The organism is Yokenella regensburgei ATCC 49455, from assembly GCF_000735455.1.
Taxonomy (GTDB): Bacteria; Pseudomonadota; Gammaproteobacteria; order Enterobacterales; family Enterobacteriaceae; genus Yokenella; species Yokenella regensburgei.
Map to the genome: position 1 here is coordinate 1 of NZ_JMPS01000038.1, position 107,634 is coordinate 107,634.

Consider the following 107,634-nt stretch of genomic DNA (forward strand, 5'->3'; position numbering starts at 1 on the left):
ATAAAGGATGGTTAGTAGTTAATGATGACAAAGAACTCATGCAGTTTGCCAAAAGGAATCTCGATATATTGAATAAAGTATTCCTTGAAAATAAATACTCTGATATTGAAGGATCTATTTCTGAAATAATAAAAGAAATGATAAAGGAACAAGAGGCTAAAATTATTACACCTATCAATGATAAGATGTATTTTAATCTTTTGATTTTTTACAGCCTGCAATTATTCAGAACAAAAAAAATGATATCAGCGGCTCAACAAAAAATTGAGAAACTGACTTTAGTACGAGGGGATGTAGAAATAGAATTAGATAATTGTCAAAAGGAAACCTTCCTTAAATGTATGCTGTATATAATGTCTTTCCAGTTTGCTCTTAAAATTGAGAAAGAATGCTTCAGTATCAAAATACACAAAAACCATACCAAAATAAACTATATAACGTCAGATTCACCTGCAATATATCACAATGATGGTGCTATTGCTGCGATGCCACTTTCACCTCGTTTATTTGTAAACTTCAGTTTGAATAAAAACACAAATGCAATCCCACCGACAAGAATACAATTTGAGATTGTCGATATCTACGATCCTGAAAAAATAAAAATAACAAATAGACTCGTCCATGAATTTTCTAATAATTTTTTGTTTGCTAAGAAGAATGTAGACTTGAAGCTTAATCTTTAGGTCTAAGTCTCATCTGTTTTGTGATGCGATATTTTTCGCACATAGGCTTAAAAATAATGTTCGCTCTTATGCCTGAATGTATTTAAATATGCTCAGGTTTTTTATCGTGGTCATCAATGCTTTTAAAAAAATCATTTGAAATATAGACTACAGAAAACAAAAGTGTAAGCACGGATAATACCCCCTTAAAACCAGTGATATATAAGGGGGCTTCACCAAACAAATCAAGTACAGCAGTAATATTTATTATGGTGAAAATTAATAGCCTTTTTTATTTTACATCCACTCATTAACAATCAATAAATAACTTACAATCGCAGCCAACCATTTAAAAAATAATTATTTTTTGAAAATACATTTCAATTCTAGAGTTTCTTGTGCTGAATTAGAAAGCTGGATTAGATTATTCAGCAACTCTACGAAAGAATCATTGAATACTTGTCGTTCATTTAAATCTATCCAATCCCAGGATAAAGCTTCTTCTATTGAGACCCAAACAATGTGTACTCGTTCTTCTTTTAAATAAAGTTCAAATCGTTCTTCTGGTGTTCTAAGCGCATGAGATAGGATTTTATTTCGATTATGTAACTCATCATAATTATCAATATGCCAGAATGGTTGTTCTATTGTGAAGTCAATCAGTGAGTTAAATGCAAGCCCTCGAACCTGAGCACCATGCATAGTGCTTTTTACTTTATGACTATCTCGCCAAATCCTTAAATCACCCAACAAATAATTTACTCGTTGATTTCGAGCCTTACTATCTTCGGCTTGGTATTGAATGTATTCAGGTCCACCACCATTTTGTCGGTAACGAGCTAATGTTTTAACACTAATACCAAGGTAAAGAGCAGCCAAATCAACATTCAGTGTCGTATCGTCAGGCATATCACCGAATAGCTTCCAGACTTCCGATAATTCTCTCAGTGTCTCAATGATCTTCATATTTCATTTCTCCCGATAAAGATAGAGTATATTTACAACTAATCATCCACTCTTCTTATATAAATCATCGTTCACCGATAGAAAGAATTCGCCTAAAATTCTCTTCTAATTTATATTCAACAGTTTCTGAATCACACCCCCATATTTCGGATATACCTCTAATGGCTTTATCAACATCCCAAGGGAATAGATTTTTCCCACTGAATTTTGCGAAAGGTGCATCTGTCTCTGTTAATAATCTATCTTTTGGTATTAATCCTATTATCTCTTTTCCTTTTTTTGAGTTTAACATTGCAGGACCAACTGAGAACCAGGCCCCAATATCTATGGCTTTATCCAGCTCAGTTTTTGTGCCAGTAAACCAATGAAATATTGGAACCCCATCAATCCCCTTCAATTCATCCACAACTTTATCTGCACTACCTCGTGAATGTATTGACATAATCTTCCCGCCCCGATGATGAATCTCTCTTAAAATATGTCTAAAAACTTTCAGTTGGATCTCAGCATGTTTTTTATAATCTTGTCCACCATCAAGTCCTATCTCGCCAACATACTTTACTTGGGGTAGCAAAATATCAAAGATAGCTAACTCTTCGTGCCGCAAGTGTGCCAACTCAGGATGTAGTCCTAAAGCAGTTTTTATTCTTTTACAGCCAGAAACAAGCCTATTGCTACCAATATACGCATTCGGTGTAGTCGTGACAGAAAGGACATATAGTCCTTTCTTATCACATTGATAAATAATATCCTTTGGATCTTTGTATAGATCCAAATGACAATGCATATCAAACTTCAAACTAATTTTTCCTTCTTCAAGAAAGCTTCTACTTCTTGTAATCCTTCAATGAATACATTTTCATACTTGCCAATATCCTGCTCTTTAAGCTTTCCAGATTTCAATACCCACGCCTTCAAATTTCTTTTTTTAGCATTTTCAATAGCCATTATCACTGAAAAGATATCATCTCTTCCATCTTGTTTATTTTTAACAAAATTCAGTAAATTAGCATATGAAGCTTGATGATATGTTATTGATTCTTTTACTCCCCCTCTTAATAGGGAGGCTCGTCTAATCATACAAGGCACACAGGTAGCCACATTGCTGATGCTTTCTTTTCCAATGACTGCACGAAACTGTAGAATCAACGATATCAGCGAGTATATTCTTATCTTTGCATTCACTAACCATTTGTCCTTTTGTTTTGAATTGGTACGGGTTAGTAAACTTCATCTTAAAACCAACGTTATCAAAAATACTTTGTATCATTTCGATAAAATATGGATGAGTAGTTCTTGTGCTAAGAGAGCCAATTCTTCGATTTGTCAATGGGGCATTCAATGAGATAAAACCATTCTCAGGTACATATATCGATATGTTATTTTTATTATTAGCTTTCATCACAGCATCTGCACCAACAGCAGCAAATGCTAAGAAATTCAAGCTGCGTGTTCTCATCGTAATATCTCTTTGCATTCCCCTTCCTATAGGATTTGCACTGGTGCAAAGCCTTGAGAAATTCCCCTTACCTTTGATTCCTTTTGATATTTGTTCCTGTTTTGCTTTATCTCCTTTGTATGAATGACTTATTAACAACGGTTTCTCACCTGCTGTTAAAATATCAATAACACCGATTGCACTGTCTAACCCACCAGAAAACAGAGAAATACAATCCAATCCATCTAAATTTATTAATCTACGCCCATTGACTGGTTTAAATGGAACAGGAGGTTTCATTCCATCTTTTTTAAAATCAAATTTCCAGACATCTCCACTTAAAAACTGTAATGCTTTTTCAATATATGTTTTATTCTTTATCCAGATAGTTGGATTTATGACCCTAACAGATACGTTTATATCCCGTGTCCAACCATCAAAGCAATCATCACGAACTATAAAGGTGTCAGCGGCTGTCACAGCCATTGATATTGTCAGGAAATCCATTACCTCGTCTGATATTTGAACTCCTAATCTTTTAATTGCGTCATATACAGGCTTTCCTATTGTTGCAATATCATTTCGAGGCTTTATTCCATTTTTGGCAACGACTCCATCTCTCGAATAAATTTGAACTGAAATAGTAGAATCATTCGATGCTGGCAACCGACTATAATCATGGTCTATATAAATATTCATTCGCTATAACCCTTCCATTCATCCCAAATTTCAGTAATAACATCTTTTTGAATTTTAATTATATCTGATTTTGAAAACGATCTAATGTTTTTACTTATTTTCGGTTCCATATGGTTATCAACTATTGCACTAATATACTCATGCAATTCATTTTCTGCTCTCTGCAATTCTTTCGCTGACTGTGCATTATTCCAAGATTTTCCTGCGTCCATTGTAACTTGAATAAAAATACTATCAGTCAAATAGCAAATCATCGTTTCAATAAGAACATCGTCTGTAATATCTTGTGGGTTAAACGTGGTCTTTCCATCTAAAGCTTCAACTAAAGCATCATTCATTGCAGTTTGAATTTTATCAGCATCCTCACTGCCATCAGAAAGGGCTTGGGATATTCTTGCAATTGCGTCTTCACATGAGAGTCCATTAAGGCTACTTAGGTCAATAATAGGATTACTATTCTGATCGTTTACAACCCCATCATTCAGTAATTCAAATAAGCCACCACCAGCACTAACAATATTACCAAGTCGTTCGTTAGCTGAATCTCCTCCACCTGTTACTTGTCGGGAATAGCGTCCAAGAGCACCTCTTAGTGAAGATATATCTCGGCTTCGAGCAAATCTACCAAAAAGAGTTCTAAAACCGCTTAGATTTTGATTTCCTCCATTTTTTGCTTGATCTGCCCAAGGTGGAACAAGTGGATTCCCATTTTTAGGTCCTTTACTTGACTGTGACGTTCCCATATCTTCTCCTTATTTAAACCAATTTTTTTCTTTTATAAGAGCATTCATCCAATGCGGATTATCGTTTATGCCACTTATAAATCTTTTAAAGACTTTCCCTGCTTCGATATGCTTATCTGCAACTAATACAGCCCCAGCAAAACCAGCAGGTTGTTTGCTCCATTCAGTTATAGTTCGAAGGTGTTCAATCAAACTTTCCATAACTGGAACAAATTCATCTTGAGATATATCCCGTAATGCAGTTACAGCAGCTTGTGAACTTTTCCTTGTCGTAGTAATCAATACACTTAACGCATCTCTTGCTTTTGGAGACAAACCTATTACATAATGGGCTGCTGGCATTGTTTCGCGTGATAAATAGATTGACGCTCGTAAATCCTTATCACTCAATTTTGGTTCGAGATCAAACCACTTTAAAATAAAATCACTGGTTGCATCATCTTTCGTCCAAGATTCTGGTACAGAATCAGGTAAATTCTTTGGTTTCGTGCTTTCTATTTCACTAAATAATTCCTTGTAGCCTTTATTAGTATCAATCATTGAATATAAATCATTGGAAGCAGTCTCTCCTGCACATCTTTCAAAGATTACTAACTTCGTAATGACATTCTCATCTAATGAAATACTTCTTCTTCTAGCAATGTTTGATCTCATTTTTACAATATTTAGTAATCTCTTAACTATTCTTGGATTGCCATGTATTATTGGTGAGGTAGCAAATATAGGTGCCAACCGGTCTACTTGATCATATGCCCTTGCTAATTCTAAATTATTCTCTCCTTCTAATATTTTTATTGCTTCTTCTTTCTTCATAGGATCTTTATGCCATGATTCCTGTAATGATTTCTCCAATGCTATCCTTAGCTTTTCTACCAAATTACTATCTACCCCTGCATTTACTGCATGAAGCATGAAAAGATACGATCTTATTTCTAAAAGGCCTGTTCTTGGGACTCGGATAGGGACTTGTATTAGTTTATCCAAATAATCAATATGATGCCTTGCTGATGTTCCTTTGAAATACTCTGATACGGATGTTCTTATCATGTCTTCATCAGCAGCAATCACAAATGCCGTATTTGGCAGGAATAAAAATAATCGTATTGCTTCTAATGTTTGTATAGCATTTTGTGGTAAACAACGATCTAGGTTATCTATAAAAACAATTAAATTTTTCCCTAACTCTTTTAAAATCCCACTATATTCATCTCTAAATAAATTTATTTGCTGTGGTGGGGTCAATGCTTCTTTATCTTTAATTAACCCACTATTTGCAACCTCCTTACCTGTACTAATGGCTTCTTGGTATGTATTTTCATTAACACCGTTATTAAAAATATTTTTAATTGCCCCAACCCCCTTAGAAACCATTCCCCCGGTAGGAATCCCCATAGCTAATGCAATTCCTTCAAGGGTGTAACCTAATGCCCTCACTTTATCTACTCGGTTAAATAAACTGAATGTCTTCTCTACAAGGTTTGGGTTTCCTTGGGCTGCTTCGTTAAGTTTTGTTGCAATAACTTCCAGTAATGCAGCCCTTGCGTCATCATAGCCCTGATACAGCCAAGCATCAAAATTTACAACTAGGATATCCTTACCATCTTCTTGATTTATCTGTTTTTCTATAATTTTAAGTAATGATGATTTCCCTGCCCCCCAGTTACCAAATATTCCAATAGACACTGGCAACATATTTTCAGACTTCAATATATCTACTGCGAGACTTGAAACTTCGCCAAAATTTAAGTAATCAATGTTGGATTCTACGTCAGCCCACATACACACTCCCTATTGTTAAATGGCTAACAAACACTTTCATTAGTTTTAGCTTGAAATTATTTCGTGGTAATATATTTACAATGCAACAGTATTAACTAACAAGTTTCGTTTAAGGGTGGATACTTAGCCGAAGCAAGTAACACATTGTATAATTTAGGAGCAGTCATAAGCATATGCAACTCAATCCTTTGTAATGCTTCAAAAATCCGTTCTTGATCAGGTTCTGCATACCTTTCTGTTGGATCTGTTGTATTTCTGTGATTGAGCAGTCTCTTAACGACGGCATATGAAACAAGTTCTTCAGCAACCCTACCAAATGTCCTTCGTAGATCATGCATACCAAGCTTCAGGATTCCCGCCTCTTGGCAGATATATTCCCTTAGACTTTTGCTATCGGAATAGTGACCAACTCTACTTCGAGAAGAACGAGCCGGGAAAACCCACTTCTGTTTGTCCTTACGGGTTACCGTATCGTTTACTATGTCTCTTCTATCTTCCAAAATTCTTTTGACGGCATCACAAATCGGAAGCTCGTGATCGTTTCGATTCTTAGTGTCGTAAAAACGGATGGTTCGGTTACTCAGGTCAACAAAGCTTGTCGTTTTTGCTTCTTCATTGGTGAGAGCTTCCCTCCAACATAAAGATGCTGTTTCTTCCTTTCTGGCACCTAACAGGACAGTCAGTAGCAGATAATCGCACCCAAGCCGGTTGAAGCTCCTCTTGTTGTACAATGCTGTTAAAAATCGTCCAAGAGTATCTTTTGGCGAAAGCGGATTTCTGACACCTTTCGCTTTGTAGCTGTCTTCAAGCTCAGAACGAGTCCTGAACTTCTTCTGCACTTTCAGAATTGAAAATGGATTGTATGACAGCGATGGTTGCCGTTGTTGTGTCTGGGCATTACTCGATTCGATATCGATTGCATGTCTGACAGCTACATTTGCCCACCGGAATGTCTGTTCCGCTGCTGTCCTGGCTCTGCTTGCAATTTCATCAAACTTACGAAGGATCTCATTACCAGAAAGATCTTTAACTCTCAGGCCAGACCACTCGGAAAGCCTCTTCTCTGCTTTGTTCAGCACATTAAGTGTGTTCTGTTTAGCTGGTTTTGATCTTCCTAACAGATGTTGACGATATTGAGCAAACACTTCACTCATAGTGAGTTCAGAAACATCTGCTTCTCGTTTAATTTTGTTGGGGTTTCTCTTTGTTGTGATCATTGTCTGAACGAACTGCCGGGCTGCTTCACGAGCTTGATCAATACTCGGAAAATCAGAAACATTGCCAACTTTAACTTTCAGCACAGAACTTGGTTTCTTACCCTCAGTCACAGTACGATGACCGGAAGACACTCTTCGCTGGATTACATAGGTTTTTTTCGTCAAACTCACCTTAACACCGAATCCCACAGGAGACTCCCTGTGGTCATCAAAGACTATGTAAGGTTTTTGGTCAGGGTTAGCTTCGAAAACGACTTTTCCTGCATCGTTAAGAGTAGGCTTCACACCAATGCTTAACTTGTTGAGAATAAAAGACTGGCTGAGAGTTGTTTTCAAAATATCACCACTGTTTGTAGCCCAAGAATGATTAGAAAGTAACCTATCACGCTCCAGGCTACAAGTGAGCTACAAACTAATTGGTTTATGTGCGTTTAAACGATATTTATCCAGGGCCACATGAGCACTTGAAAGAATTAAAACATGAGTAAAATCAACATGAATGATGCCATTGATAAGGACTTCTCTAGCCATACGCCCATGATGCAGCAGTATCTGAAGCTGAAAGCTCAGCATCCGGAGATCCTGCTCTTCTATCGTATGGGCGACTTTTACGAGCTGTTTTACGACGATGCGAAACGCGCATCGCAGCTGCTCGACATTTCCCTGACTAAACGCGGCGCTTCAGCCGGTGAACCGATCCCGATGGCCGGGATCCCTCATCACGCGGTGGAAAACTATCTGGCGAAGCTGGTCAACCAGGGCGAATCGGTCGCGATTTGCGAACAGATTGGCGACCCGGCCACCACCAAAGGACCGGTCGAACGTAAAGTCGTTCGCATCGTCACCCCGGGCACTATCAGCGATGAAGCACTGCTGCAGGAACGTCAGGACAACCTGTTGGCCGCCATCTGGCAGGATAGCAAAGGCTTCGGCTATGCCACCCTCGATATCAGCTCCGGACGTTTTCGCCTGTGCGAACCGGCAGACCGCGATACCATGGCCGCTGAACTCCAGCGCACTAATCCCGCAGAACTGCTGTATGCGGAAGACTTTGCCGAGCAGGCGCTGATTGAAGGCCGTCGCGGTCTGCGTCGCCGCCCGTTGTGGGAGTTTGAAATTGACACCGCTCGCCAGCAGCTGAACCTGCAGTTCGGTACCCGCGATCTTATCGGTTTTGGCGTAGAGAACGCCCCGCGCGGCCTGTGCGCAGCGGGTTGTTTGCTGCAGTATGTAAAAGACACCCAGCGCACCGCCCTGCCGCACATTCGTTCCATCACCATGGAGCGCCAGCAGGACAGCATCATCATAGATGCCGCCACCCGTCGTAATCTCGAAATCACCCAGAACTTATCCGGCGGATTTGAGAACACGCTGGCGGCGGTACTGGATAAAACCGTCACTCCGATGGGCAGTCGTATGCTCAAGCGCTGGCTGCACATGCCGGTGCGCAGTACCCAGGTGCTTGTCGAGCGCCAGCAGACGATTGCCGCGCTGCAACCGAGCTACAGCGAACTGCAGCCGGTGCTGCGTCAGGTGGGCGATCTGGAGCGTATTCTGGCTCGTCTGGCGCTGCGCACCGCACGTCCGCGCGATCTGGCGCGCATGCGTTATGCCTTCCAGCAGTTGCCGGAACTTCGCGCCCAGCTTGCTGACGTGAACAGCGCACCGGTACAGCGTCTGCGTGAACAGATGGGCGAATTCAGCGAGCTGCGTGAGCTGCTCGAGCGCGCCATCATTGAATCACCACCGGTGCTGGTACGTGACGGCGGCGTTATTGCGCCGGGTTACCATGAAGAACTCGACGAATGGCGAGCGCTCGCCGACGGTGCCACCGACTACCTCGACAGGCTGGAGATCCGCGAACGTGAACGTCTGGGGCTCGATACCTTAAAAGTCGGTTACAACGCGGTGCACGGCTATTACATCCAGATTAGCCGTGGGCAAAGCCACCTGGCACCGATTCACTACGTCCGCCGTCAGACGCTGAAAAACGCCGAGCGCTACATTATTCCAGAGCTGAAAGAGTACGAAGACAAAGTCCTGACCTCCAAAGGGAAAGCGCTGGCGCTGGAAAAACAGCTCTACGAGCAGCTCTTCGATACGCTGATGCCGCACCTGGCAGACCTGCAGTTAAGCGCCGCAGCGCTGGCTGAGCTGGATGTGCTGGTGAACCTGGCTGAACGTGCGGAAACCCTCAACTACTGCTGCCCAACCTTTACCGATAAGCCGGGGATCCAGATTGTTGAAGGTCGCCACCCGGTGGTGGAACAGGTGCTGAACGAGCCGTTTATTGCCAACCCGTTGAATCTCGCTTCACAGCGGCGGATGCTCATCATCACCGGTCCAAACATGGGTGGTAAAAGTACCTATATGCGCCAGACGGCGCTGATTGCGCTGCTGGCCTATATTGGTAGCTACGTTCCAGCGCAGAAAGTTGAGATTGGCCCAATCGACAGAATTTTCACCCGCGTAGGCGCTGCTGACGATCTGGCGAGCGGCCGTTCCACCTTCATGGTAGAGATGACCGAAACCGCCAATATTCTGCACAACGCCACGGAAAACAGCCTGGTGCTGATGGACGAAATTGGCCGTGGCACCTCTACCTATGATGGTCTGTCACTCGCCTGGGCCTGTGCGGAAAGCCTTGCCAACCGCATCAAAGCGCTGACGCTGTTTGCCACCCACTACTTCGAGCTGACCCAGCTGCCGGAGAAAATGGAAGGCGTTGCCAACGTCCACCTCGACGCGCTGGAGCACGGTGATACCATTGCGTTCATGCACAGCGTTCAGGACGGTGCCGCCAGTAAGAGCTACGGCCTGGCCGTCGCTGCTCTTGCCGGTGTACCAAAGGACGTTATCAAGCGTGCCCGCCAGAAGCTGCGCGAGCTGGAGAGCCTTTCGCCAAACGCGGCGGCGACCCAGATAGACGGTACGCAGATGTCACTGCTTGCTCCTGCCGAAGAAGCGTCCCCCGCCGTTGAAGCGCTGGAAAACCTCGACCCGGATTCCCTGACGCCGCGCCAGGCGCTGGAGTGGATCTACCGTCTGAAAAGCCTGGTGTAACCCCTCTGACCGGGTCAGACTTCACGTGGCCCGGTCGTTTCTCTCTCCCGCAGGAAATCAATAAACGCACGCACCTTTGCCGGAACATGTCTGGCATCGGGGTAAACCGCATAAATACCCTGTTGAGGAAAACGATACTCCGGCAGCAGCGCTGCCAGCGCTTTCTCTGCCAGTGCTTTACCGACCAGCCATTCCGGCAACAACGCAACGCCGCTGCCCGCCTTAGCAAATGCCAGCAACGCAGCAGCGCTGTCCGCATAGAGACGCGGTGATTGAGTAATTTCAAACGCCACCTCCTGCTGGAGCGCATCCGTCAATGTCCAGCGCAGCGGCGACGACAGGCGGTTATGAATAATCCATCCCGCTTCGCTCAAATCCTGAAGCGAATTCATTGGGTGCTGTGCCAGCCAGCCAGGAGAGGCCACCGGGATAATCGCAAACCGGGCGATAAGCGATGCCCGATAGCGGGAATCCGCCAGCGTACCAAGGCGAATGGCCACATCAAAGCGCTCTGAAATCAGGTCTGCATGTTGAGAAGAAGAGACGTGGCGGATGCGCAGATCCGGGTGCTGTTCGCTGAACGCCGCGAGCGCCGGAATAACCGTCCGGCAACCGTATTCCGGCGTGGTGGTGATACGCAGTTCGCCACGCAGGCCATGGTGGCTTGCCCGCACCTCATCCTGCAGGTTTTCCGCTTCCTGCAGCAGTGAAACGCCGCGGCGATAGAAGGTCTCGCCGGCTTCCGTCAGCGTCAGGCGGCGGGTAGAACGCAGCAACAGCGTCACCCCAAGCTCGCTTTCCAGCTGGCGAAGATTAAAGCTCACCACCGCTTTGGTTTGCCCAAGTACGTCCGCCGCCGCGGTAAAACTCCCCGCCTCTACTACCGCGACGAACATGGTCATGCGTTGCAAATTCAGCATAGTCACTCGTCATACTGTCAAAAATATTTTGACAGTATATCTGTTCCGTCACCGTTTATCCGCCGCCCTTCGCTCATTACAGTACGCCAGTGTATTTATGGAGGCGCTATGACGTATCGCAGCAAGGTGGCGGTAATTTTTCTACTGGGGTTCTTCCTCGATCTTATCAATATGTTTATCGCGAGCGTCGCCTGGCCTGCGATGTCGCACAGCCTGCAGGCCACGGTCGCCGGGCTGGCGTGGGTGAATAATGGCTATATTATCGGGCTGACGCTGGCTATCCCTCTCAGCGCCTGGCTCACCAGGCACCTGGGCGCAAAGCGCGTGTTTCTGCTTTCCCTGCTGGTCTTCAGCCTGGGGGCGGTGGCGTCAGGGTTTGCCGGATCACTGGCTACACTCGTGACCTGGCGTATTGTCCAGGGTGCTGGCGGCGGTTTGTTGATCCCGGTGGGACAAGCGCTGGCCTGGCAGCTCTATAAACCTCATGAACGGGCCAGACTTTCAGCGGCGGTTATGCTGGTGGGCCTGCTGGCGCCCGCGCTGTCGCCGGCGGCGGGCGGTTTTCTGGTGGAGACCCTCAGCTGGCGATGGGTATTTTTCGCAAGCGTACCGCTGTCGCTGATAACGCTACTGCTCGCCGGATGCTGGCTGAAGCCGGGGAAAAATGCCAGCGGGCCGCGCCCTCTGCTGCGCCTTTCCTTGCTTCGCGATCCGCTGCTGCGCTTTGCGATGCTGATTTACCTTTGCGTGCCGGGGATTTTTATCGGCGTCAGCGTGGTCAGCATGTTCTGGCTACAGACCATCATCGGCCTGTCCCCTGCCGCCGCGGGTGCGCTGATGCTGCCGTGGTCGCTGGCATCGTTTTTGGCCATCACTACAACCGGAAGATATTTTAATCGCCTGGGGCCACGACCGCTGATTATTGCCGGTTGTCTGCTGCAGGCGCTGGGAATGCTGGCGCTGTTGGTTAGCGATAATCATGCCCTGCTGGTCGTCGCCTTCACGTTGATGGGAGCAGGAGGAAGCCTGTGCAGCAGCACCGCGCAGACCAGCGCGTTTATGTACATCAACCACCACGATATGACCGACGCCAGCGCACTGTGGAACCTGAACCGCCAGCTCAGCTTCTGTCTCGGCGTCAGCCTGCTAACCCTGACCTTCGACAGACTGGCCGCATTTTTACCAATGGCGGTCGCCTGTTCGTGGACCTTCGCGCTCGCCGCAACGCTGACGCTGATTCCGATTTTGTTTTGCCTTCGCCTGGATAACCGGGCGGTTATCCAACATATTACGACTGAACGGGAACGTGTATGAACCGCTATATCACTGAAGTTATTGATGCTCACATCGCTATTGAGAACTGGCTAGGTCAGGGAGAAGGTCACCCACAAACGCTGCTGTCACGCTTTGCAGCTGACTTTACGATGATCGCGCTGAACGGTTCAACGCTCGACCGTAGTACGCTGGAAAGTTTTTTTCTGACACAGAAACAGGCGCGTCCCGGGCTTAAGATTGTTATTGATAGTATGGACATCGTCGCCGAGTGGCCTGACGGCGCGGTAGTGAAATACCGTGAACTTCAGACACTTCCGGAGCAAGGCCAGAACGTTCGCTGGTCAACGGCGGTCTTTCGTTTGCAGGAGGGGCGAGTGTTCTGGCGCTTACTGCAGGAAACACGCGCGGGGGAATAACAAAGAAAAAGGCCAGTCGATGACTGGCCTTTTTTTTGAAAGAACTTTGCTTATTCGCGGAACAGCGCTTCGATATTCAGACCTTGCCCCTGCAGGATTTCACGCAGGCGACGCAGACCTTCAACCTGAATCTGGCGAACGCGTTCACGAGTCAGGCCGATTTCACGACCAACATCTTCAAGCGTTGCCGCTTCATACCCCAGCAGACCGAAACGACGTGCCAGCACTTCACGCTGTTTGGCGTTCAGTTCGAACAGCCATTTGACGATGCTCTGTTTCATGTCATCGTCCTGCGTGGTGTCTTCCGGGCCGTTGTCTTTTTCATCGGCCAGGATGTCCAGCAGCGCTTTTTCGGAATCGCCACCCAGCGGGGTGTCGACCGAGGTGATGCGCTCGTTGAGACGCAGCATACGGCTAACGTCATCAACCGGTTTGTCCAGTTGCTCGGCAATCTCTTCCGCACTCGGTTCGTGGTCCAGTTTGTGGGACAACTCACGCGCGGTACGCAGATAGACGTTCAACTCTTTGACGATGTGGATCGGCAAACGGATCGTACGGGTTTGGTTCATAATCGCCCGTTCGATGGTCTGGCGGATCCACCAGGTCGCATACGTCGAGAAACGGAACCCGCGCTCCGGGTCAAACTTCTCAACGGCACGGATAAGTCCCAGATTGCCCTCTTCAATCAGATCCAGCAAAGCCAGACCACGATTGCTGTAACGACGGGCAATCTTCACCACCAGACGCAGGTTACTCTCTATCATCCGGCGGCGGGAAGCGACATCTCCGCGCAGCGCACGGCGTGCAAAATAGACTTCTTCTTCGGCCGTTAGCAGTGGAGAGTATCCAATCTCTCCAAGATAAAGCTGAGTCGCGTCCAACACACGCTGTGTGGCACCCTGAGATAACAGCTCTTCCTCGGCCAGGTCGTTATCACTGGGTTCCTCTTCAATCAAGGCCTTCTCGTCGAAAGCCTCTGTTCCGTTCTCATCAAATTCCGCGTCTTCATTTAAATCATGAACTTTCAGCGTATTCTGACTCATAAGGTGGCTCCTACCCGTGATCCCTGCGCGGAACAGGCAGTTAGGCCATGCTCCGCCGAATTATCGCTGCGGCAAATACTGCAGCGGGTTTACGGATTTCCCCTTGTAACGAATTTCAAAATGCAAGCGTGTAGAACTGGTTCCGGTGCTACCCATAGTAGCGATTTTTTGCCCCGCCTTAACTTCTTGTTGTTCCCGGACCAGCATCGTATCGTTATGGGCGTAGGCGCTCAGGTAATCATCGTTGTGTTTGATGATAATAAGATTACCGTAACCACGCAGTGCGTTACCGGCATAGACGACGCGTCCATCAGCGGTCGCGGCGATTGCCTGTCCTTTACTGCCTGCGATATCGACACCTTTATTCCCGTTTTGCGAGAACTGTTCGATAATTTTGCCGTCAGTCGGCCAGCGCCACGATGAAATTGGCGAACTGGTAGACGTACTGCTCGCAGTTGGTTGGGCTGTGTTCACAACAGGTGCCGTTACAGGCGCTGTGACCGTAGTCGCAGGCTTGTTATTAGGCAACATTTTGTTAGCACTTTGTTCACCTGAATCCTCAGAATACGTAATTGTTGGTTCAGAAGCAACCACTGCGCTGGAATTTTGTGCAGGTTTCGTGACCATACCCTGAGAGCCGCTGCTGGCCTGAACACTTGCCGCTGCCACCGCGTTATTGCCGGTAATTGGCTGCCCTGAAGCGTTGCCAACCTGCAGGGTTTGCCCCACATTCAGGCCGTATGGGGCAGGAATATTGTTGCGCTCGGCAAGGTCACGGAAGTCGTTGCCGGTCACCCAGGCAATATAGAACAGCGTGTCACCGCGCTTCACCGTATAGGTGCTGCCGCCGGTATAGCTGCCCTTCGGAATATCACCGTATTTACGGTTATAGACGATACGCCCGTCTGCATTAGTTTGCACGGGCTGCTGTGCAACCTGCGGTGCCGGAGCCTGAGTCGCAGGCATAGTCTGCGTTTGCATCGGCTGGATTTGTGGCTGTGCTACCGGTGCCGATGTGGCGGTGTTGCCCATTTTCGGCGGCGGCGTGATGAGCATTCCGGAGCTGGTGCTGGAGGAGGCGTTGCCACCTACAGAGGACACAGGCGCCGGGGCATTATTTGTCGTTGTACAACCCGCCAGCCAGAATGACACCAGCGATAACGCCGCAATACGGCTTAAGGTAAAATTTGGGCTTCCCGCGCTCATTTATCCCCCAGGAATAAGTTAGATCTTCTTTACCGTGCGACGCGCCGGTAAGGCACTGAAAAATGTGCTTACCCTACGCCCGAACACACGTTCATTAAACCAGGAAAACTCCTGATATCACGCCAGTTCGCCTTTGACTAATGGCACAAAGCGAACGGCCTCCACGGTATCAATAATAAATTCGCTCCCCCGCCGACGAATCCGCTTTAACCACTGCAGTTCGTCGCCAACCGGCAGCACGAGAATACCGCCTTCAGCCAGCTGTGACATTAGCGCCGTCGGGATCTCCGGTGGCGCTGCGGTCACAATGATAGCGTCAAACGGCGCACGCGCCTGCCAGCCCTGCCAGCCATCGCCGTGGCGGGTAGAGACGTTATGTAAATCAAGCTGTTTTAAACGACGGCGTGCCTGCCATTGCAGGCTCTTTATACGTTCCACCGAGCAAACATGATGAACTAAATGTGCCAGGATCGCCGTCTGGTAGCCAGAGCCGGTGCCGATTTCCAGCACCCGCGACTCCTCGGTCAGCTCCAGCAGGTCGGTCATTCTCGCGACCATATAAGGTTGAGAGATGGTTTGCCCCTGGCCAATGGGTAACGCAACGTTCTCCCACGCTTTGTGTTCAAACGCCTCATCGATAAACTTTTCCCGCGGCACCTGCGCAATAGCCTCAAGCACGAGCTCATTGTGAATTCCCTGAGCGCGTAATTGATTCAGCAGGATTTGTACGCGTTGACTTACCATTGCGCATCAACTCCCACGCGGTCCAGCCAACCCGCCACGACCTCCTGCGCATGGTGGGCCGTTAAATCAACGTGCAGCGGCGTCACCGACACATAGCCTTCATCCACCGCGGCAAAGTCCGTATCCGGACCTGCATCGCATTTACCGCCCGGTGGCCCTATCCAGTAGAGCGTGTTACCGCGCGGATCCTGCTGCGGAATAACCTGATCGGCCGGGTGTCGACTGCCACAGCGGGTGACGCGGATCCCTTTGATCTTCTCCAGCGGCAGATCCGGCACATTGATGTTGAGGATGCGCCCGGTACGCAGCGGTTCACGCGCCAGCGCCCGCAGAATTGAGCAGGTCACTGCCGCTGCGGTGTCATAATGCTGGTGGCCATTAAGCGAAACGGCAAGGGCCGGGAAACCGAGATGACGCCCTTCCATTGCGGCGGCAACGGTCCCGGAATAGATAACGTCATCGCCGAGATTGGGGCCCGCATTGATGCCGGACACCACGATATCAGGACGAGGACGCATCAGCGCATTGACGCCAAGGTAGACGCAGTCGGTCGGCGTCCCCATCTGGACGGCAATATCGCCATTTTCGAACGTGAAGGTACGAAGCGAAGATTCCAGCGTCAACGAATTCGACGCCCCGCTGCGGTTACGATCGGGTGCTACAACCTGTACCTCGGCAAACTCGCGCAGCGCTTTCGCCAGCGTCTGAATGCCTGGTGCATGGATCCCGTCATCGTTACTCAGCAATATTCGCATAATCACCTGTTGTATTGATAAGTTCCCTTACCACACCGGTGGCAAAACTTCCCGCTGGCAGCCAGAAGCGCAGCTCAACGGTGACGTCATCCCACCAGTTCCAGTTCAGTTGTTGCGGGTAAAGCAGCATGGCACGACGGGAGGCTTCCACCTTTTCGCGCACCAGCAGCGATTGCAGGAGCGTTTCTTGCGCCAACGCGCTTTGCTCAAAGGCCAGCGCCGTGCGCTGCGTGCCCCACTCGCCGCTACCCGGCATTGCCGCCGTAATCATCAGCTCACGATTGTCCACCCGAGCCTGCAGTTCGTCGCGCTCTTCGACCGTCGCTACAAACCAGCTGCCGCGCCCCGCTAATTGTAGCGCATCGCCGTCAACAACTTGATTAAAGTCTGTTTTTTTTAATTTATCGCTGACTATCTGATTAAACAAGGCGCTGCGTGCGGCAGAAAGCCAAAAACTGCGTTTGTTGCGATCGCGAACCGGGCCGCCGCTCTCCGCCCAACGCAGCGCGCCGTGCAGGTTACTGCCGCCGATACCAAAGCGCTGAGCGCCAAAGTAGTTAGGCACACCGCGTTCAACGATAGCCTGCAGACGGGCTTCCACATCGTTACGATCGGTGACTTCCCGTAGGATCAGCGTGAAGGCGTTCCCCTTCAGTGCCCCCAGTCGCAGCTTACGCTTATGCCGCGCGTACTCAAGCACCTGGCAGCCTTCAAGCTCAAACTTGCTGAGATCCGGCATCGCGTTGCCCGGCACCCGGGCGCACAGCCACTGTTCGGTAACGGCATGCTTATCTTTCTGCCCCGCGAAGCTCACTTCCCGGGCATGAATTTTGAGGAACTTCGCCAGCGCGTCAGCGACAAAACGCGTATTGCAGCCGTTTTTACGAATGCGCACCAGAATGTGTTCGCCTTCGCCATCTGGCGCAAAGCCCAGATCCTCCACCACCAGAAAATCTTCCGGATTGGCTTTAAGCATTCCCTGCCCCTGCGGTTTACCGTGCAGGTACGTCAGGTCGTCAAACGCAATCATGGCTTCGCCTTATGCAGTAGCGCCACGGCTTCGCAGGCAATGCCTTCGCCGCGACCGGTAAAGCCGAGCTTTTCGGTGGTGGTGGCTTTCACGTTGACGTCGTCCATATGGCAGCCAAGATCTTCGGCGATAAACACGCGCATCTGCGGAATGTGCGGCAGCATTTTCGGTGCCTGCGCGATAATAGTGATATCGACGTTACCCAGGCTGTAGCCTTTGGCCTGAATACGACGCCAGGCCTCACGCAGCAGCTCACGGCTGTCTGCACCTTTAAATGCCGGATCGGTATCAGGGAAAAGTTTGCCGATATCGCCCAGCGCCGCCGCGCCAAGCAGCGCGTCGGTCAGCGCGTGCAGCGCGACGTCGCCGTCAGAGTGGGCGAGCAGCCCTTTCTCGTAAGGAATACGCACGCCACCAATAATAATCGGGCCTTCACCGCCGAAAGCGTGTACGTCAAAACCGTGTCCAATTCGCATTATGCCGTCTCCTGGTGTTCAGATCGGGTAAGGTAAAATTCTGCCAACGCCAGGTCTTCCGGACGCGTGACTTTAATATTATCAGCACGGCCCGCCACCAGCTCTGGATGGAAACCACAATATTCGAGCGCCGAGGCTTCGTCGGTGATTGTCGCCCCTTCATCGAGGGCGCGCGTCAGGCAGTCTATCAGCAGTTCGCGGGGGAAAAATTGCGGCGTCAGGGCGTGCCAGAGGTCATTACGGTCAACGGTATGGGCAATGGCCGCTTTTCCCGGTTCGCCGCGCTTCATGGTATCGCGCACGGGGGCTGCCAGAATACCGCCAACCCGGCTGGTCTCACTGAGTTTGAGCAGTCGTTCGAGGTCATCCTGATGCAGGCAGGGGCGCGCAGCGTCGTGCACCAGCACCCACTCGGCATCACCGGCCGCTTTCAGGCCCGCCAGCACCGAGTCGGCGCGTTCGTTCCCGCCTTCTACAACGGTGACCTGCGGATGCAAAGAAAGGGGTAGCGCCTGAAAGCGCGCATCACCGGCGCTAACGGCTATCACCACCCGCTGAACACGCGGATGCGCCAGCAGTGCTGCGACCGCATGTTCAAGAATCGTTTTGTTACCGATTGAGAGATATTGTTTAGGGCATTCCGTTTGCATGCGGCGGCCAAATCCGGCTGCCGGGACCACGGCGCAAACGCCCGGAGTAGTTGCTGCCATGTTTTAATCCTGGAACACGTGTCTATCGATTCGTCTGCGAGGAACCCTGATTGCGTTTAGAGGCGTCCGGCACCAGACGATAGAACGTCTCGCCCGGGCGAGTCATGCTGAGTTCGTTGCGTGCGCGCTCTTCAATCGCTTCCTGACCGCCGTTGAGGTCGTCAATTTCGGCGAAAAGCTGATCGTTACGTGCTTTGAGTTTGGCGTTAGTTGCCTGCTGTGCGGCGACATCATCGTTGACCCGGCTGTAGTCATGCAGACCATTTTTGCCAAACCACAGCGAATACTGCAGCCAGACCAGCAAAGCCAATAATAGCAGCGTTAGTTTACCCATCCTGCCCCCTGAAAAACGGCATCATCATCCCATATCTTGTCCGGGTACTCTACCCCGGGCGCGGACGATGCCGCGTACTCGCGGGAAATGTACCACATTTTATCCGCTAGCACGTATGCCTCGTTGCAGCCCAGCCATTCATCTGCCGCCGTTTAGCCCATCAGCCAGTAAAAAAGCAGGCCGAAAAGCACGACTACCGTCAGTATGGTTGCCGGAAGACTATAGAGCAGTCGACTATTTAACAAAGAGTGTAGCGCAACGCCCACCACCACGGCGACAGGCATCAACGCTAAGAAGAAGGGCCAGGTGTAAAGCAGAAAGAAGACCGTGTTGCCGCCGTAAATCAGAAACGGGATCCCAAGCGCCAGCAGCCAGGACAGGAAGCCAACGACCGCACCTGGCAGTGACCACGTCGTTTCCTCACTCTGGGTGAGCGATTGTCCTGGGGTAATACTGATGTTCTGGCTGCTATCGCGCATATCAAATCCTGTAACCTGACTGGCCGGATAAGTAATATTGTTATCCGGCGCTGTCTCAGGATCTGATGATATCGTCTCGTCGGAGGAGATCTAATAATTGGTTAACCAAATTTGTTACCAATTGTTCACCCTGAAGGTGAATTTCTGGGGCATCTGGATATTCATACGCTGAATCTATACCGGTAAAATTCCGTAGTTCTCCGGCGCGCGCCTTTTTATACAATCCCTTAGGATCGCGGGCTTCACACACCGCCAAAGGTGTATCAACAAAGACCTCGAAGAAACGGTCTTCACCGATAAGTTCGCGAACCATCTGCCGTTCAGCCCGATGCGGAGAGATAAATGCCGTCAATACCACCAGCCCGGCGTCAACCATCAGCTTCGCCGTCTCCCCTACCCGCCGGATATTCTCTTTACGCGCGTCATCGCTGAACCCCAAATCGCGGCACAGGCCATGACGCACATTGTCACCATCCAGCAGATACGTACTGACGCCGAGGCGATACAGCGCCTCTTCCAGCGCACCGGCGACGGTCGATTTCCCCGAACCAGAGAGCCCGGTAAACCACAGCACAACACCACGGTGGCCGTGGAGCTGTTCACGCTGTTCACGTGTGACCGGATGCGGATGCCAGACGACGTTTTCGTCATGCTGCGCCATCAGCGTCCTCCCAGCAGGTCGCGTGCGCCCCAGTGCGGGAAATGCTTACGTACCAGCGCATTCAGCTCCAGCTCAAAGGCGCTGAATCCGGATGCCGTTGTCGACGCTTCGCTTTGCGGCTCGCGCACCATACCGGCGCCCACCGTCACGTTCGTCAGACGGTCGATAAAGATAAGCCCACCGGTGACCGGGTTCTCCTGATATTTATCGAGCACCAACGGTTCGTCGAAGGTTAAATCAACCAGCCCAATGCCGTTCAGCGGCAGGTTATCCACCTCACGCTGGCTCAGGTTGTTGATATCAACCTGATATTGCAACGCATCCACGCGGGCGCGGGTTTTCTTCCCGGCGATTTTAATATCGTAGGATTGCCCTGGCTGCAGGGCTTGTTCGGCCATCCACACCACGTCCACGCTGGCGCTCTGCACCGCCGGTAACGATGCACCGGCATCGACCAGCAGGTCACCACGGCTGATGTCGATTTCATCTTTCAGTACCAGCGTAATCGCTTCTCCTGCACCGGCTTCCTGAAGGTCGCCGTCGAAGGTGACGATGCGCGCCACGCTCGATTCCACTCCTGAAGGCAGCACTTTCACTCGCTGACCAACCTGCACGGTGCCTGAGGCCAGAGTGCCGGCGTAGCCGCGGAAATCAAGGTTCGGGCGGTTCACGTACTGCACCGGGAAGCGCATCGGCTGCTGCTCCACCGCGCGCTGGATTTCTACGGTCTCGAGCACTTCGAGAAGCGTTGGACCGCTGTACCACGGCATGCTCGCACTCTGCCCTGCCACGTTGTCGCCTTCCAGCGCGGACAGCGGCACAAAGCGAATATCGAGGTTACCAGGCAGCTCTGCGGCAAACGTCAGGTACTCTTCACGAATGCTGTTGAACTTCTCTTCGCTGAAGTCCACGAGATCCATTTTGTTCACCGCCACCACCAGGTGCTTAATGCCCAGCAGCGTGGAGATAAAGCTGTGGCGACGGGTCTGATCGAGCACGCCTTTACGCGCATCGATAAGCAGGATCGCCAGGTCACAGGTCGAAGCACCGGTCGCCATATTACGGGTGTACTGCTCATGCCCCGGGGTGTCGGCGATAATAAATTTGCGTTTTTCGGTCGAGAAATAGCGGTACGCCACGTCGATAGTGATGCCCTGCTCGCGCTCGGCCTGCAGGCCATCCACCAGCAGCGCTAAATCAAGCTTCTCGCCCTGCGTACCGTGGCGCTTGCTGTCGTTGTGTAATGAAGAGAGCTGATCTTCGTAAATCTGCCGCGTATCGTGCAGCAGTCGGCCAATCAGTGTGCTTTTCCCGTCATCGACGCTGCCGCAGGTTAAAAAGCGCAGCAGGCTTTTGTGCTGCTGAGCGTGCAGGTACGCCTCAACGCCGCCTTCATCGGCAATTTGTTGAGCAATAGTGGTATTCATGACGGCTCCTTAGAAATAACCCTGGCGTTTTTTCAGCTCCATGGAGCCTGCCTGGTCGCGGTCGATAACGCGGCCCTGACGTTCACTGGTTGTTGAAACCAGCATCTCTTCGATGATTTCCGGCAGCGTCTGCGCGTCGGATTCCACCGCTCCCGTCAGCGGCCAGCAGCCCAGGGTACGGAAGCGAACCATCCGTTTTTTGATCATTTCGCCCGGCTGTAAATCGATACGATCGTCATCGATCATCATCAGCATCCCGTCGCGCTCCAGCACCGGACGCTCGGCGGCGAGATACAGCGGAACGATCTCAATATTTTCCAGATAGATATATTGCCAGATATCCAGCTCGGTCCAGTTGGAGAGCGGGAAGACGCGAATACTCTCACCTTTGTTGATCTGACCGTTGTAGTTGTGCCACAGCTCCGGGCGCTGGTTTTTCGGATCCCAACGGTGGAAACGATCGCGGAAGGAATAAATACGCTCTTTGGCTCGGGATTTCTCTTCATCGCGGCGCGCGCCGCCAAACGCGGCATCAAAACCGTATTTGTTCAGCGCCTGCTTCAGCCCTTCGGTTTTCATGATATCGGTATGCTTGGCGCTACCGTGAACGAACGGATTAATCCCCATCGCCACGCCTTCCGGGTTTTTATGCACCAGCAGCTCGCATCCGTAGGCTTTGGCGGTGCGGTCACGGAACTCATACATCTCACGGAATTTCCAGCCGGTATCCACGTGCAGCAGCGGGAACGGCAGCGTGCCCGGATAAAAGGCTTTGCGTGCCAGATGCAGCATCACGCTTGAGTCTTTCCCGATGGAGTACATCATCACCGGGTTGGAAAATTCGGCGGCCACTTCACGGATAATGTGGATGCTTTCCGCCTCCAGCTGCCGCAAGTGGGTGAGTCGTTTTTGGTCCATTACCGTTCCTTAAGCCTTTCTGTACGTATTAGAAGCGACTATAGGGCGCGGTTTAGAGCAAATGAAATTACGAAATGGAATGAGTAGTTCCTCAAAGGAATAACCCGCCAGGAATAGAAATATCAAAAAGTGCTTAACGCGAGAATTTACGGGGATTTAAGAGCAAATGAAATTGTGTAGCGCGGGTCACAGTTTCATACTAGTGCAGTCATAATATTTTGAACGGTAAGGACACGTTATGTTTTCCGCATTGTGCCAACGCCTGCTTCCTCTGGCGCTCGGCGCATGTTTCGCCCTCCCGGTACAGGCAGCGACCAAACCTGTCGGAGAGATGGCGAACACCCAGGCTCGCTATATTGCCACCTATTTCCCCGGCCGCATGACTGGCTCTCCGGCTGAAATGCTGTCAGCAGACTATCTACGCCAGCAGTTTGCCGCGATGGGCTACCAGAGCGATATCCGCACCTTTAACAGCCGCTACATCTATACCACGAAAGATAAACGCCAGACCTGGCACAACGTCACCGGCAGTACGGTGATTGCGGCCCATGAGGGGAAATCGCGGGAACAGATAATCGTGATGGCACACCTCGACACCTATGCACCGCTCAATGATGCGGACAGCGAGAACAATTTGGGTGGCCTGACGTTGCAGGGCATCGACGATAACGCGCTGGGCCTTGGCGTGATGCTCGAACTGGCAAATAACCTGAAAAATACGCCAACGCAGTACGGTATTCGCTTCGTCGCCACCAGCGGCGAAGAAGAAGGCAAGCTGGGTGCGGCGAACCTGCTGAAACGCATGAGCGCAGAAGAGCGCAAGAACACGCTGCTGGTGATTAATCTCGACAACCTGGTGGTGGGTGACAAGCTTTATTTCAACAGCGGGAAGAAAACCCCGGCTTCGGTTCGCAAGCTGACTCGTGACCGGGCGCTGGCCATTGCCCGCAGCCATGGCGTGCTGGCCGCTATCAACCCTGGCCTGAATCCCAACTATCCGAAAGGCACCGGCTGCTGTAACGACGGTGATGTGTTTGATGAGGCAGGGATCCCGGTGCTTTACGTCGAAGCCACCAACTGGTCGCTGGGCAAAAAAGATGGTTACCAGCAACGGGCGAAATCCCGCGCGTACCCGGACGGCACCAGCTGGCACGATATCCGCCTCGATAATCAGCAATACATCGACAAAACCCTGCCAGGCCGCATCGCCCACCGCAGCCGTGACGTGGTGAAAGTGATGCAACCGCTGCTAAAAGAGCTGGCGAAAGCCAGGTAATCCAGATGAGGTCAGATGCCCTTCCCTCCCTTACGGGGAAGGGAGGGAAAGTATCACCCTTCGTGCAGCCCGCACTCGCGCTTCAGGCCGAAGAAGCGAGTTTCTTCCTCCGCCATCCCCGGTTCCCATTTACGGGTCGTATGGGTGTCGCCAACGGAGAGATAACCCTGGTCCCACAGCGGATGGTATTTCAGGCCATGTTTTTGCAGGTACTGATAAACCGTGCGGTTATCCCAGTCGATAATCGGCAGGATTTTAAATACCCCACGTTGAATGGCCAGCACCGGCAGATGTGCCCGACTACCAGACTGCTCCCGGCGCAGACCGGCAAACCACGTTTGAGCCTTCAACGCCTTTAGCGCACGGTTCATCGGCTCAACTTTGTTGATGTCGTTATACTTCTCAATCCCTTCGACACCCTGTTCCCACAGCTTACCGTAGCGTGCTTCCTGCCACGCCGGACTGGTGGACGCGCGATAAACCTGTAGATTTAACTTCAGCCTGTCGGTTAGCTCATCGATAAACTGATAGGTTTCGGGGAACAGGTAGCCGGTATCCGTCAGGATAACCGGAATGTCGGGGCGAATCTGATTCACCAGATGCAGGCTCACCGCCGCCTGAATACCGAAGCTTGAAGAGAGCACATACTCGCCGGGCAGATTCTCCAGCGCCCAGCCGACGCGGCCTTCCGCGTCCAGCTTTTCCAGCGCAGCGTTGGTTTCCGCCAGCGCCATGACACGCTCAACTTTCGGCAGTTGGTTTAAGGCGTTCAGATCGAGTGCAGACATAGATTCCTCACTTTGCCTGATGCGCTGCGCTTATCAGGCCTACGGGGTAACATCATCGGGTAGGCCGGGTAAGGCGCAGCCGCACCCGGCAGAATGACAGTTATTCCCAGAAGTCACGGGCGGGGTCGAGCACCGGGCGAATGATGCCCGCACGCACCGTAAAGTCACCGAAGCCTTCCTCTGCTTCGCGCTCTTTCGCCCAGCGCCCTACCAGTTCGTCAATATTGTCGAGAATTTCTGACTCAGTAATATTTTCACGATACATGCGCGGAATGCGCGTACCCGCACGGTTGCCGCCCAGGTGCAGGTTGTAGCGCCCCGGCGCTTTACCCACCAGCCCGACTTCCGCCAGCATCGCGCGGCCGCAGCCGTTCGGGCAGCCGGTCACACGCAGTACAATATGCTCCTCGCCCACGCCGTGACGGCCCATAATCGCCTCCACTTTATCGACGAAAGTTGGCAAAAAGCGTTCGGCTTCGGCCATCGCCAGCGGACAGGTCGGGAAAGAGACGCAGGCCATGGAGTTTTCACGCTGCGGTTTTACCGCCGCCATCAGGCCGTGCTCACGCGCCAGTTTTTCGATCTTCGCTTTTTCGCTTGCCGGCACACCGGCCACGATCAGATTCTGGTTGGCGGTCAGGCGGAACTCACCTTTGTGGATCTTTGAGATCTCAAGCAAGCCAGTTTTCAGCGGACGCCCCGGATAATCCAGAATACGACCGTTCTCAATAAACAGCGTCAGATGCCATTTATCATCAATCCCTTTCACCCAGCCGATACGATCGCCGCGACCGGTGAATTCATACGGGCGAATGGGCGCGAACGTGATACCAGCGCGTCGCTCCACTTCCGCTTTGAACGTCTCGACACCCACGCGCTCAAGCGTGTATTTGGTCTTGGCATTTTTACGATCGGTACGGTTACCCCAGTCGCGCTGGGTCGTGACCACCGCCTCTGCCACCGCCAGCGTGTGTTCAAGCGGAATATACCCAAACTCACTCGCGGTACGGGCGTAGGTTTTCTTGTTACCGTGTTCGATGGACAGACCGCCACCCACCAGCAGGTTAAAGCCCACCAGCTTGCCATTTTCGGCGATCGCCACAAAGTTCATGTCGTTCGCGTGCAGATCGATATCGTTCTGCGGCGGGATCACCACCGTTGTTTTGAACTTACGCGGCAGATAGGTCTGGCCGAGGATCGGTTCTTCATCGGTCGTGGCAACCTTTTTCTGATCGAGCCAGATCTCGGCGTAGGCGCGAGTCCGCGGCAGCAAATGCTCAGAGATCTTTTTCGCCCATTCGTAAGCCTCAGCATGCAGCTGCGACTCGTAGGGGTTGGAAGTACACAACACGTTACGGTTCATGTCGTTGGCGGTTGCCAGCGCATCCAGCCCTACCGAGTTCAGCATCTGATGCACCGGTTTAACGTGCTTTTTCAGAATGCCGTGAAACTGAAACGTCTGGCGGTTGGTGATTCGAATGCTGCCGTAAATGGTGTTATCAGCAGCAAACTTATCAATCGCCTGCCACTGGGTGGTGGTGATAATACCGCCCGGCAGACGGCAGCGCAGCAGCATGGCATGACGCGGCTCCAGCTTCTGCGCTGCGCGCTCGGCACGGATATCGCGGTCGTCTTGTTGATACATACCGTGAAAACGGATCAGCAGGAAATTGTCGCCGCTGAATCCGCCGGTCAGACCGTTGTTCAGGTCTTCTGCAATGGTTCCGCGCAGATAGTTGCTTTCAACCTTCATGCGCTCAGCATCGCTCAGCTTGCCTTCGACCACTAAAGGTCCGGGGTGTTTTTCACTCATTAGTAGACATCTCGCTGATAACGGCGCTCAACGCGCAGCTCACTTAAATAGTCGTCCGCCGCTTCGGCGTCCATCGCGCCAAATTCGGCAATCACTTCCAGCAAAGCCTGCTCAACGTCTTTCGCCATACGATTGGCGTCGCCGCAGACATAAATGTGGGCACCGTCATTGATCCAGCGCCACAGCTCTGCGCCTTCTGCGCGCAGTTTATCTTGTACGTAGACTTTTTCTTTTTGGTCACGCGACCAGGCAAGACTGATGCGGCTCAGCACGCCGTCTTTGACGTAGCGCTGCCACTCCACCTGGTAGAGGAAATCTTCGGTGAAATGCGGATTGCCGAAGAACAGCCAGTTTTTACCTTCTGCACCATCCGCCGCACGCTGCTGCATAAAGGCGCGGAACGGCGCAATACCGGTGCCCGGGCCAATCATAATCACCGGGGTCTGCGGATTTGCAGGCAGACGGAAGTTATCGTTGTGCTCGATAAAGACGCGCACTTCACCGTCCTCTTCCAGCCGGTCAGCGAGGAAGCAGGAAGCACCGCCGCTGCGGGCGCGGCCTTCGATGTCATAACGCACGACGCCTACCGTTACATGCACTTCATTTTCGACTTCTGCCTGTGCGGATGCGATTGAGTACAGACGCGGCGTCAGCGGGCGCAGCAGGCCGATAAGCGCTCCGGCATCAAGCTGTGCCGGGGCAAAGCGCACCATATCAACGATTGGCGTTGTCGCGGCGTAGTGCTGGAGCTTCGCTTTATCACCCACCAGCGGCAGCAACGCGTCGCTACGGGTCAACTGGGCGTAGTTCTCAACGATATTGGCGGTGTTCACCGTCAGCTCGAAATGCCATTGCAGAGCCTCAGCAAGCGCCAGCGTATTGCCATCCACCATCACCGGTTCGTCACCTTTAAGCCACAGCAGCTCGACCAGCTCCTTCACCAGCGCCGGGTCATTCTGATACCAGACTCCCAGCGCATCGCCCGGCTGGTAGCGCAGGCCGGAGTCACCCAGCGCAATCTCGAGGTGACGCACATCTTTTTCTGAATCACGACCCGTGATCTTCTGGTTCGTGGAGAGCGTCGCCGTCAGCGGCGCTTCTTTGGTATAGGGACTGGTATGAATTTCGTTGACCGCACCGCTGGCGGCAAGGGCCGGGGAAGCGGATTTTGGCGCTCGGGCTTTCAGAACGTCCACCACCCGCGCACGCCATTCGGCGGCGGCGGTCTGGTATTCAACATCCGCATCTACCCGGTCGAGCAGCCGTTCACCGCCCAGTTCAGCCAGCTTGCTGTCGAAATCGCTGCCCGCTTTGCTGAAGAACTCATAGGAGGTATCGCCAAGACCGAAAACGGCAAACGCGGTGTCGCTGAGTTTTGGTGCTTTCTTTGAGAACAGGAACTTATGCAGCGCAACGGCCTCTTCCGGCGGTTCACCTTCACCCTGCGTTGAGGTCACGACGACCAGCAGTTTTTCTGACGCGATTTGCTTAAATTTATAATCCCCGGCATTCACCAGGTTCACGTTCAGTTCAGCGGCCAGCAGGTCATCGCGCAGCTGTTCGGCCACGCGGCGGGCATTCCCGGTCTGGGATGCCGAAAGCAGAGTGATGGAAGGCGTTTCAGCCACAGGCGCCGGAGCTGCGGCAACCGCGCCGGGCTGCTGATTCAGCATGCCCCAGAAATAGCCAGACACCCAGGCAAGCTGGGTCGGTGATAAATCGGTGGTGGCTGCCTGCAGGCGAGCCAGCTGCTCCGGATTCAACGGCAGCAGTTGCGAAGGTGGGGCCTGTGTCGTCATTCGTTGTTATGTTCCAGTATTAAAGCTAAAGCAGAAAAACCCAAACTGAAGGTAAGGGTAACTTTCTGGATAATAACAATTAAAGAAGGGATGGAAATAATTAATAACCAAACGGACTAACCTGTTTTAGTCATACTTGTTAACAGGAAAATCGATTGAATAACTCTATGAATTATCTGGAAAACCAGTAATTTCTCGCCCCATCATCCCCCCCTGTGCGATCATGACGGTTTTAGTTAATGAGAAAAAAGATGCTTTCCGGTATGATCCGCCGGTTTTTTCCGCACTACAGAGAGTTTCATGATGTCCACCACACTGTTTAAAGATTTCACCTTCGAAGCCGCACACCATTTGCCACACGTCCCGAAGGGCCATAAATGCGGTCGCCTGCATGGTCACTCCTTCATGGTGCGTCTTGAGATAACGGGTGATGTCGATCCGCACACGGGCTGGATCATGGACTTCGCCGATCTGAAAGCGGCGTTTAAACCGACCTACGATCGTCTCGATCACTACTACCTGAACGATATTCCGGGTCTCGAAAACCCGACCAGCGAAGTGCTGGCAAAATGGATTTGGGATCAGGTAAAACCGGTGGTTCCACTGCTTAGCGCGGTGATGATTAAAGAGACCTGTACCGCAGGTTGCGTCTATCGCGGCGAGTGATCGAATGCTTTGTGTCGCGGGTCAATTTTAGAGAAATAACACCATGTTATACCCTAAATAATTCGAGTTGCAGCCAACGGAGTTGCAACTTGAAGTATAACGGGTAGGGTTTCCAGTTCCATCCTTCTGGAGCATAACATGGCTGACGATTTCGATATTATTGTCATCGGCGCAGGGATTGCCGGTTCTGCCTGTGCGCTGCGCTGCGCCCGGGCGGGGCTAAACGTTCTCCTGATTGAGCGCGGCGAGCAGGCCGGCAGTAAAAATCTCTCCGGCGGTCGCCTCTATACTTACGCCCTTAACGACCTGCTGCCTCAGGCAACAGACAGCGCCCCCCTTGAACGCCGCATCACCCGGGAAAGCCTCTCTCTACTAACCCCTGACGCCGCCAGTACCTTTACCAGCCTCCAGCCGGAAGGCGACTCCTGGAGCATTCTACGCGCACGTTTTGATCCATGGCTGATGAGCCAGGCCGAAGCCAGTGGAGTGCAGTGTCTGACTGGGGTGACGGTTGACTCCCTGTTTGAAGAGAATGGGCGCATCAGCGGGGTTAACTGCGAAGGCGAAACCCTGTACGCACGTTATGTGGTGTTGGCCGAGGGCGCAAACAGCGTGCTTGCAGAACGGCACGGCCTACTGGAGAAGCCTTCGCGTACCACCATGGCGCTTGGTATCAAAGAGGTGCTGGCGCTGGACAAAGCGACCCTCGAATCCCGCTTCCTGCTGGAAGAGAATACCGGCGCGGCGCACCTGTTCAGCGGAGAGATTTGCGGTACCTTACCCGCCGGGGCGTTTCTTTATACTAACCAACACACGCTGTCGCTCGGCGTGGTCTGCCCGCTCTCCTCCATCGCCCAGGGCAGCTACCCGGCCACAGAGTTACTGGCTCGTCTGAAATCACACCCGGCACTCCGCCCATTATTACGTGGTAGTGAAACCCTGGAGTACGGCGCCCACCTGGTCCCTGAAGGGGGAAAACACAGCATGCCGCGCCAGTTTGGTGGAGAAGGCTGGCTGCTGGTGGGTGATGTGCTGCGCACCTGCATCAACACCGGGTTTACGGTGCGAGGTATGGATACCGCCCTGCTCAGCGCCGAAGCCGCGGCCAACGCCCTCATTTATGCCTGCCAGCAAGATGCCCCGCAGAATCTCTTCACGCTCTACCATCGCGCTATTGAACGCAGCACACTATGGCCGCTGCTGAGCCGCTATGCCAGCGTTCCAGAACTGTTGCAACGCCCCGGCTGGTATCGTCAGTGGCCAGCGCTGATGAACGACGTTGCCCGCGATCTTTTCAAGGCGAGTCCGGATCCGACCCCTCTTTTACCACAGCTGCTGTGGCGTCATGCTCGTCGTCACGGACTACGCGGGCTGGCCGTCGATATGCTAAGGAGCCTGAAATGCCTGTAACCCCGGCTTTAAGTCGCAATCAGTGGCGCTCCTCTGAACAACCACACATCCTCGTTGCAGACAATCCCCCGCGCGCGATGGCTCAAACGCTGATTAACGCCTGCCCCGCCGGATTATTCACTCTGACACCGCTGGGAGCGCTGCAGGTTGATTACCGGGGTTGTCTTGAGTGCGGAACCTGCCGGTTATTGTGCGATGAAAAAACGCTGGTGCGCTGGGGGTATCCTGAAGGCGGTTTCGGTATTACATTGCGTTTTGGCTGATTGATATACAGGAAGGAAAACCATGCCCCTCTTACACCTGCTTCGCCAGAGCCCGATAATCGCGGCGGTAAAAGACAATGCCAGCCTGCAGCTTGCTATCGATTCTGATTGTCAGTTTATCTCGGTGCTTTACGGCAACATCTGCACCATCAGCGGTATTGTGCAAAAAATTAAAAGCGCCGGAAAATATGCGTTTATCCACGTCGACCTGCTGGAAGGCGCATCGAATAAAGAGATAGTCATCCAGTTTCTCAAGCTGGTGACCAAAGCGGACGGCATCATCAGCACCAAAGCCGCCATGTTGAAAGCCGCACGCGCAGAGGGGTACTTCTGTATTCATCGCCTGTTTATTGTCGACTCTATCTCATTTCATAACATCGATAAGCAGGTGGCGCAGTCGAATGCCGACTGTATTGAGATCTTACCCGGCTGTATGCCGAAAGTACTGGGCTGGGTCACGGAGAAAATTCGCCAGCCGCTGATTGCAGGCGGCCTTGTGTGTGATGAAGAGGATGCCCGCAACGCGATAAGCGCAGGGGCGGCGGCGCTTTCTACCACCAATATTGACGTCTGGAAACTGGCAAAACAGCTGAGCTAATCCACTTTTGCGCATTCCACCAGGGCCGTCAGCACCGACGGCCAGTCATCAACAATCCCGACATCCGCAATAGTGAAAATAGCGGCCTGCGGATCCTGGTTGATTGCAACAATAAACTGGCTATGACGCACCCCGGCACTAAAGGCCGCCGCACCGGACGCGCCGACAACAATACACACCTCAGGCGCCAATAAATGCCCGGAAATCCCAAGCGTGCGATCGACATCAACGCCGCCATTCATCACCCGCGCGCGGCTGTAGCCAACCTCGGCATCCAGGGCGTTTGCGTATTGCTGAATACGGTACTCATCCACCTCCTCTGCACCCTGTCCTACCGCCAGCACAAAGGGAGATTCAGTGAGCGGATGGGCAGCTGCGACTGCTGACGGACTAAGTTCACAAAGCCACGCCGGTAAGGGTGTCGGTGTTATTGAGCATTCGCTGGAATATTGCAGAGGGATGTCTACCTTGCCGCCAGGCTGGCGCGCCAGTGACAGGCAATACGGCGAGGCACTCAGCGTCAGAGTTGCCACCAGCCCGTTGCCGTACGTCGCTTTACCAACCTGTCCCGTATTAGCATCGAACGACAACGCCTGGCAAACGCTGCTACCGCCCAACCGCCAGGCGAGCCGCGTTGCCAGTTCATCCCCCAGGGGGCCGGGAGGGAAAAGCAATGCCTGAACCGGCGTTTGTCGCCACTGTTCCACCAGCACATCCAGCAACTGCGCTGCTACCGTTACCGGCGATGTCACCCGCCAGCGCCCCAGGCTTTCGGTAGCAAGGCTCCCTCCCGTCAGCGTTCGGGCGATCTCTTGCTCGCTATTTTCATCCAACAGCACCAGCGCAATATTCATTTCACCATCCTGGGTTGCAAATACTTCCGCCACAGCGTCTGCGCTTTCTCTTGCGCCGTAGCCCCATCGATCATCGTCACTGCGCCTCGCGGCGGCGGTGTCTGCGTACTGACTACCGTTGTGCGCGGATTCTCTTCAAAAGCCAGTGGCTCACGGATAATGTCTGATTTTGCGGCAGCAAGCCGCTGACGCATTCCCGGTACCGGCATCGCCGGTGCACCGGTCTGACAGACCGCAATAATGGCCGGGAGTCGCACCCGGCAGCGACGGGTCTTTTGCTGCACCACGACAAACGGGGGTTCTACACTGAAGTCGGTCACCTGACTCAGGCACGGCCAGCCGAGCATTTCCGCAACCAGATACGGCGTTTGCCCGTTCTGCCCTTCACTGCTGAGGCTGCCGGTGACGATAAGCTCAGCATGGTTTATTCCCTGCTGCCGGGCTATCTGGCGGGCCACCGTTTCAGGAGCGAAGCGGTGAATACTGTCCGCTTCGATCAGGATCCTTTTCTCAAAACCCAGCGCGGCAAAATAACGCAGCCAGTGCAGCGCCCGCTGGTCACCGAGGGTCAGCGCTGTCAGCTTCAGCGCGTTGTTCGTCTTCACCTGCGCCAGTAAAATCGCGGCCGCCGTTTGTTCATCGGCGCCAGGACTCACCGGCAGCGCCGAAGTATCAGGCCCGCCCTGCCGTGCTGCTGCCTGCCACTCCAGCGTGGATAGCATGCCGAGATCGGGCTCGGCTTTAAACGTGAACAGAATGTTCATTGATTGCTCCCTGTTTTTTATCGCCATTTCCGGCCGCGACCAGAGACAGATCCTTCGTTTCGGGAGCCCACAGCCAGGTCACCAGTAAGCCCACCAGCAATACGCCTGCTAGCAGCAGTAGCGTTACCTGCATTCCCAACGCCGAAAGTGCCCAGGGCAATAAACCGGTGCTGATAGCAGCACCCAGGCGGCTCATTGCGGTGGCGAATCCCACCCCCAACGAGCGAATATCGGTTGGGAAGCTTTCAGCAGGCAGTATCCCCACCAGATTGCTTGCAGCTGAAATTGTGGTGCTGAACAGAATAAACAGCAGCAACAGTGCGAAGGTGCTTCCTGCCGGAAGAAACGCCATCATAGTCAGCGTGGTGGCAAGCGTAGCGAAGCTTGCCAGCAGAAAGCGCCGCCGCGTTAACAGGTGGGTGAGCCATAACCCCAGAACCGCACCGGCAATCAGCAACACGTTCAGCATCAGGCTGGCAGTGAGTGCATCTTCCAGCCCCAGCGTGGTAGCAATGGTCGGAAGCCAGGTATAAATGACAAACCACGGGATAACCAGACAGACAAAGAACAGACTGTTGAACAGGGTCCGTCGCCAGTAACGTGCGGAAAACAGTGCACTGATATGCCGGGTACTGGCGACAGCCACTTCATCCCCCAACAGTACATTTGGCCCAAGATGACGATGTACCACCGCATATGCCTCGGCGATCCGCCCCTGACGCATAAGCCAGCGAGGAGATTCCGGTGTGCCCCAGCGTAAAAGCGTAATGATGAGCGATGGCAGCGCCGCCGAGGCCAGCAGCCAGCGCCAGGCATCGGGTTCCCCCTGAATAAGCCAGTGCCCCATCAAGCTTGCCAGCACGTATCCCACCGTCCAGACCACGCTGAATGCCCCCAGCAACATGCCGCGATGACGGCGTGGTGAGAACTCGGCCAGCAGCGTATGCCCAACGGAGTAATCTCCGCCAAGGCCAAACCCTATCAATACCCGCAGCCAGAAAAGCTGCTCCGGCGTACTGACAAAAAATTGCAAAAAGGATGCGAGGGTAATCAGCAAAAAGCTGAAGGTGAAAATCTTCTGTCGTCCGATGTAGTCAGAGAGCCAGCCTAACGTCAGGCTGCCGATAAACAGGCCAATCAGCGCGGAGCCGCCAATGAGCCCCTCCTGCAGCGGCGAAAGCTGCATAGCAGGAACCAACTGGATCATCGCATAGCCAATCACCCCCAATACGTAGCCGTCCGTCAGATGCGCGCCAAAGGTCAGCCCGGCTATCCGGCAGTGGAAACCGTTAAGGGGTAAATCATCCATTCGCACCGGTGAAGTGTTCATTGCTACCCCTTCATTTTCCGGTAAAAGGAACGGCTCCCCGGACGGGAAGCCGTTTTGTCTTCATTTCTCAACAGGATAAATTGTCCCGCTATTCATAATGCCGTTAGGATCGAACTGGCGCTTCAGTCCTTCCATCAGCGCCCAGGCACTACCGTGTTCCTGCTTGCTCCAGTGAACGCGGTGCTTACCAATACCGTGGTGATGAACCATAGATCCACCAAAGCGCAGCGTCTCTTCGACAATTATCTGGTTCAGCGGGTTGTGGTATTTGTCGATCTCCTCTTCTGGCTTACAGTCCACCACGTTGTAGTCATACACAAAATACATGTTGGTGCCGTTGATATAGCTGTGTGACGAGTGGCCGCCCAGCATGGTGATGTCGTCCGCATGTGGGAATTCACGACGAATGCGTTCAATCACGCTTTCGTAGATGTTGTTGATATTGGCCCAGTCACCGGAGACTTCTGTCGTAAAGCCCATATTGCCGGTCTTGAGTATTTGTACGCGCTCGGCGGCCACTTTGTCCGGTCCCCAGTTCAGATGATTAAACCAGGTTTCAATCAGCTTGCTGTCAACGCGCTGGCATCCCTTGAAGCGGGAAACAATATCGGCAATCCCTTCTCCGGTTGCTTTCGCCATCCGTGGATTCCCTTCCGCCATAAATATCAGCACGCATTTGCCATCGGCAAAATGGGTAAAGTGCTGGGTGCCATCTTCCGCATCGTACAGACGGGCAATAGACGGGCGATACCCTTCCACCATCACTTCCCGCAGGATGCTGAAGCCGGTTTTCATATCGTCCAGCACATAGCCGTAAAACAGGTTGTTTTCTGGCATGTATTTGAAGATTTTCACCGTCACTTCAGTGATGTAGCACAGTGCCCCTTCATTACCGATAATGATGTGGCGAATATCCGGGCCAGCAGCGCGGCGCGGCACATTTTTGATGCGGGTGATAGTGCCATCAGGCAGTACGGCCTCCAGGCCGACGACCATATCTTCAATGGCGCCGTACAGGGTAGAAAACTGCCCAATACTACGGGTTGCCACCAGCCCTCCCATCTGCGCCAGCGGTTTTGACTGCGGTGAGTGTCCGGTGGTGTAGCCTTTGGCCCGCAGCGCCTCTTCAAGCACTTCCAGCGGCACGCCGCACTGCGCGGTCGCCTGCATGTTTTCAATATCGATACTCAGAATGCTGTTCATGCCGGAACCATCGAGCACGAGGGAGTTTTTAACCGTAGTCTCAAGCCCCCCTTCCGTAGCAGAAGCGCCGGTGCGCGGCACCCCGTTGATATGATGCTGGTTCATGAATGTCAGCACCCGTGAGACCTGCTCGGTTGAGCCCAGCTTTACCACCGCTGCAGGGATCGGTAGCGTATATACGCCATGAATATCGGCGTATTTGCGAAAACGGTCGATACTGCTTTTCTTCAGCACCGTTTCATCAGTAATAACGCGCTCGGGACCAACAATTTCTTTTAACTGGTCGACAATCTCTTCGCGGGATAAAGACATAACCATTCCTTCCTGATAATTAACACGGAATAAAAATTCATTCACCTACAGAAACCACAAAAATAAAGATTCAGGATTTACCTTACTAAATATCCGCCATCAACAACCAATAAATGACCGTTAACATAATTCGATGCCCGACTGGCCAGATAAACCATTGCCCCCATTAAATCCTGAGTATCTCCCCAACGATTAGCCGGAATATGATCCAATACACGCTGGTTCGTTTCCGGATTACTACGCGTAGCCAATGTAATATCCGTAGCGTAATATCCCGGCGCAATACCATTCACCTGAATATTGTATTGTCCTAATTCATCACAATAGGCTTTAGTGAATCCAGCCAGCGCATGTTTGGTGGCAGAATAGGCCGGGGACCACTGGCCACCCAGGTAAGAGAACAGCGAACAGATATTAATAATCTTACCGCTATTTTGTGGAATCATGACTTTTGCCGCTTCGTGGCTCAGTTCAAAAGCCGCCGTCAGGTTAACGTCGATCATTGGGTCCCAGTCTGCACGACCAAAATCCAGCACCTTGTTGAGCTTACAGATCCCTGCATTGTTAACCAGAACATCAACGGTGCCAAAACGCTCGCAGCAGGCCGCGATGATCTGACGTGGCGCGCCTGCGGCGGTGATATCTACCTGCATCAGCTCAACTTCGACACCCTGCTGTTCAATCAGCTCTTTCGTTTCACCGTTGTCTATCACGAAACTTGGGATAAACAGGTTAGCTCCAGCCTTGGCCAGCGCCATCGCGAACGCCTGACCCAGGCCGCTGTTGCCGCCGGTGACGATCGCGGTTTTACCTTTCAGGGAGAAAAAATCCATTGAAAATGCATTAAGTGATTCGATTGACATAATGGTTACGCTCCGGGTTCCTTTAGGCAAAAAAAAGAAAGGCAACTTCCCCTGCGAGAGGGAAGTCACCTTTCTCATTATCTCTGGTAACTGGTTTGAATTTTTAACACAGCCATCTGCGCGCTAATGTGAGCTGACTCACAGACATGGTTATTAATATCATTTTGCGAAAATTTTCCATGAAGCGTGATAATTCTCACACTCAGAACACAGCTTCCATGTTATTTCTGAACGCCATTACTAGAGACCATGAGAAAAGTAATCCACCTGAAAAGGCGGCTTACTTTTCTCTTTTTTTTGCCTGTAAAACCATGAGGCCACGATATGCAACATTCATCATATCGCCGTTGGATTACCCTCGCCATTATTAGCTTCAGCGGTGGCGTCAGCTTTGATTTGGCCTATTTACGTTATATCTACCAAATCCCAATGGCAAAGTTTATGGGATTTAGTAATACCGAAATAGGATTAATCATGAGTACCTTCGGTATTACCGCCATTATTTTGTACGCACCAAGTGGCGTCATTGCCGATAAATTCTCACACCGTAAAATGATCACCGCTGCGATGATTATTACCGGGCTGTTGGGGTTGGTGATGTACACCTATCCCCCTCTGTGGGTGATGCTGTTAATTCAGGTAGCCTTCGCCGTGACCACCATTCTGATGCTGTGGTCGGTATCGATAAAAGCAGCCTCACTGCTCGGTGACCACAGCGAGCAGGGGAAAATCATGGGCTGGATGGAGGGACTGCGCGGTGTGGGGGTCATGTCGCTGGCGGTCTTCACCATGTGGGCGTTTTCCCGCTTCGCGCCAGACGACCCGCAGAGTCTGAAGACGGTGATCCTTATCTACAGCGTAGTGTATCTGCTACTCGGCGTGCTGTGCTGGTTCTTTGTCAGCGATAGCCACAAAGAGGTTTCGCAGGAGAACCGGGCCTTCAGGCTCAGCGATATCCTGTCGGTACTGCGCATCAGCACCACCTGGTATTGCAGCATGGTTATTTTTGGCGTGTATACCATCTACGCCATTCTGAGCTATTCCACCAACTACCTGACCGAAATGTACGGTATGGGTCTGGTGGCGGCGAGCTATATGGGGATCGTCATCAACAAAATTTTCCGCGCCATCTGCGGCCCACTCGGTGGACTGATAACCACCTATAGCCGGGTGAAATCGCCAACGCGGGTGATTCAAATTCTTTCCGTCGTCAGTGCCCTCGCGCTGGTTGCTCTCCTGTTGACCAACCGCAACCCGCAGTCCGTGGTACTGGGCATCGGGCTTATTCTACTGCTGGCCTTTACCTGCTATGCCTCGCGCGGACTTTACTTCGCCTGCCCGGGAGAAGCCAGAACGCCCACCTTTATCATGGGCACCACGGTCGGGATTTGTTCGGTGATTGGCTTTCTGCCTGACGTGTTCGTTTACCCGGTTGTCGGCTACTGGCAGGACACACTGCCGCCCGCCGAGGCGTATCGCAATATGTGGCTGATGGGGCTGGCGGCGGTCGTGATGGTTATCGTGTTTACCGTATTACTGTTTCGAAAGATCCGTGCTGAAAATGCCGCGCCAGTGATGGCTGAAAATTAAGGAGAATGAGCATGTCTGGAAAATATATCATCGGAATTGATGGCGGGAGCCAGAGCACCAAAGTCGTAATGTATGATCTGCAGGGGAACATCGTTTGTGAAGGCAAAGGTGCGCTACAGCCGATGCACACGCCGGATGCAGAGACCGCCGAGCATCCTGACGACGATCTGTGGACTTCGCTGTGTGCCGCGGGCCAGGATCTAATGCGCCATTTTACTGGCCGTGCTGAAGACATTGTTGGCATCGGCCTCGGCTCTATTCGCTGCTGTCGCGCTCTGCTTAAAGCCGACGGTACGCCCGCCGCACCGCTTATCAGCTGGCAGGATGCGCGGGTCACCCGCCCCTACGAGCATACCCAGGCTGACGTGGCCTGGGTCACTTCGTTCTCCGGTTATCTGACCCACCGCCTCACCGGCGAGTTCAAAGACAATATCGCCAACTATTTTGGCCAGTGGCCCGTCGATTATAAAACCTGGACATGGAGCGACAATCCTCACGTCATTGAGAAGTTTAACCTCCCACGGCGTATGCTATTTGATGTCCAGATGCCGGGAACGATATTAGGGCATATCACGGCTGAGGCGTCGCAAGCGAGCGGCTTTCCACAGGGGCTGCCCGTCGTCTGCACCACCAGCGACAAACCGGTAGAGGCCCTCGGCGCCGGCCTGCTGGATGATGAAACGGCGGTGATTTCCCTCGGGACTTATATCGCCCTGATGATGAGCGGAAAAGCCCTGCCGGATAACCCTACCGCTTACTGGCCTATCATGTCATCCATCCCTGAAACGCTGCTGTATGAGGGCTACGGTATCCGCAAGGGGATGTGGACCGTCAGCTGGCTGCGCGACATGCTTGGAGATTCGCTGATTCAGGACGCCGCCGCCCGGGGAATATCTGCCGAAGACTTGCTGAACCAAAAAGCCGCCCTGGTGCCACCGGGCTGTGATGGACTGATGACCGTTCTCGACTGGCTTACCAACCCCTGGGAGCCGTTCAAACGTGGGATCATGCTCGGTTTTACCGCGAACATGGATTACGCATGGATCTACCGTTCGATCCTCGAAAGCATCGCGCTGACGTTAAAAAATAACCACGACAATATGTGCCGCGAAATGCAGCGCCACGCCCGTGAGCTCATCATCACCGGCGGAGGCTCGAACAGCGACCTGTTTATGCAGATCTTCGCTGACGTCTTTAACCTGCCGACCCGGCGCAATAGTGTAAACAGCTGTGCAAGCCTGGGGGCGGCTATCAATACGGCAGTCGGTCTCGGCTTGTATCCCTCTTACGCTCAAGCTGTCGCCAGCATGGTAAGGGTGAAGGATGTGTTTGAGCCGATCGCCGATAACGCCCGCCGCTATGAGACGATGAACAGAGGGATCTTCCGCGAGCTAACGCAGTATACCGATCCGATTTTGAAAAAAGCGTATGCGGTATTTCACGGTGATTTAAACGAAGTGGATGCCATCCAGAGCTGGTCAAACGCGTAACACATTGCCACTGCCCGGTGCGCTTGCCGGGCCTACAGGATCGCGTAGGCCCGATAAGCGCAGCACATCAGGCAATATTCAAATACTTGTGCGTCTGCATCGACAGGCGCCAGTTGCGCGCAATGCAGGTTTCAATGCACAGTCGGGTGGCGTCTTCTTTCTGACTTATCGGCTGCAGGGCAATAATCCGCGCTTTGTCATCGCGAAGCGTCGCCAGCAGTTCATCCAGCGCTTCGATATCACGCACGCGACCGACCGGATGTTTGATTTCGTCGGCGCGCAGCAGCGCCTGCTCGAGCACGTCGTAGCCACCACGCATATTAACTTTTGGCGATACGGTGACCCAGGTCTCTGGCGAGCAGCGAACCTCATGGGTGCCGCTGGTTTCAATCTGGCAGCTGTAGCCGTTTTGCTCGAGAAGCGTTGTCAGCGGGGTTAAGTCGTGAATGCACGGCTCACCGCCGGTGATGACCACGTGGCGCGCCGTCCACCCCTGGCGACCAATAATCGCCAGAAGATCGTCGGCGCTGCCGGCTCCCCATTTATCGCTCTCTTTGGTTTTCGCAAGAATACTGAACAACGACACTTCCCGATCGCTAAGCTTATCCCACGTATGTTTGGTATCACACCATGCACAGCCCACCGGGCATCCCTGCAATCGAATAAAGATGGCAGGAACGCCAGTGAAGTAACCCTCGCCTTGCAGGGTCTGGAACATCTCGTTAATCGGGTACTGCATAGTCATCTCAATCTGGGGAGTAAACGATAAGTATCGCAGATCCCGGCCCGAGGGTCATGCTCCATCGGTGCTTTGCGCCTGAATCGCCGCCGCAAAACGCCCGGTTATCTGCTGCGGACGGGTAATCGCGCCGCCCACCACGATGGTATGCGCCCCAATCTCCAGGCAGCGCGCAGCCAGTTCCGGTGTCTCCACGTTCCCTTCTGCCACCACGGGAATCGAGACCGCCGCTACCACCTCGCGCAGAAACTGACAGTCGTTTTCCGGAAGCTTGTGCCCCGCCGTCTCACGGGTATAGCCGTACAGCGTGGTGCCTACACAGTCGAAGCCCAACTCCTGCGCGGTGACGGCCTCAGATACGCTTGAAATATCCGCCATCAGCAGCAGCGTTGGATAACGCTCACGAATTTGCGCGACCATCGCCGCCAGCGTTTGCCCGCCCGGGCGTGGGCGGTCGGTGGCGTCAAGGGCGATAATCGTTGGTTCGACAGTCATAAGCTCGTTCACTTCACGCAGGGTGGCGGTGATAAACACCTCGCTGTCCGGGTAATCACGTTTGATGATCCCAATGACCGGCAGTGCCACCTGGTGCTGGATGGCGTCAATATCGACAACGCTGTTAGCGCGAATAGCGACCGCCCCACCCTGCGCTGCCGCCAGTGCCATCCGTGACATAATATACGGGCTGTGCAGCGGTTCGTTTTCCAGCGCCTGGCAGGAGACAATCAGTTTACCTTTCAAAAAATCCAGTCGTGTCGTCATTAGGCTAAAATCTCTTCTACTTCGTTTTTGATGATGGTGACGTGCGGTCCATAAATAACCTGTACGCCGTTGCCGCGCAGGATGACGCCTCGCGCACCGGTCGCCTTCAGCGCCGCTTCGTCTACTTTGCTTCCGTCTTTCACCGTGACCCGCAGACGCGTCGCGCAGCAGTCCACCTCTTCCAGATTATCTTTACCACCTAAGCCGCGAATGATGGCTTCGGCACGTTCACTCTTCGTTAAGGATGCCTCCACAACGGCCTCTTTCTCACGGCCTGGCGTGGCAAAATCAAAGCGCTTAATCAGGAAGCGGAAGGTGAAGTAATAGAGGAAGAACCACGGCACACCGACCAGCGGAACGTACAGCCAGTGGGTTTTCGCTTCGCCCTGCAAAATGCCGAACAGGATGAAATCAATAAAGCCGCCGGAGAAAGTCTGCCCGATAGTGATATGCAGAATATGTGCGAGCATGAACGCCAGCCCGTCAAACAGCGCATGAATGACGTACAGCACCGGCGCGATGAACAGGAACGAGAACTCAATTGGCTCGGTTATCCCGGTGAGGAAAGAGGTCAGCGCCGCCGAAAGCAGCAGACCGGCCACGCGCTTTTTGTTTTCCGGTTTTGCCGTGTGGTACATCGCAAGGCACGCACCGAGCAGGCCAAACATCATGGTGATAAAGCGCCCGGACATAAACCGCGCGGTGCCAATATAGAACTGCTGGGTATTAGGATCCGCCAGTTGGGCGAAGAAAATACGCTGAGTCCCTTCCACCAGATGCCCGTTGATCATTTCGCTGCCGCCAAGGGCAGTTGTCCAGAACGGCAGGTAGAAGATGTGGTGCAGGCCGAACGGGCCAAGCATGCGCAGGATAAAACCGTAAAGGAAAGTGCCAAGATAGCCGGTGGCATCCACCAGCCCACCGAGACCAAAGATCAGCTTCTGGAAGTGCGGCCAGACCACGGTCATGATGGCGCCAACGCCGATGGCCGCAAGCGAACTGATAATCGGAACAAAGCGTGAACCGCCGAAGAAGCCGAGGAACTGCGGCAGCGAAATTTTATTAAAGCGATGATGCAGCGTGCAGGTTACAAGGCCTATCACCACCCCACCAAAGACCCCGGTCTCCAGCGTCTGGATACCCAGCGTCATCCCCTGCCCGACCGCTCCCGGATTACTGGTCGCAAGCTTGCCGGTCAGAATGAGCAACGCGTTGATGGTGGCATTCATCACCAGAAAAGCCAGCAGCGCAGAAAGACCCGCGGTACCTTTATCCGTCTTGGCGAGGCCGACCGCCACACCGACCGCAAACAGCACCGACAGGTTCGCAAACACAATCGATCCGGCGCTGCTCATGATGGTAAAAATCGCCTGCAGCCAGCCGACGTCAAGGAACGGATATGCCGTCAGCGTGTTCGGGTTCGACAACGCGCCACCAATCCCCAACAGCAGACCCGCTGCCGGTAGTACGGCGATAGGCAGCATGAAGGATTTACCAAACCGCTGTGCCTTTTCAAACCAGCCCCCCGATGAGGCCCCACTGAATAATGTCATTGTCTTATCTCACGCCCGTTGATTGATGAAAATTTTTACCACACAAATTTATTAAAGTGAAAATTACCACCAATAACCTGGAAGCCGATCATACTTTTTTAAAATGACTGGCGTGATTACCCCCGTTTCCGCCACACTATCCGACAAAGAAACGCATAAAGGACCCGGCATGTCAGAAAATGAAAACCTGCTGCTCAGACTGCGACAGAGCATCAGCGGCTACAGCCCGACGCAGCAGAAGCTGGGCGAGTTTGTGCTGAACGACCCGGCAAAAGTGTTGTATCTGACGATAACCGAGCTTGCTCGCGAGAGTAAAACCAGCGAAGCCAGCGTGACGCGGCTATGCCGTGTGCTGGGGTGTAAGGGATATAACGAATTTAAAATGGCGCTGGCGCTGGATATTCAGAGCAGCCAGCCGCAGCAGCCTTCCGGGGATAAGATTGATTCAGTGGTGAACGAATCCGTGCTGGCGCTGCAGGACACGGCAAAACTTCTTGACCGCAGCATGCTCGAAACCGCGGCACAGTCACTGCATCAGGCGCGTTCGGTGCAGATTTACGGCGTGGCGGCGAGCGCTATTCTGGGTGATTACCTGCACTATAAACTGCTGCGTTTCGGTAAGCCGGCGCAGCTCTTTAGCGATATGCACCGCGCGGCGATGAATGCCACCACCCTCAGCAAAGAGGATCTAGTCGTTGCTATCTCCAGTTCTGGTTCAACGCGTGATTTGCTGCACGTGGTTAAACTTGCCCGTAAGCGCGGTGTGCAGGTGCTGGTACTGAGCAACACCCCAAGCAGCCCGCTGGCATCGTTAAGCGATATGCTCCTGGTCGCCGCCAAACCGGAAGGACCGCTGAGCGCGGGAGCTATGAACGCCAAAGTCGGTGTGATGTTGTTGATCGAACTGCTGACCACTTCACTTATTTCTTTAAATAATGAATACAGCGACATAAGTCAGCAAACCGCTAGCGCCACATTACCGTTGTTATTGTAATGTTATTAAACGCAGGTGACTTTTCCCGTGACCTGCGTTTAATAAAAATGCTGATTTCTCATGTAACAAATCATTTTTAATTTTACAAATAGAATTGTTTTATTTTGCTTAAAAAAACGAAATCAACAAAATAAATCACATAAAAATCATTAAGTTATTTATTTTTTAATTTACTACGGAATTTTATTCACTCGACTAATGTCAAATATCGTCCCGCATTTTTCCTTACCTTAAAATTAGCTTAAGAAACCATCAAACCCGCCTTCATTTTATTTACATGCCGTTTAATTAAGCGCGCCTAAAATCCGCCTCACTAACCATGATGAGATAGCTTGCATGAATACATTATTCATTACCGGGGTGACAGGATTCCTTGGCGGGGCAGTATTAGAAAAAATCCTCAATAGCAATCAGCACATGGATTTGTTGCTTCTGGTACGCGCGAATGACCCACTATCTGGCCTTGAGCGGGTACGGGACAATATGCGTAAATTCAATATCAGCGAGGAGATCCTCCAGCGTTTAACGCCTGAGCAGATCCTGCTTGGCGATCTGGGCAATCCGGAGGATTTTCTTGCCGACTCGCGCCTCGATAAAGTTACCCACGTGCTTAACTGCGCGGCGGTGGCTTCTTTCGGCAACAATCCGCTTATCTGGAAAGTCAACGTCGAAGGCACGCTGGCCTTAGCCCAGCGCATGGAAAAAGTAGCCGGGCTGCAGCGTTTCCTGCACGTGGGTACCGCCATGTCCTGCACGCCGGAGCCAGACTCGCTGGTCGCGGAGAGCGCTGAGCTGCGTGAGAACGCCGAGCATCTGGTTGAATACACGCATTCCAAATCCACCATCGAACGCCTGATGCGCGAGCAGTGCCCGAAATTACCGCTGCTGATTGCCCGCCCTTCCATCGTGGTCGGTCACACCCGTCACGGCTGTCAGCCTTCCAGCAGTATTTTCTGGGTATTCAGCATGGGTCTGATGCTGCAGAAATTCATGTGCTCCATGGAAGACCGCATTGACGTGATCCCGGTAGATTACTGTGCAGATGCCATGCTGTTGATGCTGGAAAGCTCACTCGCCAGCGGTGAAGTGGTGCATATTTCTGCCGGTGAAGAGAACAGCGTGAAGTTTGCAGATATCGACAACGCAATGGCTCAGGCGCTTGAGAAAGCCCCGGTTGGCGATAAGTATGCTCAAGTAAGTTATGAAACGCTGGTGAAGATGCGCCGCGAGCTGAAACATATCTTTGGCCCATGTAATGAGCGTCTGATGCTGAAAGCCATGCGTCTGTACGGTGCCTTTGCCACGCTTAACGTGCGTTTCAGTAACGACAAGCTGCTGAGTATCGGGATGCCGAAGCCGCCGCGTTTTACCGACTATATCGCCCGCTGCGTACAAACCACTCAGGGGTTATCGATTCCCCAACAAATGGCCGTAGATTTTAAATAATCGCTCCAAAAAAAATGCCAGTCTCGCGACTGGCATTTTTCATTTCAGATTAAGGAAGGCGATTATGCCTGGCCTTTAATCTCTTTACGACCGTTGTACGGTGCTTTTTCACCCAGCGCTTCTTCGATACGAATCAGCTGGTTGTATTTAGCAACGCGGTCAGAACGGCTCATGGAACCGGTTTTGATCTGGCCTGCAGCGGTACCAACAGCCAGGTCGGCAATGGTCGCATCTTCAGTTTCGCCAGAACGGTGAGAGATAACGGCAGTGTAGCCAGCATCTTTCGCCATCTTGATAGCAGCCAGAGTTTCGGTCAGAGAACCGATCTGGTTGAATTTGATCAGGATGGAGTTAGCGATGCCTTTATCGATACCTTCTTTCAGGATCTTGGTGTTGGTTACGAACAGATCGTCACCAACCAGCTGGATTTTGTCGCCCAGTACTTTGGTCTGGTATGCGAAGCCGTCCCAGTCAGATTCGTCCAGGCCATCTTCGATGGAGACGATCGGGTACTGTTTGGTCAGCTCTTCCAGGAAGTGAGTGAACTCTTCAGAGGTGAACGCTTTGTTGCCTTCGCCAGCCAGAACGTATTTACCGTCTTTGTAGAATTCAGAAGCTGCGCAGTCCATCGCCAGAGTGATGTCTTTGCCCAGCTCGTAGCCTGCTGCTTTAACCGCTTCAGCAATAACAGCCAGTGCTTCGGCGTTAGAGCCCAGGTTCGGCGCATAGCCACCTTCGTCACCAACAGCGGTGTTCATGCCTTTAGACTTCAGCACTTTCGCCAGGTGATGGAACACTTCAGAACCCATGCGTACAGCTTCTTTCAGGCTCTTCGCGCCAACCGGCTGAATCATGAATTCCTGGATATCAACGTTGTTGTCTGCGTGCTCACCGCCGTTGATGATGTTCATCATCGGAACCGGCATAGAGAATTTGCCCGCAGTACCGTTCAGCTCAGCGATGTGCTCATACAGCGGCATGCCTTTGGAAGCAGCAGCAGCTTTAGCAGCAGCCAGAGAAACGGCCAGAATGGCGTTCGCACCGAAGTTAGATTTGTTTTCAGTACCGTCCAGATCGATCATGATCTTGTCGATATTGGCCTGGTCTTTAGCATCTTTACCAGTCACTGCCTGAGCAATCGGGCCGTTAACCGCAGCAACTGCTTTCAGTACGCCTTTACCCAGGAAGCGGGATTTGTCGCCATCGCGCAGTTCCAGCGCTTCGCGGGAACCAGTAGAAGCACCTGACGGAGCAGCTGCCATACCGACGAAACCACCTTCCAGGTGTACTTCGGCTTCAACAGTCGGGTTACCACGGGAGTCGATGATTTCACGACCGATGACTTTAACGATTTTGGACATTAGATTTTCCTCAGTACAAGTTAAACTAAAACTCCAGACAAACAACGCCCCTCGTGGGGCGTTGTCGTGCTAACTTTTCTTACTTCTCCTGACGCTTCTGGTACTCGCCAGCGGCTTTCACAAAGCCAGCAAACAGCGGATGCCCATCACGCGGCGTAGAAGTAAACTCCGGGTGGAACTGACAAGCGACGAACCATGGGTGGTTCGGTACTTCAATGATCTCGACCAACTGATCATCCCCGGAACGGCCCGCAACGCGCAGGCCCGCAGCTTCAATTTGTTTCAACAGCAGGTTGTTAACTTCGTAACGGTGACGATGGCGTTCGGTAATAACCGGCGCACCGTACAGCTTGCGAACCAGACTATCGTCAGACAGCTGGCAAGCCTGCGCACCAAGACGCATAGTGCCGCCGAGGTCGCTTTTCTCGGTACGAACTTCAACGTTACCTTCTTCGTCACGCCACTCGGTAATGAGCGCCACAACCGGGTACTTACAGTCTGGCACAAATTCCGTTGAGTTGGCGTTTTCCATGCCAACCACGTTACGTGCGAACTCCATCAGCGCAACCTGCATACCCAGGCAAATACCCAGATACGGAATATTGTTTTCACGCGCATAGCGTGCGGTGGCAACCTTGCCTTCTACACCGCGGTAACCGAAGCCACCTGGGATAAGAATAGCATCAAGACCTTTCAGAATTTCGACACCACGTGTTTCAACATCTTGCGAATCGATCAATTTGATGTTGACGGTCAAGCGGTTCTTCAGGCCACCGTGCTTCAGCGCTTCAATCACTGATTTGTAGGCATCCGGCAGTTCAATGTACTTGCCGACCATACCAATCGTGACTTCCCCTGCCGGATTAGCTTCTTCATAGATAACCTGCTCCCATTCGGCCAGGTTAGCTTCCGGACAGTTCAAGCTGAATCGTTTACAAATATAATCGTCAAGGCCCTGTGATTTCAACAGGCCCGGGATTTTATAAATGGAATCGACGTCTTTCAGAGAAATAACGGCTTTTTCAGGAACGTTACAGAACAAAGCAATCTTGGCGCGTTCGTTGGCCGGAACGGCACGATCGGAGCGGCAAATCAGGACATCCGGCTGAATACCGATAGAAAGCAGTTCTTTAACGGAGTGCTGCGTCGGTTTGGTTTTCACTTCGCCGGCTGCAGCCATGTACGGCACCAGCGTCAGGTGCATATACAGGGTGTGTTCACGGCCGACTTCGACCGCCATCTGCCGAATCGCTTCAAGGAACGGCAGGGATTCGATATCACCCACGGTACCGCCAATCTCAACCAGCACCACGTCGTGGCCTTCGCCACCTGCGATGATGCGCTCTTTGATAGCGTTAGTGATATGCGGAATAACCTGTACGGTCGCGCCCAGATAGTCGCCACGGCGCTCTTTGCGCAGAACGTCTGAGTAGATACGGCCGGTGGTGAAGTTGTTGCGGCGTGTCATCTTGGTGCGAATGAAACGCTCATAGTGACCCAGGTCCAGATCGGTTTCAGCGCCGTCTTCAGTAACGAACACTTCCCCGTGTTGGATTGGGCTCATGGTACCCGGATCGACGTTGATGTACGGATCCAGCTTCATGATGGTCACATTGAGGCCACGGGCTTCAAGAATGGCTGCGAGGGAGGCTGCGGCAATGCCTTTACCCAGAGAGGATACGACCCCGCCGGTCACAAAAATATAGTTCGTTGTCATGCTGAACCTGAGAAGTTAGGGTGAAACGATGGAATAACCAGGACGGGAAAGTAGTATACCCGAACACGACGAGCGCCACAAACTTTCATTCTTCCACCTCTTCAGCAGGTTCACATAATTTCAGGGAGTGAGAAAATAGCCGCTTTTGAGTAATTGTTTTTGACGCAAATCAAGCGCTTGTCATTTTAAAAATCACACAAATCGCGCTTGAAGTGCAAAAGTCGTTAGAGATCAGTTTCCTGGCGTTTTACTTCCTGCCACACCGCTTCCATGGTATCGAGGTCAACGCCGGTCATTTCCAGGCCTCGCTCGGCAACAATCCTTTCCACTTCGCGGAAACGACGCTCAAATTTGAGGTTCGCTTTTTGTAACGCTACCTCGGCTTTTACCCCCAGATGGCGGGATAAATTGACCGTGGCGAACAGCAGATCGCCCATTTCCTCTTCGAGCTTAGCCTCATCCACCACCGCCTGCTGTGCTTCGTGCATGACCTCATCAATCTCTTCATGCACTTTGTCGAGCACCGGGCCCAGCGATGTCCAGTCGAAACCCACGGCAGAGCAGCGGCGCTGAATTTTATGCGAGCGCATCAGCGCCGGCAGGCTGTGCGGAATATCATCCAGCGCAGAGTGCTGAGATTTTTCAGCTCGCTCAGCGCTTTTGATTTGCTCCCAGCGCGCCAGTACCTCAGTGCTGTTTTCCGCCGTCGTATCACCGAAGATGTGCGGATGGCGGCGCTCTAACTTTTCGCTGATAGCGCGGCAGATATCGTTAAAGTCAAAACGCCCTTCTTCCTGCGCCATCTGCGCGTAGAACACAACCTGGAAGAGCAGATCGCCAAGCTCACCGCGCAAATCGTCAAAATCTTCGCGGGCGATAGCGTCGAGCACTTCGTAAGTCTCTTCCAGCGTGTAGGGCGCGATAGTGGCAAACGTCTGCTCTTTATCCCACGGACAACCGTTTTCCGGGTCACGCAGGCGCTGCATAATGCCAAGCAGGCGGTCGATTTGAGTCATGGTTCTTCCTTAAATTTTAACTTCCGTGCAGACGGCGAGCGTCAATCACGTCCGGCACCTGGTTCAGTTTACCGAGCACGCGGCCCAGCACCTGCAGGTTATAAATTTCAATCGTCATGTCGATGGTCGCCAGCTGCTGTTTGGTATCGCTGCGGCTGGCAACGCCAAGGACGTTCACCTTCTCGTTGGCAAGAATCGTGGTGATGTCGCGCAGCAAACCGCTGCGATCGTTCGCCACCACGCGCACCACCAGCGAGTAGCCCGCAGAGTAGCTCTCCCCCCACACCGCCTCAACAATACGTTCCGGCGCATGAGACTGCAGCTCTGCCAGCTGGTCGCAGTCGGCACGGTGCACCGAAATACCTCGCCCCTGAGTGATGAAGCCAACGATCTCGTCGCCAGGAATCGGCTGACAGCAGCGGGCGATGTGGTGCATCAGGTTACCAACCCCTTCAACCACAACCCGTCCATCGTCTTTCTTGCGGTTGCTTTGCGGCGCGTAAGTCTTCTGCTGAAGCTGTTTCAGCGCGGCGGCATCCTGCTCCGCAGCGCTGGGTTTGTTGAACTGCGACTGCAGGAAGTTAACCATCTGGTTGAGACGGATATCACCGCCACCGATGGACGCCAGCAGCTCATCCACTTCGTTAAAGTTGTAGCGCGGCAGCAGGTGTTTTTCTGCTTCCTTCAGGCTGATGCCCAACCGTTCCAGTTCGTCATCAAGGATCTGACGCCCGGCAAGGATATTTTTATCTCTGTCCTGTTTACGGAACCAGGCGTGAATTTTCGACCGTCCACGGCTGGTGGTGATATATCCGAGGTTCGGGTTCAGCCAGTCGCGGCTTGGGTTCGGCTGCTTCTGGGTGATAATTTCAATCTGATCGCCCATCTGCAGCTGATAGGTAAACGGCACGATACGCCCGCCTATTTTCGCCCCGATGCAGCGGTGCCCAACGTCACTATGAATATGGTAGGCAAAGTCGAGCGGCGTGGAGCCGGCAGGTAAGTCCACAACATCGCCCTTCGGCGTAAAGACGTAGACCCGATCGTCAAACACCTGGCTGCGCACTTCGTCGAGCATCTCGCCGGAGTCGGCCATCTCTTCCTGCCAGGCAATCAGCTTACGCAGCCAGGCGATACGGTCTTCATACCCGGAGCGCAAGCCGCTTGCTGCCCCCTCTTTGTACTTCCAGTGCGCGGCAACGCCGAGTTCGGCATCCTCGTGCATCTGACGGGTACGAATTTGAATTTCAACGGTTTTACCGCCCGGCCCCAGCACCACAGTATGGATAGACTGATAACCGTTGGGTTTTGGGTTGGCAACGTAGTCGTCGAACTCGTCCGGCAAATGACGGAAGTGAGTATGCACTATCCCCAGCGCGGCGTAGCAGTCCTGCAGACGCTCAGCGACAATACGCACGGCGCGGACGTCAAACAGCTCGTCAAAAGCGAGGTGCTTTTTCTGCATTTTGCGCCAGATGCTGTAGATATGCTTCGGACGACCGTATACCTCGGCTTTCACCCCTTCCTCTTTGATAGAAGAGCGGAGCTTACCGACGAATTCATCAATGTAGTACTCCCTGTCGAGACGGCGTTCGTGCAGCAGTTTCGCGATGCGTTTGTACTCTTCCGGATGCAGATAGCGGAAGCAGTAGTCTTCAAGCTCCCATTTGAGCTGACCAATGCCGAGACGGTTCGCCAGCGGCGCGTAGATATTGGTGCACTCTTTTGCCGCCAGCACGCGCTCATCTTCCGGAGCGTCTTTTACCTCGCGCAGATGTGCCAGCCGCTCGGCGAGCTTAATGACCACGCAGCGGAAATCGTCGACCATCGCCAGCAGCATCCGGCGAACGTTGTCGACCTGCTCTGAAGAAACGGAATCATTGTGAGTGGCTTTTAACTGACGAATTGCCGCCATGTCGCGCACGCCATGGATAAGCGCCACAACAGATTTACCAAAATGCTCCTGGATGGCCTCTTCCGTTACGGCGCCGCTGTCAACCAGCGGGAAAAGCAGTGCCGCGCGCAGCGTGTCGCTGTCCATGCTGAGCATTGACAGGATCTCCACCATCTCAACCCCGCGCCACAGCAGCAGGTCGGCGTCAGCATGTCCTTCGGTTTGCTCACGACAATAGGTCCATGTCTCGGCTAAGCGTTCACACGTCTGCTGGCTGGTGTTACCCAGGCTCGCAATCCACTTTTGCGGATCAAATTCGCCAGCTTTATTTATATGTGCACTTCTTACCGCAACCATTGTCCTCTCCTTTTGGGACCGGGCCTGGCGAATTCGACAAGCCTTGATTCATTAAATGTGCTCGAACAACACCATCGACTCCAGGTGCCCTGTGTGCGGGAACATATCCAGCATCGCCAGACGCCCAATCCGATAACCCGCCTGCAATAGCGCCTCGCTGTCTCGAGCAAGCGTTGCCGGGTTACAGGAAACATAGACCACACGTTTCGGTGCAAGTTTGATTATGTGCTGCATTACGCCTGGCGCACCGGCACGCGCCGGATCGAGCAGGACCTTATCAAAGCCGTGCTGCGCCCACGTTTGCCGGGTAACATCTTCCTCCAGATTTTCGTGAAAGAAGGTCACATTGTGTAAATGATTCAACGCCGCGTTCTGCTGCCCTTTCTCAACCAGAGCAGGTACCCCTTCGACCCCCACCACCTCAGCGGCACGCTGGGCCAGCGGGAGCGTAAAGTTACCCATTCCGCAGAACAGGTCGAGCACGCTATCGTCTGGCTGAACATCGAGCCAGGACAGCGCCGTCGCAACCATTTGCTGGTTCACGTTGTCGTTTACCTGGATGAAGTCGCGCGGACTGAACGTTAAGCGTAGACCGTTTGACGTATACCATGGCGTTTCACCATACACGTGCTCCAGTATCTCGCTTTGCGGGGCCAGATACAGCGCAAGTGCGTGAGTATGCGAAAAGCGTTCCAGTTTTTCTTTGTCGGCAGCAGGCAGCGCTGCCGTATGGCGTAGCACCATCAGCGGGCCGTTATCGGCCAGCACCAGCTCGACGTGGCCCAGCTGACGAGCAGATTTCAGGCTACTCAGACATTCCCGCAGCGGTGCGAGCAGCGCCTCAAGTTGGGGCACCAAAATGGGGCATTGCCCCACATCGATGATGTCGCTGGCATTGGCTTTACGAAACCCCATCTGCAGTTGCTGGGTTTTCGGCTGGTAATTCAGGCTGAGACGCGCCCGACGACGATAGCCCCAGGGCGTTCCGGCAATCACTTCATCAACGTCATGTTTCATCAGACGCGCAAGCGCTGCCCGCTTGCTGCGCTGCTGCAGGTCAACAGAGGCATGTTGTTGCTGGCAGCCGCCGCAGGTTCCGAAGTGCCGACATTTCGGCTTTTCACGCTCCGGGCTATCATTTAGTCGACGTTTTACCTGTGCGCGGGCATACTGCTTTTTATCTTCGGTGAGCGTCACCTCCGCGCTTTCCTGCGACAGTAAGCCACTCACAAACAGCGCTTTTCCGTTATGGCGGGCCACGCCCTGACCGAAGGGATCGAGGTCATTGACCGTCACGGTTATGATCTGGCGCGTCGTCACGCGCCGTTTTGCAGAGTAGAATTGCGCCATTGTAGAGATTTGTCTCGAACGTACATATTGACTCACATTCTCCCATAACGGAACTCCATGACCAACTACAGCCTGCGTGCTCGCATGATGATTCTGATCCTGGCACCGACCGTACTGATTGGTTTGCTGCTCAGTATCTTCTTTGTGGTACACCGCTATAACGATCTACAGCGTCAACTGGAAGACGCCGGAGCCAGTATTATTGAACCTCTCGCGGTTTCAAGCGAGTACGGCATGAACCTGCAAAATCGTGAGGCCATTGGCCAACTGATTAGCGTTCTGCATCGCCGCCATTCCGATATTGTGCGGGCGATTTCAGTGTACGACGAACACAACCGTCTGTTTGTTACCTCCAACTACCAGCTGGATCCGGGTCAGCTACAGTTGCCAAAAGACGCGCCCTTCCCACGAAGGTTGAGCGTGGCACGCCACGGCGACATTATGATCCTGCGCACGCCGATAATCTCCGAGAGCTATTCTCCTGATGAATCGCCAGAGTCTGACGCCAAAACTCCGGTCAACATGCTGGGCTACGTGGCACTGGAGCTCGATCTCAAGTCGGTACGTCTGCAGCAGTACAAAGAGATTTTTATCTCAAGCGTCATGATGCTGTTCTGTATCGGTATTGCGCTGATATTTGGCTGGCGGCTGATGCGTGATGTAACCGGCCCAATCCGAAATATGGTCAATACCGTTGACCGCATCCGCCGGGGGCAGCTCGACAGCCGCGTCGAAGGTTTTATGCTCGGCGAACTGGATATGCTGAAAAACGGCATCAACTCGATGGCGATGTCGCTTGCCGCCTATCACGAGGAGATGCAGCACAACGTTGACCAGGCGACCTCCGATCTGCGCGAAACCTTAGAGCAGATGGAGATCCAGAACGTTGAGCTGGATCTGGCGAAAAAGCGCGCCCAGGAAGCCGCGCGAATCAAATCCGAATTCCTGGCCAATATGTCTCACGAGCTGCGTACACCGCTTAACGGGGTGATTGGTTTCACGCGCCTGACGCTGAAAACTGACCTCACCACCACTCAGCGCGATCACCTGAACACCATCGAACGCTCGGCGAATAATCTGCTGGCTATCATCAACGACGTGCTGGACTTCTCCAAGCTGGAGGCCGGGAAGCTCATTCTTGAGAGCATCCCGTTCCCGCTGCGTAACACCCTTGATGAGATTGTCACTCTGCTGGCGCATTCGGCGCACGACAAAAACCTTGAGCTGACGCTTAACATCAAAAACGATGTGCCGGACAACGTCATTGGCGATCCGCTGCGCCTGCAGCAGGTGATCACCAACCTGGTGGGAAATGCCATCAAGTTTACCGAAAGCGGTAATATCGACGTTCTGGTTGAGAAGCGCGCACTCAGCAATACCAAGGTGCAGATTGAAGTACAGATCCGCGATACCGGCATTGGTATTCCGGAGCGCGACCAGTCGCGGCTGTTCCAGGCGTTCCGTCAGGCCGATGCCAGTATCTCCCGCCGCCACGGCGGTACCGGGTTAGGCCTCGTCATTACCCAGAAGCTGGTAAAAGAGATGGGTGGCGATATCTCATTCCACAGCCAGCCTAACCGCGGCTCCACCTTCTGGTTCCACATAAACCTCGATCTCAATCCGAACGTCGTTTCCGATGGCCCGTTAACCGATTGTCTGGTCGGTAAGCGTCTGGCCTACGTTGAAGCCAACGCGGCGGCGGCGCAATCGACGCTGGATCTGCTGGCCACTACGCCGCTCGAGGTGGTTTACAGCCCGACGTTCTCGGCGCTACCGCAGGATCACTACGACATCCTGCTCATCGCCATTCCGGTGTCGATGCGCGATCTGGATGCGCACTATGACAAGCTCGCTATCGCGCGTTCGATGACGGATTACCTGCTGCTGGCGCTCCCTTGCCACGCTCAGGTCAGCGCAGAGATGCTCAAACAAAACGGCGCAGCCGCCTGTCTGCTAAAACCGTTAACCGCCACTCGTTTGCTTCCGGCGTTGACGGCCTATGGTCGTCACAGTCAGCCAGTACCACCGCTGTTGGTGGATAACAACAAGCTGCCGATGACGGTTATGGCGGTGGACGATAACCCGGCAAACCTGAAGCTCATCGGCGTACTGCTTGAGGATCAGGTGCAGTACGTTACGCTTTGCGATAGCGGTAAGCAGGCCATCGAGCGCGCTAAACAGATGCAGTTGGATCTGATCCTGATGGATATTCAGATGCCCGATATGGACGGCATTCGTGCCTGTGAGCTTATCCGCCAGCTACCACACCAGCAGCAGACGCCGGTGATTGCGGTCACCGCCCACGCGATGGCGGGGCAAAAAGAGAAGCTGCTGAGCGCCGGGATGAACGACTATCTGGCAAAGCCGATAGAAGAGAGCAAACTGCGCAACCTGCTGCTGCGCTACAAGCCCGGCTACAACGTATCTAACGCTCTGACGTCGCAGGAAGCCCCGGAGCCCACCGTCAACATCAACGCGACGCTCGACTGGCAGCTGGCGCTGCGTCAGGCGGCTGGAAAGCCGGATCTGGCGCGAGAAATGCTGCAGATGCTGGTGGCGTTCCTGCCGGAGATCCGTAACAAAGTTGAAGAGCAGTTAGTCGGCGAAGCGCCGGAAGGGCTGATTGATGCCATTCACAAACTGCACGGCAGCTGTGGTTACAGCGGCGTGCCGCGGCTGAAAAACCTGTGCAATCTGATTGAGGGGCAGCTACGCAATGGAACCCCGGCGGATGAACTGGAGCCGGAGTTCCTGGAATTGCTGGACGAGATGGATAACGTTACGCGCGAAGCGCGTCGGTTAATTGACTGACGGCGCTTACCGTCAGCTGAGGAGCGTCGCCCACTGTTCAACCCACGGGTTGGAGACGCTTTCCGGCTCCGGATCTTCGCTGGCATCAATCATCAACATGTCACCAATCCGCTGGGCGCCCTGCTCCTGCAGCAGGGCGTCAAAGCGTTTGCCGCCACCGCAGAAATTCGCGTAGGTGCTGTCGCCAAGCGCAATAATGCCGTAGCGCATATGCGGCTGATACATATCTTTGATCCCCTCATACAGCGGGACGATGCTGTCCGGCAGATCGCCCTGCCCGGTTGTCGAAGTGACCACCAGCGCGTATTTCCCGGTGTACGACTCCCAGTCGCCCACCTCAGGATCTTCATAGACCGTCGCCTTATGGCCAAGACCCGTCAGGATGGTTTCTGCCTCTTCGGCAACCAGCAGCGCGTTTCCGTACATCGTGCCGACAAAAATACCAATCTCCGCCATGATTCACTCCCTGTTTAACGTTTAATTAACTCATCCTGACCGCTGACAGCATTAAACTCAACCCTTTCATTTATCGGGAGAAGCCCGCGCCAGCCAAAGTGTGACAGCGCCTGCATCCAGACGCTGTCGAACCCGGCGTGCAGCGTTAAAGGTTCGTGAGTAAAAGGATGGGTCAGGCTGAGGGAGCTCGCATGCAGCATCAGGCGATGACAGCCGAAATGCTCGGCCGCACTGCGGTTCTGGCGCAGGTCACCGTGCTTGCTGTCGCCAATAATGGGGTGACGAAGGTGGCTAAGATGGCGGCGCAGCTGATGTTTACGCCCGGTTTTCGGTTCCAGCTCGACAAGACCATAGCGGGTTGTCGGGTAGCGACCCGTAGCCACCGGCATTTCTACCGTTGCCAGGCCACGATAATGGGTGACCGCCGGTTGCGGATCTTTATTCTCACGGGCGAACTTATCGGCGATTTTATCGAGCTCTTCCACCAGCGGGTAGTCCAGCACCGCGTCGTCGGTCAGCCAGCCGCGTACGACCGCATGGTAGCGTTTCTGGATCTGATGTTGCTCGAACTGCTGCGACAAACGTCGTCCGGCCTCGCTCGACAACCCCATCAGCAGAACGCCCGAGGTAGGGCGATCGAGACGATGAGCGGTAAACACGTGCTGGCCAATCTGGTCACGCACGGTCTGCATGACCACCACTTTTTCATCGCGATCGAGCCAGCTACGATGCACCAGCCAGCCCGACGGTTTGTTGACCGCTACCAGCCACTCGTCCTGATAGATAATTTCCAGCATCAGGCGCTACCGTCCGGGAACAGCGCATCGAGCGCCACCAGCTCGGGCAGAATATGCTCACGCAGAGGGTGGCTGGCATCCAGCGCAATTTCGTAATACGGCGCTACCGCGAAACTCGTCGGTAGCGGCTGAGCGTTATCCAGCAGTTGATGCATACGTGGGATAAGTACCCACTGCAACCACTCAAGCGGCTCGAGGGTATCCATGCAAAACGGCTGATCGCTCAAAAATGCGCTCTGCGCCGGTGCGGTTTCCTGCCAGTGCTGGTGCAGGCGCAGTACCGTTTCGATGGCGCGCAGTTGGGTGCGTACGTTGTCGTGAAGCGTCATGAGAACCTCGGAAGCATAAAATCTGGCGCGAAGAATAGCACTGGTGGAGGAAAAACAAAAAAAGGGAGCACTGTTTACACAGTGCTCCCGGTTCGTTTCGCAGCATTCCGGCTACTTTTGGTGCTCCCTGCTCATCCTTGACAACTTTTCCTGAGGGTCTCCTGACCCGTGTTCATCCGTAAACCAGTGCATCCTGCTTCGCACCACCCCGATGCGAAATTGCTAATCCCTGAGCAAATCCTTTGATCTTCCTGATCCACCGAACATCCCGACCGGCTCTCGTTCTCCCTCCTGGAGGTGTCCTTTAACGCGTTCCTGCGTTGTCCACTTGCTTCATCCTAAAGCCTTTCCCTGCAGCACCGTCCTGGTGTGTTCCTGAAACGTCATCATCCTGATGTTCGTTTCTCTGTGCGACTTCCTGTCGACGTACATAGAATCTCTTATTCCGTATCGTCTTACAAGCCCACTCCAGGACAAATACCCAGAGTCTATTTCATTCGAAAGTGAAAAGTTATTACCTTAACTTATTGAATTTGTTCGAATGAGTGCGTCAGACGTCCTACGCGGCTTACCCTTGTCCAGGCGATCTCTCACAGTGCGTGTAAGAGATCTCTCACAAGGTCTGTAGCAAACTGGATTACAGAAGAGGCTCAAGTTGATTGAGAAAGCTCGCAAGAGAGGGAGCCAGCACCGTGCGATTGCGCGTTCCGAGGGTCTCTTTGATGACTTCGCCTGAGATATTACAGACCGAAATCACGTCCAGTTCGCTCGCCAGGGTGGCAATGAACAACGTCGGAGAGAGCTTCAGACGTTTTTGCGTTACCAGATGACCAATCAGATTTTCCTGTACCCGACGAAAGTCGTCCGGACTCCAGGTCTGTAGTAACGTCAGCGATTCGCCGGCAAACCGGGCATGCATATCGCCCGCGTACTGAGTGGTATAATAACTATGAATCGGCTGTTGTACCACAATGTCCATTGCACGTTCAACCGCATTTAGGTTCTGCTCAAGATCAAAGGGTTGTGGCTGCCAGTACACTGCATCCTCAGTGCTGGAAATAATGCAGGGCGACGGCACGCCGTGCAGATCTTCACTGAGCGGCCAGCTATCACGAGCCTGATGCCATGCCTCACAATAACGTTGGGTAAACGCCTGCAGCGCTTCTGCGGTCTGATTTGCCACCGATTTCTCTCTTCTCTTTAGCCAGGGTACACTTGCGCGATAGTGTACCTGCTTTATAACGGTGAAACATGTCCTCTTACGAAAATCATCAGGCGCTGTCGGGGCTGACGCTCGGCAAAGCCACCGACTACCGCGACATCTACGATGCCAGCCTGCTGCAGGGCGTGCCCCGTAGTCTGAACCGCGATCCGCTCGGTCTGCATGCCGATAGCCTGCCTTTTCACGGCGCGGATATCTGGACGCTCTACGAACTGTCATGGCTTAACGCTCGCGGCCTGCCGCAGGTGGCAGTCGGCCACGTTGAGCTTAGCGACAGAACGGTAAACCTCATTGAGTCAAAGAGCTTTAAGCTCTATCTCAACAGCTTCAACCAGACGCGTTTTGCAAGTCAGGAAGAGGTGCGAGACACTCTGGAGCGCGATCTCAGCGCCTGCGCACAGGGCAAGGTGAGCGTCGCGTTGTACCAGTTGGATGAAATTGAAGGGCAGCCGATAGCTCACTTCCACGGTACCTGCATCGATAATCAGGATATCGAAATCGATAACTACCAGTTCAGCACCGACTACCTGGAGAATGCCGCCAGCGGCAAAGTGGTGGAAGAGACGCTGGTCAGCCATCTTTTGAAATCAAACTGCCTGATTACCCACCAGCCTGACTGGGGGTCCGTGCAAGTTCAGTATCGCGGGCCGAAAATCGACCGTGAAAAGCTGCTGCGTTATCTGGTGTCGTTCCGCCACCATAACGAGTTTCACGAGCAGTGTGTCGAGCGCATTTTCAATGACATCCAGCGCTTGTGCCAGCCCGAGACCCTGAGCGTTTATGCACGCTACACGCGTCGCGGCGGTCTGGACATCAACCCGTGGCGCACCAATACCGACTTTGTTCCCGCCACCGGACGTCTCGTCCGTCAGTAATCAATTCTTACTCAACAGGCGCGGAAATAGTCCGCGCTTCCCCTTGTAGAAACAGATCCGGCAAGGCTATTGTAATCCATAGGGAAAGACGATACTTGTCCCGTAAGGAGTTCACTTGATTACACATATTAGCCCGCTTGGCTCTATGGATATGCTATCGCAGCTGGAAGTTGACATGCTAAAAAGCAACGCCAGCAGCGATTTGTATCAACTGTTTCGCAACTGCTCACTGGCTGTACTTAACTCCGGTAGTCTGACCGATAACAGTAAAGAGCTACTTTCTCGCTTCGAGAGTTTTGATATCAACGTGTTACGTCGTGAACGTGGCGTAAAACTGGAACTTATCAATCCGCCGGAAGAGGCATTTGTCGACGGACGTATTATTCGCTCTTTGCAGGCCAACCTGTTCGCCGTACTGCGCGATATTTTGTTCGTTTACGGACAAATTCATAACACCGTTCGCTTCCCGAATCTGGATCTCGAGAGCTCCACCCATATCACTAACCTGGTATTCTCGATTCTGCGTAACGCCCGTGCGCTGCACGTTGGCGAGGCACCGAGCATGGTGGTGTGCTGGGGTGGCCACTCTATCAACGAAAATGAGTACCTTTACGCCCGCCGCGTCGGAACCCAACTGGGCCTGCGCGAGCTGAATATCTGCACCGGCTGTGGTCCTGGTGCGATGGAAGCGCCGATGAAAGGTGCCGCCGTCGGTCACGCGCAGCAACGATACAAAGAAGGTCGTTTCATTGGTATGACCGAACCTTCTATCATTGCCGCCGAGCCGCCTAACCCGCTGGTGAACGAACTCATCATCATGCCGGACATCGAAAAACGCCTTGAGGCGTTTGTACGTCTGGCTCACGGGATAATCATCTTCCCGGGTGGGGTCGGAACCGCAGAAGAGTTGCTGTATCTGTTGGGTATTCTGATGAACCCAGCCAACAAAGACCAGGTACTGCCGCTCATCCTCACCGGCCCGAAAGAAAGCGCCGACTACTTCCGCGTACTCGATGAATTTATCGTTCATACGCTGGGGGAAAGCGCGCGTCGCCACTATCGCATTATCATCGACGATGCGGCAGAGGTTGCTCGCCAGATGAAGAAAGCCATGCCGCTGGTGAAAGAGAACCGCCGTGATACCGGTGATGCTTACAGCTTCAACTGGTCGATTCGTATTGCGCCGGACCTGCAACAGCCGTTTGAGCCGTCGCATGAGAATATGGCGAACCTGAAGCTCTACCCCGACCAGCCGGTGGAAGTGCTGGCCGCCGACCTGCGCCGCGCCTTCTCTGGCATCGTGGCGGGGAACGTTAAACAGGTAGGCATTCAGGCGATTGAGAAGTATGGTCCGTACAAAATCCACGGTGACAGCGAAATGATGCGCCGCATGGACGATCTGCTGCAGGGATTTGTGGCTCAGCACCGCATGAAACTCCCGGGCTCTGCCTACATACCATGTTACGAGATTTGTTCCTGATAACACCCTCAGGGCGGCGAAAAAGCCGCCCTTCTCTTTTCTTACCTAAACTTTCCGAAACGACCAGTTATCATTCTGATAAAAGTTCTATTTATCACTAAAAAGCGTGATAAACCGTCTAAAAACGCCACTTCCGTCACTTTTCCCAGTTTAAAAATCGCTTTGCCATCAAGGCACTACCTCTGTATATCCCGTTTCCAGCGACATTTGCGCCAATAAAATTCTATGTGTTTTTAATTTTTAGGTTGATGGTCTAAGAACAGACACATTGATAGTATAATATCGCAATTGAGATCGCGATCACTGATACATTGACAACTTGAATGTATCTTTCCGCCCATTAATAGTGACAGGTGAAAACTACAAAAAAACCGTTGTTGAGCGGATTTTTAATCATTGTTAGCAGTTTATTAAATAGATTCGATTGATTCCTCCAGGAGATACAGATGGAAAACACTCAAACCAGCACCATTGCTTCGGTAGAAACCCGAAGCGCATGGCGTAAAACGGACACCATGTGGATGCTGGGCCTTTACGGCACTGCTATCGGCGCGGGCGTTCTGTTCCTGCCGATTAACGCCGGTGTAGGCGGTATGATCCCGCTTATCATCATGGCAATCCTTGCTTTCCCGATGACGTTCTTCGCACACCGCGGCATGACCCGCTTCGTGCTTTCCGGTAAAAACCCGGGCGAAGACATCACTGAAGTAGTTGAAGAACACTTTGGCGTTGGCGCAGGTAAAATCATCACCCTGCTGTACTTCTTCGCTATCTACCCGATCCTGCTGGTTTACAGCGTGGCAATCACCAACACCGTAGACAGTTTCATCACCCACCAGCTGGGTATGACTGCTCCGCCGCGTGCTATCCTCTCCCTGATCCTTATCATCGGCATGATGACCATCGTGCGCTTCGGTGAGAAAATGATCGTTAAGGCGATGAGCATCCTGGTGTTCCCGTTCGTTATCGCTCTGATGCTGCTGGCGCTGTACCTGATCCCTGAGTGGAACGGTGCTGCACTGGAAACCCTGTCTTTCAGCAGCGCAGCATCTACCGGCAAAGGCCTGTGGCTGACCCTGTGGCTGGCTATCCCGGTGATGGTGTTCTCCTTCAACCACTCTCCGATCATCTCCTCCTTCGCGGTAGCGAAGCGTGAAGAGTACGGCGACGGTGCAGAGAAAAAATGTTCCAGCATCCTGGCCCGCGCGCACATCATGATGGTTATTACCGTGATGTTCTTCGTGTTCAGCTGCGTACTGAGCCTCTCCCCGGCAGACCTGGCTGCGGCAAAAGATCAGAACATCTCTATCCTGTCTTACCTGGCAAACCACTTTAACGCACCGTTGATTGCGTGGATGGCTCCTATCATTGCGATGATTGCTATCACCAAATCCTTCCTCGGCCACTATCTGGGCGCACGTGAAGGCTTCAACGGTATGGTTATCAAGTCTCTGCGCGGTAAAGGCAAGACCATTGAAATCAACAAACTGAACAAAATCACCGCGCTGTTCATGCTGGTGACGACCTGGGCAGTAGCGACCCTGAACCCAAGCATCCTGGGTATGATTGAAACCCTGGGCGGCCCGGTTATCGCGATGATCCTGTTCCTGATGCCGATGTACGCGATTCAGAAAGTACCGGCAATGCGTAAATACAGCGGCCACATCAGCAACGCCTTCGTTGTTATCATGGGCCTCATCGCTATCTCCGCAATCTTCTACTCTCTGTTCAGCTAATCCCCCGCGCCGCCTTCAGGCGGCGCCAATCTTTTCAGGAATGGACGCATTATGATCAGCGTATTCGATATTTTCAAAATCGGCATTGGTCCTTCCAGCTCCCACACCGTTGGGCCAATGAAAGCGGGCAAGCAATTCACGGACGACCTGATTGCACGCGGGATCCTCAATGATGTAACCCGCGTAGTCGTCGACGTGTACGGCTCGCTCTCCCTGACCGGTAAAGGTCACCACACCGATATCGCCATTATCATGGGCCTGGCGGGTAACCTGCCGGACACCGTCGATATCGATGCTATCCCGGGCTTTATTCAGGACGTGAACACTCACGGCCGACTGCTGCTGGCAAACGGTCAGCACGAAGTCGAGTTCCCGGTTGACCACTGCATGAACTTCCACACCGACAACCTTTCTCTGCATGAGAACGGTATGCGCATCACTGCGCTTAGCGGTGAAAAAGTTGTTCACAGCAAAACCTATTACTCCATCGGCGGCGGCTTTATTGTCGACGAAGAACATTTTGGTCAGTCCAACAGCGCGCCGGTAGAAGTTCCTTACCCGTACAGCTCTGCGGCTGATCTGCAGCGCCACTGCCAGGAATCCGGACTGTCACTCTCCGGCCTGATGATGAAGAACGAGCTGGCGCTGCACAGCAAAGAAGAGCTGGAACAGCACTTCGCCAGCGTCTGGGAAGTCATGCACAGCGGTATCGAGCGTGGCATCACCACCGAAGGCGTGCTGCCGGGCAAGCTGCGCGTTCCGCGCCGTGCCGCCGCGCTGCGCCGCATGCTGGTAAGCCAGGACAAAACCACCAGCGATCCAATGGCGGTTGTTGACTGGATCAACATGTTTGCCCTCGCGGTAAACGAAGAGAACGCTGCCGGTGGCCGCGTAGTGACTGCACCGACTAACGGCGCCTGTGGCATCGTTCCGGCCGTGCTGGCGTACTACGACAAGTTCATCCGTGAAGTGAACGCCAACTCACTGGCACGCTACATGCTGGTGGCAAGCGCTATCGGTTCACTGTACAAAATGAACGCCTCTATCTCTGGCGCAGAAGTCGGCTGTCAGGGTGAAGTCGGTGTTGCCTGCTCCATGGCGGCGGCAGGCCTGGCTGAACTGCTGGGCGGTAGCCCGATGCAGGTGTGCATTGCCGCGGAAATCGGCATGGAACATAACCTGGGGCTGACCTGCGATCCGGTTGCCGGACAGGTACAGGTACCGTGCATCGAACGTAACGCCATTGCCGCAGTAAAAGCGGTCAACGCCGCACGTATGGCACTGCGCCGTACCAGCGAGCCGCGCGTATGTCTCGATAAAGTTATCGAAACCATGTACGAAACCGGGAAAGACATGAACGCCAAATACCGCGAAACCTCACGCGGTGGTCTGGCGATGAAGATTGTCACCTGCGATTAAGCCCCCTCAGATGCCTCGTTTTGCGAGGCATCTTCCTGATTATCCGCACCTACATAGCCTCCTGCCGCTCGCGATGTTACCCTTAGCGCATCTGTTCAGGGAGGAAAACCATGGCCGTCCATCTGCTTATCGTTGATGCACTCAATCTGATCCGCCGCATACACGCGGTGCAGGGCTCTCCCTGTGCGGAGACCTGCCTGCATGCGCTGGAGCAACTCCTCGTCCACAGCCAGCCTACGCATGCGGTAGCGGTATTTGATGACGAGGCCCGCAGCCACGGCTGGCGGCACCAGCTATTGCCGGATTACAAAGCCGGCCGCCCTCCCATGCCGGACACGCTGCATGATGAAATGCCGTCATTACGCGCCGCGTTTGAAGCACGCGGTATCCGTTGCTGGGCATCAGAAGGGGACGAAGCGGACGACCTGGCGGCAACGCTGGCGGTGAAAGTGGCGAAAGCCGGGCATCAGGCGACGATTGTGTCGACTGACAAAGGTTACTGCCAGCTACTCTCCCCCACCGTTCGCATTCGCGACTATTTCCAGAAGCGCTGGCTGGATGCACCGTTTATTGCCAGTGAGTTTGGCGTCAATCCGCAGCAGCTACCAGACTACTGGGGGCTTGCGGGCATCAGCAGTTCGAAGATCCCAGGCGTTGCCGGAATTGGCCCGAAGAGCGCTACCCAGCTTCTGAGCGAGTTTCCAACCCTGGAAGCACTGTATGAGAATCTGGAGGCGGTGCCGGAGAAATGGCGTAAAAAGCTGGTGGAGCATCGGGAGATGGCATTTATCTGCCGTCAGGTAGCGCAGCTGAAAACGGATTTAACGCTTGACGGGAATTTACAGCAGCTGCGGTTGAGCTGATTACCCTCTCCCAAAGGAGAGGGTAAAGAGAGATATCATCGCTCGTCGCGTCGACCACCCACCGCCGCCCACATGCGACGCACATGCACCGTCACTTCTTCGCGGTCGTGGTACAGCTGGCGCGCCTGGATCTGCACGGCAATGTTATTCGCCTTCATCTGCTCCTCAATGTACGCCAGATTCTGCGAGACCTCTTCGTAACGCTTTTTCATCGGTAGCTTGAGGTTAAAGATGGTTTCACGACACCAGCCGTTCACCAGCCACTGCGCCATCAGCGCGGCTACCTTCGCCGGTTTCTCAACCATGTCGCACACCATCCACGAGATGTTGCTACGCGTCGGGCGATAGCGGAAACCATCTTCACGCAGCCAGGTCACCTGCCCGGTATCCATCAGGCTTTGCGCCATCGGACCGTTATCGACAGAGGAGACCCACATATTGCGTTTTACCAGCTGATAGGTCCAGCCGCCCGGGCAGGCCCCGAGATCGACCGCATACATCCCGTTCGCCAGACGTTCATCCCACTCGTCAGCCGGAATAAAGACGTGAAACGCCTCTTCAAGCTTAAGCGTTGAACGGCTTGGCGCATCAGATGGAAACTTGAGGCGCGGGATCCCCATATAGAACGGCGAATTGTTGGTCGTGAGGGAATAACCCACATAGCAACAGCCTGGCGCAATAAAGAACACATGCACCACCGGACGTTTCGGCGTTTCATAGTTGGTGAGGATCTTCGCTTCACGCAGTGCTGCGCGCAGCGGTACCGTGAACTTACGGCAGAACTTCATCAGCTCTTTGCTTTCGTTGGTATCCGCGACCTCAACGCGCAGGTCACCGCCCTTCTCCACCACGCCGGTCAGCATGCCGACGACCGGCGTTACGCGGTCTTCCGGCGGCAAATCACGCAGCAGTTCACCTGCCACAAACATCTGGCGGGCAAAAATCAGCGAACTGAACGGTAAATCGCGGATGATTTTCTCCGCGTCACCTTCCTGATAGCACTCAAAAATCACGTATCCCGCGTTTTCTTTCACACGGGCAAAACCGTACACCTCAAGGCGACCGGCCTTGTCGGTGATTTCCGCTGCACACTCTTTCTCAAAGCCGGGGCGGCAATAGAGAACAACCTTATTCATGAACGACGCCCTTACGTTTAAGACGAATTGCACCAATTAACATTAATACCCATCCTGCGAGGAAACTGACGCCACCCACCGGGGTGACAAACGCCCACAGGCGAAGGTGAGACAACGCGAGACAGTAGAGACTACCGCTGAACAGTATCGTACCGAGCGCCATAAACACGCTGCTCCAGTAGAACCAGATACTGATTCGACGCTGCATGGCCACTGCCAGACCGAAAATCGCCAGCGTATGAAACGCCTGATATTCGAGACCGGTCTGGATCCAGCCCATCTCTACCACGCCTAAAGACTTACTTAATACGTGTGCGCCGAACGCTCCCAGCGCCACAAAGATAAAACCGCTGATGGCGGCAAAAATCAGCATAAAACGACTGGTCATAGCTTTACCTTATGGTCCATTCATTGTTCGTAACGAAAGCGGAATTTCTCTTGTTCGCTTGCCGCTTTCGCCAGAATCCACTGCCGAAAAGCGGCTATTTTACCGAGTTCCGCCTGACTGTCATGGCAAACCAGATAAAACGCGTTTTTACTGACCAGTACATCATTAAACGGGCAGACCAGACGGCCTGCTTCAATTTCGGACTGAGCCATTACGTTGTTGGCCAGTGCGACACCCTGTCCATGGATAGCAGCCTGCAGCACCATCGCGCTGTGGCTGAAAATTGGTCCCTGTTGCACATTAATATGATTAAGACCCAATTGGCGGGTATAAGTTTGCCAGTCACGACGAGAAGCATCGTGCAGCAGCGTATGTTGCGCCAGATCGGCAGGCACTTTCAACGCTTTCTCGCCGGTTAGTAGCAGCGGCGAACAGACGGGAAGCAGATACTCTGCGTACAATTTTTCGACACGCAGCCCCGGCCAGTTGCCGCGGCCATAAAAAATCGCCACGTCGACATCGTCGGCAAGTTTATCTTCCTGACGGTCGACGGCCTGGATCCTGACGTCGATTCCCGGATAAGCTGAGTTAAAGCTTGAGAGTCTTGGCACCAGCCATTGAATGGCAAAACTGGGCAACAAACTGACCGTCAATGCCCCTTTCGCACTCCGGGCCTGCAGTTTGCGCGTCGCCTCGGTAAGCTGGGAAAAGATCTCTTTAATATCCAGAAAATAGCTCTGGCCTTCTTCGGTCAGCAGCAGCGAACGATTACGCCGACGAAACAGCTTCAGCCCCAGGAAATCCTCGAGGGACTTGATTTGATGACTTACTGCGGCCTGCGTCACAAAAAGCTCATCTGCCGCCCGAGTGAAGCTCAGATGGCGTGCTGCAGCATCAAAAACACGTAATGCATTCAGAGGTGGTAATCGCTTGGACATGGTTATCTGGCTTAGATGTTAAGGCAATTTAACAAATAGGAAACAACATTTAACCTATTAGTTTTTTTTATCTGAGACATTATAATTTGTCCGTTGAGGAACTACCAGCAAATACCTATAGTGGCGGCACTTCCTGAGCCGGAACGAAGAGCTTTTATCGGAATGCGTGTTCTGATGGGCTTTTGGCTTACGGTTGTGATGTTGTGTTGTTGTGTTTGCAATTGGTCTGCGATTCAGACCATGGTAGCAAGGCTACCCTATTTTCACTTCCTGTACATTTACCCTGTCTGTCCATAGTGATTAATGTAGCACCGCAAACTGCGGTGCTTTTTTTTGCCCGTGATTCCTCCCCTTGCCCTGACGCGTAAATTGCGCGACGATCTCAGCATCGTAATGAGGAATTCCATGAACGCATTCAATCCCGCGCAGTTTCGCGCCGAATTTCCCGCACTCAGCGATGCCGGTGTCTATCTCGACAGCGCCGCCACCGCCCTGAAGCCGCAGGCCGTCATCGAGGCGACCCGTGAGTTTTACAGCCTGAGCGCCGGGAACGTCCACCGTAGCCAGTTTGCCGAAGCGCAGCGCCTCACCGCGCGCTACGAGGCCGCCCGCGAACGCGTTGCCCAGTGGCTGAACGCCGCCAGCGGTCAACAGGTTGTCTGGACCCGGGGCACCACTGAATCTATCAATATGGTCGCCCAATGCTACGCTCGTCCTCGCCTGCAGCCAGGTGATGAAATCATCGTCACCGAAGCCGAACACCACGCCAACCTGGTGCCGTGGCTGATGGTGGCAGAGCAAACCGGCGCGCGCGTGGTCAAACTGCCGCTCGGTCACGACCGCTTGCCGGATATCAATCAGTTCTCTGCCTGCATCACCCCGCGAAGCCGAATTCTGGCGATTGGACAGATGTCTAACGTCACCGGCGGTTGCCCAGACCTGGCGCGCGCCGTTGCGCTTGCCCATGATGCGGGCATGGTGGTGATGGTGGATGGCGCCCAGGGTGCGGTGCATTTCCCGCTCGACGTTCAGCAACTGGACATCGATTTCTATGCGTTTTCCGGACACAAGCTCTACGGCCCGACCGGCATCGGCGTGCTGTACGGGAAAGCAGAGCTGCTTGAAGCCATGACGCCGTGGCTCGGCGGCGGCAAAATGATTACCGAGGTGAGCTTCGACGGCTTTAAAACCCAGCCGGTACCGTACCGTCTGGAGGCGGGCACGCCGAACGTCGCCGGTGTGATCGGGCTAAGCGCCGCGCTGGAATGGCTGGCGGGAGTTGATCTCACCCAGGCCGAAAGCTGGAGCCGGGATCTGGCCACGCTTGCGGAAGCCGAACTGGCGAAGCGTCCGGGCTTCCGCTCATTCCGCTGTCAGGATTCCAGCCTGCTGGCCTTCGAGTTTGCCGGCGTGCACCACAGCGATATGGTCACCCTGCTGGCGGAATATGGTATCGCCCTGCGCGCCGGGCAGCACTGCGCTCAGCCGCTGCTGGCAGCGCTTGGCGTCCAGGGAACGCTCAGAGCGTCCTTCGCCCCCTATAATACTCAGGATGACGTCTACGCGCTGGTGAACGCCGTTGACCGCGCCCTTGCTTTACTGGTGGATGAATGACCAACCCAATTTTCGCCGGACACCCGTTCGGCACAACCGTAACCGCCGATACGTTACGGCAGATTTTTACCCCACTGAAGCAGTGGGAAGATAAATATCGTCAGCTGATACTGCTGGGTAAGCAATTGCCGACGCTTGCGGATACAGACAAAGCGCAGGCGCATGAAATTGCGGGCTGCGAGAACCGCGTCTGGCTGGGTTCAGTGGTGTCATCTGAGGGGAAAATGCACTTCTACGGTGACAGTGAAGGGCGAATCGTTCGTGGTCTGCTTGCCGTGCTGCTGACGGCGGTAGAAGGGAAAAGCGCCGGGGAGCTGCTGTCGCAGGATCCGCTGGCGCTGTTCGATGAGCTGGGATTACGTAGCCAGCTTAGCGCCTCGCGCAGCCAGGGGCTGGCCGCGCTTGCAGAGGCTGTGCTTGTGGCCGCGCGTCAGGCTGAAGCCTGACGTTCCGCCTTCGCCATCATTTTTTTCAGCGCATGGGATACCGCGACAAAGCCAAAAGTGGCGGTCACCATGGTTGCGGCACCAAACCCGGAGGCACAATCCATGCGCTTCGGGCCTTCCGCCGTGCTTTTCATCGCACATACGCTGCCGTCGGCCTGCGGGTAAACCAGCGCTTCGGTTGAAAACACGCAGTCCACGCCCAGTTTCCCTTTACTGTTTTTCACCACGCCGAACTCGCTTTTCAGCCGTTCGCGCAGCTTCGCCGCCAGCGGATCCTGGATGGTTTTCGCCAGATCGCTCACCTGGATCTGGGTAGGATCGATTTGCCCACCCGCACCGCCGGTGGTAACCAGCGGAACCTTATAACGGCGGCAGTAAGCAATCAGCGCCGCTTTTGGCCGCACGCTGTCGATGGCGTCAATCACGTAGCTGTAGCCCGCGCTCATATACTGGGCTACGTTCTCGGGTGTGACAAAATCATCAATCACCGTCACCCGGCACTCCGGGTTTATCAAACGAATACGCTCGGCCATCACCTCGGCCTTCGCCAGCCCAACGTTGCCACCAAGCGCATGAACCTGCCGGTTGGTGTTGGTCACGCAGACGTCATCCATATCGATAAGCGTAATCGCGCCAATACCGGTTCGCGCCAGCGCTTCTGCCGCCCACGACCCGACGCCGCCAATACCGACGACACAGACATGCGCTGCCGAGAAGCAGTGCAGCGCTTTTTCACCGTACAAACGTGCCGTGCCGCCAAAACGCTGGCGCCAGGCATCGCTGATTACCACAGACATAGGACCTCAATTACCCGCTAAAGACGTTGCCTGCTCCCGGCGCGCTTTTCAGCACCCAGACGCGGCCATAGTGATTGTACCATCCTGCGCGGTGTCCGGCATCCGGACCAATACCCTGGTAAATGTCGAAATGCTGGCCCTTAATCGCACCACCAACGTCCAGCGCCACCATCAGACGCAGTTCATATTGACCGTTGAATTTACCGTTGTTGTCGAGTAGCGGCACTTCTGCCAGCAGCGTGGTGCCTGCCGGGATAATATTGCGGTCAGAGGCAACCGAGGCGCGGCCAATCAGCGGTACCGCACTTGCCCCTTTCACCGGTGCAAACGACTGTGGTTTAAAGAAGACGAATGACGGGTTCTGCTCCAGCAGCTCACGCACTTCCGCTTCGCTGTGCGTTTCGCCCCAGTGGCGGATAGCCTGCATCGACATATCTTCTTTCTTCACTTCGCCGCGATCGATGAGCACACGGCCAATGCTGCGGTACTCCCAGCCGTTTTTACCGGCGTAGCTGAAGAAGTTAAGCGGAGAGCCGTCACCGAAGTCGATATAGCCGCTGCCCTGCACGTCCATAATGAAGTTGTCCATCAGCGAGTTGCTGTAGGCCAGCACGTAGCTGTCGCTGAGCGCACCGGCATAGATGTCGGCGCGGGATGGCAGGCGGCCACGTTTAGGTGGCATGCGGTAAATAGGATACTGGAACGCGCCCTGGCGAGTATGGCGGGCCTGCACTACCGGCGTGTAGTAGCCGGTAAACTGCACGTTGCCGTAGTTGTCAGCGCCCTGCATCTGCCAGGCATCAATACCAAACTGGCGCATGTTGCGGGTGTCACCACCGGCACGCAGCCACTGCTGGACGGCGTTAAACACGTCGCTTTGGCTGTTATAAAGGCGCGGTGAGGAATTACGTACCTGATACACCTGCTCGGAGAAGTCACCGGCGTTGATCGGTGCACCGACCGCATCAGGCTGGTTAACCAGTGAGAACGGCTGGGTGAACTTTCCGTCACTATACTGCTGACCGCGATCGGTCGGTTTTGAAGAACAGGCCGCCAGCATTGCCAGCAGTGAGCCTGTTACCAGATATTTTGCCCAACGTCCTTTCATGGTCTCTCTTCTATATACGTTTACTGAATGCGTGATGAAGATAACAAACCCCCCAGGGTAATGAAACGAGCGCGCGCGGCTAAAACGAAATTTCGCACACAAAACAAACGATTCGTCCCATTTTTACGCGATTAACAGCAATATCAGGAAAATCGTCAAAAAAAGGTTGCATCGAAAAGCGAGCAGAGTATAGTGCGCATCCACGGACGCGGGGTGGAGCAGCCTGGTAGCTCGTCGGGCTCATAACCCGAAGGTCGTCGGTTCAAAATCCGGCCCCCGCAACCAATTAAAATGTGAAAAGATTTACTCGACGGAAGAGTAAATAAGACGGACGCGGGGTGGAGCAGCCTGGTAGCTCGTCGGGCTCATAACCCGAAGGTCGTCGGTTCAAATCCGGCCCCCGCAACCACATTTTAAAGCACACAATAGACACCCTGACGGGTGTTTTTTTGTTTCTGGCGTCCGTAAAAAAAGGCGCTTTTCAGCGCCTGCTACTTATCCCCGTCGTGCCAGCGTCGCCCCATCGGCGAAGTAGGCTTTAATTCCTGCCAGAATAGACTCTGCCACTTCCTGCTGGAATTTCGCGGTCTTGAGCTTACGCTCTTCTTCAACGTTACTGATAAACGCGGTTTCTACCAGAATAGAAGGGATATCCGGCGCTTTCAGCACCGCGAACCCCGCCTGTTCGACTTTGTTCTTGTGCAGGTCATTCACCTGCCCTAGCTTCTGCAGTACCGCTTTCCCGAACTTCAGACTGTCGTTAATGGTCAGCGACTGCACCATATCGAACATGGTGTGGTCGAGATAGCGATCCCCACTTTTACTTACCCCACCGATAAGGTCAGAGGCGTTCTGTGTTTCAGCGAGAAATTTCGCGGCGGTACTGGTTGCACCTTTCGTCGACAGTGCAAACACCGAAGAGCCGCTCGGTTGTCGGCTGGTAAAGGCATCCGCATGGATGGACACAAACAGATCGGCGCGCTGCTTCTGCGCCTTGGCAACACGCACCTTCAGCGGGATGAAGACATCCTCGTTGCGGGTCATAAAGACCTTCATGTTGCCTTCTTTTTCAATCAGCGCACGCAGGCGACGGGCAATCTGCAGCACCACGTCTTTCTCGCGGGTGCGGTATTTGCCAACGGCGCCGGAGTCTTCACCGCCGTGTCCCGGATCGAGCATGATGACTATCGGACGATCGCGACCCGCTTTACCCGGCTGCGGGCCGCTTTGCGCAGGCGGCACCTGGCTCTCAAGGGATCCTTTATTGTAATCCTCGAGCAGTGCCAGCAGCGGATCCTGAATCTCCTGAGCGTTGGAAGGATAGAGATCCATCACCAGACGCTCTTTGAAACCCGCCACCGGTGCCAGAGCAAACAGCTGCGGTTTCACGTTTTGCTTCAGTTCAAAGACCATGCGCACGGTTTTCGGATCGAACTGCCCTACTCGCGCAGATTTAATATACGGGTCGTCGGCGCGGATCTGCGCTCCCATGCCTTTCAGCACCGAATTCAGATTCACACCTTCTATATCAACCACCACACGCTCCGGATTACTGAGCGCAAACTGGTTATATTTCAGCACCTGTGAGGATTCCACCGTCACACGCGTGTAGGTCGACGATGGCCAGACGCGTACCGCCACCACCTGACTCGCGGCAGCAAGACCCACCCGACTTACGCTTAACAACCACATAGCGCCCGCCCCTTGTAATAAACGGCGGCGGCTTAATGCTGACTGACTTCCCGACATGCTTCTCCCGAGCAAAGTAGCGAATTTAAAACGATAAATATCCAGTTTGACCGAAAACTTTAACCAAACACGCATAAGCTGTCATCCAGAAAAGGGTAAACATTCTTATGTCGTTTGCCATATCGCTATGAAATATCTTCGCCAGAGGCAAAACTTTGGCTTGCGCCAAACGCAAAAACAGAATAAAAATACATTAATTTCGAATATTCATGCACAGAGGGTTTTGCCGTGGTGAAGGAGCGTGGAACCGAACTGGTTGAAGGATTTCGCCATTCCGTCCCCTATATCAATGCACATAGGGGTAAAACATTTGTCATTATGCTGGGAGGAGAAGCCATTGAGCATGAAAATTTCTCCAGTATTGTGAATGACATAGGTCTTCTTCACAGCCTGGGTATCCGCCTGGTGGTGGTCTATGGCGCACGCCCGCAGATAGACGCTAACCTGCTTATCCATCATCATGAACCGGTGTATCACAAGCATACCCGGGTGACGGATGCTAAAACGCTGGAACTGGTTAAACAAGCAGCCGGTACGTTACAGCTGGATATCACTGCTCGCCTGTCGATGAGCCTGAACAATACGCCGCTGCAGGGCGCGCATATCAACGTGGTCAGCGGTAATTTTCTCATTGCTCAACCGCTTGGGGTGGATGACGGTGTGGACTACTGCCACAGCGGGCGCATTCGCCGTATTGATGAGGAGGCGGTAAACCGCCAGCTCGACAGCGGCGCAATTGTGCTGATGGGGCCTGTTGCGGTATCGGTAACCGGCGAAAGCTTTAACCTGACTTCAGAAGAGATTGCCACCCAAATGGCCATCAAGCTGAAGGCGGAGAAGATGATTGGCTTTTGCTCGTCGCAAGGGGTATTCAACGACGAAGGTGAGATTATCTCTGAGCTGTTCCCTAATGAGGCTCAGGCGCGGGTCGAAGCGCTGGAAGCCGCAGGAGATTACCACTCCGGCACCGTGCGTTTTCTGCGCGGAGCGTTAAAAGCCTGCCGCAGCGGTGTGCGTCGCAGCCATCTCATCAGTTATCAGGAGAACGGCGCCCTGCTGCAGGAACTGTTCTCCCGCGACGGGATTGGCACGCAGATAGTCATGGAAAGCGCCGAGCAGATCCGCCGGGCGACCATCAACGATATCGGCGGCATTCTGGAGCTTATTCGTCCGCTGGAGCAGCAGGGGATCCTGGTGCGCCGTTCACGTGAACAGCTGGAGATGGAGATCGACAAATTCACCATTATTCAGCGTGATAACACGACCATTGCCTGCGCCGCGCTGTATCCGTTCCCGGATGAAAAAATTGGCGAGATGGCCTGCGTGGCGGTGCATCCGGATTACCGGAGTTCCTCACGCGGAGAAGAGCTGCTGCACCGCATCGCCACTCAGGCAAAGCAGATGGGGCTCAGCAAACTGTTTGTCCTGACGACGCGCAGCATTCACTGGTTCCAGGAGCGCGGTTTTGCCCCGGTGGATATTGATTCCCTGCCGGAAAGCAAAAAAGAGATGTACAACTACCAGCGGCGCTCGAAGGTGCTGATGGCAGATCTCGGCTAAATCACCGCCGGGTAGGCTCTCTACCCGGCAAAAATCTCCGCCAGCCCGCTGCGACGCTCGGTTCGTGCCGCGATAGCCTGGGTCAGCAAACTCTCATCGGCATATAGCGATAAACGTTTTTTCGCACGGGTAATGGCGGTATACACCAGCTCTCGCGTCAGCAGAGGCCCGGGTTGAACCGGCAAAATAAGCGCGGCGTGGTCAAACTCAGATCCCTGTGATTTATGCACCGTCATCGCCCAGGCGGTGTCATGCTCCGGCAAGCGGCTTGGCTGGAACGACTTAATACTGCCGTCAGGCATCGGGAACCAGACGCGAAGCCCCTCTTCGCCGCGCGCCAGCGCAATACCAATATCGCCGTTGAACAGCCCCAGGGCGCTGTCATTGCGTGAAATCATCACCGGCCGCCCCTCATACCAACGGGTATGCTTTGGCAGGGTGATAATCCGCTGGCTTGCCAGCCGGCGCTCCAGTTGCTCATTAAGCCCACTAACGCCGTATGGCCCCTCGCGCAGCGCGCACAGCACCTGATATTCTCCAAACGCCGCGAGCACGTCTCCCGGCTCCGCCTGCTGGAGCAGACACTCCAGATAGTGGGCGTAGCCGTGGCGGGCCGCCGTCAGCATCTCATCGTATTCTTCCGCCGTACGCAGCGGTTGCAGACTGATGTCCGCATAGCCCTCCTGCAGCACCTGACGAACCGCTCGCTTATCGCCTGCGTTAACCGCACGAGCCAGATGACCGATGCCGGAATGGCTGTCAAAGCGGTAGCTCTTTTGCAGCAGGCACAGGCTGTCACGCAGGCTGCTGGCAGTGCTGCTTTCTCCGGCGGGTACGTTCATCCCGCTGAGGCGGTTCAGCTCAGCCGCACGTGCCGCAGAGTACCCTTTACTTACCCAGGCGCAGATATCGCCCAGCACCGCCCCGGCTTCCACCGAGGCCAGCTGATCGCGATCGCCGAGGAAAATCACTCGCCCGTGAGCCGGTAAGGCATCAATCAGCCGTGACATCATCGGCAGGTCAATCATCGAGGCTTCATCCACTACCAGCACATCCAGGTGCAGCGGATTTCCGGCGTGATAGCGCAGCCGCTGACTCCCCGGCTGCGCCCCGAGTAAACGGTGCAGCGTGCTGGCTTCGGCAGGTAGCTGCGCTTTTTGACTTTCGTCGAGCGGCAGCTTGCGCAGCGCAGCGCCAAGCGACTCGGTCAGACGAGCCGCAGCCTTACCGGTCGGTGCCGCCAGCCGGATCCTGCAACGTTGCCCTCTGGCCAGATGAATAAGCGCCGCCAGCAGTTTTGCCACGGTGGTGGTTTTGCCAGTACCGGGCCCGCCGGAGATAACCGAAATACGCCGGGTCAGCGCCACCGCCGCCGCGACCTTTTGCCAGTCAATGCCTTCTACCGGCGGGAATAGTCCGTCCAGCGTCTGTTTCACCAGAGCTTCATCAACGACAATAGGTTGATTACCGTCATTAAAGAAGCGCGCCACGGTCTGCTCGTTACGCCACATACGGTTCAGATACAGACGTTCTCCGCTCAGTACCAGCGGCGTGGGGCGTTCGCCACGGCTTACCGCCTCGCTTGCCAGCAGTCGCTGACCCCAGTCTTCTGCTGTATCAACATAGTCATACAGCCGGGTCCACAGCTCGCGGGCTTTGCCGCTGAGTGCGTTATCAACGCCAAGTCTTGAGAGTGGCAGGCAGACGTGTCCCTCACCGGCATCGTGGCTGAGCTGGGCCGCCGCCAGGACCAGCGCCGGTTCTTCTTCGGGAGACGCCAGCATCATGGCGAACTGGACGTCCAGCGGGCGCAGAAGCTTCTGCTCTGCCGCTTCCAGCAACAATGCTCTCATCGTCATTTACACCACCTCCTGTGATTCACCGGCAAAGCACTGGTCCAGCCCATCGATCAACGCGCGTGTCGGACGGGTGGTAAAGATGCCCTGCCCCGGTGCCGCGCCATCAACGCCGCGCAGGAACAGATAGATAACCCCGCCGAAGTGACGTTCATAATCATAATCCGCCAGTCGATGGCGCAGGTAGCGGTGCAGCGCAAGGCTGTAGAGCTGATACTGCAGGTCATAACGATGCGACTTCATCGCCTGCGCCATGGCCTGTTCGGTATACGCCTGCGCATTCTCGCCAAGCCAGTTGGACTTATAATCGAGCAGGTAGTAACGGCCATCGTGGCGGAACACCAGGTCAATAAACCCCTTCAGCATACCGCGTACCTGGCGGAAATCGAGCGGTGGACACTCCGCCGACAGCGGGTCGTGCGCACGGATGACGGCATCCAGCTTTTGCGGCTCGAGCAGTTGCTCAATAGGCAGATAAAACTCCATCTCCACCTGCTTGTGGTTTGGTGCCAACTGGCTTAGTGAAACCCCGGCTCCCGGCAACGGCGCCTGGAGCACCGTGGTGAGCCACTGCGTCAGCACCGGAGTCCAGTGTTCTTCAAAGCCCGCAAGCTGCAGCTTCTCGCGCATCTCGTCGGCGGAAACCGGCCGGGTAAAGTCGATATCTTCAAACAGACTGTGCAGGAACGTCCCGGGAGATGCCCCGCGCGGGAACTGATGCGGAGTTAACTCAGGCTCCTCCAGTACTTCTCCCACACCCGCTGCATCGATATCCAGACGCGGTAGCAGATCCTGAGCGACACTGTGTCCACGCTGCTGCAGCCCGGAGTAGCTGGTCACTCGCCAGTCATCAATCATGCGGCGGCGCACTTCGCGGGCATGCAGTTCAGGGAGTTCCGCCTGCGGGGCCTGCCAGCGGTGGTTATCCGGCGTCTGAGGCGTGCTCAGGGCAATCGACGAGCAGCACAGCGCCTGCAGGCAGGCTTCGAGCCCGGCAGCGTCTTTTGCCTCGCCTTTTTGTACCAGCCGCCCCAGAGCGCTGTGGTGGAAATCCGTATCGCTCGGCTTATCGCTACGACGGCTGGTCAACGGGGCAACGCCGAGGCTGCAGTGCCAGACCGCGCGGGTCAGCGCAACGTACAGCAGGCGTAAATCCTCGGCAAGGCGTTCGGCTTCTGCAAGCTCGAGGCTCGCTTCGTTTTCCTGCAGATCCAGCACCGCCTCAAAGGAGTTGCGGTCGTGGTAGAACGCCTGATCCTGCTTTCGGAAACGTGCGATAAACGGCAGCCAGACCAGCGGATACTCCAGACCTTTTGATTTATGAACGGTCACGATTTGCACCAGATGCTTGTCGCTCTCAAGACGCATCTGCTGGTTCGCCGCGTTGGTGTCTGGTTCAGCAATATGCTGTGCCAGCCAGCGGACCAGCGCATGCTCGCTTTCAAGCTGCAATGCCGCTTCCTGCAGCAGTTCACTGATATGCAAGATATCGGTTAACCGCCGCTCACCGCCGGGTGTGGCGAGCAGGTTTTCAGCCAGGCGACGGGCACTCATCATCTCACGCAGCATCGGCATCACGCCGCGCTGCTGCCAGCGCACCTGATACTGGGCAAACTCATCCACCAGCGCATCCCAGGCGGCTTCATCCTGATTGAGCCTGTCGATATCCTGCGCGTTCAAACCAAACAGGGCCGTTGCCAGCGCGCTGCGCAGGGTATTTTCCCGCTCCGGGTTAAGCACCGCCTGCAGTACCCACAGTATCTCCTGGGCCTCAGGGGTTTCGAAAACGCTGTCGCGGTTAGAGAGATAAACGGACGGGATGCCAAGCAGGTTCAACGCGTCACGGATAAGCGCTGCTTCCTGACGGTTTCGCACCAGCACGGTTATGTCGGAGGCTTTCACCGGCTCAGCGTTATCGCCGCGCCAGAGCAGCGCCGTCCCCTGCTGTCCGGCACTCAACCAGTCACGAATTTGCGCTGCACACACCTGCGCCATATAGCTCTGATAATCTCCTGAGCCAACGCCGTTTCCCGGCATTAGCCAGAAATGCATGGCAGGCCGATCGTTACCGTTGAACTCAAAGCGCAAAGCGTGGTTCTTTTCCGCCGCCTTCACCGCAAGGAACGGGATTTCGCGGAACATGAAAGGATTATCCATCTGGCTGAACAAGCGGTTGACGCTCTCAACCATGCCGGGAGCTGAGCGCCAGTTGGTATCGAGCGTGTAGTGTGCACTAACGTCGCTTCTGGCTTTCATGTAGGTGAAGATGTCCGCACCACGGAAGGCGTAGATGGCCTGCTTCGGGTCCCCAATCAACAGCAGCGCGGTCTCCGGCTGCTGACGCCAGATGCGGCGGAAAATACGGTACTGCTGCGGGTCGGTGTCCTGGAATTCATCAATCATCGCCACCGGGAAACGCTGACGGATCGCGGCGGCCAGCGCCTCTCCGCTTTCGCCGTGCAGTGCGGTATCAAGACGGCTTAGCATATCGTCAAACCCGAGCTCTCCACGGCGGCGTTTCTCATGGGCCACCGCTTCACGGATTTCGGTTAACGCCTGGGCGATAACCAGGTCGTCAAGGGTCAGCGGCTGCGCTAACAGCGCAGTAATTGCCATAAACAGCGGATGACGGGGAACCTCACCGCCGGCTTTGGTGCGCGCTTCAAGGAAATCCTGGGAGAACTTCTCCAGCGCATCGGGCAGTGCGTAAGTCTCCGTCTCTTCCTGAGCCCAGGCCGTAATTTTCTCGACCCATTTGCCCTGATTGCCACGATTAAATTTACGCCGATCGATGCCTGAGTTTTCAATTATCCCGTCAATCTCATCACAGGCTGCCAGCCACTGTGCTTTCAGCGCGTTGATTTCGCGCAGGATCCGCTGATGCCGGGAGGCCAGCGTTTCGTCATTGCCGGGCGGCGTCTTCAGCTGCGGAGCTTCACCCTGCAGATAGCGGTCGATGGATTTCAGCAGTTCCTGCGGGCCCTTCCATGAGGCGTGGATCACGCCCGCGATATCCCGGTCGAGTGGGTAGCAATGACGCCGCCAGAAATCAGCGCAGGCCTGGAATCGCAGGCGAGATTCGTCTTCTATCAGCTGCTGTTCGAACAGCATGCCGGACTCAAACGCGTTGAGGCTCAGCATCCGCTGGCAAAAACCGTGGATGGTGAACACCGCCGCTTCATCCATCTGCCGTTCGGCCAACAGCAGAACCTTTGCGGCATGGGCTGTATCATCTATTTCGGCAAGCAGGCTGGTGTACAGCGGGTTATCAGAACCGTTACGCAGGCAGGCAATTCGCAGCTCATGAATATTGCTACGAATACGCCCGCGTAGTTCTTCTGTGGCGGCTTCGGTGAAGGTCACCACCAGCAGCTCTTCAACGTTGACGGGCCGGGGGTAAGCGTTTTCGCCCCCAAGCCCGAGCAGGAGCCGCAGGTATAACGCGGCGATGGTAAAGGTTTTTCCGGTGCCCGCAGAGGCTTCAATCAGGCGCTCGCCGATGAGGGGTAAGCGCAGGGGATCAAGGGACTCGGCGGTATCGGTCATTCGTTCTCTCTCATCAGAGGTAGGCTTTGCTGCAACGCGCTGACGCTCTTCCAGACTTTCCAGCCCTGCGGTTTGGCGTAATCCGCCTTCCCGTTCTGGCTACCGGAAACCTGAGAAAGAATCGCCATACCCTGCGGCTCAACCACCGTCTGATGGAAGAAATCGGCAAGCTTTTGCGGCGTCAGCAGTTTAATCTGAGCCACTACTTTATCACGTGAATCGAAGCGCATATTACCGCGATCGAAATCTTTGCTAAGCTGCGAGGCTTCATCGCTGAGCGTCTGCGGTGCCTGCTGCATCTGTGTGACGACGGCCTGCTGGATCTGCGCAAACTCTTCTGGCGTCATCGCCCGCAGTTTTTTCTCCGCGGTCGGGAAGAACGCCTTAAAACGCTCCCACAGAAACGCGGGTTGTTTATCACTACTTTGCAGCAGGAAACCCATACCCCACTGGCGGCCGACGCTCATCGGGAATGCAAATACCGCATAGCCAAGCTGCTCTTCGGTTCGCAGTTGGGTGTAGAACCACGGTTGAACAATCTGCCCCAGCAGAGCTGCTGCCGCCGAGCTGCTGTACTCATCAACATTTGGTGGAGCAAAGACCGCTGCCAGCGCGGAATCTGTGCTGCTACCGGCTTTCTCAAAGATAACCGACTGTTTCTTGTTGATGACCACGTTCTGGTTACGGCACCACTCGCTGCCGTTAGCACCCAGCGTTTGCTGTACCTGATGCGCCAGCGCTTTTGATTGTTCTGCCGACATATTGCCGACAACCATGAACTCAGGTCTTCCGTTGGCTTTCAACTTGTCGCGGTAGCTTACTATCTCGTCGAGGGTTATCGACGGCAGCAGCGCCCGTCGCTCTTCGCGCTGGAAGTACGGCACCTGTGAAAGCATCTGCACCGGCATAATGGCCTGGTCGAACGCCTTGCCTTTCTCGGCAGAGTCCATCATCTGGGTGTACCAGGACTTAGCCTGATCCAGCTGTTCCTGAGTAGGGGTATAGCTGAAATAGCCCTTGAGCAGCGCCTCAAACAGCTGGGGTAAGCGCTGACTATAGCCGCTCGCGTTAAGCATCAGGCCGTTATTAGCACCGGTCGAGAAGCCAATTCCGCCCACTGCGGCCTGGTTGGCGAGCTGGTCGAGCGCAATCCCCGCCAGGTAGTCATTCAGGGCAAAAATCACCTGGCTGCGCGCTGTATCCATGGCTTTCGGATTACGTAGCACCATGGTGACGTCAACTTTCGGCTCATTGGCAAAATAGCGGCTCGGCATATAAGCCACCCTCAGGGTGGGCTCATCGACGATCAGTTCAGGACGGGTATAGCTTTTCCCGGTCTTGATAAGGCTGAAATCGTCAGGAATATAGGGGTTCAACTCAGGCAGAGAGAGCGCAATTTCACTGCTCTTTTTCTGCCAGTCGGCGAACTGTGCCGCGCTGATTTTATCCACCTGATACGGGGCATTGACAAAATAGGCAGTCTTGTTGTGCGGCTCTTTCGGGCTGATGTACCAGATTCGTGCATTCTGCGGCGTCATCATCGCCAGCCGCGCTTTCACGGCCTCAGCATCATATTTATCGGCAATATTCACCGCATCAAGGGTGTGCTCAACCGGGACGCGGATCATCGTGTCGGCAAGCCACTCCACGTAGTCCATGTCGCGATTAATCGACGGGTAGCGGAAATCGAGATCCAGCACGTGCGCCAGTTCGTCGAAATATTGTTTATCGACGCCCTTCTCACGCAGCATATTAAGATAGCTGAAGATAGCCGCCACCACTTCATCCCGGTGGGCAAGGCCCTTGTCGGTCAGGGTCGCGGAGATAGCCAGTACCCCGCTGTTACCATTCACCACCGGATCGGAGTCAGCGCGGATCCCTTCAGCCAGGCCCTGCTTTTGCAACCAGTCGGAAAGCGTACCAGGGCTACGGTTGCCAATCATGTAGGTAACAAGCTCGTCGGTTTTGCTGCGGAACTGCGCGCTGTTGTTATCAATTCGAAACTCAACGCGCACCGATTTACGCGGCATCGCCGGTACGTAGTGGATAATGATGCCTTTCTGCGCATCAGTCACCACGGGTACGGTCGTTACCGGCTGCTCGATATTTTTGTTCGGCACCCGGCCATAGGTTTGTGCTGCAAGCTGCGCCAGCTCTGGCAGCGGCTTGTTGCTATAAATCACCGCCTTCATCAGATTGGCAGAGTAAAACTTATCGCGGAAAGCAAGCAGTGCGTCATGCACCGGGCTGCCGGGTTTATCGCTTAACGTTTCAAGATTGCCGCCAGAGAAACGCGCTCCCGGGTGCGCCGGGTTAATGGTTTCGGCGCTAACCTGAGCCATACGCATACCGTCTCGGGTACGCGCCATGGTGAGTTCGGCGTTTACCGCATTGCGCTCACGCTCGGCGTATTTTTTATCCAGCAGAGGTGCAGCAATGGCATCCGCCAGGCGATCTACCGCCCCGGACAGCGCATCGTTTTCCACTTCAAGGTAAAACGCGGTGCGATAGGGTGCCGTGCTGGCGTTATGGCTGCCACCATGCATCTTGAGGAATTCGGCGAGACTATCTGGCTCAGGGTATTTTTTTCGACCCCATCAGCGTCATATGTTCCAGATAGTGGGCAAGACCGGGGTGTGCATCAGGATCTTCGAGCGACCCAACCGGTACCACCAGCGCAGAGAGCGATTTAACCGCCTGCGGATCGGAAACCAGCAGCACCACCATGCCATTATCAAGCTTTACCGCCTGATACTGACGTGTATCTTTTTCGCTTTTATGGATAGTCTCCTGAAGCGGTTGCCATCCATTCTCGGCCTGACTTAACGGTGCCCAAAGGGCGAATAACAGCACAAAACAACGAAACCAGGTGTTACGGGGCATTCACGGACCTCATCATTCAATTGCCAACAAGCAGTACTTCTCTTCACATCAGTCCGTGACACGTGCGCATGATAAAAGAAGCCAATCAATTGCGCAATTTTTATACAGCACCTACGACTGATTAAAACGGAAAACCGGCAGCAGATAACGCTTTGCTTGTGCAGTAATGGCTTCGTAGTATTCAGGCTCCAGGGTGCGCCAAAGACGCTGATACCAGACATCGGCCCCTTCACCGCTGACCACCATATTGCCCTCATACGCCTGCAAAAACTTACTACGCGCTTTTTGTTGCGTCTCTTCATCGCTTAAAATCGCATCGCTTTCCGCGTGGTAGCAGGCCTTAAGCCACGCACCACCGCTTTCCGGCATAAACAACAGCGGGGAACACATTCCCTGACGGTAACCTTCGACTAACTCCGCCAACAGAGCACTGGCCTCGTCTGCTTCCAGTGGAGGGAAACGCCATTCACCCTCTTTACGCACAAACAAACGGCTTTCACCGTTGCCGCCACTGGCACAGTAGACAAGATGCTCCAGCCAAAGTTGCATGCCTTGTGAAACGCTAATCAAAGACGGACGCCAACGCAATAACCCATCGGGCTGAACCTGCTGCAACCATCCCGTTATGTTGACCCCATCACATTGCAGATCGATTTCCATGCTCTGACCTGGCTGTTTGCAGGCGATTACCCGCTCTGCCAGCGCCTGCATTTCTCGCCGCTGTGTCTCCCAGGCGATTTCGCCAAACGACCCGTAGGGCAGCTCCCCAGCCGCCCGATAGCGACGATACATCGAGTCGGCATCGCCTTCCTCAATAAGGGTGTTTAGCAGCTGCTGGTTAAGCTGGTAGCGGGTCAGTCCTTCGAGGGTGAAAGGTTCATCCTCCGGAATTTCGCTCTCTTCGGCGCGGAAGTTGACCCGCAGGCGCATCTGGAAAAACGCGCGGACCGGGTGCTGCCAGAAGCGCAGCAATTGCTCCAGCGGTAGCGTATCAAAATCCAGGGGCGGCAAGGGCTGGATAAACGCCGGGTGCGCCTCTCCCTGCTGATTCGCCGCGGCCAGCCATTCACGGGCATAGCTTCGCTGTTCGTCTGAGAGGAAATTTTCTGCGTCGAACGGCATGCGCGTATGCAGGCGGGTGATATGGGTTTTCACCCGCTTCTCACTTTCATCACAGTTCAGCGCCGCATCGCCGGCCAGATAGTGGCTTTGCCCGATATAATCCACCAGTTCCTGCACCAGTACAGAAGGGAAGCGCTCGCTGTTATCCTGAATCGATCGCCCGATATAGCTGATGTAGAGCTTTTGCTCGGCTGACATCAGCGCTTCGAGGAACAGATAACGGTCGTCATCACGACGACTGCGGTCACCCCGTAGCGGCTTCTGGCTCATCAGATCAAAGCCCAGCGGCGCCAGCGTACGTGGGTAAACGCCGTCGTTCATCCCCAGTAAGCAAACCACTTTAAAGGGGATTGAGCGCATTGGCATCAGCGTACAAATATTGACGGGCCCCGCGAGGAAACGCTGGCTGATTCGCTGCTGATCGAGACGCTGTGCCAGCTCATCGCGCAACAACGACAGCGGAACGCTTTCGCCGTACTGTGCAGAAGTGCCTTCCTCGATAATGGCCTGCCACTGCTGCTCTATCAGGGTTAATGCCGCCTCGGTGTCGGCATCCGGCAGGAAAAAGTCGCCGAGCATTTCGCGACACATCGGCAGCCATTCCTCAAGGGGTCGCTCCTCAGCAAGTTTTCGCCGCCAGAGATTCAGCTGCATCAGCAAAGAGGCGAGATGCCCGACCAGACCGGCAATGAGTCCGCTCGACTCATCGTAGGGAAGCACGGACTGCCACTCGCCCTCCCGGCTCTCCATGGCGTAGCCCAACAGCATTCGGGTTAAACCAAAGCGCCAGGTATGTTGCCCGGTAGCCGGAAGCTCCAGCTCACGAACGTTGTCATCGTCAAGCCCCCAGCGCACGCCAGATTCGTTAACCCACTGGCGCAGATAGCGCAGACCTTCTTCATCGATATGAAAGCGCGCGGCCAGCACCGGGACATCGAGTAACGCCAGCACGTCTTCGCTGACAAAACGGCTGTCCGGCAGAGACAGCAGTGTAATAAAGGCCTGTAATGCCGGATGAGACTGACGTGCACGACGGTCAGAAATGGCATATGGCAGGTAACGATCGCCAGTGGCGCTGCCAAACACCGCCTGAATGAACGGGCTGTAACTGTCGATGTCCGCCACCATCACGATAATATCGCGCGGAGTCAGCGTTGGGTCGGCCTCCAGCATAGCCAGCAAATTGTCGTGCAGCACTTCCACTTCACGCTGTGGGCTGTGGCAGACCTGTATCGTCAGACTACGGTCATCCAGCGCCAGTTCACGTTTCGCGCCGCTATGGGCAAACTCTTCTGCCGTCCGCCCCAGTACCAGCGCATTACTAAGCTCCAGCACATCGTTTTGCAGGTTATGCAGCAGGTTGTCAGGCGGGATCTCAACGAATGCATCCAGCTCTTCATAGCGTTCAAGGCCTGCCAGCAGATACAGGTAATCCCGTCCGAGTTTCCCCCAGGAAGCCAGCATCGGGTTACCAATATCCTGCTCACCGTCATCGTTAAACAGGCCGGGAGCGGCGCTTGCGTCGCGAAACAGCGTCAGATTTTTGTCATCACGGTGATGGCGTCGTTGACGCGTCATGAGTCGCGCCAGGAAGGCCGGATCTTTAATATCCCCCCAGTAGAGCCTGCAGGGATTAGTAAATAAAACATAAACATCAATATGCTTGCCCAGCGCCTGTAGCGCCTGCAGGTAAACCGGAGGCAATGCGGAAATCCCGCAGATAAACACGCGCGGTGGCAGCCCTGGCGGGCAGGTATCAGCGGACTCCAGAGTGTTGATAAAACGTTGATACAGGTTGGCGCGATGCCAGAGCGGTTGCCCAAGCTCTGCCGTGTAGTGCACCAGCGCTTTCCATAGCAATGCCTGCCACTCCTGGGCGTCACTGAGCCCCTCTGCGCGCTCGTCGTGCTCCCACATCGTCAACCATTCAGGGCGGTACACCAGATACTGGTCGTAGAGATCCGCTACCCTGGAAGCTAACTGAAATAGCTTTCGTTTATCCGTATCGTCAGTCAGGTAGTGACGCAGTGGGGTAAATGCCTCCTGCTCAAGCATTTTCGGCAGCAGGGTCATTAATTTCCAGCTCATACTTTGCTTGTTGAACGCGCTTTCTTTTGGGATCTCTGGCAATACGCGAACGAACATGTCCCAGATAAAACTGGCAGGAAGTGGAAAGGTAATATTGGCGGCAATACCAAAGCGTTTTGCCAGCGTCATTTGCAGCCATTGCGCCATACCGGTGCTTTGTACCAGTACCATTTCAGGCTCAAAAGGGTCGTTGAGGGGGTCCCGCTCAACAATAAATTCCATTAACGCTTCCAGCACGTCGAGACGGTTGGAATGGTAAACCCTTAACATAGACGCTCCTGACTATTGGCTCACCGGGCAATGCAGCCTGGTCATTTGACCCTGCCTGCCGGTGGGAGTGGCAATACTAACCGTGATGCTGACACATCTTTGTGCCGATGTCTGCATACGTGTCACCGACCAGCCCTGCGGCACCGCTCCGGGAAAGCGCTGCGTTTGCTGCCAGGCATTTCGCCACAGTTGCCGGTATTGGGTGAGGAGTTGATACCCTTCGGCAAGGCTTCTCTGGTACCCCGCGAGAGCGTTGACGACGGCAATCATCAGTACCATCGCCAGAATCACCTCCGGCAGGCTGAATCCTTGCTGGCGTTTTAGGGTAGCTGACATAACGTCGCCTCTTTTAATGGACAAAAATCACTCCAGCCGTGTGGAGAAAATATCACTTTCCCTGAAACCTGCTCCCCGGAAAACCAGTAGCGAAACACCTGCCCCCCGGCAATAAGCAGTACGCGCCCCTCAGAGAGCTTTCGCAGGCACACTCGTGCTGCAAAGGTGAAAACCTCGCGGCACTGAATGCCTGGCTCTGATGCCCACGCCTGCATACGCCCCCATTCCAGCGCGGCCTGAACCCGAGCGCTTTCACGTAACGACTCGGTTTCGACACGTGTTTGCGCAAGCGCAGACTGATGCTGGTGGTTCAACCCTTGTAGCAACAGGCTCCCCAATAGCAGCATCAGTAGCACCATCGCCAGCGTCGACATGCCACGCTGTCGGTTCACAGGTTATAGCCCGTTACGCTAAAAGAGGCAGACGTTTGCAGCAAGGGATCCGCTGTCAGCGCCGCGCGTAAAGATACGGTCAGCTCGGGCGCAAAGCCTGCGCTGGTGTGCTGGCTGACGCTAAAATAAGTAATGTTTAACGTCTTAGGGTCGGTCATTTTTTCCCACCCTTTCCCTTCGCAGGAAAGCGCACCTCGCAGGGTTTCCAGTGCGCCATCCTGCAACCGGAAACCGGTACTTTCCGCCACCTCAGAAGGAGAGGTTTCCCAGATACCATTACCGTTGGCATCCCAGCGGACGATAACGCAGGAACCCGCCCGCTCTGGTTGCAGCGCAGTGCCTGAGCAGATGCCGTTACAGTATCCTGCCCGCTGCAGATATTTGGCCACCATAAATACCCGCTGCCAGACGTCCTCATCCATGACTTGCCGTTGAGTCTGGCGCAAAATCGCACGCTGTAACGCCGGTAAAAAACGGGCGCTTGCCAGTAACAGAATGCTGCTGATTGCCATCGCAATGAGCACCTCAAGCAGTGAGAATCCCTGTTGTTTTACCGACATTGCGCCCCCTCTCCTTGCTGACACAGACGAATTCGTCCCCACGCAGAAACCGTGATAACCCACCCTCCAGCAGGACTCGCCAGCGCGATTCGACCGGCCCACGCGGTACTGCGCAGGCCATAAAACCCCAGCGACGGCGTTACCCCGGCGAGCGCCACTTCCGGCCAGGCTGGAATGAGTGAAAATGGATCGTCTGTCGCGCAAGCAGGCGCCTGGCCTGCATCCGCAACCAGACACCAATGCCCCTGATGTTGCTGAACGCTGATGCGATGATCGCGGTTATGCCAGTTGGCGTCGTCGCGCAGAAATAGCAGGTAATCCCGCACCTGCGTTGCGGTCTGCCATAGCCGCTGTTGCTGTTGCCAGGCGTTCCAGCCATACAAACCTGCCGCGCTTAACATCAACGTAATCATCACGGCTACCAGCGTTTCAATGAGCGTAAAGCCCTGTTCTTTGTTCATGGCAGGAGTATCGGCAGTTAGCCTTTTTATGGCTACCTGCTGTTATCCGTTTTACGAGGCGTTTTCCGGGTTTTCTTTGCGTTTGCACAGTGTTGCACAGTGCCCGGAAAGCAGATTCCGGAAATAAAAAAACCGGCACGCTAAGGTGCCGGTTTTCATCAGGACGGGATTATATTGCTACCGGAGCTTTGATACCCGGATGCGGGTCGTAACCTTCAATCTCGAAATCTTCAAAACGGTAATCGAAGATAGATTCAGGTTTACGCTTAATCACCAATTTTGGCAGCGCGCGCGGTTCACGGCTGAGCTGCAGGTGAGTCTGCTCCATGTGGTTGCTGTACAGGTGCGTGTCACCGCCTGTCCAGACAAAATCACCGACTTCCAGGTCGCACTGCTGCGCCATCATGTGTACCAGCAGAGCATAGCTCGCGATGTTGAACGGCAGACCGAGGAAGACGTCGCAAGAGCGTTGGTACAGCTGGCATGAGAGCTTGCCGTCTGCCACATAGAACTGGAAGAACGCGTGACACGGTGCCAGCGCCATTTTGTCGAGTTCGCCAACGTTCCAGGCAGAAACGATGATCCGGCGGGAATCCGGGTCGTTTTTCAACTGGTTCATCACCGTGGTTATCTGGTCGATGTGACGGCCATCAGGAGTCGGCCATGCGCGCCACTGTTTGCCGTAGACCGGTCCCAGGTTGCCCTGCTCATCGGCCCATTCATCCCAGATGGAGACGTTATTGTCATGCAGATACGCCACATTGGTATCACCGTTCAGGAACCACAGCAGCTCGTGAATAATCGAGCGCAGGTGGCAGCGCTTAGTGGTAACCAGCGGGAAACCATCCTGCAGGTTAAAGCGCATCTGGTGGCCAAAAATGGAGGTCGTCCCGGTACCGGTACGGTCATTTTTTTGGGTGCCCTCATCGAGCACCCGCTGCATCAGTTCAAGATACTGTTTCATGCTTCCTCAGGAGACGTGTTGCTGTGGGTGACGGCGGTAAGCCCAAACCATCATGATAATTCCCGCCAGCACCATTGGGATAGAGAGGATCTGCCCCATGCTGATGTACTGCACCCAGGTGCCAGTAAACTGGGCATCCGGCTGGCGGAAGAACTCCACGATAATGCGGAATGCACCGTAGCCAATCAGGAACAGCCCCGAAACAGAGCCCGTCGGGCGCGGTTTACGGATAAACAGGTTGAGAATAATGAACAGCACGACGCCTTCCAGCGCCAGTTCATACAGCTGAGACGCGTGACGCGGGAGAACCCCGTACTGATCGAAAATCGACTGCCATTCCGGATGCGATGGCAGCAGCGCAATGTCTTCCGCGCGCGAGCCTGGGAACAGCATAGAGAAACGGAAATTCGGATCGACACGACCCCAGAGTTCGCCGTTGATGAAGTTACCCAGACGGCCACAACCGAGACCAAACGGGATAAGCGGGGCAATGAAATCAGAGACCTGGAAGAAGGTACGCTTAGTACGGCGAGCGAAGATAATCATCACCACGATAACGCCGATAAGCCCACCATGGAACGACATTCCGCCGTCCCAGACGCGGAACAGATACAGCGGATCCTGCAGGAATACCGGCAGATTGTAGAAGAAGACATAGCCAAGACGGCCACCGAGGAAGACCCCAAGGAATCCTGCATACAGCAGGTTTTCGACTTCGTTCTTTGTCCAGCCGCTCCCTGGACGATTAGCCCGGCGAGTCGCCAGCCACATCGCAAAGATGAAGCCGACAAGGTACATCATGCCGTACCAGTGCAGCGAGACCGGTCCAATGGAAAAAATCACCGGATCAAATTCCGGGAAATGCAGATAGCCACTATTCATCTGTCACCACAAGTTCTTATTCTTCCGCCAAAAGTGGGTAGCGGTAGCGATGCGCAGCCGCGCGGGTCGGCCGCTCCAAAGTTGCGAATCATAGCACAGCGAGGCGTCGGGATATGCCACTAAGATGTAAAAGATATGTATACCCTTCATACTTCAAGTTGCATGTGCGTTGGCTTTCCTCGCTTACCCCAGTCACTTACTTGAGTAAGCTCCTGGGGATTCGCTGCGTCGCCGCCTTCCTGCAACTCGAATTATTTAGGGTATATACCCTTCTTCTCCTCTTCCCTTCCACACGGAAGGGAGAAGGATTAGCGGCCGCCGCGGATGAGGCCACCCAGGCCCCGGCGTTCCATGAAGGCCGCCACCTGATGGCGAACTTCAGCAGAGACCTGCGCCTCGAGGCTGCGCTGCACCAGGGTTTGCGCGTCTTCAATTTCGATATGTCTTAGCAGGTACTTAACGCGTGCTACCGAACGACCGTTCATCGACAGATGGCGGAAGCCCATACCCACAAGAATGGCAACGCACATCGGATCGCCGGCCATTTCACCACACAAGCGGAGATCGATACCGTACAGCTCTGCGTCGCGGGCTATGACTGAAAGCGCACGAAGAATGGCCGGGTGCAGGCTGTCGTAGATGTTGGCAACACGCGTGTTGTTACGATCAACCGCCAGAATGTACTGGGTCAGATCGTTGGTGCCGACCGAGATAAAATCGACCCGATTAGCCAGATTCGGCAGCATAAAGACCATCGACGGCACTTCCAGCATCACGCCAATACGCGGTTTTGGAATGGCGTAGCCGATCATCTCTTCGACCTCGCGCCCGGCGCGTTCTATCAGGCGACGGGCTTCATCCACTTCGTCGATGCTGGTTACCATCGGCAGCAAAATGCTGAGGTTACCGGTGGCAGCATTGGCACGCATCATCGCACGCACCTGCACCAGGAAGATCTCCGGCTGATCGAGCGTGATCCGGATCCCTCGCCAGCCGAGGCACGGGTTCTCTTCACTGATGGGCATGTAGGGCAGCTGTTTGTCAGCACCGATATCCAGCGTGCGCAGCGTGACGGGTTTGTCGTTAAACATCTGCAACATGCCCTGGTATTGCGCCACCTGCTCTTCTTCAGAGGGGAAACCACTCTGTAGCATGAAGGGAATTTCGGTGCGGTAGAGGCCAATGCCATCAATACGGCTACCGAGTTTTTCTTCATGCTCCGGGCTCAGGCCCGCATTGAGCATCACCTTCACCCGCTCACCGCTTTTCAGCTCGGCGGGTCGCTCTACATCATCTTCAGCAATACGGCTAAGTTCATTCTCTTCACTGATGAGCCGCTGATATTCCTGCAGCAGTACCGGCTCCGGATCTACCAGCAGTTCCCCACGATAGCCATCAACCACCAGCTTGCGCCCGTGCAGTACCGAAGGCTGAATATCCGCCCCCATTACCGTTGGGATCCCGAGGGCGCGCACCATGATAGCCGCATGCGAGTTTGCCGCACCGTCACGAACCACGACGCCGGCTAAACGATCCTGCGGAACCTCTGCAAGAGTGGTCGCGGAAAGCTCATCTGCCACCAGTACAAACCGTTCAGGCCAGGCATTTGCCCCCTGAACGGAGTCATCAAGGTGGAAAAGGATCCGTTGACCCAGCGCGCGAAGATCTCCGGCGCGCTCTTTCAGGTAATCATCGCTCAGCACCGCAAATTGCTCAGCGAACTTCTCGATGATTTTCTTCACCGCCCACTCAGCAACCGAGCCGCCGTCTACTTCCGCGAACAACTCGCGTCGAAGACGGGCATCTGAAAGCAAGTGAGAATAGAGGTCGAAAATTGCCGCCGTCTCTTTTTGCGCGCCAGCAGCAAAGCGTTTGCTGTAGCGACGGAACTCATTGGCGGCCTCTTCCAGCGCGCCGGTAAGACGTTCACGTTCCAGCGCCGGGTCAAGCGTGGAAGCCTGGTAGACCTGCTCCATCAACGGCAGCGTGGCGTCCATCCAGCCTTCGGCGATGGCCACGCCCGGCGCCGCCGGCAGGGCACGAATTCGGGTCTGACGATACTGACCGAAAAGCGCGGTCAGCTGCGACTGCGAGAGAATAGCGGCCATCTGCGTGGCAAGCGTCACGAGGAAGGACTCTTCGCCCTCATCGTACTGACGAAGTTCCCGCTGTTGCACCACCAGCACGCCAAGCAGCTGGCGGCGCTGGATAATGGGCACACCGAGAAACGCGCGGAAGCGTTCCTCTTTTACCGAGGGAATATATTTAAAGCTGGGGTGTTTGTGCGCATCGGCAAGGTTGATGGGTTCGGCAAGGCGCCCCACTAGTCCGACAATCCCTTCGTCGAAGGCCAAAGTAATGGTGCGACCGCGCGGTTTTTTCAAACCGCGGGTCGCCATCAGGTAATAGCAACGCCGGTCATGGTCGGCCAGATAAACCGAACACACTTCAGTTTCCATCGCCTGACAGATGTCCGTCACCAGAATATCCAGTGCTTCGTTCAGGCGCGGTGCGCTGGCGACTTTCTCAACAATCTCTCGCAACCGGGTGAGCATAATCTGCGTGGCTTAACCTCTTTTACGTCGATAAGCGGGCGCGCTCTGCGGCTTCGGGGTTGTTTCCGTCAGCGACATCACAACGCTTGCGAACTCCTTCATAACCCGGCGGTATACGTCGCGTTTAAACGATACCACCTGACGAACAGGATACCAGTAACTCACCCAGCGCCAGCCGTCGAACTCTGGCGTGCTGCTGGTTTGCATATTGACGTCCGCGTCACTGCTTATCAACTGCAAGAGAAACCACTTCTGTTTCTGGCCGATACAAACCGGCTTTGTGTCCCAACGCACCAAACGTTTAGGTAATTTGTAACGCAACCAGTTGCGCGTCGAAGCGAGAATGCGCACATCTTTGCGACTCAATCCTACTTCTTCAAACAGCTCACGGTACATCGCCTGTTCTGCTGATTCCCCAGAGTTGATCCCTCCCTGCGGAAATTGCCAGGAATGCTGGCCAAAACGCCTGGCCCACATGACCTGACCCTGGCGGTTGCAGATTACAATACCGACGTTTGGGCGGTAGCCATCGTCATCAATCACCGGACTACCTCAATATAAGCATCAATGTGAATGATTGTTTCACACTCGCCGGGAACGGTAAACCACTCTGTTACGGCTTCATCACCGGATAACATTTGAATAACTCACAGTAAACGTCAGAGTTATAAACAGATGCACGTATCGATGAGGCATTTTATTCACTTTTTCTGTGGATAGAGTTGTGAAGAAGTATGGAATTAACCAGGGAAAACCCGGAACAGTCTGAATAATACGTCATTTCACTGGGATAATAATAGCAATTTTTTCATTAACTTACTGGCATTAACTTTCCATTTTTAGCACGTAACGTGATGATCATCACATGAGCGATCCTTTGATTGATGAAAGATCGAGCAGCGTCGTTTTTATCCACAGATTGTGCCAATAAGTTAGGCACATTTTGTGTGAAAATCCGATTTTCGTCGCACGTCAAGGCTGTAAATGGAACCAGTAGTGTGTAGTTTTCCCAGTTATCCCATTTTTCTGTGGATAACATGGTGTAAGATCCTGTTTATTGTCAGTGACCAGTTTTGGACAACCTGTTTCACCCTCCGCAATCCTCATGAAGAATGGCAAAAAAAAGTGATATAAATCATCAAATTGCCATGGTTATCCAAAAACAGGTAAACTCTGTCTATCATCGTGAAAAACACAGGCTATTTTTTGAGCAAAGGTTCTGATCGCTATGTCTTCCCTCTCCCCACTCTCTTCACCGCCGGAAACACAAGCCCAGCTTCTGGCTCAGGCGCAGCGGCTGGCGGGCTATTCGCTGGGAGAACTGGCGGCAAAAGCCGGGTTGCCAATACCTCGCGACCTTAAGCGCGATAAAGGCTGGATCGGTATATTGCTTGAGGTGTGGCTGGGCGCCAGTGCGGGAAGTAAACCAGAGCAGGACTTCGCCGCCCTCGGCGTTGAGCTGAAAACGATCCCTATCGACAGGCACGGCCGACCGCTGGAAACCACCTTCGTTTGTGTAGCCCCACTGACCGGCAATAGCGGAATCACCTGGGAGAGCAGCCATGTGCGCCATAAGCTCAAGCGCGTGCTGTGGATCCCGGTGGAGGGCGAGCGTGAGATCCCACTGGCCGAGCGCCGCGTCGGATCCCCTCTGCTCTGGAGTCCCAGTGAAGAAGAAGACCGACAGTTACGTATGGACTGGGAAGAGCTGATGGATTTGATTGTGCTGGGCCAGGTGGAACGTATTACAGCCCGCCACGGCGAGGTGCTGCAACTGCGCCCAAAAGCCGCCAATAGCAAAGCACTTACCGACGCCATTGGCGCCCATGGAGAGCCCATTCTGACGCTGCCGCGCGGTTTCTACCTGAAGAAGAATTTCACTGCTGCACTTCTCGCCAGACATTTTTTTCTCGCCCAGTAACCGTTTTGATCTAGCGTGACGCGCGCCTATAATTAGCGTTTTCACTTTGCAGGACCTTTTTGATGTTATTTGCATGGATAACCGATCCCAATGCCTGGCTCGCGCTGGGCACGCTGACGCTGCTGGAGATTGTGCTCGGGATCGACAACATTATTTTCCTTTCTCTGGTCGTTGCCAAACTACCGACTGCCCAACGTAATCACGCCCGACGTATTGGTCTGATGGGGGCGATGGTCATGCGCCTGGCGCTGCTGGCCTCCATCGCCTGGGTAGCAAGGTTGACCAATCCCCTGTTTACGGTGATTGGTCAGGAGATCTCCGCCCGTGACTTGATCCTGCTCCTTGGCGGGCTGTTCCTTATCTGGAAAGCGAGCAAAGAGATCCACGAATCCATCGAAGGCGAGGAGGAAGGGCTTAAGACTCACGTACACTCGTTCCTTGGCGCTATCGTGCAGATTATGCTGCTTGATATCATCTTCAGCCTGGATTCAGTCATTACCGCTATTGGTCTGTCCGATCACCTGTTCATTATGATGGCAGCGGTGGTCATTGCGGTGGGTGTGATGATGTTTGCCGCACGACCAATCGGTGATTTTGTTGACCGCCATCCCTCGGTAAAAATGCTGGCGCTCTCTTTCCTGATTCTGGTCGGATTTACGCTGATTCTGGAGAGTTTCGACGTCCATGTACCGAAAGGATATATCTATTTCGCGATGTTCTTCTCCATAGCAGTGGAAACACTCAACCTGATGCGAAACAAAAAGAAACCGCTTTAATCATCTATTAACGCCCCCTAATGGGGGCTTTCACACATTTTTAAGATTTTACCGCTTTTTACTGACCCAAAATCAGGTTATTACTAGACTCATATGAGTGCGGTCATATAGGGGCGATAACGATGAAAAAATGGGCAGTTCTGATTTCAGCAGTAGGAATGGCATTTGCCGTTTCAGGATGCAGCAGCGATTACGTCATGGCGACGAAAGACGGACGCATGATCCTGACCGACGGAAAACCCCAGGTCGATGACGATACCGGGTTAATTAGTTATGAAGATCAGCAGGGAAACCGGATGCAGATCAACCGCGACGACGTTTCGCAAATTATTAAGCGCTAAAAGAAAAGAGGTCAGCCCGCCTGGCCTTTTTCGATCTTTTCCTTTCGATTTTTCCTCCGCTCTGCCATCTTAATATTCCTTTGTCAGGGACCCACCTGACGTTGTTGAGAAAAAGGAAGCCGGCTATGCACTATCACCGTATCCCCCACAGCTCCCTTGAGGTCAGTACTCTTGGGCTGGGCACTATGACGTTTGGTGAACAAAACAGCGAAGCCGATGCCCATGCACAGCTCGACTACGCCGTGAGTCAGGGCATTAACCTGATTGACGTCGCTGAGATGTACCCTGTACCGCCGCGCCCGGAAACCCAGGGCCTGACCGAAACCTATGTCGGTAACTGGCTGGCAAAGCACGGTAGCCGCGAAAAGCTCGTCGTTGCCTCCAAAATCAGCGGGCCGCCGCGTAATAACGACAGCGGTATCCGCCCGCAGCAGGCGCTCGACAGAAAGAACATCCGTGAAGCGCTGCATGATAGCCTGAAGCGCTTACAAACCGATTATCTCGACCTGTATCAGGTCCACTGGCCGCAGCGTCCCACTAACTGCTTCGGCAAGCTCGGCTACACCTGGACCGATTCCCAGCCGGTGGTCACGCTGCTGGAAACCCTCGACGCGTTAAGCGAATTCCAGCGTGCCGGGAAAATCCGCTACATCGGCGTATCGAATGAGACCGCCTTTGGCGTGATGCGCTACCTGCACCTGGCGGATAAGCATGACCTGCCGCGTATTGCGACCATTCAGAACCCTTACAGCCTGCTAAACCGCAGCTATGAAGTCGGTCTGGCGGAAGTGAGCCAGTATGAAGGCGTTGAGCTGCTGGCGTACTCGTGCCTCGGTTTTGGTACTCTCACCGGGAAATACCTTAACGGTGCGAAACCGGCAGGCGCGCGTAATACGCTGTTCGCCCGTTTTACCCGCTACAGCGGAGAGCAAACCCAGAAGGCTGTGGCAGCATACGTCGACGTAGCAAAACGCCACGGGCTGGATCCGGCGCAGATGGCGCTGGCGTTTGTCCGCCGCCAGCCATTCGTCGCCAGTACGCTACTGGGCGCAACAACGCTTGAGCAGTTGAAAACCAACGTTGAGAGTCTGCATCTTGAGCTTAGCGAAGAGGTGTTAGCGGATATTGAGGCAGTGCACCAGATCTATACCTACCCGGCGCCGTAACCTCTGCCGGATATTTGCAGTGCCGGGCGGGTGGATTTCCCGCCCGGTAAGGTTTAACGCCGACGGCCCCACAGCCAGAGCGCCACAATCGCCAGGGCGAACAGCACGCCAAACCCCAGGCCAACACCGACGACCGGGATCCCCACTTTTACCGAAAGCGAAAACAGCCCGAGCATCAACAGCATGGCCCCGTTTTCACCAAGGTTTTGTACGGCAATCGCGTTCCCGGCTCCCACGGTATGCTTACCGCGCTCCTGCAACAGCGCGTTCAGAGGCACCACGAAGAAGCCCCCGAGAATACCGATAATAAACAGCAGCAGGTAAGACGGCAGCAGCGCGTGTTGCAGTGCAAAAATGGTGACCACCACGCCAATCAGCACCCCGGCAGGCATACACCGGGAGGCGGTTTCGAGGGTCACGAGCTTCGCCGCAGCCCCGGCGCCCACCACAATCCCGACCGCCACCATCGCATTCAGATAGGTTGGCGTAGCGTTGTCAGTGATGCCCAGCACCACCGGCACCCAAAGCACCAGCAGGAAGCGTAGCGTTACGCCTGCGCCCCAGAACAGACTGGTACCGACCAGCGAAAAGCGTGTTTCACGATTGAGCCACAGGGTACGGCAGGCGCTGAAAAAGCTTTGCGTCATCGGCGTAAAACGCCAGGATTGCCCTGGTCGCGCTGCTGAAAGTTTTGGGATCATCAGGTTTGCCACCACTGCGCCACCATAGACCAGCGCACAAACGCCCAGCGCCGCCAGCACGTGCCAGTCGGCAAGGATCCCCCCCGCCACCGAGCCCAGAAGAATAGCGGCAATGGTGGAAGATTCCATCAGACCATTCGCTTTGACCAGTTTGTCACCGGTGGTGAGCTCCCCCAGGATGCCGTACTTCGCCGGAGAATAGGCCGCCGCACCAATACCCACCAGCGTGTAGCCCAGGAAGGGATTGATGCCTGCACAGATACTCAGAGCCCCCAGCAGCTTCAGGCTGTTGGCGAACATCATCACCCGGCCTTTGGCAAAGCTGTCGGCAATCTGCCCGACAAACGGTGCAAAAAGAATGTAAGCACCTACAAACACCATCTGCAAAATCGGCTGGCTCCAGTCGGGATAAAACTGCTGCTTCATCAGCGCCAGCGTAGCGAACAACAGAGCGTTATCACCAAACGCCGAAAGGAACTGAGCGCAGGTCACCGCCAGCATCCCTTTCGACCACAGCGAAGTGTTAGTGTGTACTGACTCACTCATTATGGGATTCCGCCTGCTCAACCATCGTTTTCAAAGTGACAAAATCAGGTTTACCGCTACCCAGTACCGGCAGTTGTTTAAGCCAGCGGATATCGCGCGGTACCGCCAGCTCCGGGATCCCATGCGCGCGGGCATATTGCTGAATTTTGTCACGGCTCAATGCATTATCGGTGGTAAACAGCACCAGCGCCTCACCTTTACTGGCATCGGTTTTAATCACGGTGGCGTGGAGTTTGTCTGGCGACAACGCCAGCGCCATCTGCTCTACCACCTCAAGCGACACCATTTCACCGGCAATTTTGGCAAAGCGTTTCGCGCGTCCCTGAATCTGTACAAACCCCTGCGCATCAAAGGTGACGATATCGCCGGTGTCATACCAGCCGGCTTCCATTTCACCATTCTGGTTTTCCGCCACCGGCGCTTCCAGCATGCCGGGGTTTTCCACCCGCAGATAGCCGTTCATGATGTTCGGGCCTTTAAGCTGCAGACGTCCACCTTCAGCAATACCCGGCACCTCCAGCAGACGCGCATCCATGCCCGGCAGAATCCGGCCCACGGTCTGCGGTTTTGCCGCCATCGGCACGTTAATTGAGACCACCGGCGCACATTCGGTCACCCCATAGCCTTCAAGAATGCGCAGGCCAAATTTGTCCTGCCACAGCTGACGCGTACTCTCCTGCAGCTTCTCCGCTCCGGCCACCACGTAGCGCACCTTATAGAAATCATACGGGTTAGCAAAACGCGCATAGTTGCCAAGGAAGGTCGAGGTACCAAACAGCACGGTGCAGTTGCGGTCATACACCAGCTCAGGCACCACACGATAATGCAGCGGGCTGGGATAGAGGAACACCTCTGCGCCAGTGAGCAGCGGTGTAAACAGACCGACGGTAAGGCCAAAGGAGTGGAACAGCGGTAGGGCTGACATGAAACGGTCATCGGCGGTGAAGTCGGCAATCGTTTTAATCTGCTCTACGTTCGCCAGCAGGCTCTTGTGGCTATGCACTACGCCCTTCGGATGACCTTCTGAACCGGAGGTGAACAGCACCATCGCCGCGTCTTCCGGCTGCTGCTTCACCTGCGCCAGGCGCGGCATCAACAGGTGGGAGAAGATCCACAGCTTGTCAGCCGTCGTCACGTCGCCCTTCAAATCTTCGAGGAACACCCAGCGCACCTGGGTCAGCTGCTCCGGCAGATGCCACAGCTTGCCCTTATCAAGGAACGTACGGGAGGTAAAAATCGTCTTCAGCTCCGCTGCGGTAATGGCGCTTGAGAGCCCTTTCACCCCGGCGGTGTAGTTCATCATGGCAGGAATTCGGCCACGGGCGATGGCGCCAAAAATCACCGCGGCTGAGATCCCGGCGTTTGGCAACATCAGGCCAATGCGCTCACCGCGTTCGCTATATTTTTCGAGGATCCGCGCCACGAACAGGGTTTTGGTCAGCAGTTTTCGGTAGGTATCCGGCTGGAAGTTGATGTCTTCCACGCAGAGCTTACGTGCGCCGAAACGGTCCTGCGCCGACAGTAACGATTCATACAGCGTCTCGCGCGGGCGCACCGCCATGCGGGCTTCCATCATAATCTGGTGCAGCATTTCGCCAGCAATTTTACGCCGTTCACGCGCCCGCGGTGCCTCCGGCATTGGCAGACTCGTTGGCGGCAGCACGTGCAGTTGAATACGTGGGAACAATCGACGCTTTACCCGTCCCTTCAGACGGCTGAAATGGGTCAGTTCGGCACCTTCAATGCGGATCGGGATAATCGTGGCTTTCGACTTTGCGGCAACGAAGGCCGCACCGTCGTAAATCTTCATCAGAGAACCGGTCACCGAGATGCGCCCTTCCGGGAAAATCACCACCGGGCGCCCCTGTTCAATCAGGCGCACAAGATGCTTTATCGACATCGGTTTGGTGGGATCGAGCGGGACGAAGTCAATCAACGGCGCCAGGTAGCGCATAAACCACTTCTGGCTTATCGAGGTATAAACAGCGAAAACCGGGCGGATGGGCAGGAAAAGCGCCAGCAGAATGCCATCAATGAAGGAGACATGATTGGGAGTTATCAGCACGTTTTGCTGATGCAGCGCCTCCAGATTGCCAGTCATTCTGACCCTGTACATCACCCGGAACAGCAGCCGAAAAAAAGCAAAAAGCATAGCAACTCCCTTGTCTTGTCATTATTGACAGAAGAGTACACGAGAAGACGGGGGGAAGCGAAATAGCAGGCAAAAAAACCTGCGCATCTGCGCAGGTCGGTGCAAATAATAAGTACGAAATGAGTACTGAAGAATCTCACCAATCAATACCTCTGGGATAATCAGAGTATCAACCACCACGAAGAACTCTCCAGCGAACATTCGCAACAGCCCTTCGCAAAGTGTAAGCAAAGGTTTGAATTCACTTTTCCCGGTTTCAATTAGGCCAGCGCCCCCGTGTAACCATTACACGCCAGCGCCATTATCTGCTTCACAATTGCTTAAACCTGCGGGGCACAGGCCTTGAAGAGTCACCGCTTTTCCGTAACACTGTAGAGGTGTAAACGTTTCCCCAGAAAAAAGGCATACTATGGCGACTATAAAGGACGTAGCCAGGCTCGCAGGTGTTTCTGTCGCCACCGTCTCCCGCGTCATCAATCATTCCCCAAAAGCCAGTGAAGCTTCCCGTCAGGCGGTTTTTTCGGCCATGGAAGCGCTCAGCTATCACCCGAATGCTAACGCGCGTGCGCTGGCGCAGCAGTCCACTGAGACCGTTGGTCTGGTGGTGGGCGATGTCTCCGATCCCTTTTTCGGTGCGATGGTCAAAGCGGTAGAACAGGTGGCGTACCAGACCGGCAATTTTCTGCTGATCGGTAACGGCTATCACAATGAAGTTAAAGAGCGGCAGGCAATTGAACAGTTGATCCGCCACCGCTGCGCTGCGCTTGTGGTTCACGCTAAGATGATCCCGGATGAGGAGCTCGCCGGGCTGATGAAACAGATCCCCGGCATGGTGCTTATCAACCGCATTCTTCCCGGCTTCGAAAAGCGCTGCGTGGCGCTGGACGATCGCTATGGTGCCTGGCTTGCCACTCGCCATCTGATCCAACAAGGACACACCCGCATTGGCTATCTCTGTTCTAACCATGCCATTTCGGATGCGGAAGATCGTCTGCAGGGCTATTACGACGCCCTGAAGGAGAGCGGTTTACCCTGTAACGATCGGCTGGTGACCTTCGGTGAACCCGATGAAAGCGGCGGTGAACAAGCAATGACGGAGCTACTGGGACGCGGCAGAAACTTTACCGCTATCGCCTGTTACAACGACTCAATGGCCGCAGGCGCAATGGGCGTACTAAATGACAACGGCATCGACGTCCCGGGAGAAATCTCGCTGATTGGCTTTGATGATGTGCTCATTTCACGTTACGTGCGCCCACGCCTGACAACGGTTCGCTACCCGATAGTCACGATGGCCACCCAGGCCGCCGAACTCGCCATGGCGCTGGCAGAAAACCGCCCGCTACCTGAAATTACGCACCTGTTCAATCCGACGCTGGTGCGCCGTCATTCGGTCATTGCGCTCGCCGAAGGTGAAAGGTCATAGCGATAGAGATGCACGGTGGTGTCCGGGTAATCCAGGCCATCACCGATGTACTGCCAGCCAAAACGCTCGTAAAAATCACGACAGGCGGAATAGAGATGCAGGCTGGCAAAGCCCATTTCCCGCGCATAGTCCAGCACATGCTGCTGCAGTTTTCCCGCCAGCCCTTGCCCACGCGCAGACTCCGACACATAGAGCGCCCCCATCCACGGGAAGAGATCCTGGCGACTTATCAGATCGCAGCGCCAGAGCCCTACGGTGCCCAGCAGCGTATCCCCTTCGGTCGCCACAAACGTCAGCGGTAACGAATCGGGCTGCTGGCTGTGGTTGATGATGCTGGCAAATACTTCGCGTGAAAGCGGATCGCCAAACGCCTGCCACAGCCAGTCAGTGACGCATTCGGCATGGTGAGGAACAAGATGTAATGGCTGAATTTTCACGCTAACCCCGGGCAGCAATCGGCAAAGTGCGCCGATTTTAGCAGACTCTCCCACCGTTTTATGGTGTCGTTTTGTCAACGTGGCAGCAATCTTGCAGCGAAAATCGTGATCCTGGTTGTTATTTGCTGATTATGAATGGATTCTGCCAAGGATCCCCTGTGATAAACTATGCCCAGTGATGTGGTATCAGGAATGAACAATGGCAACAATGCTGGATGTCTCACTACGCGCAGGCGTGTCGAAAGCGACCGTTTCCCGCGTGCTGAACGGCACAGGTCAGGTCAAAGAGAGCACCCGTCAGCAGGTGTTTAAGGCGATGGAAGAGCTGGGCTATCGGCCGAACTTTCTCGCACGCTCTCTGGCTAACCGCACCAGTAACAGCATCGGGCTGGTGGTTTCCACCTTCGATGGTTTCTACTTTGGCCGCTTGCTGCAGCAGGCTTCCCGCCAGACAGAAACCCACGGTAAGCAATTGATTGTGACCGACGGTCACGACACGCCGGAACGCGAAGAACAAGCGGTGCAAATGCTGGCTGACCGCCAGTGCGACGCGATCATTCTGTATACCCGCTATATGAGCGAAAAAGCGATCATGTCGCTCATCGAATCCATCCCTATGCCGCTGGTGGTCATCAACCGTGACATACCGCAGGCGCGCGATCGCTGCGTGTTCTTCGAGCAGCAGGATGCCGCGTTCCAGGCTGTCGATTATTTGATTTCACAGGGTCATCGCGACATCGCCTGTATTACCGTCCCAGGCCACACCCCCACCGGCAAAGCGCGACTCGAGGGTTATCGCCGTGCGCTTGAAAAGCACAACATCGCGTGGGATCCGGCAAAAGTGAAGTATGGGGATTCCAGTATGACACGCGGCTACGAGCTCTGCCGCGAGCTGCTGGATGAAAACACCTCCTTCAGCGCCCTCTTCGCCTGTAACGACGATATGGCGCTGGGCGCGTCAAAGGCGCTGCATCAGGCAGGGCTGCGCATTCCTCAGGATGTTTCTCTGTTTGGTTTCGACGATGCCCCCAGCGCCAAATGGCTGGAGCCGGGGCTTTCAACGGTGTATCTACCGATTGATAATATGATTGTAACCGCCATCGATCAGGCGATTAAACTTGCTAATCAGCAGGAGATCGAGACGATCCCGCCGTTCACCGGTACGCTGGTGCTGCGGGAATCTATCACTACCGGGCCTTATTACAGCTCAAGCGCCAGCAGATCCTGAATGCGCTGACGGCGGCGGATCAGCCGTGCTTTACCGCCGTCAAACAGCACTTCTGGCAGCAGGGGGCGGCTGTTGTAGTTCGATGACATCGACGCCCCATAGGCCCCGGTATCGTGCAGTACCAGATAGTCTCCCGCCACTACCGCCGGCAGCGCGCGAGTTTCCACTTTGCCACCTTCCTGCTGGGTAAAGACATCACCAGATTCGCACAGCGGCCCGGCGACAACGGTATCCAGTACCGGCGCCTGGCTGAGATCGCGACCATCGGCGGCAAGTGCAGAGATGTGATGATAGCTGCCGTACATTGCCGGACGCATCAGGTCGTTGAACCCGGCATCAATCAGCACAAAATGACGGCTACCCATCTCCTTCACTCCACGCACCTGAGCCACCAGCACGCCAGCCTGTGCCACCAGGAAACGACCCGGCTCGATTTCAAGCTTCACCGGATGACCAAAATGACGTGCAATTTGCTCACGGGCGGCGTTCCATAAACCGTAATAGTGGTCGGTATCAATTGTCTCTTCACCTTCACGATACGGAATCGACAACCCGCCACCGGCGGAAATCGCCTGCAGATCCTGACCAAAATCAATCACCTGCTGAACCATCGCCCCGCACACCTGCTCAAGGTGACCATAATCAACGCCGGATCCAATATGCATGTGGATCCCAACCAACTGAAGCTGGTGGCGCTGCATCACCGCCAGCGCGGCCGGCAGATCGCTATACCAGATCCCATGCTTGCTGTTTTCGCCCCCGGTGTTGGTTTTCTGGCTATGCCCGTGACCAAACCCCGGATTGATCCGCAGCCAGACACGATGACCTGGTGACGCAGTACCCAATTGATCCAGCATATCAACAGACCCCGCATTCACCGGGATCCCCAGCTCGGCGACCCGGGCAATGGTCTCTTCATCAATCACATCCGCGGTAAAAACGATGTCGTCCGGATTGCTGCGCGGGTCAAAACCGGCCACCAGCGCGCGTTCGATTTCGCCGAGTGATACGGAATCCACCTTCACGCCCTGTTCACGCATCAGGCGCAGGATATGAATGTTCGAACAGGCCTTCTGGGCAAAACGGACCACGTCAAAACGACTGAGCTGCGCTACCTGCCGGCGAATGATCTGTGCGTCATACACCCACACCGGGCAACCAAACTCGGCGGGAAGTCGCAGCAGGTTATCGGCGGTCAGGTCGGTATCAGTGTTGTTCAGCGGACGTGGCATGGAAAGACTCCAGTTATGCAGGGGTTTTTCATGATTACGCCACAGCCCGGAGGCAATAAAAAATATCGTTTTATATCGAGTCTATGCAAAAATGATATGGAATCATCTTATGGAGAGAGCCGCATGCCTGCCGTTAATTTGCGTCATATCGAAATTTTTCACGCCGTGATGACCGCCGGAAACCTGACGGAGGCGGCACGGCTGCTGCATACTTCCCAGCCTACGGTGAGCCGTGAGCTGGCTCGCTTTGAGAAAGTGCTGGGATTAACGCTGTTCGAGCGCTCACGCGGTCGGCTGCATCCGACGGTGCAGGGTTTGCGGTTATTTGAAGAGGTACAGCGCTCATGGTATGGCCTCGACAGAATCGTCAGCGCGGCAGAAAGCCTGCGTGAGTTTCGCCAGGGCGAGCTGTCGATTGCCTGCCTGCCGGTGTTCTCACAATCTTTTTTGCCATCCCTGCTGCCGCCGTTTCTGGCGCGTTATCCGGAAGTCAGCCTGCAGATTGTGCCTCAGGAATCGCCGCTGCTGGAAGAGTGGCTCTCCGCTCAGCGTCACGATCTGGGTCTCACCGAAACCCTGCAGGCGCCGGCTGGTACGGAACATACGCCGCTGCTGACGCTGAATGAGGTGTGCGTTTTGCCGTCAACACACCCGCTGGCGGCCAAAACGGTGCTGACCCCGGCCGATTTTCACGGTGAAAACTATATCAGCCTGTCGCGTACCGACAGCTACCGGCAGTTGCTTGATTCCCTGTTCAATGAACATCAGGTAAAGCGCCGGATGGTGGTCGAGACCCACAGCGCGGCGTCGGTCTGCGCGCTGGTGCGCGCCGGGGCGGGGATCTCCGTCGTCAACCCGCTCACCGTGCTGGACTATGCTGAAAGCGGCGTTAGCGTGCGCCGTTTCAGCATCGATGTCCCGTTTACCGTGAGCCTGGTGCGTCCACTGCACCGTCCAGCCTCTGCGTTAGTGGCCGCGTTCACCCGACATCTACAGGCCAGCCTGCCGCTAATAACCGGTCCGCTGGATGCGGTACTCAATGGGACTCAGAGAGCATAAAGTCGACGGCATCTTCGGCATGAATAGCTGCCGTATCGAATACCGGCAGACAGCTTTGTTCTGCCGGTACCAGCAGGCCAATTTCGGTACAACCAAAGATAACCCCTTCGGCCCCCTGCTCTGCCAGACGTTCAATCACCTGCAGATAGTAGTCGCGCGAAGACGGGGTAAAGCGCCCCAGACACAGCTCTTCAAAGATTATCTGATTGATTTTCTCCCGCTCTGGCGCCTTCGGCACCTGCACGTCGAGGCCAAACTGTTCAACCAGACGGCCACGGTAAAAATCCTGCTCCATGGTGTAACGCGTCCCGAGCAACGCCACCCGCTTCAGTTGCTGTTTCTCAATTGCCCGACCGGTTGCTTCAGCAATGTGCAGGAACGGTACCCGAGTGCGGGAGGTGATGCTGTCCGCCACTTTATGCATGGTGTTAGTGCAGAGCACAATACCTTGCGCACCGGCGAGCTCCAGGCCATGGGCGGCCTGAGCAAGAATGTCGCCCGCTTTGTCCCACTCACCGCTGGACTGGCAGGCTTCGATGGTGTGAAAGTCTACGCTGTGCAGCAGAATTTGCGCTGAGTGTAAGCCGCCCAGGCGCTGCTTTATACCTTCGTTGATAAGGCGGTAGTAAGGGATTGTTGACTCCCAACTCATGCCGCCAATTAACCCTATCGTCTTCATCGGTCCCCTCCTGTGTTTCCCCAGTGAAGCAAACTGACGGCGCGCAGGCAACAAAAAAGGGCGGCTCTCGCCACCCTTATTATTTCCAGCATCGTCGTGATTACATCGATTCCGGGTTAACCGCTGCCAGTACCGGACGACGGGCGGCCATAGCCTGCCCTAACAGGACGCTACCGCAGGCGAAAATGCCCCCAAGCAGCGCCGCCAGTACGATGATGATGCCTTTTCCAGGGCCATCTTTTTTCACCGGCAGCGAGGCCGACAGCTGGTATTTAAATACCGGGAAGGTCATATCTTTGACGCTGACTTTTTCCAGCAGCGACAGCTGATATTCGCTGTTACGCAGCCCGGCATTCAGCTCTGACACGTCGGTGATGGATTTCTCGATTTCAAGCTTACGCTCAATGCCGTCAGCACCCAGCGAAATAGAAAAATCCGGATCGTCTTTTACCGCCTGACCATTACTATAAACCGGGCGGGTGATCCCCGCGGCTTTCGCGACCTGAAGAGAGTAATTCAGGCGTTTGATTCGGGTATCCTGAATGTTGGCAAGTTTCGCACGCTCAAGCTCCAGGGCATCTTTTTCTGTTTGTACTTTCAGCGCGACAGTATCACGAATGCTTTCCAGTGACTGCGTCACCACCTTAGCAGCCACGAACTCGATATAGTTGTTCAGAATAGACTGTGCTTCCTGGGGATTTGGCCCGGTAAAGCTGAGCGTCCAGGAGCTGTAGGGCTGAGAGTCATCTTTTTTCATCGCATTGTCGTTCACGGCTTTCATCTTTTCAGACATAGCAACAATCGCCCGGTGCAGCTCCATGGTGTCGACGTTGGTGTCTTTAAAATGCGCCATCAGCGTTGGCGAGCTGGTGATGTACTCTTCAAGCTCCTGCTGGGAACTGAATTTTTTCAGGAAGAGGTTAAAGACCTCATTGCGATCGAGACCAATATTCACACCCAGCACCTGCAACGCAGCCAGACGCTGATGCAATTGGCTCCACTGCGTCGATTCCGCCGGGGTGACGATGGCATTACTGGTCCATTTCTGCGGCAGCAAAAAAGAAAGCAACAAACCAACCAGCGCGAAGGCGAGGACATAAGCCAGAATGCGCTTCTTCGCACACCACAACATGTCCATGAGACTCAGCAAATCAATCTCCCT

At 54.2% G+C, this 107,634-nt stretch carries 94 protein-coding genes, 2 tRNA genes and 1 pseudogene; 32 read left to right on the forward strand and 65 right to left on the reverse strand.

Going from position 1 to position 107,634, the window contains the following annotated elements; all coding sequences use genetic code 11:
• Window positions 1–683 (forward strand): DUF4238 domain-containing protein (locus tag GYRE_RS11120; RefSeq protein ID WP_038255281.1); only part of this gene is annotated, 683 nt, incomplete at its 5' end.
• A 339-nt stretch (window positions 684–1,022) separates the two neighbouring features.
• On the opposite strand, the gene GYRE_RS11125 is transcribed toward GYRE_RS11120, so the two are convergent.
• The 7 genes from GYRE_RS11125 to GYRE_RS11150 form a co-directional block, all read right to left on the reverse strand.
• Window positions 1,023–1,628, reverse strand: coding sequence for a hypothetical protein (locus tag GYRE_RS11125; RefSeq protein ID WP_038255282.1), 606 nt, complete (start codon window positions 1,626–1,628; stop codon window positions 1,023–1,025).
• A 64-nt stretch (window positions 1,629–1,692) separates the two neighbouring features.
• Complete coding sequence (qatD, locus tag GYRE_RS11130) at window positions 1,693–2,427, reverse strand: Qat anti-phage system TatD family nuclease QatD (protein ID WP_112471500.1); 735 nt, start codon at window positions 2,425–2,427, stop codon at window positions 1,693–1,695.
• Window positions 2,424–2,708, reverse strand: coding sequence for a hypothetical protein (locus tag GYRE_RS24995; RefSeq protein ID WP_248782259.1), 285 nt, complete (start codon window positions 2,706–2,708; stop codon window positions 2,424–2,426). The genes qatD and GYRE_RS24995 overlap by 4 nt, the downstream gene beginning before the upstream one ends.
• On the reverse strand, window positions 2,701–3,765 hold the full coding sequence (gene qatC, locus GYRE_RS11135) for a Qat anti-phage system QueC-like protein QatC (RefSeq protein WP_248782260.1): 1,065 nt from the start codon (window positions 3,763–3,765) through the stop codon (window positions 2,701–2,703). Before qatC ends, GYRE_RS24995 begins: the two co-directional genes overlap by 8 nt.
• Window positions 3,762–4,508 carry a hypothetical protein gene (locus GYRE_RS11140; protein WP_038255283.1) on the reverse strand — a complete coding sequence of 249 codons (747 nt, stop codon included), beginning with the start codon at window positions 4,506–4,508 and terminating at the stop codon, window positions 3,762–3,764. Before GYRE_RS11140 ends, qatC begins: the two co-directional genes overlap by 4 nt.
• Window positions 4,509–4,517: 9 nt before the next feature.
• Window positions 4,518–6,287, reverse strand: a complete 1,770-nt coding sequence (locus GYRE_RS11145; protein ID WP_038255287.1) for a KAP family P-loop NTPase fold protein — start codon at window positions 6,285–6,287, stop codon at window positions 4,518–4,520.
• Between the two features lie 95 nt (window positions 6,288–6,382).
• Entirely contained in the window at window positions 6,383–7,840 is a 1,458-nt protein-coding gene (locus GYRE_RS11150) for a tyrosine-type recombinase/integrase (protein ID WP_038255289.1), read from the reverse strand.
• 159 nt (window positions 7,841–7,999) lie between these two features.
• On the opposite strand from GYRE_RS11150, the gene mutS reads away from it, so the two are divergent.
• On the forward strand, window positions 8,000–10,567 hold the full coding sequence (mutS, locus tag GYRE_RS11155; protein WP_112471510.1) for a DNA mismatch repair protein MutS: 2,568 nt from the start codon (window positions 8,000–8,002) through the stop codon (window positions 10,565–10,567).
• A 14-nt stretch (window positions 10,568–10,581) separates the two neighbouring features.
• Here the strand turns inward: mutS and GYRE_RS11160 are convergent, their stop codons facing one another.
• Entirely contained in the window at window positions 10,582–11,487 is a 906-nt protein-coding gene (locus GYRE_RS11160; protein WP_038255293.1) for a LysR family transcriptional regulator, read from the reverse strand.
• Between the two features lie 108 nt (window positions 11,488–11,595).
• Between GYRE_RS11160 and GYRE_RS11165 the strand changes: the two genes are divergently transcribed.
• Together GYRE_RS11165 and GYRE_RS11170 are read left to right on the forward strand one after the other, a co-directional pair.
• Window positions 11,596–12,801 carry an MFS transporter gene (locus tag GYRE_RS11165; RefSeq protein ID WP_038255301.1) on the forward strand — a complete coding sequence of 402 codons (1,206 nt, stop codon included), beginning with the start codon at window positions 11,596–11,598 and terminating at the stop codon, window positions 12,799–12,801.
• Window positions 12,798–13,178: a DUF4440 domain-containing protein gene (locus GYRE_RS11170; RefSeq protein WP_038255304.1), complete on the forward strand. Its 381-nt coding sequence runs from the start codon at window positions 12,798–12,800 to the stop codon at window positions 13,176–13,178. The genes GYRE_RS11165 and GYRE_RS11170 overlap by 4 nt, the downstream gene beginning before the upstream one ends.
• 50 nt (window positions 13,179–13,228) lie before the next feature.
• Here GYRE_RS11170 and rpoS read toward each other — a convergent pair whose 3' ends face one another.
• From rpoS to cysD, 12 genes are all read right to left on the reverse strand, one after another.
• Window positions 13,229–14,221, reverse strand: coding sequence for an RNA polymerase sigma factor RpoS (rpoS, locus tag GYRE_RS11175; RefSeq protein WP_006818531.1), 993 nt, complete (start codon window positions 14,219–14,221; stop codon window positions 13,229–13,231).
• A 60-nt stretch (window positions 14,222–14,281) separates the two neighbouring features.
• Window positions 14,282–15,373, reverse strand: a complete 1,092-nt coding sequence (nlpD, locus tag GYRE_RS11180) for a murein hydrolase activator NlpD (protein ID WP_245939509.1) — start codon at window positions 15,371–15,373, stop codon at window positions 14,282–14,284.
• A gap of 171 nt (window positions 15,374–15,544) precedes the next feature.
• Window positions 15,545–16,171 carry a protein-L-isoaspartate(D-aspartate) O-methyltransferase gene (locus tag GYRE_RS11185; protein ID WP_038255307.1) on the reverse strand — a complete coding sequence of 209 codons (627 nt, stop codon included), beginning with the start codon at window positions 16,169–16,171 and terminating at the stop codon, window positions 15,545–15,547.
• Window positions 16,165–16,926 (reverse strand): 5'/3'-nucleotidase SurE, encoded by a 762-nt coding sequence (surE, locus tag GYRE_RS11190; protein WP_006818527.1) that lies wholly within the window; start codon window positions 16,924–16,926, stop codon window positions 16,165–16,167. Before surE ends, GYRE_RS11185 begins: the two co-directional genes overlap by 7 nt.
• Window positions 16,907–17,956 (reverse strand): tRNA pseudouridine(13) synthase TruD, encoded by a 1,050-nt coding sequence (gene truD, locus GYRE_RS11195; protein ID WP_038255309.1) that lies wholly within the window; start codon window positions 17,954–17,956, stop codon window positions 16,907–16,909. The genes surE and truD overlap by 20 nt, the downstream gene beginning before the upstream one ends.
• The gene (gene ispF / locus GYRE_RS11200) at window positions 17,953–18,432 is read right to left on the reverse strand and encodes a 2-C-methyl-D-erythritol 2,4-cyclodiphosphate synthase (protein WP_006818525.1); all 480 of its coding nucleotides are present in this window, start codon (window positions 18,430–18,432) and stop codon (window positions 17,953–17,955) included. Before ispF ends, truD begins: the two co-directional genes overlap by 4 nt.
• A complete protein-coding gene (ispD, locus tag GYRE_RS11205; RefSeq protein WP_038255311.1) occupies window positions 18,432–19,142 on the reverse strand; it encodes a 2-C-methyl-D-erythritol 4-phosphate cytidylyltransferase in 711 nt (236 codons plus the stop codon). Before ispD ends, ispF begins: the two co-directional genes overlap by 1 nt.
• Before the next feature lie 22 nt (window positions 19,143–19,164).
• The gene (gene ftsB, locus GYRE_RS11210; protein WP_006818523.1) at window positions 19,165–19,476 is read right to left on the reverse strand and encodes a cell division protein FtsB; all 312 of its coding nucleotides are present in this window, start codon (window positions 19,474–19,476) and stop codon (window positions 19,165–19,167) included.
• Between the two features lie 152 nt (window positions 19,477–19,628).
• A complete protein-coding gene (locus GYRE_RS11215; RefSeq protein ID WP_006818522.1) occupies window positions 19,629–19,955 on the reverse strand; it encodes a DUF3561 family protein in 327 nt (108 codons plus the stop codon).
• Between the two features lie 55 nt (window positions 19,956–20,010).
• On the reverse strand, window positions 20,011–20,616 hold the full coding sequence (gene cysC / locus GYRE_RS11220; RefSeq protein ID WP_006818521.1) for an adenylyl-sulfate kinase: 606 nt from the start codon (window positions 20,614–20,616) through the stop codon (window positions 20,011–20,013).
• A complete protein-coding gene (cysN, locus tag GYRE_RS11225; RefSeq protein ID WP_038255312.1) occupies window positions 20,616–22,043 on the reverse strand; it encodes a sulfate adenylyltransferase subunit CysN in 1,428 nt (475 codons plus the stop codon). The genes cysC and cysN overlap by 1 nt, the downstream gene beginning before the upstream one ends.
• 9 nt (window positions 22,044–22,052) lie before the next feature.
• A complete protein-coding gene (cysD, locus tag GYRE_RS11230; RefSeq protein WP_006818519.1) occupies window positions 22,053–22,961 on the reverse strand; it encodes a sulfate adenylyltransferase subunit CysD in 909 nt (302 codons plus the stop codon).
• 238 nt (window positions 22,962–23,199) lie between these two features.
• Here cysD and GYRE_RS11235 point away from each other — a divergent pair, with 238 nt between their 5' ends.
• Complete coding sequence (locus GYRE_RS11235) at window positions 23,200–24,237, forward strand: aminopeptidase (RefSeq protein WP_038255314.1); 1,038 nt, start codon at window positions 23,200–23,202, stop codon at window positions 24,235–24,237.
• Between the two features lie 53 nt (window positions 24,238–24,290).
• Here the strand turns inward: GYRE_RS11235 and cysH are convergent, their stop codons facing one another.
• The 3 genes from cysH to cysJ all read right to left on the reverse strand — a co-directional run bounded on the left by cysH (window position 24,291) and on the right by cysJ (window position 28,637).
• On the reverse strand, window positions 24,291–25,025 hold the full coding sequence (cysH, locus tag GYRE_RS11240; RefSeq protein ID WP_038255316.1) for a phosphoadenosine phosphosulfate reductase: 735 nt from the start codon (window positions 25,023–25,025) through the stop codon (window positions 24,291–24,293).
• A gap of 100 nt (window positions 25,026–25,125) precedes the next feature.
• Window positions 25,126–26,838 (reverse strand): assimilatory sulfite reductase (NADPH) hemoprotein subunit, encoded by a 1,713-nt coding sequence (gene cysI / locus GYRE_RS11245; protein WP_006818516.1) that lies wholly within the window; start codon window positions 26,836–26,838, stop codon window positions 25,126–25,128.
• On the reverse strand, window positions 26,838–28,637 hold the full coding sequence (gene cysJ / locus GYRE_RS11250; protein ID WP_038255318.1) for an NADPH-dependent assimilatory sulfite reductase flavoprotein subunit: 1,800 nt from the start codon (window positions 28,635–28,637) through the stop codon (window positions 26,838–26,840). The genes cysI and cysJ overlap by 1 nt, the downstream gene beginning before the upstream one ends.
• 300 nt (window positions 28,638–28,937) lie before the next feature.
• Between cysJ and queD the strand changes: the two genes are divergently transcribed.
• From queD to GYRE_RS11270, 4 genes are all read left to right on the forward strand, one after another.
• The gene (gene queD / locus GYRE_RS11255) at window positions 28,938–29,303 is read left to right on the forward strand and encodes a 6-carboxytetrahydropterin synthase QueD (RefSeq protein WP_006818514.1); all 366 of its coding nucleotides are present in this window, start codon (window positions 28,938–28,940) and stop codon (window positions 29,301–29,303) included.
• A gap of 138 nt (window positions 29,304–29,441) precedes the next feature.
• Window positions 29,442–30,713 (forward strand): FAD-dependent oxidoreductase, encoded by a 1,272-nt coding sequence (locus GYRE_RS11260; RefSeq protein ID WP_038255319.1) that lies wholly within the window; start codon window positions 29,442–29,444, stop codon window positions 30,711–30,713.
• Window positions 30,704–30,976, forward strand: coding sequence for a ferredoxin family protein (locus tag GYRE_RS11265; RefSeq protein ID WP_038255321.1), 273 nt, complete (start codon window positions 30,704–30,706; stop codon window positions 30,974–30,976). The genes GYRE_RS11260 and GYRE_RS11265 overlap by 10 nt, the downstream gene beginning before the upstream one ends.
• A gap of 22 nt (window positions 30,977–30,998) precedes the next feature.
• Window positions 30,999–31,574 (forward strand): glycerol-3-phosphate responsive antiterminator, encoded by a 576-nt coding sequence (locus tag GYRE_RS11270; protein WP_038255323.1) that lies wholly within the window; start codon window positions 30,999–31,001, stop codon window positions 31,572–31,574.
• Here the strand turns inward: GYRE_RS11270 and GYRE_RS11275 are convergent.
• The 5 genes from GYRE_RS11275 to GYRE_RS11295 all read right to left on the reverse strand — a co-directional run bounded on the left by GYRE_RS11275 (window position 31,571) and on the right by GYRE_RS11295 (window position 36,900).
• Window positions 31,571–32,428, reverse strand: a complete 858-nt coding sequence (locus GYRE_RS11275) for an FAD-binding protein (protein ID WP_038255325.1) — start codon at window positions 32,426–32,428, stop codon at window positions 31,571–31,573. The two genes, GYRE_RS11270 and GYRE_RS11275, sit on opposite strands and share 4 nt — an antisense overlap.
• Complete coding sequence (locus tag GYRE_RS11280) at window positions 32,425–33,192, reverse strand: electron transfer flavoprotein subunit beta/FixA family protein (protein ID WP_038255327.1); 768 nt, start codon at window positions 33,190–33,192, stop codon at window positions 32,425–32,427. The genes GYRE_RS11275 and GYRE_RS11280 overlap by 4 nt, the downstream gene beginning before the upstream one ends.
• Window positions 33,170–34,522 (reverse strand): MFS transporter, encoded by a 1,353-nt coding sequence (locus GYRE_RS11285; protein ID WP_038255328.1) that lies wholly within the window; start codon window positions 34,520–34,522, stop codon window positions 33,170–33,172. The genes GYRE_RS11280 and GYRE_RS11285 overlap by 23 nt, the downstream gene beginning before the upstream one ends.
• 60 nt (window positions 34,523–34,582) lie before the next feature.
• On the reverse strand, window positions 34,583–36,037 hold the full coding sequence (locus tag GYRE_RS11290; RefSeq protein ID WP_038255329.1) for an FAD-binding oxidoreductase: 1,455 nt from the start codon (window positions 36,035–36,037) through the stop codon (window positions 34,583–34,585).
• A gap of 77 nt (window positions 36,038–36,114) precedes the next feature.
• Window positions 36,115–36,900, reverse strand: a complete 786-nt coding sequence (locus GYRE_RS11295) for an SDR family oxidoreductase (RefSeq protein WP_038255330.1) — start codon at window positions 36,898–36,900, stop codon at window positions 36,115–36,117.
• A gap of 324 nt (window positions 36,901–37,224) precedes the next feature.
• Here GYRE_RS11295 and GYRE_RS11300 point away from each other — a divergent pair, with 324 nt between their 5' ends.
• On the forward strand, window positions 37,225–38,490 hold the full coding sequence (locus GYRE_RS11300; protein ID WP_038255331.1) for an MFS transporter: 1,266 nt from the start codon (window positions 37,225–37,227) through the stop codon (window positions 38,488–38,490).
• Window positions 38,491–38,501: 11 nt separating this feature from the next.
• Window positions 38,502–39,980: an FGGY-family carbohydrate kinase gene (locus GYRE_RS11305; protein ID WP_038255332.1), complete on the forward strand. Its 1,479-nt coding sequence runs from the start codon at window positions 38,502–38,504 to the stop codon at window positions 39,978–39,980.
• 67 nt (window positions 39,981–40,047) lie between these two features.
• Here GYRE_RS11305 and queE read toward each other — a convergent pair whose 3' ends face one another.
• Genes queE through GYRE_RS11320 form a run of 3 tightly spaced genes read right to left on the reverse strand, consistent with a single transcriptional unit; the run spans window position 40,048 to window position 43,034 of the window.
• A complete protein-coding gene (gene queE, locus GYRE_RS11310) occupies window positions 40,048–40,719 on the reverse strand; it encodes a 7-carboxy-7-deazaguanine synthase QueE (protein WP_038255334.1) in 672 nt (223 codons plus the stop codon).
• Between the two features lie 54 nt (window positions 40,720–40,773).
• Window positions 40,774–41,481 carry an N-acetylmannosamine-6-phosphate 2-epimerase gene (locus GYRE_RS11315; protein ID WP_038255336.1) on the reverse strand — a complete coding sequence of 236 codons (708 nt, stop codon included), beginning with the start codon at window positions 41,479–41,481 and terminating at the stop codon, window positions 40,774–40,776.
• Window positions 41,481–43,034 carry a PTS transporter subunit EIIC gene (locus GYRE_RS11320; RefSeq protein WP_006818497.1) on the reverse strand — a complete coding sequence of 518 codons (1,554 nt, stop codon included), beginning with the start codon at window positions 43,032–43,034 and terminating at the stop codon, window positions 41,481–41,483. The genes GYRE_RS11315 and GYRE_RS11320 overlap by 1 nt, the downstream gene beginning before the upstream one ends.
• 169 nt (window positions 43,035–43,203) lie before the next feature.
• Here GYRE_RS11320 and GYRE_RS11325 point away from each other — a divergent pair, with 169 nt between their 5' ends.
• Together GYRE_RS11325 and GYRE_RS11330 are read left to right on the forward strand one after the other, a co-directional pair.
• Window positions 43,204–44,028: a MurR/RpiR family transcriptional regulator gene (locus GYRE_RS11325; RefSeq protein ID WP_038255338.1), complete on the forward strand. Its 825-nt coding sequence runs from the start codon at window positions 43,204–43,206 to the stop codon at window positions 44,026–44,028.
• 336 nt (window positions 44,029–44,364) lie between these two features.
• Window positions 44,365–45,474 (forward strand): SDR family oxidoreductase, encoded by a 1,110-nt coding sequence (locus GYRE_RS11330; protein ID WP_006818495.1) that lies wholly within the window; start codon window positions 44,365–44,367, stop codon window positions 45,472–45,474.
• Between the two features lie 62 nt (window positions 45,475–45,536).
• Here GYRE_RS11330 and eno read toward each other — a convergent pair whose 3' ends face one another.
• The 5 genes from eno to rlmD form a co-directional block, all read right to left on the reverse strand.
• Window positions 45,537–46,835, reverse strand: a complete 1,299-nt coding sequence (gene eno / locus GYRE_RS11335) for a phosphopyruvate hydratase (RefSeq protein WP_006818494.1) — start codon at window positions 46,833–46,835, stop codon at window positions 45,537–45,539.
• A 79-nt stretch (window positions 46,836–46,914) separates the two neighbouring features.
• Entirely contained in the window at window positions 46,915–48,552 is a 1,638-nt protein-coding gene (pyrG, locus tag GYRE_RS11340; protein ID WP_006818493.1) for a glutamine hydrolyzing CTP synthase, read from the reverse strand.
• A gap of 224 nt (window positions 48,553–48,776) precedes the next feature.
• Window positions 48,777–49,568 carry a nucleoside triphosphate pyrophosphohydrolase gene (gene mazG, locus GYRE_RS11345; protein ID WP_038255340.1) on the reverse strand — a complete coding sequence of 264 codons (792 nt, stop codon included), beginning with the start codon at window positions 49,566–49,568 and terminating at the stop codon, window positions 48,777–48,779.
• 16 nt (window positions 49,569–49,584) lie between these two features.
• A complete protein-coding gene (relA, locus tag GYRE_RS11350; protein WP_038255342.1) occupies window positions 49,585–51,819 on the reverse strand; it encodes a GTP diphosphokinase in 2,235 nt (744 codons plus the stop codon).
• Between the two features lie 51 nt (window positions 51,820–51,870).
• Entirely contained in the window at window positions 51,871–53,169 is a 1,299-nt protein-coding gene (gene rlmD, locus GYRE_RS11355) for a 23S rRNA (uracil(1939)-C(5))-methyltransferase RlmD (RefSeq protein ID WP_038255344.1), read from the reverse strand.
• Between the two features lie 57 nt (window positions 53,170–53,226).
• Here rlmD and barA point away from each other — a divergent pair, with 57 nt between their 5' ends.
• Complete coding sequence (gene barA / locus GYRE_RS11360) at window positions 53,227–55,980, forward strand: two-component sensor histidine kinase BarA (protein ID WP_038255346.1); 2,754 nt, start codon at window positions 53,227–53,229, stop codon at window positions 55,978–55,980.
• A 12-nt stretch (window positions 55,981–55,992) separates the two neighbouring features.
• Here the strand turns inward: barA and GYRE_RS11365 are convergent, their stop codons facing one another.
• From GYRE_RS11365 to syd, 4 genes are all read right to left on the reverse strand, one after another.
• Entirely contained in the window at window positions 55,993–56,436 is a 444-nt protein-coding gene (locus GYRE_RS11365) for a flavodoxin (RefSeq protein WP_006818488.1), read from the reverse strand.
• Between the two features lie 14 nt (window positions 56,437–56,450).
• Window positions 56,451–57,233: a tRNA pseudouridine(65) synthase TruC gene (truC, locus tag GYRE_RS11370; protein ID WP_006818487.1), complete on the reverse strand. Its 783-nt coding sequence runs from the start codon at window positions 57,231–57,233 to the stop codon at window positions 56,451–56,453.
• On the reverse strand, window positions 57,233–57,562 hold the full coding sequence (locus GYRE_RS11375; RefSeq protein ID WP_006818486.1) for a YqcC family protein: 330 nt from the start codon (window positions 57,560–57,562) through the stop codon (window positions 57,233–57,235). Before GYRE_RS11375 ends, truC begins: the two co-directional genes overlap by 1 nt.
• 637 nt (window positions 57,563–58,199) lie before the next feature.
• Window positions 58,200–58,745: a SecY-interacting protein gene (gene syd / locus GYRE_RS11380; RefSeq protein WP_038255348.1), complete on the reverse strand. Its 546-nt coding sequence runs from the start codon at window positions 58,743–58,745 to the stop codon at window positions 58,200–58,202.
• Between the two features lie 68 nt (window positions 58,746–58,813).
• On the opposite strand from syd, the gene queF reads away from it, so the two are divergent.
• The 5 genes from queF to xni all read left to right on the forward strand — a co-directional run bounded on the left by queF (window position 58,814) and on the right by xni (window position 65,157).
• Window positions 58,814–59,659 (forward strand): NADPH-dependent 7-cyano-7-deazaguanine reductase QueF, encoded by an 846-nt coding sequence (queF, locus tag GYRE_RS11385; protein WP_038255351.1) that lies wholly within the window; start codon window positions 58,814–58,816, stop codon window positions 59,657–59,659.
• 115 nt (window positions 59,660–59,774) lie between these two features.
• The gene (gene ppnN / locus GYRE_RS11390) at window positions 59,775–61,139 is read left to right on the forward strand and encodes a nucleotide 5'-monophosphate nucleosidase PpnN (RefSeq protein WP_038255352.1); all 1,365 of its coding nucleotides are present in this window, start codon (window positions 59,775–59,777) and stop codon (window positions 61,137–61,139) included.
• Between the two features lie 446 nt (window positions 61,140–61,585).
• Complete coding sequence (locus GYRE_RS11395) at window positions 61,586–62,875, forward strand: HAAAP family serine/threonine permease (protein ID WP_038255355.1); 1,290 nt, start codon at window positions 61,586–61,588, stop codon at window positions 62,873–62,875.
• 51 nt (window positions 62,876–62,926) lie between these two features.
• Window positions 62,927–64,294 (forward strand): L-serine ammonia-lyase, encoded by a 1,368-nt coding sequence (locus tag GYRE_RS11400; protein ID WP_006818481.1) that lies wholly within the window; start codon window positions 62,927–62,929, stop codon window positions 64,292–64,294.
• Between the two features lie 110 nt (window positions 64,295–64,404).
• On the forward strand, window positions 64,405–65,157 hold the full coding sequence (gene xni, locus GYRE_RS11405) for a flap endonuclease Xni (protein WP_006818480.1): 753 nt from the start codon (window positions 64,405–64,407) through the stop codon (window positions 65,155–65,157).
• A gap of 35 nt (window positions 65,158–65,192) precedes the next feature.
• Here the strand turns inward: xni and rlmM are convergent, their stop codons facing one another.
• The 3 genes from rlmM to gcvA are packed head-to-tail and all read right to left on the reverse strand — an operon-like array spanning window position 65,193 to window position 67,619.
• Window positions 65,193–66,293 carry a 23S rRNA (cytidine(2498)-2'-O)-methyltransferase RlmM gene (gene rlmM / locus GYRE_RS11410; RefSeq protein WP_006818479.1) on the reverse strand — a complete coding sequence of 367 codons (1,101 nt, stop codon included), beginning with the start codon at window positions 66,291–66,293 and terminating at the stop codon, window positions 65,193–65,195.
• Window positions 66,286–66,681, reverse strand: coding sequence for a DUF423 domain-containing protein (locus GYRE_RS11415; protein ID WP_006818478.1), 396 nt, complete (start codon window positions 66,679–66,681; stop codon window positions 66,286–66,288). Before GYRE_RS11415 ends, rlmM begins: the two co-directional genes overlap by 8 nt.
• 20 nt (window positions 66,682–66,701) lie before the next feature.
• A complete protein-coding gene (gene gcvA / locus GYRE_RS11420) occupies window positions 66,702–67,619 on the reverse strand; it encodes a glycine cleavage system transcriptional regulator GcvA (RefSeq protein ID WP_006818477.1) in 918 nt (305 codons plus the stop codon).
• A 405-nt stretch (window positions 67,620–68,024) separates the two neighbouring features.
• Here gcvA and csdA point away from each other — a divergent pair, with 405 nt between their 5' ends.
• A complete protein-coding gene (gene csdA / locus GYRE_RS11425) occupies window positions 68,025–69,233 on the forward strand; it encodes a cysteine desulfurase CsdA (RefSeq protein ID WP_038255357.1) in 1,209 nt (402 codons plus the stop codon).
• On the forward strand, window positions 69,230–69,679 hold the full coding sequence (gene csdE / locus GYRE_RS11430; protein WP_038255359.1) for a cysteine desulfurase sulfur acceptor subunit CsdE: 450 nt from the start codon (window positions 69,230–69,232) through the stop codon (window positions 69,677–69,679). The genes csdA and csdE overlap by 4 nt, the downstream gene beginning before the upstream one ends.
• Here csdE and tcdA read toward each other — a convergent pair.
• Together tcdA and mltA are read right to left on the reverse strand one after the other, a co-directional pair.
• Window positions 69,664–70,476, reverse strand: a complete 813-nt coding sequence (gene tcdA / locus GYRE_RS11435; RefSeq protein WP_038255361.1) for a tRNA cyclic N6-threonylcarbamoyladenosine(37) synthase TcdA — start codon at window positions 70,474–70,476, stop codon at window positions 69,664–69,666. The two genes, csdE and tcdA, sit on opposite strands and share 16 nt — an antisense overlap.
• A gap of 10 nt (window positions 70,477–70,486) precedes the next feature.
• Complete coding sequence (gene mltA / locus GYRE_RS11440; protein WP_006818473.1) at window positions 70,487–71,584, reverse strand: murein transglycosylase A; 1,098 nt, start codon at window positions 71,582–71,584, stop codon at window positions 70,487–70,489.
• Between the two features lie 207 nt (window positions 71,585–71,791).
• On the opposite strand from mltA, the gene GYRE_RS11445 reads away from it, so the two are divergent.
• Window positions 71,792–71,869 (forward strand) — tRNA-Met (locus GYRE_RS11445).
• A gap of 47 nt (window positions 71,870–71,916) precedes the next feature.
• Window positions 71,917–71,993: transfer RNA gene (locus GYRE_RS11450), tRNA-Met, on the forward strand.
• An 86-nt stretch (window positions 71,994–72,079) separates the two neighbouring features.
• Here GYRE_RS11450 and amiC read toward each other — a convergent pair.
• The gene (amiC, locus tag GYRE_RS11455; RefSeq protein WP_038255391.1) at window positions 72,080–73,333 is read right to left on the reverse strand and encodes an N-acetylmuramoyl-L-alanine amidase AmiC; all 1,254 of its coding nucleotides are present in this window, start codon (window positions 73,331–73,333) and stop codon (window positions 72,080–72,082) included.
• Between the two features lie 228 nt (window positions 73,334–73,561).
• Between amiC and argA the strand changes: the two genes are divergently transcribed.
• Complete coding sequence (gene argA, locus GYRE_RS11460; RefSeq protein ID WP_038255363.1) at window positions 73,562–74,893, forward strand: amino-acid N-acetyltransferase; 1,332 nt, start codon at window positions 73,562–73,564, stop codon at window positions 74,891–74,893.
• Window positions 74,894–74,913: 20 nt separating this feature from the next.
• Here argA and recD read toward each other — a convergent pair whose 3' ends face one another.
• The 13 genes and pseudogenes from recD to GYRE_RS24730 form a co-directional block, all read right to left on the reverse strand.
• Entirely contained in the window at window positions 74,914–76,752 is a 1,839-nt protein-coding gene (gene recD / locus GYRE_RS11465; RefSeq protein WP_038255365.1) for an exodeoxyribonuclease V subunit alpha, read from the reverse strand.
• Window positions 76,753–80,295, reverse strand: a complete 3,543-nt coding sequence (gene recB, locus GYRE_RS11470) for an exodeoxyribonuclease V subunit beta (protein ID WP_038255366.1) — start codon at window positions 80,293–80,295, stop codon at window positions 76,753–76,755.
• Window positions 80,292–83,178: pseudogene (gene ptrA, locus GYRE_RS11475) on the reverse strand (pitrilysin). The gene recB and the pseudogene ptrA overlap by 4 nt, the downstream one beginning before the upstream one ends.
• Window positions 83,179–83,289: 111 nt before the next feature.
• Window positions 83,290–86,658, reverse strand: coding sequence for an exodeoxyribonuclease V subunit gamma (gene recC / locus GYRE_RS11480; protein WP_038255368.1), 3,369 nt, complete (start codon window positions 86,656–86,658; stop codon window positions 83,290–83,292).
• A gap of 12 nt (window positions 86,659–86,670) precedes the next feature.
• Window positions 86,671–86,994, reverse strand: coding sequence for a prepilin-type N-terminal cleavage/methylation domain-containing protein (locus tag GYRE_RS11485; protein ID WP_006818465.1), 324 nt, complete (start codon window positions 86,992–86,994; stop codon window positions 86,671–86,673).
• Window positions 86,979–87,386 carry a DUF2509 family protein gene (locus GYRE_RS11490; RefSeq protein ID WP_038255370.1) on the reverse strand — a complete coding sequence of 136 codons (408 nt, stop codon included), beginning with the start codon at window positions 87,384–87,386 and terminating at the stop codon, window positions 86,979–86,981. The genes GYRE_RS11485 and GYRE_RS11490 overlap by 16 nt, the downstream gene beginning before the upstream one ends.
• Entirely contained in the window at window positions 87,383–87,946 is a 564-nt protein-coding gene (locus GYRE_RS11495; protein ID WP_038255372.1) for a prepilin peptidase-dependent protein, read from the reverse strand. The genes GYRE_RS11490 and GYRE_RS11495 overlap by 4 nt, the downstream gene beginning before the upstream one ends.
• On the reverse strand, window positions 87,937–88,407 hold the full coding sequence (locus GYRE_RS11500; RefSeq protein ID WP_038255374.1) for a prepilin peptidase-dependent protein: 471 nt from the start codon (window positions 88,405–88,407) through the stop codon (window positions 87,937–87,939). Before GYRE_RS11500 ends, GYRE_RS11495 begins: the two co-directional genes overlap by 10 nt.
• 169 nt (window positions 88,408–88,576) lie before the next feature.
• Window positions 88,577–89,371: a thymidylate synthase gene (gene thyA / locus GYRE_RS11505; RefSeq protein ID WP_006818461.1), complete on the reverse strand. Its 795-nt coding sequence runs from the start codon at window positions 89,369–89,371 to the stop codon at window positions 88,577–88,579.
• 6 nt (window positions 89,372–89,377) lie between these two features.
• Window positions 89,378–90,253: a prolipoprotein diacylglyceryl transferase gene (gene lgt, locus GYRE_RS11510; protein WP_006818460.1), complete on the reverse strand. Its 876-nt coding sequence runs from the start codon at window positions 90,251–90,253 to the stop codon at window positions 89,378–89,380.
• Between the two features lie 308 nt (window positions 90,254–90,561).
• On the reverse strand, window positions 90,562–92,808 hold the full coding sequence (gene ptsP / locus GYRE_RS11515) for a phosphoenolpyruvate--protein phosphotransferase (RefSeq protein ID WP_006818459.1): 2,247 nt from the start codon (window positions 92,806–92,808) through the stop codon (window positions 90,562–90,564).
• Between the two features lie 12 nt (window positions 92,809–92,820).
• Window positions 92,821–93,351 (reverse strand): RNA pyrophosphohydrolase, encoded by a 531-nt coding sequence (rppH, locus tag GYRE_RS11520; protein WP_006818458.1) that lies wholly within the window; start codon window positions 93,349–93,351, stop codon window positions 92,821–92,823.
• 268 nt (window positions 93,352–93,619) lie between these two features.
• Window positions 93,620–93,847, reverse strand: a complete 228-nt coding sequence (locus GYRE_RS24730; protein ID WP_038255376.1) for a hypothetical protein — start codon at window positions 93,845–93,847, stop codon at window positions 93,620–93,622.
• On the opposite strand from GYRE_RS24730, the gene GYRE_RS25000 reads away from it, so the two are divergent.
• The 5 genes from GYRE_RS25000 to GYRE_RS11545 all read left to right on the forward strand — a co-directional run bounded on the left by GYRE_RS25000 (window position 93,805) and on the right by GYRE_RS11545 (window position 97,012).
• Window positions 93,805–93,942 carry a hypothetical protein gene (locus GYRE_RS25000; RefSeq protein ID WP_245248577.1) on the forward strand — a complete coding sequence of 46 codons (138 nt, stop codon included), beginning with the start codon at window positions 93,805–93,807 and terminating at the stop codon, window positions 93,940–93,942. The two genes, GYRE_RS24730 and GYRE_RS25000, sit on opposite strands and share 43 nt — an antisense overlap.
• A 94-nt stretch (window positions 93,943–94,036) precedes the next feature.
• Window positions 94,037–94,729 (forward strand): DNA mismatch repair endonuclease MutH, encoded by a 693-nt coding sequence (gene mutH / locus GYRE_RS11530; RefSeq protein WP_038255377.1) that lies wholly within the window; start codon window positions 94,037–94,039, stop codon window positions 94,727–94,729.
• Window positions 94,730–94,791: 62 nt separating this feature from the next.
• On the forward strand, window positions 94,792–95,505 hold the full coding sequence (locus GYRE_RS11535) for a TerC family protein (RefSeq protein ID WP_006818456.1): 714 nt from the start codon (window positions 94,792–94,794) through the stop codon (window positions 95,503–95,505).
• A 122-nt stretch (window positions 95,506–95,627) separates the two neighbouring features.
• Window positions 95,628–95,846, forward strand: a complete 219-nt coding sequence (locus GYRE_RS11540) for a YgdI/YgdR family lipoprotein (protein ID WP_006818455.1) — start codon at window positions 95,628–95,630, stop codon at window positions 95,844–95,846.
• 125 nt (window positions 95,847–95,971) lie between these two features.
• A complete protein-coding gene (locus tag GYRE_RS11545; RefSeq protein WP_038255380.1) occupies window positions 95,972–97,012 on the forward strand; it encodes an NADP(H)-dependent aldo-keto reductase in 1,041 nt (346 codons plus the stop codon).
• A 53-nt stretch (window positions 97,013–97,065) separates the two neighbouring features.
• Here GYRE_RS11545 and lplT read toward each other — a convergent pair whose 3' ends face one another.
• Both lplT and aas read right to left on the reverse strand, forming a co-directional pair.
• Entirely contained in the window at window positions 97,066–98,259 is a 1,194-nt protein-coding gene (lplT, locus tag GYRE_RS11550) for a lysophospholipid transporter LplT (protein ID WP_038255381.1), read from the reverse strand.
• Window positions 98,252–100,411, reverse strand: coding sequence for a bifunctional acyl-ACP--phospholipid O-acyltransferase/long-chain-fatty-acid--ACP ligase (gene aas, locus GYRE_RS11555; protein WP_038255382.1), 2,160 nt, complete (start codon window positions 100,409–100,411; stop codon window positions 98,252–98,254). Before aas ends, lplT begins: the two co-directional genes overlap by 8 nt.
• Window positions 100,412–100,820: 409 nt before the next feature.
• Here aas and galR point away from each other — a divergent pair, with 409 nt between their 5' ends.
• Window positions 100,821–101,837 carry an HTH-type transcriptional regulator GalR gene (galR, locus tag GYRE_RS11560; protein ID WP_006818451.1) on the forward strand — a complete coding sequence of 339 codons (1,017 nt, stop codon included), beginning with the start codon at window positions 100,821–100,823 and terminating at the stop codon, window positions 101,835–101,837.
• Here galR and GYRE_RS11565 read toward each other — a convergent pair.
• Window positions 101,798–102,274 (reverse strand): GNAT family N-acetyltransferase, encoded by a 477-nt coding sequence (locus GYRE_RS11565; RefSeq protein WP_006818450.1) that lies wholly within the window; start codon window positions 102,272–102,274, stop codon window positions 101,798–101,800. The two genes, galR and GYRE_RS11565, sit on opposite strands and share 40 nt — an antisense overlap.
• A gap of 199 nt (window positions 102,275–102,473) precedes the next feature.
• Here GYRE_RS11565 and GYRE_RS11570 point away from each other — a divergent pair, with 199 nt between their 5' ends.
• The gene (locus GYRE_RS11570) at window positions 102,474–103,502 is read left to right on the forward strand and encodes a LacI family DNA-binding transcriptional regulator (RefSeq protein WP_006818448.1); all 1,029 of its coding nucleotides are present in this window, start codon (window positions 102,474–102,476) and stop codon (window positions 103,500–103,502) included.
• On the opposite strand, the gene lysA is transcribed toward GYRE_RS11570, so the two are convergent.
• The gene (gene lysA / locus GYRE_RS11575) at window positions 103,475–104,734 is read right to left on the reverse strand and encodes a diaminopimelate decarboxylase (RefSeq protein ID WP_038255383.1); all 1,260 of its coding nucleotides are present in this window, start codon (window positions 104,732–104,734) and stop codon (window positions 103,475–103,477) included. The two genes, GYRE_RS11570 and lysA, sit on opposite strands and share 28 nt — an antisense overlap.
• Window positions 104,735–104,857: 123 nt before the next feature.
• Between lysA and GYRE_RS11580 the strand changes: the two genes are divergently transcribed.
• Window positions 104,858–105,793, forward strand: coding sequence for a LysR family transcriptional regulator (locus GYRE_RS11580; RefSeq protein ID WP_038255384.1), 936 nt, complete (start codon window positions 104,858–104,860; stop codon window positions 105,791–105,793).
• On the opposite strand, the gene GYRE_RS11585 is transcribed toward GYRE_RS11580, so the two are convergent.
• A complete protein-coding gene (locus GYRE_RS11585) occupies window positions 105,771–106,472 on the reverse strand; it encodes an aspartate/glutamate racemase (RefSeq protein WP_038255386.1) in 702 nt (233 codons plus the stop codon). The genes GYRE_RS11580 and GYRE_RS11585 overlap by 23 nt on opposite strands.
• Window positions 106,473–106,572: 100 nt before the next feature.
• The coding region (gene wzz(fepE) / locus GYRE_RS11590; protein ID WP_038255393.1) for an LPS O-antigen length regulator Wzz(fepE) at window positions 106,573–107,634 on the reverse strand (1,062 nt) is incomplete at its 5' end.

Bases quoted from the DNA above. Each gene is read 5' to 3' on its own strand.
- rlmM (WP_006818479.1), bottom strand. From the start codon at position 66,293: ATGAATAAGGTTGTTCTCTATTGCCGCCCCGGCTTTGAGAAAGAGTGT.
- csdE (WP_038255359.1), top strand. From the start codon at position 69,230: ATGACCAACCCAATTTTCGCCGGACACCCGTTCGGCACAACCGTAACC.
- ispD (WP_038255311.1), bottom strand. From the start codon at position 19,142: ATGGCAGCAACTACTCCGGGCGTTTGCGCCGTGGTCCCGGCAGCCGGA.
- relA (WP_038255342.1), bottom strand. From the start codon at position 51,819: ATGGTTGCGGTAAGAAGTGCACATATAAATAAAGCTGGCGAATTTGAT.
- GYRE_RS11415 (WP_006818478.1), bottom strand. From the start codon at position 66,681: ATGACCAGTCGTTTTATGCTGATTTTTGCCGCCATCAGCGGTTTTATC.
- cysI (WP_006818516.1), bottom strand. From the start codon at position 26,838: ATGAGTGAAAAACACCCCGGACCTTTAGTGGTCGAAGGCAAGCTGAGC.
- lgt (WP_006818460.1), bottom strand. From the start codon at position 90,253: ATGAATAGTGGCTATCTGCATTTCCCGGAATTTGATCCGGTGATTTTT.
- GYRE_RS24730 (WP_038255376.1), bottom strand. From the start codon at position 93,847: ATGTTATCCACAGAAAAATGGGATAACTGGGAAAACTACACACTACTG.
- lplT (WP_038255381.1), bottom strand. From the start codon at position 98,259: ATGAGTGAGTCAGTACACACTAACACTTCGCTGTGGTCGAAAGGGATG.
- cysJ (WP_038255318.1), bottom strand. From the start codon at position 28,637: ATGACGACACAGGCCCCACCTTCGCAACTGCTGCCGTTGAATCCGGAG.
- mazG (WP_038255340.1), bottom strand. From the start codon at position 49,568: ATGACTCAAATCGACCGCCTGCTTGGCATTATGCAGCGCCTGCGTGAC.
- GYRE_RS11300 (WP_038255331.1), top strand. From the start codon at position 37,225: ATGCAACATTCATCATATCGCCGTTGGATTACCCTCGCCATTATTAGC.
- GYRE_RS11285 (WP_038255328.1), bottom strand. From the start codon at position 34,522: ATGAACACTTCACCGGTGCGAATGGATGATTTACCCCTTAACGGTTTC.
- GYRE_RS11400 (WP_006818481.1), top strand. From the start codon at position 62,927: ATGATCAGCGTATTCGATATTTTCAAAATCGGCATTGGTCCTTCCAGC.
- GYRE_RS11500 (WP_038255374.1), bottom strand. From the start codon at position 88,407: ATGAACAAAGAACAGGGCTTTACGCTCATTGAAACGCTGGTAGCCGTG.
- GYRE_RS11235 (WP_038255314.1), top strand. From the start codon at position 23,200: ATGTTTTCCGCATTGTGCCAACGCCTGCTTCCTCTGGCGCTCGGCGCA.
- GYRE_RS11265 (WP_038255321.1), top strand. From the start codon at position 30,704: ATGCCTGTAACCCCGGCTTTAAGTCGCAATCAGTGGCGCTCCTCTGAA.
- GYRE_RS11270 (WP_038255323.1), top strand. From the start codon at position 30,999: ATGCCCCTCTTACACCTGCTTCGCCAGAGCCCGATAATCGCGGCGGTA.
- recC (WP_038255368.1), bottom strand. From the start codon at position 86,658: ATGTTAAGGGTTTACCATTCCAACCGTCTCGACGTGCTGGAAGCGTTA.
- GYRE_RS11535 (WP_006818456.1), top strand. From the start codon at position 94,792: ATGTTATTTGCATGGATAACCGATCCCAATGCCTGGCTCGCGCTGGGC.
- pyrG (WP_006818493.1), bottom strand. From the start codon at position 48,552: ATGACAACGAACTATATTTTTGTGACCGGCGGGGTCGTATCCTCTCTG.
- ispF (WP_006818525.1), bottom strand. From the start codon at position 18,432: ATGCGAATTGGACACGGTTTTGACGTACACGCTTTCGGCGGTGAAGGC.
- ptsP (WP_006818459.1), bottom strand. From the start codon at position 92,808: ATGCTCACCCGGTTGCGAGAGATTGTTGAGAAAGTCGCCAGCGCACCG.
- cysD (WP_006818519.1), bottom strand. From the start codon at position 22,961: ATGGACCAAAAACGACTCACCCACTTGCGGCAGCTGGAGGCGGAAAGC.
- aas (WP_038255382.1), bottom strand. From the start codon at position 100,411: ATGCTTTTTGCTTTTTTTCGGCTGCTGTTCCGGGTGATGTACAGGGTC.
- GYRE_RS11570 (WP_006818448.1), top strand. From the start codon at position 102,474: ATGGCAACAATGCTGGATGTCTCACTACGCGCAGGCGTGTCGAAAGCG.
- GYRE_RS11325 (WP_038255338.1), top strand. From the start codon at position 43,204: ATGTCAGAAAATGAAAACCTGCTGCTCAGACTGCGACAGAGCATCAGC.
- ftsB (WP_006818523.1), bottom strand. From the start codon at position 19,476: ATGGGTAAACTAACGCTGCTATTATTGGCTTTGCTGGTCTGGCTGCAG.
- surE (WP_006818527.1), bottom strand. From the start codon at position 16,926: ATGCGAATATTGCTGAGTAACGATGACGGGATCCATGCACCAGGCATT.
- GYRE_RS11495 (WP_038255372.1), bottom strand. From the start codon at position 87,946: ATGTCGGTAAAACAACAGGGATTCTCACTGCTTGAGGTGCTCATTGCG.
- recD (WP_038255365.1), bottom strand. From the start codon at position 76,752: ATGACGATGAGAGCATTGTTGCTGGAAGCGGCAGAGCAGAAGCTTCTG.
- rlmD (WP_038255344.1), bottom strand. From the start codon at position 53,169: ATGGCGCAATTCTACTCTGCAAAACGGCGCGTGACGACGCGCCAGATC.
- tcdA (WP_038255361.1), bottom strand. From the start codon at position 70,476: ATGTCTGTGGTAATCAGCGATGCCTGGCGCCAGCGTTTTGGCGGCACG.
- GYRE_RS11280 (WP_038255327.1), bottom strand. From the start codon at position 33,192: ATGAACATTCTGTTCACGTTTAAAGCCGAGCCCGATCTCGGCATGCTA.
- qatC (WP_248782260.1), bottom strand. From the start codon at position 3,765: ATGAATATTTATATAGACCATGATTATAGTCGGTTGCCAGCATCGAAT.
- lysA (WP_038255383.1), bottom strand. From the start codon at position 104,734: ATGCCACGTCCGCTGAACAACACTGATACCGACCTGACCGCCGATAAC.
- xni (WP_006818480.1), top strand. From the start codon at position 64,405: ATGGCCGTCCATCTGCTTATCGTTGATGCACTCAATCTGATCCGCCGC.
- GYRE_RS11545 (WP_038255380.1), top strand. From the start codon at position 95,972: ATGCACTATCACCGTATCCCCCACAGCTCCCTTGAGGTCAGTACTCTT.
- GYRE_RS24995 (WP_248782259.1), bottom strand. From the start codon at position 2,708: ATGATTAGACGAGCCTCCCTATTAAGAGGGGGAGTAAAAGAATCAATA.
- amiC (WP_038255391.1), bottom strand. From the start codon at position 73,333: ATGTCGGGAAGTCAGTCAGCATTAAGCCGCCGCCGTTTATTACAAGGG.
- GYRE_RS11260 (WP_038255319.1), top strand. From the start codon at position 29,442: ATGGCTGACGATTTCGATATTATTGTCATCGGCGCAGGGATTGCCGGT.
- thyA (WP_006818461.1), bottom strand. From the start codon at position 89,371: ATGAAACAGTATCTTGAACTGATGCAGCGGGTGCTCGATGAGGGCACC.
- GYRE_RS11540 (WP_006818455.1), top strand. From the start codon at position 95,628: ATGAAAAAATGGGCAGTTCTGATTTCAGCAGTAGGAATGGCATTTGCC.
- eno (WP_006818494.1), bottom strand. From the start codon at position 46,835: ATGTCCAAAATCGTTAAAGTCATCGGTCGTGAAATCATCGACTCCCGT.
- mutH (WP_038255377.1), top strand. From the start codon at position 94,037: ATGTCTTCCCTCTCCCCACTCTCTTCACCGCCGGAAACACAAGCCCAG.
- GYRE_RS11125 (WP_038255282.1), bottom strand. From the start codon at position 1,628: ATGAAGATCATTGAGACACTGAGAGAATTATCGGAAGTCTGGAAGCTA.
- queF (WP_038255351.1), top strand. From the start codon at position 58,814: ATGTCCTCTTACGAAAATCATCAGGCGCTGTCGGGGCTGACGCTCGGC.
- cysC (WP_006818521.1), bottom strand. From the start codon at position 20,616: ATGGCGCAGCATGACGAAAACGTCGTCTGGCATCCGCATCCGGTCACA.
- GYRE_RS11185 (WP_038255307.1), bottom strand. From the start codon at position 16,171: ATGGTAAGTCAACGCGTACAAATCCTGCTGAATCAATTACGCGCTCAG.
- GYRE_RS11145 (WP_038255287.1), bottom strand. From the start codon at position 6,287: ATGTGGGCTGACGTAGAATCCAACATTGATTACTTAAATTTTGGCGAA.
- GYRE_RS11160 (WP_038255293.1), bottom strand. From the start codon at position 11,487: ATGCTGAATTTGCAACGCATGACCATGTTCGTCGCGGTAGTAGAGGCG.
- GYRE_RS11290 (WP_038255329.1), bottom strand. From the start codon at position 36,037: ATGTCTTTATCCCGCGAAGAGATTGTCGACCAGTTAAAAGAAATTGTT.
- GYRE_RS11140 (WP_038255283.1), bottom strand. From the start codon at position 4,508: ATGGGAACGTCACAGTCAAGTAAAGGACCTAAAAATGGGAATCCACTT.
- GYRE_RS11485 (WP_006818465.1), bottom strand. From the start codon at position 86,994: ATGTCAGCTACCCTAAAACGCCAGCAAGGATTCAGCCTGCCGGAGGTG.
- GYRE_RS11315 (WP_038255336.1), bottom strand. From the start codon at position 41,481: ATGACGACACGACTGGATTTTTTGAAAGGTAAACTGATTGTCTCCTGC.
- GYRE_RS11320 (WP_006818497.1), bottom strand. From the start codon at position 43,034: ATGACATTATTCAGTGGGGCCTCATCGGGGGGCTGGTTTGAAAAGGCA.
- GYRE_RS11365 (WP_006818488.1), bottom strand. From the start codon at position 56,436: ATGGCGGAGATTGGTATTTTTGTCGGCACGATGTACGGAAACGCGCTG.
- truC (WP_006818487.1), bottom strand. From the start codon at position 57,233: ATGCTGGAAATTATCTATCAGGACGAGTGGCTGGTAGCGGTCAACAAA.
- GYRE_RS11275 (WP_038255325.1), bottom strand. From the start codon at position 32,428: ATGAATATTGCGCTGGTGCTGTTGGATGAAAATAGCGAGCAAGAGATC.
- mltA (WP_006818473.1), bottom strand. From the start codon at position 71,584: ATGAAAGGACGTTGGGCAAAATATCTGGTAACAGGCTCACTGCTGGCA.
- cysN (WP_038255312.1), bottom strand. From the start codon at position 22,043: ATGAATACCACTATTGCTCAACAAATTGCCGATGAAGGCGGCGTTGAG.
- GYRE_RS11165 (WP_038255301.1), top strand. From the start codon at position 11,596: ATGACGTATCGCAGCAAGGTGGCGGTAATTTTTCTACTGGGGTTCTTC.
- GYRE_RS11585 (WP_038255386.1), bottom strand. From the start codon at position 106,472: ATGAAGACGATAGGGTTAATTGGCGGCATGAGTTGGGAGTCAACAATC.
- GYRE_RS11330 (WP_006818495.1), top strand. From the start codon at position 44,365: ATGAATACATTATTCATTACCGGGGTGACAGGATTCCTTGGCGGGGCA.
- GYRE_RS11215 (WP_006818522.1), bottom strand. From the start codon at position 19,955: ATGCGCGATAGCAGCCAGAACATCAGTATTACCCCAGGACAATCGCTC.
- GYRE_RS11305 (WP_038255332.1), top strand. From the start codon at position 38,502: ATGTCTGGAAAATATATCATCGGAATTGATGGCGGGAGCCAGAGCACC.
- gcvA (WP_006818477.1), bottom strand. From the start codon at position 67,619: ATGTCCAAGCGATTACCACCTCTGAATGCATTACGTGTTTTTGATGCT.
- queD (WP_006818514.1), top strand. From the start codon at position 28,938: ATGATGTCCACCACACTGTTTAAAGATTTCACCTTCGAAGCCGCACAC.
- GYRE_RS11375 (WP_006818486.1), bottom strand. From the start codon at position 57,562: ATGACGCTTCACGACAACGTACGCACCCAACTGCGCGCCATCGAAACG.
- GYRE_RS11170 (WP_038255304.1), top strand. From the start codon at position 12,798: ATGAACCGCTATATCACTGAAGTTATTGATGCTCACATCGCTATTGAG.
- queE (WP_038255334.1), bottom strand. From the start codon at position 40,719: ATGCAGTACCCGATTAACGAGATGTTCCAGACCCTGCAAGGCGAGGGT.
- rpoS (WP_006818531.1), bottom strand. From the start codon at position 14,221: ATGAGTCAGAATACGCTGAAAGTTCATGATTTAAATGAAGACGCGGAA.
- GYRE_RS11580 (WP_038255384.1), top strand. From the start codon at position 104,858: ATGCCTGCCGTTAATTTGCGTCATATCGAAATTTTTCACGCCGTGATG.
- barA (WP_038255346.1), top strand. From the start codon at position 53,227: ATGACCAACTACAGCCTGCGTGCTCGCATGATGATTCTGATCCTGGCA.
- cysH (WP_038255316.1), bottom strand. From the start codon at position 25,025: ATGTCTGCACTCGATCTGAACGCCTTAAACCAACTGCCGAAAGTTGAG.
- galR (WP_006818451.1), top strand. From the start codon at position 100,821: ATGGCGACTATAAAGGACGTAGCCAGGCTCGCAGGTGTTTCTGTCGCC.
- recB (WP_038255366.1), bottom strand. From the start codon at position 80,295: ATGACCGATACCGCCGAGTCCCTTGATCCCCTGCGCTTACCCCTCATC.
- GYRE_RS11295 (WP_038255330.1), bottom strand. From the start codon at position 36,900: ATGTCAATCGAATCACTTAATGCATTTTCAATGGATTTTTTCTCCCTG.
- csdA (WP_038255357.1), top strand. From the start codon at position 68,025: ATGAACGCATTCAATCCCGCGCAGTTTCGCGCCGAATTTCCCGCACTC.
- truD (WP_038255309.1), bottom strand. From the start codon at position 17,956: ATGATTGCGTTTGACGACCTGACGTACCTGCACGGTAAACCGCAGGGG.
- GYRE_RS11395 (WP_038255355.1), top strand. From the start codon at position 61,586: ATGGAAAACACTCAAACCAGCACCATTGCTTCGGTAGAAACCCGAAGC.
- mutS (WP_112471510.1), top strand. From the start codon at position 8,000: ATGAATGATGCCATTGATAAGGACTTCTCTAGCCATACGCCCATGATG.